A 111691-nucleotide genomic window follows, 5' to 3' on the forward strand; every position below is an offset into this window, starting at 1 on the left:
GGCCCCCGCGACCGCGGACGGCGCCGCTGCCAAGCCCGCCGCAGCGCCCGCCAGTGCCCCGGCACCCGCGGCGGCGCCGGCACCGGCGCCTTCTGCAGGCAGCGACTGAGGGTCCGGGATGCTCGCGCTGCGCAAATGGCTGCTCTCCGGCTTGCTGGTCATCGTGCCGCTGGTCATCACGCTCGGCGTGCTGAACTGGATCATCGGCACGCTCGACCAGACGCTGTGGCTGCTGCCGGAGTCGTGGCAGCAGTACCTGAACGAGCACAAGGTGCGCGGCCTCGGCGTGCTGCTGACGCTGACCATCCTGCTGTCGGTCGGCGCCATCGCGAGCAACTTCGTCGGCAAGCGGCTGCTGGGCTGGGGCGATGCCGTGGTGCGCCGCATTCCCGTGGTGCGCTCCATCTATTCCAGCGTCAAGCAGGTCTCCGACACGCTGTTCTCCGAGAACGGCAATGCCTTCCGAACCGCGGTGCTGATCGAGTGGCCGCGACCCGGGGCCTGGACCATCGCCTTCGTGACCGGCACGCCGGGCCATGAGGTGGTCGGCCACCTGGGCGGCGGCGACTACCTGGGCGTCTACGTGCCGACCACGCCCAACCCGACGGGCGGCTATTTCGTGATGCTCAAGCGCAGCGACTGCATCGAACTCAAGATGAGCGTGGATGACGCGCTCAAGTACATCGTGTCGATGGGGGTGGTCGTTCCCGGCGGCCCCGCGGCGATCGCGATCAAGTAAAGACAAAGACGCGCCTTCGCGGCGCCGGAATCCATCTATGGCCATGCGTTCAAACTATTGCGGTCTCGTGACCGAAGCCCTCCTCGGACAAACCGTCACCCTGTGCGGTTGGGTCAACCGCCGGCGCGACCACGGCGGCGTGATCTTCATCGACCTGCGCGACCGCGAGGGCTACGTCCAGGTGGTGTGCGACCCGGATCGCGCCTCCACCTTCGCCGCCGCCGAAGGCCTGCGCAACGAGTTCTGCGTGCAGGTCACGGGCCTGGTGCGCGCGCGCCCCGAAGGCACGATCAACGAGGCCCTCAAGAGCGGCAAGATCGAGGTCCTGTGCCATGAGATGAAGGTGCTGAACCCGTCGGTCACGCCGCCGTTCCTGCTCGACGACGACAACCTCTCGGAAACCACCCGCCTCACGCACCGCGTGCTCGACCTGCGCCGTCCGGCCATGCAGCGCAACATGATGCTGCGCTACAAGGTCACGATGGAAGCGCGCAAGTTCCTCGACGCCAACGGCTTCATCGACATCGAGACGCCGATGCTCGGCAAGTCGACGCCCGAGGGCGCGCGCGACTACCTGGTGCCGAGCCGCGTGCACGACGGCAGCTTCTTCGCGCTGCCGCAGTCGCCGCAGCTCTTCAAGCAGCTGCTGATGGTGGCCGGCTACGACCGCTACTACCAGATCGTCAAGTGCTTCCGCGACGAAGACCTGCGCGCCGACCGCCAGCCCGAGTTCACGCAGATCGACATCGAGACCTCGTTCATGGCCGAGGAAGAGATTCGCGAAATGTTCGAGGGCATGATCCGCAAGGTGTTCCGCGCCGCGGCCGAGGTCGAGCTGCCGCCGTTCCCGGTCATGAGCTACGGCGACGCGATGTTCAAGTACGGCTCCGACAAGCCCGACCTGCGCGTCAAGCTCGAGTTCACCGAACTGACCGACGTGATGCGCAATGTCGAGTTCAAGGTGTTCGCCCAGGCCGCGAGCACGCCCGGCGGCCGCGTGGTCGCGCTGCGTGTGCCGGGCGGCGGCGGCGAGGGCGGTCTCTCGCGCGGCGAGATCGACGGCTATACCGAGTTCGTCAAGATCTACGGTGCCAAGGGCCTGGCCTATATCAAGGTCAACGATGCGGCGCTGGGCCGCGAAGGCCTGCAGAGTCCGATCGTCAAGAACCTCAACGACGCTTCGCTGGCCGAGATCATCGCCCGCACGGGTGCCCGCAACGGCGACATCCTGTTCTTCGGCGCCGACAAGGAAAAGGTCGTCAACGACGCCATTGGCGCACTGCGCGTGAAGATCGGCCACAGCGCCTTCGGCAAGAAGAACGGCCTGTTCGACGACCGCTGGGCGCCGCTGTGGGTGGTGGACTTCCCGATGTTCGAGTTCGACGAGGAAGGCCAGCGCTGGTCCGCCGTGCACCACCCGTTCACCGCGCCCAAGGACGGCCATGAGGACCTGATGGACACGGCGCCCGAGAAGTGCATCGCCAAGGCCTACGACATGGTGCTCAACGGCATCGAGATGGGCGGCGGCTCGGTCCGTATCCATCGCGAGGAAGTGCAGAGCAAGGTGTTCCGCGCCCTCAAGATCAGCGCCGAGGACGCGCAGAACAAGTTCGGCTTCCTGCTGGACGCCTTGCAATACGGTGCACCCCCGCACGGCGGTATTGCGATCGGCCTCGACCGGCTGGTGATGCTGTTGACCGGGGCCGAGTCGATCCGCGACGTGATCGCCTTCCCGAAGACCCAGCGCGCCCAGGACCTGCTGACGCAGGCGCCGAGCCCGGTCGACGAGAAGCAGCTGCGCGAACTGCACATCAAGCTGCGCAACACGCCACAGGCCGCCTGAGGGCGGGCGGAGGGGTCGCAAGCATGAGCGAGCGGCCCTGGAAGATCCCCGAGTCGGTGCTGGTCGTGATCTACACGCCGGCGCTCGATGTGCTGCTGATCCGCCGGGTCGGCGCGGACGATCTCTGGCAATCGGTGACCGGCAGCAAGGACTTCGAGGACGAGCCGCTGGCGCGCACGGCGGCGCGCGAGGTCGAGGAAGAGACCGGTATTCTCTGCGGCCCGGGCAGTGCGCTGGCGTCCCGGCTGGTCGACTGGCAGCGCTGCAACGACTTCGAGATCCTGCCCCGCTGGCGGGCGCGCTACGCGCCTGGCGTCACCCGCAATACCGAGCACGTGTTCGGCCTCCGGGTGCCGGAGCGGCTCGCGCCACGGCTCGATCCTTGCGAGCACACCGCCTGGCAGTGGCTGCCGTACCGGGATGCTGCCGCGCTGACTTTTTCGTCCACCAACGCCGCAGCCATCCTGCTCCTGCCACAATTTGCGCAATGAATTTTCCGGCGACCAGCTTTCGCGTAGCCACCTACAACATCCACAAGGGTGTGCAGGGCATCGGCCCTGCCAGGCGGCTGGAGATCCACAACCTCGGCCACGCGATCGAGCAGCTCGATGCCGACATCATCTGCCTGCAGGAAGTCCGCAAGATGAACCGGCAGGCCGCCGCGCGCTTCAACCGCTGGCCCGAAATGCCGCAAGCGGATTTCCTGGCGCCCGAGGGCTATACGGCGGTCTACGAGACCAACGCCATCACCCGGCACGGCGAGCACGGCAACGCGCTGCTGACGCGCTGGCCGGTGCTGCGCAAGACCCACCAGGACATCTCGGACCACCGTTTCGAGCAACGCGGGCTGCTGCACGTGGCGATCGATCTCGACGGGCAGACGGTGCACACCATCGTGGTGCACCTGGGCCTGATCAAGGGCAGCCGGATTCGCCAGGTCGCGCAGTTGCGCGAGTTCATCGAGCGCGAGATTCCGCCCGACGACGTGCTGGTGGTGGCCGGCGACTTCAACGACTGGGGCGCCCGGATGCGCTACGCGATGAACGCGATGGCCATGCGCGATTCGAGCGACCTGCGCGGGCCGCGCACGCTGACCTACCCCTCGCGGTTGCCGGTCGCCCAACTGGATTTCATTTATGGCCGCCAGGTCGTGCCGGTCGCCTCCGCGGTGCCGCGCGGGCCCGTCTGGGCCCGGATGTCCGACCACCTGCCGCTGGTGACCGATTTTTCGCTATCAAAACAATAGCTGCCCCGGTACGCGGGTAGGGCGCTGTAGGGTCATCGCCAGAAATCCATTCGCTGATAGGATGCGTGGATGCTAAGGACCATCGACGCCGTACCGCGCCCCGCCGCCGGGGATGAAGACGAGGGCACGCCCGTGTCCGTGAAGATACGCGAGCGTCTCGTCGCCGCCCGCAAGCGCTTCAACGCCAACGACAACATCGCCGAGTTCATCCAGCCCGGCGAACTCGAGCATCTGCTCGACGAGGTCGAGGGCAAGATGAAGCACGTGCTCGAGAGCCTGGTGATCGACCTCGACAACGACCACAACACCGGCAACACGGCCCGCCGCGTGGCGAAGATGTACCTCAACGAGGTGTTCAAGGGCCGCTATGTGCCGGCGCCCTCGCTGACCGAGTTCCCCAATGCGGAGCATCTCAACGAGCTGATGATCGTCGGCCCGATCACGGTGCGCAGCGCCTGCTCGCACCATTTCTGCCCGATCATCGGCAAGCTCTGGATCGGGGTCATGCCGAACGAGCAGACCAACGTGATCGGCCTCTCGAAGTACGCGCGCCTGGCCGAATGGGTGATGGGCCGGCCGCAGATCCAGGAAGAGGCGGTGGTGCAGCTGGCCGACCTGATCCAGGAGAAGACCCAGCCCGACGGACTGGCGCTGGTGGTCGAGGCCGAGCACTTCTGCATGCAGTGGCGGGGCGTCAAGGAGATGGACAGCAAGATGATCAACTCGGTCATGCGCGGCGTCTTCCTCAAGGACCCCAATCTGCGACGCGAATTCCTATCCCTTCTTCCGCGCCAGCGCTAAGCAGGACACACCATGCTCGTACGCCTTCTCTACGCCAGCCGCGCCGTGGACACCAGCCAGGGCGCCATCGACGACATCCTCGCGCAAGCGCGCTCGCACAACACCTCCTGCGGCATCACCGGCATCCTCTGCTATGGCGCGGGCGTGTTCCTGCAGGCCATCGAGGGCGGCCGGATGCCGATCAGCGAGCTCTACGGCCACATCCAGCGGGATCCGCGCCACAAGGACGTGGTGCTGCTCCACTACGAGGAAATCTCCGAGCGCCGATTCGGCGGCTGGACCATGGGGCAGGTCAACCTGTCGAAGCTCAATGCTTCGACCCTGCTCAAGTACTCGGAGCGGCCCGAGCTCGATCCTTACTCGGTCTCGGGCAAGGTGTCGCTTGCGCTGCTGGAAGAACTGATGGCCACCGCGGCCATCGTCGGACGCCACTGAAGCGCCCTCCGTTGCTGTTGCTCGGCTGCGACTTCTCGAGCGCGCCGAGCGCCCGCAAGCCGATCATGGTCGCGCTCGGATCGAAACGCGACGGGCGCGTGGGGCTGTCGGGGTTCCAGGCCTTCGCCACCCTCGACCATTGGGCGCACTGGCTGCGTACGACACCGGCCTGGGTGGGCGCCTTCGATCTGCCGTTCGGCCTGCCGCGCGAGCTGGTCGTCGAACTCGGTTGGCCCCGCGAATGGGAGCCCTTGATCGCGCACTATGCCGGTCTCGGGCGCGAGGAGATCCGGCGCACCTTCGCCGCCTTTTGTGCGGCGCGGCCCAGCGGCGGGAAGTTCGCGCATCGACGGACCGATGGCCCCGCCGGCTCCAGCCCGTCGATGAAATGGGTCAATCCGCCGGTCGCGTTCATGCTGCATGCCGGCGTGCCACGTCTGCTGGCGGCCGGAGCCGTCGTGCCGGGCCTGCACCCGCCGCACCGGACCGCAGGCGCCTCGCGCATCGCCCTGGAGGCCTACCCCGGCCTGCTGGCCCGCGAACTGATCGGCAGGCGCAGCTACAAGAGCGACGCGGCGGCTGGCCAGAATGCCGAACGCCGGGCGGCGCGGGCGGATCTCGTGGCCGCGCTGGAAACAGGCGCGGGGCGGCTCGGGCTGCGGCTCGCGCTCGACGACACGGTCCGCGGGCTGCTGCTGGATGACGCCAAGGGCGATTGCCTCGATGCGGCGCTGTGCCTGGTCCAGGCGGCCTGGGCCGCGGCGCGCAGCGACAGTCGCGGTCACGGCTACGGGCTTCCCGCGGCGATCGATCCGATCGAGGGTTGGATCGTGACGGCCTGAGCTCCCGATGTCCTGCGGCGGCCGGCGTCTTGCGCTGCGCTGCAGTGCCCGAGCCCGTCCTTGCGTTCGACGGCGTGCTCTTCCTCGTCGGTCAGGATCTCCTCCGGCACGGCGGCCTTCATGGGAGCTTCTTGCGTGGGTCGGCTTTCTTCTGCATCAGCGTGGTGACCACGTCGGCGACGTCGGACGTCTTCATGACGGCGGTGAGCACGGCGGTGAGGGAGAGCAATCGCCACGGCTTGACCAGCACCAGCAAGGCGCCGGCCGCCGCCGCGGCGCCGACCAGCTTGGCCGGTTCCTCGCGCGCATAGCGCGCCAGCAGGGGCCGGGCGACCTGGCCGACCGCGTTCGCTGGATGCCGGCGCCACCATCGGCGCACCATGCCGCGGGCCACGGAACGCCATGCGAATGGCTCGAAGGCGCCGCCTGGTCGGACCGTGGCCGGCGGCACGGCGTACAGCGCGCCGTCCGGCAGCTCGCGACGATCGCCCTGCAATTGGGCAATCAACGCCCTGCGCGACAGCGCCAGCCGCTGCTGCGGAGTGGGCTCCCGGCGCTCAGCGGCCATGACCTTCTCCGGCGGCTCGCAGCGCCTGCAAGTCGGCGTCGAGCTGTGTACGCAGGTCGGCGAATGCTCGCAAGGGCGGGGACCGCGCCGCAACCAGCGCCGCAAGCAGCGCGATGGCGATCGCGGCGGCGGGCACCGCGGCGAGCACCCAATGAAAGCTGCCGTGCAGCACGCCGAGCATCACGGCGACGCCGATCAGCCCCAGGGCCGTCAGGGCGCTGGCCGCCGCCAGAACACCGGCGATCGCCCGAGCCACGAATCCTTCGCCTGCTTCCCGGGCCTCCTGCCCGACCAGCGCGCCGTAGTTGGCGAGATGCTCGGCAACAAGCTCCGGATGACCGAGCACCGTGGAGTAGATGGGATGGATCATGGTGCTGCGGCGGCCGGTTCCCGGATCAGTCGTCGTTGCGGCGGCGGCTGGCCAGGACGATCAGCGCGGTGATGGCGGCGCCGGCTGCGGCGGCCACCAGCACCGAGCGCACGGGCTGGTCGGCAATGTACTTCCCGGTCACGTCGGCGGCGGCTTCGAGGCGCCGCTGGGCCCGCGCGCTGGTGGTCGAGGCGGCATCAATGCCGCGCTGAACGGCCTGCTGTACGCGCGCTGCCAATTGCTCGACCGCCGGTTCGGCATCGCGGCGCAGGTCGCGCACCTTTTCCCCGGCCGCGTTGACCGCGTTCTGCGCGTAGGCGCGCGTCGTGTCGATGGCATCGTTGGCGGTCTGGCGGGCATCCTCGGCGAGTTGCGAGGGAGTCTTGACGGTTGTGTTCATGGGATAGGTCCTTCTGGAAAAAGATTGCGTTGCCTGTCCATCGTAACGACGCTAGCCGCGTCGTATCAAGCCCGCGATGAAGCTGGCGACCGCCAGAACAATGAAGATCACGAACAGAATCTTCGCAATGCCCACGGCACTGGCCGCGATACCGCCGAATCCGAACAGGGCGGCGATCAATGCAATGACCAGGAAGACGACTGCGTAGTGCAACATGCTGACTCCTTTTCGAGGGAACCTCGATGATTTGAAAACCAGCGCACCCGGTACCCGGACGGCTTGGCATCCACGTTAAGTGCAGCGTTGCGAAGGCCCTGTCAGCAGCAGCTGCCTGAGGGCGTAGGAGAGAACCCGAAAGGGGCGGCCGCCCGTGCGGCAGGACGCTGCGTCAGGCCGGCTTGGCAGGCAGGATCGCGCTCAAGTGCGTTCCCTTGCCCGGCGTCGACGAAATGCTCAGCTTGCCCTTGGCGGCTTCCACGCGATGCCGCATGCCGGCAAGACCGTGGGTCGACGGACGGGTGTGCAGGGTGTCGAAGCCCTTGCCGTTGTCGCTCACCTCGACGACCACATGGTTGCCGTAGTTCTTCATGACGATGCTGGCTTCGGTGGCCTGCGCATACTTGCCGATATTGGTCAGGCTTTCCTGCACCATCCGATAGACCGTGAGCTGGTTGTCCTCGTCGAGCTCGACCGGCTCGAGCACCATCTCGATCTCCATGCCCGATTGCTCGGCGAATTCGCGGCCGAGGATCTCGAGCGAAGCGACCAGGCCCAGGTTGGACAGCGACGAAGGCCGGAGATCCTCGATGATGCGGCGCTTGAGCGCGATGCCGCTGTTGAGCAGCTCGTTCAGGTGCTGCAGCCGCTGCGTGGCGTCCGGTGCATCGTTGAGTCTGGACTTCAGGCGCGCGACATCGAGCTTGGCGGCCGTCAGCAGGGAGCCCAGCTCGTCGTGCAGCTCGCGCGCCAGGTAGCCGCGCTCGGCCTCCCGTACCTGCTGCAGGTGGGTGGCCAGTTCGGCCAGCGTCGCGGTGCGTTCGCGCACCTCGCCTTCGAGCGCATTGCGCTCGCGCTGCAGCGCCTGCTGCTGGCGCTCGCCCGCCGAGCGCAGCGCGTGGGTCTCGCGCAGGTAAAGATAGAAGGCCAGCAGCCCGGCGAGCGTGACGAGGGCAATGCCGATACGGCTCAGGCGCAGCGACTTCGCGATCTGGAGCTGGCTGCGCGCCAGCTCTTCGTTGCTGATCGCGATCAGCGATCGGACCTGCTCGCGGATGGCCTCCATCTCCTCTCGGCCGACATCGGTCGTGATGACGAACTTCCAGGCGTCCTCGTTGCCGTCCCGGCGCAGGCGAACGCTCATTTCCATCTCGGCGAGCTTGCGCGCCACGTGCTTGGACAATTCGCCGAGCCGGGCGAGTTCGGCGGGCCGCCCGGCATAGAGCGCCTGCAGTGTCGCCAGATGGCCGTCGATCTGCTTCACTGCCTGATCGTACGGTTCGCGGTAGCGCGCCTCCCCTGTCAGCAGGAAGCCCCGCTGGCCCGTTTCGGCATCGAGGACGTTCTGCAGCATCAGGTTGAGCGCGCCGCGGGCCTTCTGCGCATCTCCGACGTCCTGCAGGGCGCGGTGCGATTGCTGGAAGCCGGCCTCGTTGATGCCGATCAAGGCGAGCGCCGCCAGGGCGGCGAGCGTGAGGCCGAGGGCCATGTTGGGAAGGGCGAACCAGCGCATGAGGTTTCCGAACAATGCCTGCAGATCAATTTCGGGAATAATCGGAGCCGATCAGGGACCGGCATGTTGCGACGCACAAGGCCGCGATAGAAGGATGAAGGTAACAGATGATCAAGATCGGAATTGTGGACGACCACGCCATCGTGCGTTCCGGCTTGCGCCAGTTCTTTTCGGAGCATGTCGACCTTCGCGTGGTGGGTGAGGCGGCCAGCGGCCGCGAGGCGATCGAGCTTGTCCGGACCACGGAACTCGATGTACTGGTGATGGACCTCTCCATGCCCGGCCAGAGTGGCATCGACGCCCTGGCCATGATCCGCGCCAAGGCGCCGGACGTGGGCATCCTGATCCTGAGCGGCTATCCCGAAGAGCACTACGCGATGAACCTGATCCGCCAGGGCGCCAGCGGCTACCTCAACAAGGAGTGCGAGCCGATCGAGATCGTGAACGCGATCCGCACCATCTCGCTGGGCCGGCGCTACATCACGCCGGCAGTGGCCGAATTGCTGGCGCGCCAGCTCGATCGCAAGGACGACGCGGCGCCGCACGAACACCTGTCGGAGCGCGAGTTCCAGGTCTTCCTCAAGCTGGCCAAGGGCGAGACCGCAGGGGACATCGCCAAGACGCTGTCGTTGTCGGTGAAGACGGTGAGCACCTACCGTACGCGCCTGATGGAGAAGATGAATCTCTCGTCCAACAGCGACCTGACCTACTACGCGCTGAAGAACAAGCTGATCGACTGAGCCCGCGTCGCGGGGGTCAGTTCCGGGTGGCCTTGAGCAAGGCCGCCTGCGCAATGCAGAAATCGATCAGGCCGTCGATCTCGTTGGATTTGTCGAACACCGCGTCGACGCCGAACTGGGCGCAGCGCTTGCGGATGTCGGGCGTGGCGTAGTTGCTGAGCACCACCACCTTCTGGCTCGGACGCCGGTCCTTGCAGGTTTGCAGAACGCCCAGGCCGCTGCCCTGTTTGAGGAACAGGTCGACAATGGCCAGTTCCCAATCGTCGGCATGGTCGACCAGCCATTGACTCGCTTCAGCCTCGGTCTCCGCGTAACCGATCGCCGAGATGCACGTGAGTTCCTCCAAGGTGCCGACGAGATTCTCTCGGATCGTGATGTTGTCTTCGACGATGTAGGTTTTCAATCTTGCGTCCATGAGAACCGCTGCCCCCTGGCAAGCCTCGCCGGCCCTTGCCAGCCCCAAAGGAGAAAGCTGGCAGTGTTACGGATTATCCGCCGGGAGGGTGAAGGCATGAAGGGCTTCAAGCTGTAGTCTTGTTCTTACGGCGGCCCGGGAGGCGGCCGTAGGTTGCGCCCCACAACCAGTCCGGCCGGCCACCGACCCCGGCCACGGCCCCGGCCGCGCATGCTCGAGTCCATGGTCGCATGGCCGTCTTCACGAAACGAATCCTTGAGGTGCCGCAATGAACGTTGTCTGGAGTTTCATCGCCATGGGCCTCATCGCTCTCGCGGCAGGCGCTGCGGTCGCGGGCGGCGAGCCCGCCATGGCCGAGTTGCGCTTGGCCGAGGCGGCCACGAGCGCTGCTGTCTCGGGAATCGCTGTCGTCTGCCTCCTCGCGCCCGAAGCTGTCTCCTCCGAGCGGATGGCCGCGCCGATCGATTGACGCTCCATGCCCGACGCGCCTGCTGCTGTTGCGCACCGCCGCCTCTGGTTGGGGCTCCTTGGGTTCGTGCTCGGGCTGTTCGCGGCATGCCTGCTGGGGTTCGCCTTCTTTCCCTGGGACATGCTGCGCGAGCCGCTGAATCGCCATGTCAGCGAAAAGACCGGTCGCCGGTTCGAGGTCACGCGCCACCTGGATGTCGATCTGGGCTGGCGGCTGGCGACGGTCAAGTTCGACGGCATCGCGTTCGCGAACCCCTCCTGGGCCCGCGACCCCTACCTGCTGCGCGCCGAGCGGGCCGAGTTCGATATCAGCTTCTGGCAATTGCTGGCGCAGCGCGTCGTGCTGCCGCGTCTGCGCTTGAGCCAGCCTTCGGTCGGGCTGCAGATGGAGGCAGATGGCCGCAAGACCTGGGCCTTCGGCAAGGGTGAGGGCGAAGCGGGCACGGTACCGACCATCGGGCTGATCGAGGTCGACGGTGGCAGTGTGGATTTCCTGGCTCCGGCGCTGGAGTTGGACCTGCATGCCGATTTCAGCTTCGACGGCAGCCGTGGCGACATGCCGCTCAGCTACCAGGTCAAGGGCCGCTACCGCGCCCAGCCGTTGACCGCGGTCGGCCGCACGGGCAACGTGCTGCAGCTGACTTCCGCAGGTCGGCCGCCGTTTCCGATCGAGATCGATCTGAAGGCCGGTCAGACCCGCCTGAAGGCCGATGGCACGGTGGTCGAACTGGCCGACCTCGACGGACTCGACGCCCGCTTCGAGATGCGGGGCCCGGACCTGGGCCGGCTCTACCCGGCGCTGGGCATCGCCCTGCCGCAGACGCCGCCCTATGCGCTGAGCGGCAACCTGAGAAAGAACGCCGCGCTGTGGGAAGTGCGGGGGCTGAAGGGCCGGCTGGGCCTGTCCGACATCGCCGGCGACATGCAGTTCGACAAGGCGCAGAAGATCCCTCACCTGGCGGGCACCCTGCGCTCGCGGGTCATGGACATGGACGATCTCGGCCCGCTGATCGGCCTGCCGCCGACCGCGCGCTCGGCCAGCGCGGTCGAGGGCGTGGCGCCGCCGCCGACGATCACCCAGGTCAACAGGCGAAAGCAGAACGACCCCGCACGCAAGGTGCTGCCGGACGCCCCGCTGGACTTCGAGCGCCTGCGCGCGATGAACGCCGATGTCAGCTACACCGCGGAGCGGATCCAGAACGTGCGCGAGCTGCCACTCGACAATGGCAGCGTGCAGGTGAAGCTGAAGGACGGCGTGCTGGTCCTGGACCCGCTCCACCTCGGGGTGGCCAGCGGCAAGATCGGCGGCGCGATTCGGATCGACGCGACCCAGGATCCGGCCGACATCCGGGCCGCGCTCGACATCCGGGCCATGCAGCTCAGCAGGCTGATTCCGAAGATCGAGACGCTGAAGACCAGTTTCGGCCGGCTCGACGGAAGGATCAACCTGTCCGGCCGGGGCAATTCGATGGCGAGCTGGCTGGGCGCTGCCTCCGGCGATGTCGCGGCCATCACCGGAAAGGGCCAGTTCAGCAATCTGCTGCTCGAGTACCTGGGCCTCGACGGCGGCGAGATCATCAAGTTCCTGCTCGAGGGCGACCGCAACGTGGAACTGCGCTGCGCGGCGGTGGCCTTCGATGTCGACAAGGGGGTGATGAACGGCCGCAGCCTGGTCTTCGACACCAGCGACACCGTGTTCAATGCCACCGGCAACATCAACCTGGCCACCGAGCGGATGGACATCGTGGTCAGGCCGCAGCCCAAGGACATGAGCATCCTGGCGCTGCGCAGCCCGTTGCGGGTGCGCGGCAGCTTCGCGTCACCGAAGGCGGGCGTGGAGGCCGCGCCGCTGGCGACGCGCGGCGCGGCGGCGCTGGCGCTGGCCGCGATCAACCCCCTGCTGGCGCTGGCCGCCACCGTCGAAACAGGCCCGGGAAAGGACGCCGACTGCGCCGAGGTGCTGGCCGAGGCACAGCAGCCGTCCTCGCGCGGCGCCGCCGCCGGTGCCGCGAAGGCGAGGCAGCATTCAGCGCCGGGCGGTTAGGGCGGCGGGCGGTGCCCGCACACCGTGCAGCCCGGGTCGCGCGCCACCCCCAGCGAGTCGAAGGCCGTGCGGCGGCCGTCGAACATCAGCAGGCGCCCGGCCAGCGAGGGGCCGATGCCGGCGAGCAGTTTCAGCGCCTCGCTGGCCTGCAGCGTGCCGATGGCACCGACCACCGGCGCAAAGACGCCCAGCACGGCGCAGCGCGTCTCCTCGAAGGCAGCATCCGGCGGGAACAGGCAGGCGTAGCAGGGCGAGGCAGCATCGCGCGTGTCGTAGACGCTGAGCTGGCCGTCGAAGCGGATCGCGGCCCCGGCCACCAGCGGCTTGGCATGGGCGACGCAGGCGCGGTTCACGGCATGCCGGGTGGCGAAGTTGTCGCTGCAGTCGAGCACCACGTCGGCGCCCGCCACGAGCTCGGCCAGCAATGCGTCGTCGGCGCGCAGGCAGTGGGTCTCGATCCGGATGTCGGGGTTGATCGCCCGCATCGCCTCGGCCGCGGATTCGACCTTGGGCATGCCCACGCGGGCCGTGGTGTGCGCGATCTGGCGCTGGAGATTGGTGAGGTCGAGCGCGTCGTCGTCGACCAGCGAGATGCGCCCGACGCCGGCCGCGGCGAGATAGAGAAGGGCGGGCGAACCGAGCCCGCCGGCGCCGATCACCAGGGCATGTCCGGCGCTCACGCGCGCCTGGCCCTCAATGCCGAATTCCTCCAGCAGGATGTGGCGCGAGTAGCGCAGCAGGTCGTGGTCTTCCATGCGCCGCGCGATCGCCGGGGCGACGGCTCCCGCTGGAGCCGCCCGGGATCAGTTGTCCTTTTTCTCTTCCTTGTTGTCGACGATGATCTGCGTCTTGCTGACCATCACCGGCTGGCCTTTGAGGCTCTTGAGGGCCTGCGCCAGCGCGAAGTCGTCGGAGGCGCCGAATTCGGGCACCTTCCGGTCCTGCGGCGGCTTCTTGGCCTCTTCCTCGAGGCGCTTGCGGGCCTCGTCGCGGGCCTTCTCGCGCTCGGGGTCCTTGCTCTCGGGGCCCTGGCCGCTGGCCAGGTGCTTCTCGAGGTCGGCCTCGCGCATGCGCAGCGCCGCGAAGGGACTGCCCTCGGCGCTCTCGTCGACCAGCACGTTGGGCACGATGCCCTTGGCCTGGATCGAGGTGCCGCTGGGCGTGTAGTAGCGTGCCGTGGTGATCTTCAGGCCGGTGTCGGGGCCGAGCGGACGCACCGTCTGCACCGAGCCCTTGCCGAAGGTCTGGCTGCCCATGACGGTGGCGCGCTTGTGGTCCTGCAGGGCGCCGGCGACGATCTCGCTGGCCGAGGCCGAGCCTTCGTTCACGAGCACCACCAGCGGCACGGTCTTCAGGGCCGCGGGCAGGTTGCGCAGCGGGTCGCTGCCGGCACGGCGCTGGTAGAACTCGGGCGCCGCCTTGTAGATCGACTTGCTCTCGGCCAGCTGGCCGTCGGTCGACACCACCGTGACATTCTCGGGCAGGAACGCGGCCGAGATCGCGACCGCGGCGTCGAGCAGGCCTCCGGGGTCGTTGCGCAGGTCGAGCACAAGGCCCTTGAGGTTCGGGTCCTGCTTGTAGATCTCTTCGACCTTCTTGACGAAATCGTCGACCGTGCGTTCCTGGAACTGCGACAGGCGGATCCAGGCGTAGCCCGGCTCCATCACCTTGCCGCGAACCGATTGGGTGCGGATTTCCTCGCGCGTGATCGTGACCGGGAAGGTGCGGTTCTCGTCCTTGCGGAAGATGGTCAGCAGCACCTTGGTGTTGGCCTCGCCGCGCATGCGCTTGACGGCCTCGTTGAGCGACAGTCCGCGCACCGCGGTGTCGTCGATCTTGGTGATCAGGTCGTTGGGCTTGAGGCCGGCGCGGTAGGCCGGCGAACCCTCGATCGGCGACACCACCTTGATCAGGCCGTCTTCCTGCGAGATCTCGATGCCGACGCCGACGAAGCGGCCGGTGGTGCCTTCGCGGAATTCCTTGAAGGATTTTTTGTCGAAGTACTGCGAATGCGGGTCGAGCCCGGCAACCATGCCCGAGATCGCATCCGAAATCAGCTTCTTCTCGTCGACCGGCTCGACATAGTCGCTCTTGACCATGCCGAAAACCGCAGCCAGCTGCTGCAGTTCCTCGAGGGGCAAGGGAGCCAGCGACCCGCGCGCAACGGTTTGTAACGAGACGGTGGTCAGCACGCCGGCAAAGGCGCCCGCGGCGACCCAGCCGGTGATCTTCATTTTCTGGCCCATGTGAAAGTGTCCTTGTCGCCTGTCAGCCCAATATACACAGCTTGGAAGCAAGTTGCCGGCCGCGGTTCCTCACCCAGCCGAACAAATTGAGAATTTCTGTTACGCCTTGCCCTGGGAAGCCACCGCGGCCACCGCCTTCTCGGCGGCGTCGGCGTCGCCGAGATAGTAGTGGCGCAGCGGCTTGAGCTCGTCGTCGAGCTCGTACACCAGTGGGATCCCGTTCGGAATGTTCAGGCCCACGATGGCGTCGTCGGAAATGCCGTCGAGGTACTTCACCAGCGCGCGGATGGAATTGCCGTGCGCTGCCACCAGCAGCCGGCGGCCGGCGCGGACCGCCGGCGCCATCGATTCGTTCCAGAACGGCAGCACCCGGGCGACCGTGTCCTTCAGGCATTCGGTCAGGGGCACCTGCTCGGGCGCCAGCTTGGCGTAGCGGACGTCGCCGCGCTCGCTGCGCGGATCGTTCGGCTCGAGCGGCGGTGGCGGCGTGCCGTAGCTGCGGCGCCAGACCAGCACCTGCTCGTCACCGTACTTCTTGGCCGTCTCGGCCTTGTTGAGACCCTGCAGGCCGCCGTAGTGCCGCTCGTTGAGGCGCCAGGAATGGACCACCGGCAGCCAGGTGCGGTCGAGTTCGTCGAGCGTGTGCCAGAGCGTGCGGGTGGCGCGCTTGAGCACGCTGGTGTAGGCGACGTCGAAGTCGTAGCCCTCGGCCCTCAGCAGCCGGCCGGCCTGCTTGGCCTGCTCGACGCCGGTCGGCGTCAGGTCGACATCGGTCCAGCCGGTGAAGCGGTTTTCGAGATTCCAGGTCGATTCGCCGTGGCGGATCAGTACCAGTTTGTGCATGGGAGAGGCCTTTGGGAACGCGTGCGGAAAGCCGACATTCTAAAATCCGGGGTTTGCCACTCAAGGAATACCGTGAAATTCATCATCGACAACTGGATGCTGATCCTGATTGCGCTCAGTTCGGGCGGCATGCTGGCATGGCCGATGGTGCGCGGCGCGAACGCCGGCTCGCTCTCGGCGCAGGGGGCGGTGCAACTGATCAACCGTGAGCGCGCGGTGGTGGTCGACGTCCGCGAGCCCGAGGAATTCGCCGCCGGTCACGTGACGGGCGCCAAGAACGTGCCGCTGGCCCAGCTCGAGCAGAAGCTGCCGACCGCCGTGAAGAACAAGTCGTTGCCGTTGTTGCTTATCTGCGCCAGTGGGGCACGGGCACAGCGCGCGGTCGCCACGGCCAGGAAGCTCGGCTACGAGCAGGCCCAAGCAGTGGCCGGCGGACTCAAATCCTGGAAAGACGCTAATCTGCCGCTTGAAAAGGCCTGAAACCCCACGAAATAGTCGCGATGCAAGCCGTCAAGATGTACACCACCGCCGTTTGCCCCTACTGCATTCGCGCGAAGCAAATCCTCAAGTCCAAGGGCGTCGAACAGATCGAAGAGATCCGCATCGATAGCGACCCGCAGGCACGGGCCGCGATGATGGACCTCACGCGCCGTCGCACGGTGCCGCAGATCTTCATCGGCGAGACCCACGTCGGCGGCTGCGACGACCTGATCGCGCTCGACGGACGGGGTGGACTGGCGTCGTTGCTGCACGGCGCCTGAGCCCGACGACGGGCCGCCCCAAGGCCGACTGCGCCGCCCTCGGGGCGCACGACGACCCGAAGTGCACCGCGTGGGGGTCTTCCGCCGGGCCATAATGGCCGGCTACCTCCAGCAGCCCGCGCCGGGAGCTCCCGGGCGGGCATTGTTTTGATTTCCCGAAAGTTAGAGCCATGGCCGACCAGCAAGCACAAGACCCCGTTTTCCAGATCCAGCGCGTCTACCTGAAGGATCTGTCGCTCGAGCAACCCAATTCGCCGGCCATCCTGCTCGAACAGGAACAGCCGACCGTCGACATCCAGCTCGGCGTCGATGCCCAGCCGGTGACCGACGGCATCTTCGAGATCACCGTGTCGGCCACCGTGCAGACCAAGATCAACGACAAGACCGTGTTCCTGGTCGAGGCCAAGCAGGCCGGCATCTTCGAGATCCGCAACCTGCCGGAAGACCAGATGGGCCCGATCCTCGGCATCGCCTGCCCGCAGATCGTCTACCCCTACCTGCGCGGCAACGTGGCCGACGTGATCCAGCGCGGCGGCTTCCCGCCGGTGCACCTGGCCGAGATCAACTTCCAGGCGATGTTCGAGCAGCAGCAAGCCCAGGCCGCCGGCCAGGCTTCGCCGATCGTCACGCAGTAAATCTGCCGCAGCGGCCCTTTCGCCGATGAAGATCTGCGTGCTCGGCGCCGGTGCCTGGGGCACGGCGCTGGCGATCAATGCCGCCGGCCGCCATGCGGTGACGCTGTGGGCGCGCGATGCCGCCCAGGTCCAGGCCATGTCGTCGGCGCGCGAAAACGCGCGCTATCTCCCCGGCATCGGATTCCCCACGACGCTGAATGTGCGCGGCGGCGAGGCATCGTCCGCGTTCGCGGACGCCGAGCTCGTGATCGTGGCGACGCCGATGTCGGCGCTGCGCGAGCAACTCGTCCTGCTGCGCCATGTCGGCTGTCCGGTGGCATGGCTCTCCAAGGGTGTCGAGCCGGCGCAGGCCGGCTCCGCCGAGGTGGGGCTGCTGGCCCATGAGATCCAGGCGCGTGTGGCACCCGGCCTCACGGCCGGCGTACTGAGCGGCCCGAGTTTTGCGCAGGAAGTGGCACAGGGCCGGCCTACCGCGCTGGTCGCGGCCAGTCCCCTGGCCGCCGTGCGAGAGGCGCTGGTCGGGGCTTTCCATGGGCCGACCCTGCGTGTCTACGCGAACGAGGACATCGTCGGCGTCGAAGTCGGCGGCGCGGTCAAGAACGTGCTCGCGATCGCGACCGGACTGGCCGACGGGCTCGACCTCGGCCTCAATGCGCGGGCCGCGCTGATCACGCGCGGCCTGGCCGAGATGACGCGCTTCGGTGTCGCCCTCGGCGCCAGGGCCGAGACCTTCATGGGCCTGTCGGGGCTCGGCGACCTGGTGCTCACCGCGACCGGCGACCTGTCGCGCAACCGCAAGGTCGGCCTGCTGCTGGCGCAGGGCCGGACGCTGTCGCAGGCGGTCGAGTCGCTCGGGCATGTGGCCGAAGGCGTCTACTGCGCGAGGGCGGTGGTGCAGCGTGCGCGCCATATGGGCGTCGAGATGCCGATTTCCGGCAGCGTGGTGGCCGTGCTGGACGGCCGCGTACAGGCTGCGCAGGCCGTCGCGGATTTGATGGGGCGGGAGCCCGGCGTCGAGTCGGCCTGAACCTGAACCGCCGGCTTCGTGGAACCGGCCTTGGCGCTCAAGCGCGCGGCGCCAGATCCAGCACGCATTCGTCGCCCAGTGCCTCGCGCCAGACCCGCACGCGCGAGGGCGCCGGCTGCATGTCGGCGAGGGCGTCGGCGATGAACACGCAGAGGTTTTCCAGCGTCGCCGTGCCCAGTCCGGGCACTTCGTCGAGCAGGTGGTGGTCGAGCCGTTCGCGCAGCGCGTCCAGTCGCCGGCGCAGCAGGCCGAGGTCGACGACCATGCCGGTCCGGGCATCGCGCGGGCCGCTGACCGCGACTTCCGCGCGGTAGGTGTGGCCGTGGATGCGGCGGCTGGCTTCGGTCTCGATGGCACGCTCGAGCGTGTGGGCGGCGTCGAAGAAGAAGCGCTGGCTGACGGTGAATCGTCGAAGGTTCATCGCGAGGGTCGTCATGTTCCGAGGTCAGCGGATGCCGGTCAGCTTGTGAGTCTGCAGGCTCAGGCGCCAGCCGGGGCGGCGCATGCAGGTGTCGATACACAGCGCGATGTGGTCGGCCTGCGCGGGGCCGTCCATCGGCTGCAGAAAGTGGTGTGCGAAGTGGCCGCCGGCCTGCAGCGCGTCGAGGTCCAGGCCGGGCTGCGGCCATACCACCTTGAGTTCCTGGCCCGAGCGCTGCAGCCAGGGCGCGCCCGCCTTCGGGCTGATGCAAAGCCAGTCGATGCCCTCGGGTGCCGCCACGGTGCCGTTGCTTTCCACCGCAATGCGGAAGCTGCGCGCATGCAGTGCGGCGATCAGTGCGGCATCGACCTGCAGCAGCGGCTCGCCGCCGGTCAGCACGACCAGCCGATGCGCGGTGTCATCGGCCGGCCATTGCGCGGCGATGGTGTCGGCCAGCGACTCGGCGCTCGCGAACTTGCCGCCCAGCGTGCCGTCGGTGCCGACGAAATCGGTGTCGCAGAAGCGGCAGACGGCGCTGGCGCGATCGCTCTCGCGGCCGCTCCACAGGTTGCAGCCGGCAAAGCGGCAGAACACGGCCGGCATGCCGGCCTGGCCGCCTTCGCCCTGCAGGGTGTAGAAGATTTCCTTGACGCTGTAGCTCATCGGGTTCAGGTGTCGATTTCGAGGTTGTCGATCAGCCGTGCTGCCGAGCCGGGAACCTCATCGGAGTTCGGTCGCTCCGCGAGGCGGCGGGACGCGCGGGGCTCAGGCCGGCGTGTACGCCAGCCGTACGTAGATAGGTGCGAAGGCTTCGGCCTGCGTGATGTCGATCAGGGTTTCCTTGGCCAGCTCGAGCATCGCGATGAAGGTGACGATCAGCACCGGTGCGCCGCGCGAGACGTCGAACAGCTTCTCGAACTCGACGAACTGACGTCCCTGCAGGTGCCGCAGCACGATGCTCATGTGCTCGCGCACGCTGAGCTCCTCGCGCGAGATCTTGTGGTGCTGCACGAGCTTGGCGCGCTTCAGGATGTCGGCCCAGGCTTCCCGCAGGTCGACCACGTTCATGTCCGGGAAGCGTGGCTTGAGCGACTGCTCGATGTAGACCTGGGCCTTCCAGAAATCGCGTCCGGCCTGCGGCATGGCGCTCAGCGTGGCGGCCTGCAGCTTGGTCTGCTCGTACTCGAGCAGGCGGCGCACGAGCTCGGCGCGCGGATCTTCGACTTCCTCGCCCTCGGCCGATTTTTTCGGCGGCAGCAGCATGCGCGACTTGATCTCGATCAGCATCGCGGCCATCAGCAGGTATTCGGCCGCCAGTTCGAGATTGGTCTGGCGGATCTCGTCGACGTAGCTCAGGTACTGCCGCGTCAGCCCGGCCATCGGGATGTCGAGGATGTTGAAGTTCTGCTTGCGGATCAGGTAGAGCAGCAGGTCGAGCGGGCCTTCGAAGGCTTCGAGGAAGACCTGCAGCGCCTCCGGCGGGATGTACAGGTCGTTCGGCAGCGCGAACAGCGGCTCGCCGTAGAGCCGGGCCAGCGCCACCTGGTCGATGACCTCGGGCATCGTGGCGACCACGGCCGCGCCGTCGTCCGCGATCACCTCGTCCGGCGCCGAGCGGACGGTGTCCTCCGATGCGCTGCCATCGCCCTGGCGACGGGCGCCGGAACCCGGAACGGCCCGGATGACCACTTACTTCACGCGGGTCTGGTAGACGTAGGGCTGCTGCGGGACCTTGGCTTCGCTGTATTCCTCGAGCAGGCTGCGGTCGAGGTGCTTGTCCCAGAGCAGGGCGCGGCCGGCGCGCTGCTCGGCCTCCAGCGTCGGCTTCTGCTGCTTCATCTGCTCGATGAAGCTGGTGATTTCGGACGTGTAGTGGGGGCGGGCGAAGATGGACATGGCAATAGGACCTTTGGTGGCGATTTTACCGGGTGGAATCCGCATTGAAGCCGGCCTGTGCATGCGCTAGCGTGGCAGCTCCCAATAACAACCCAGGAGACATGCCGATGACGCGTCGACACTCGATGGTCCTTGCCGCCACCGCAGCCGCCTTGACAGTGGCGGCCTGCACCGGCAGCGGGCCCTCCAAGCCGCAGAGCAAGATGAGCTTCTTCATCACCAGCGTGAATCCCGGCAAGGGCGCCGACTTCGGCGGCCTGGCGGGTGCCGACCGCCACTGCCAGAGCCTGGCGGCCAGCGTCGGCGCCGGCGGCCGCACCTGGCGCGCCTACCTGAGCACCACCGCGACGGCCACCAGCCCGGCGGTGAATGCGCGCGACCGGATCGGCAGCGGGCCTTGGTACAACGTCAAGGGCGAGCTGATCGCCAGCAATGTCGAAGAACTGCACGGCGACAACAAGATCAACAAGCAGACGGCGCTGACCGAAAAGGGCGACGTCGTCCCTGCGAGCGGCGATCCCGTCAACCAGCATGACATCCTGACCGGCTCGTCGCCCGACGGCCGGGCCATGAGCGACGGCAAGGACACGACCTGCGGCAACTGGACCCAGAGCGGCGACGGCTCGGCCATCGTCGGTCATCACAACCGCATGGGCACCAACGCCCCGCCGGCGTCGATGTCCTGGAACTCGTCGCACGGCACCCCGGGCTGCAGCCCGGATGCGCTCAAGTCGACCGGCGGCGCAGGCCTGCTCTACTGCTTCGCGCAGAACTGAAGGGTCTGCGGCCCGACCAGCGCCCGGACCCGCGGCGCGGCGCTTGGCAAGTTCAGTGGCCGTTGCCCGTGGGCTCGGCGACGCCGCCCGCCATCTCGGCTGCGAATCCCGAGCGCTCGAAGGCCTCGCGCGGCTGGGCCTGCAGCGATTCGACCCGCAGCACCCCGCCGCGCTCGCGCACCGCCTTGTGCAGCTGGCGCAGCGCGTCCATGCCGGTGGCGTCGATCGAGAACAGCTGCATCGCGTCGAGCACCACCGTCATGCCGCGCGGTGCGCGCTCGACCGCCGCCACCACCGGATCGAGCTTGGCCGCGGCGCCGAAGAACAGCGCGCCCTGCAGCCTGTAGGTCAGCACCGGCGGCTCGAGCGACGCCAACTCGACGCTGAAGAGCTGGCTCATGCGCCAGACGAAGAGCGTGCAGGCCCCCACGATCCCCACTTCGACCGCCACAGTAAGGTCGAACACCACCGTCAGGAAGAAGGTGCCCAGCATCAGCAGCCGGTAGTGACGGCTGAAGCGACGCAGCATGCGCGGCGAGAACTGGCGCCATTCCCCCATGTTCCAGGCGACGAAGATGAGGATGCCCGCCAGCACCGCCAGCGGCACGTGCCGGGCCAACGGTGCGGCCAGCAGCACCACCAGACCCAGCGTCAGCGCGTGGACGATGCCGGCGATCGGCGAACTGGCGCCGGCCCGCACGTTGGTCACGGTGCGGGCGATGGTGCCGGTGGCCGGCATGCCGGCGAAGAAGGGCGCCACCGTGTTGGCAATGCCCTGGGCCATCAGTTCCTGGTTCGGGTCGTGGCGCGGCAGGCCGCCGACCTGGTCGGCCACGCGGGCGCACAGCAGCGACTCGATCGCGCCGAGCGCGGCGATCGTGAGGGTGGGCGTCACCAGCTGCTTGACCGTCTCCCACGAGAACGCGGGCAGCGCGAAGGCCGGCAGGCCCTCGGGGATACCGCCGAAACGGGTGCCGATGGTTTCCACCGGCAAGCTCAAGCCCCAGGACACCAGGGTGAGGGTGACCATCGCGACGATCGGCCCCGGCATCCGCGAACCGGCCCGCGCGGCGCGCGAGTGGGTCACGCGGCCCAGCACGCGGTGCACCGCGCGGCCGATCCAGCTGCCGGCCACCAGCAGTTGCGGCCAGGCGGCGAGGCCCAGCAGGCAGGCCATGCCGAGCGCGAAGGCGTGCGGGTTGAGGCTGCCGAGGTGCGTGGCCAGCGTGTGGAGCTGCGAGAACATGTCGGCCGGCATCTTCGGGATCGCGAGCCCGAGCCAGTCCTTCAGCTGCGAGATCAGGATCAGCGCCGCGATGCCGTTGGTGAAGCCGACCACGATCGACAGCGGCACGTAGCGCACCAGCGTGCCGAGGCGGAACAGGCCCATCAGGAACAGCAGCAGCCCGGCGCAGGCGGTGGCGATCAGCAGGTTGGCGACGCCGTAGCGCTCGACGATGCCGTAGACGACCACGATGTAGGCCCCGGCCGGGCCGCCGATCTGCACCGCCGAACCGCCGAGGGCCGAGATCAGGAAGCCGGCGATGATGGCGGTCCAGATGCCGGCCTCGGGCTTGAGGCCGGAGGCGATCGCGAAGGCCATCGCCAGCGGCAGCGCGACGATGCCCACCGTGACGCCGGCGCCGACGTCCTTGAGGAAGCGCTCCTTGTCGTAGCCGGCCAGCGCGTCGATCAACCGGGGTCGGAAGAGCGCGAGCTTCAGGTGCGAGGTCATGGCGTCATTGTGGACGCCTGAGGCCTCAGGCCGGCGCCGGGCCGCTCCCAAGGCGGCCTGCGCCCCCTCGGGGGGCATCAAGTACACGAAGTGACGAGCGTGGGGGCACAGGCCGGCGCCGGGCCGCTCCCAAGGCGGCCTGCGCCCCCTCGGGGGGCAGCAAGTACACGAAGTGACGAGCGTGGGGGCGCGTTCAGTCGGAGTCGCCGGGCAGCACCGCGTCGGCGGCGGCGCCGACCGCCTTGCCCGTGATGCGCACGGTCCCGATGGCGGCGTCGGCCGCGAGGCCTACCGCACCGGCGCCGACGCTGACCGCGGTGCTGGCGACGCTCACGACGGCGCAGCCGGGGAGCGCCGCGCAGAGGGCCAGTGCAAGAAGCAGGGCGAGGCGGGCTTTCATCGCATCCGCCCTCAGCGCACCCGCATTCCAGGCGTCGCCCCCGGCCACGGCTCCAGCACGTGGATGCCCGGGTTCGCCTTCTCGTCGGCATGGCTGGCGGCCAGCACCATGCCCTCGGAGATGCCGAACTTCATCTTGCGCGGCGCCAGGTTGGCGACCAGCACCGTGAGCTTGCCGACCAGCTGCTCGGGCTGGTAGGCCGAGGCGATGCCAGAGAAGACATTGCGCGTGCGGCCTTCGCCGGCATCCAGCGTCAGGTGCAGCAGCTTGGTCGAGCCCTCGACCTTCTGGCAGGCGACGATCTTCGCGATCCGCAGGTCGATCTTCGCGAAGTCGTCGATGGTGATGGTCGGGGCGATGCCTTCGCCGCCGGGGAGCAGGCCGGTTTTCTCGGCCGGTGCCGCGGCTTCGGACACCGGGGCTTCGAACAGCTGGTCGAGCTGCTTGGCGTCGACCCGCTGCATCAGGTGCTTGTAGTCCTTGATGGCGTGGCCCGTGCCCAGCAGCTTGCCGGCGTCGGCGAACAGCAGCGGCCCGCTGGCGAGGAAGGCCTCGACCTCGGCCGCCAGCGCCGGCAGCACCGGCTTGAGGTAGATAGTGAGCAGGCGGAAAGCCTCGATGCACGTCGTGCAGACATCGTGCAGGCGGGCGTCCATGCCTTCTTTCTTGGCCAGCTCCCAGGGCTTGTTCTGGTCGACGTACTCGTTGACCTTGTCGGCCAGGCCCATGATCTCGCGCAGGGCGCGGGCGTAGTCGCGGCCGTCGTAGAGCGCCTGCATCGGCGCCGACGCGGCCTGCAGCGTGGCCAGCAGGGCCGCGCCGTCGGCCGACACCGTGCCCAGCTTGCCGCCGAAACGCTTGGCGACGAAGCCCGCGGCGCGGCTTGCGATGTTGATGTACTTGCCGATCAGGTCGGCGTTGACGCGGGCGATGAAGTCGTCGGGGTTGAAGTCGACGTCCTCCACCTTGGCGTTGAGCTTGGCCGCGATGTAGTAGCGCAGCCATTCGGGGTTCATGCCGATCGACAGGTACTTGAGCGGGTCGATGCCGGTGCCGCGGCTCTTGCTCATCTTCTCGCCCGAGACCGTGATGAAGCCGTGCACGTTGACCTGGCTCGGCGTCTTGCGGCCGCTGAACTGCAGCATCGCGGGCCAGAACAGCGTGTGGAAGTAGACGATGTCCTTGCCGATGAAATGCACCTGCTCCACGGCCGGGTCGGCGACGAAGTCATCGAAGCTTTGCGCGGTGCGCGAGGACTCGTGCCAGTGGTTCGCGGCCTGGCCTTTGTCGAAATGGTTTTTCAGGCTCGCGAGGTAGCCCACCGGCGCGTCGAGCCACACATAGAAGTACTTGCCCGGCGCATCGGGGATCTCGATGCCGAAGTAGGGCGCCTCGCGCGAGATGTCCCAGTCGGCCATGCCGGCCTCGAACCATTCGCTGGCCTTCTTCGCCATCTCGGGCTGCAGCTTGCCGTCCTGCGTCCAGGCCTTGAGGAAGTCGACCACCTTGGGGTCGGACAGCTTGAAGAAGAAATGCTCGGAGCTGCGCAGCTCGGGCGTGGCCCCGGTGAGCGTCGAGTAAGGGTTGATCAGCTCGGTCGGCGAATAGACGCTGCTGCACACCTCGCAGGCGTCGCCGTACTGGTCCTTGGCGTGGCACACCGGGCATTCGCCCTTGATGTAGCGGTCGGGCAGGAACATGCCTTTGACCGGGTCGTAGAACTGCTCGATGGTGCGGCTGGCGATCATCCCGCCCGCCTTGAGCTTCCTGTAGATGCCCTGGGCGAGTTCGGTGTTTTCGGCGCTGTCGGTCGAGTGCCAGTTGTCGAATCGGATGTGGAAACCGTCGAGGTATTCCTTGCGGCCGGCGGCGATCTCGCCGACGAACTGCTGCGGCGTCTTGCCGGCCTTCTCGGCCGCGATCATGATCGGCGCGCCGTGCGCGTCATCGGCACCCACGAAGTGCACCATGTGGCCCTGCATGCGCTGGAAGCGCACCCAGATGTCGGCCTGGATGTACTCCATGATGTGGCCGACGTGGAACTTGCCGTTGGCGTAGGGCAGGGCGGTGGTGACGAAGATCTTGCGCTGGGACATCGCGGGGTGCGCTTTCGGGGAGAGGAAACGGGCTGGAACCGAATGCGGCCAGCGGAAGGAGCCGCATTTTAGTTGGCAGGGCTATAGTCTCGCTGCCGCCCCGAGTTCCCAGTGATCACCGCGTACGAAATCACCCTTGCCCAGCCGTCCGATGCGTTGGAGATCGCGCAACTCTCGCGTGACTCGATCGAACGTGGTCTTTCGTGGCGCTGGACCGAGTGGCGCGTTCGTCGCAGCATCCGCGACGAGGCGACCAATGTCGTGGTCGCCCGAAGCCGGGGGGCCTTGCTGGGCTTTGCGATCATGCAGTACGGGGACAACGAGGCCCACATCGCGCTGTTCGCGGTTCGGGGAACCGAGCGGCGAAAAGGCGTGGGCTCCGCCTTGCTGGCGTGGCTGGAGGCGACGGCGGGCGTGGCCGGCATCCGGGCCGTGCGCCTGGAGGCCAGGGCCGGGAACGTGGCCGCGAAGTCCTTCTACCTGCGCCACGGCTTTGTCGAAGCGGGCACGAGTCCGGGCTACTACGAGGACGTGGAGGATGCCGTTCGCATGGTGAAGCGCTTCGATGGTGCGTCCTGAGCCGCCCGCGAAAACCTCCTGCCTCAGGCCCGACCCCGGCCGCCCCAGCCGAAGAACTGGCACACCGCCTCGCGATGCTTCAGCGTGTCGGCACGCCCGAGCGCCATCAGCTCCCGCGTGAAGGCCGATTCGAAGAGCAGGTAGCTCGCCAGCGCGGCGCCCTTGATTTCGGCAGTTTCCGCGGGTACCGCGGGCTCGCCCAGCAGGCTGCGCACGGCCGCCGGCAGCGCGTGGGCGTGCCGCGCCGCGATCACGTCGATGCGCTCGGAGGGGGCGATCAGCAGCAGCTCCACGTGCCGCAGTGCAGTGGCATGGCGCGCCTGCGGCGGAACCAGGGCCAGCGTCGCGTTGATGCGGCGCAGGCGCTCCACGTCGGCGGTCAGCGCATCGAGGAAGATGCTCGACAGCGCATGGCCGGCGATCTGGGCCAGCGACGGGTAGCCGCTCAGGGCATTGGGCGCCACCGCGTGGGCCGGCTCCATGACGCGGCCGGCGCCGATCGCCAGGATGCGCTGCGCGCCCAGGTGAATGGCCGCGGCCAGCGGTGCCGACTGGCGCATCGAGCCGTCGCCGAAGTATTCGATGTGGCCGTCGACGTCCAGTGCCTTGGCCGGGAAGATGAATGGAATCGCCGATGACGCGAGCAGATGGTCGTGCCCGATGCGTACCGCCGTGGCCAGTCGCCTGGACCGGACCCATGGCTGCTGCTGCGGGCCGGCCTGATAGAAGGTCACGTGCTCGCCCGAGCCGTAGCTCGATGCCGTGACCGCGAGCGCATCGAGATGGCCCTGCGACATCAGGCCGGCGAGCCGGTCCAGCGGCACCAGTTGTTCGAGCAGCTGGCGCAGCGGCGTGTTGTCGAGCAGGGAGCGCAGGCCGCTGCGCCGCCAGCGGGCGATCAGCCAGCCGGCCGACAGCAGGCGGGCCCAGGGCGCGTCGCTGCGCAGTGCCGTCAAGGCGTCGGCGCGGTAGATCTGCCCCGGCTCGAGCCGGGACCACACCTGCGCGATCCTGCGAACCGTGGCGTCGAAGTCGTCGGTGCCGCAGGCCAGCGCGGCCGCGTTGATCGCCCCGGCCGAAGTGCCGGTGATGATCGGGAACGGATTTCGCCTTGCGGGCTCTCCGGCGGCGCGGCGAAGCTTGGCCAGGGCCTGGAGCACGCCGACCTGGTAGGCGGCGCGCGCACCGCCGCCGGTCAGCACGAGACCGGTGGCGGGGACGGGGGCAGGGGCGGGGTGCGGCGACGGCATGGGCGGTGGTCGAGCGTACCCGGCTTGCGGCGCTGAGAGGCCGAACCGGTCGCGCCGGTGGGGTCAAGGCTGCGCCGGCGTCGGTGTTTCGGGCGCCGCACTAGACTACCCGCCATTCAGGAGTGATCAATGGCAGCAGTTACGCAAGAGGCGCTCGCGGAGGCGCTCAAGGCCGTCCTCGACCCCAATACCGGCAAGGATTTCGTCAGCGCGAAGGCGTTGAAGAACCTGCAGATCCATGAGGGCGAGGTCTCGTTCGACATCGAGCTGGGCTATCCGGCGAAGAGCCAGATGCCCGCCATGCGCCGCGCGCTGGTGGCGGCCGCCAAGGCGGTGCCGGGGGTGGAGAACGTCTCGGTCAACATCACGACCAAGGTCGTCAGCCACGCGGTGCAGCGCGGCGTGCAGCTGATGCCCAACGTCAAGAACATCATCGCGGTGGCCTCGGGCAAGGGCGGCGTCGGCAAGAGCACCACCGCGGCCAACCTGGCGCTGGCGCTGGCCGCCGAGGGCGCCAGCGTCGGCCTGCTCGACGCCGACATCTACGGTCCCAGCCAGCCCATGATGCTGGGCATCCAGGGTCGGCCCGAGAGCGAGGACGGCAAGACCATGGAGCCGCTTTCGAACCACGGCGTGCAGGTGATGTCGATCGGCTTCCTGGTCGATCAGGACGAAGCCATGATCTGGCGCGGCCCGATGGCGACCCAGGCGCTGGAGCAGCTGCTGCGCCAGACCAACTGGAAGGACCTGGACTACCTGATCGTCGATATGCCGCCCGGCACCGGCGACATCCAGCTGACCTTGTCGCAGCGGGTGCCGATGACCGGCGCGGTGATCGTCACCACGCCGCAGGACATCGCGCTGCTGGACGCCCGCAAGGGCATCAAGATGTTCGAGAAGGTCGGCGTGCCGATCCTCGGCATCGTCGAGAACATGGCGGTGCACGTGTGCTCGAACTGCGGCCACGTGGAGCACATCTTCGGCGCCGACGGCGGCCGCAAGTTGGCCGAGCAGTACCGGATGGACTACCTCGGCGCGCTGCCGCTGGACATCAACATCCGGCTCCAGGCCGACAGCGGCAAGCCCACCGTCGTGGCCGATCCCGATGGCGAGGTGGCCGGCATCTACAAGGCGGTCGCGCGGCGCGTGGCGGTGGGCATCGCCGAGAAGGCCAAGGACTTCTCGGCCAAGTTCCCGACGATTACGGTGTCGAAGAACACCTGAAGCGCTTTCAACGCAAATGAACCTTTTGGCCTCGATGCGCTACCTCGTCGCGCTCGAGGAGCACCGTCATTTCGGCCGCGCCGCGCAGGCCTGCCACATCACCCAGCCGGCCTTGTCGAATGCGCTGCGTGCGCTCGAGACCGAGTTCGGCGTGGTGGTGGTCAAGCGCGGCCGCACCTATGCCGGGCTCACGCACGAGGGCGAGGCCGTGCTGGCGGCGGCGCACCGGATGCTGCGCGAGAACGAATTGCTGCAGCAGCTGCTGAAGAGCGAGGAGGGGCATCCCCGCGGCAGCCTGCGCATGGCGGCCGTGCCTACCGCGATCCCGCTGCTGGCGCGCTTCGCAGGCCGGTTGCAGGGGCGCCATCCCGGCATCGTGCCGATCGTGCTGTCGATGAGTTCGCTCGAACTCGAAACGGGACTGGAGAACCTGTCGCTCGACATCGCCTTGGGCTACACCGAGCGCATGCATCCGCGCGAGGTCAAGCTCACGGCCTGGCCGCAGAGCGTCGAGCACTACTTCCTGTTGCGCCGCGCCGAGCGCGGCGACGCCGCAGCGCTGCGGATCGGCGAGCCGATCGGCTGGGCCCGGGCGGCCGAGCTGCCGCTGTGCCTGCTGACACCGGAAATGCACAACCGCTCGATCGTCGACCAGGCCTTCAAGACGGCCGGCGCGGTCGTCTCTCCCGCCATCGAGACGAACTCGGTGCTGACCCTGGCGCTCAGTGTCCTGTCCGGCCAGGTCTGCGCCGTGCTGCCGGGCGCGATGGTGGATGCGGTCCGCGGCCAGGGCCAGTTCGAGGCGCTGCCGCTGGTGGCGCCCGAGGTGCTGACGCCGATCGGCTTCATGACGCAGACGGCGGCGCGGCCCTCGCGCGCGCTGGAGGCGGCGCTGGCGCTGCTCCAGAGCCCAGACTGGGAGCGCGAAGTCGGGGCCCACAGCGGCGCCTTGCGCGGCTGATCCCTCGGGGGGCGGGCTGCCCGGGGCTTCGCTTCATTTCTTTATTGAATCACTCCATGTGCGGATTCAATTTGCCAAGTGCGCCCGGGCGGCCGACAGTCGGGGAGGCCGCCCGTTCGCGCGGCAGGACAACCCCATGAGACGGCCGAGGCAATGAATCACCCAGGCACCCCGAACAAGATCGAGGCCATCCCCCTCGCCACGCCCGACCAGCTGCGCGAGCGCATTCGCCGCAAGAGCAAGCTCAAGGGGCGTCAACCTGAGGAGAACGCGCTGGCCGAGGTGCGTGCGCTGATCGGCGCGCGGCCGTTGGCCGGCTACCGGCGCGACCTGCTGATCGAGCAGTTGCACCTGATCAACGACGCCCACGGCTGCCTGCACGACCATCACCTGGTCGCGCTGGCCTCGCTGACCGGCATCCCGATGGCCGAGGTGTACGAGGTTGCGACCTTCTACCACCACTTCGAGATCGTGCGCGGCGACGCGCAGGCGCCCGGGCTCACGGTGCGCGTGTGCGACGGCCTGGCCTGCGAGCTGGCCGGCGCGCAATCGCTGATCGAGCGCCTGCCCGCCCTGCTGGGCGCGGCCGGCCGCGACGACGTCCGCGTGATCGCGGCGCCCTGCATCGGCCGCTGCGAGCAGGCGCCGGCGGTGGCGGTGCACCAGCGGGCGGTGCCGCTGGCGAGCGTCGAGAAGGTGCTGCAGGCGGTGGCCACCGGGCCCCGGCCGGCGGCTGCGCGCCACACCCATTTCGTCCCCGCCGATCTGGCGGGGAAGAGCATTTCCGCGCCGTCCGAGGCGGTCGAGGCCCAACCGCCCTTCACCGACTACCGGACCTACCGTGCGCACGGCGGCTATGCGTTGGCGGCCGCGCTGGTCAACGGCGAGGAAGACGCCGAAGCGGTGCTCCGGGCGCTCGAGGATTCGGGCCTGCGCGGCCTCGGCGGCGCCGGCTTCCCGGCCGGACGCAAGTGGCGCATCGTGCGCGACCAGCCGGCCCCCCGGCTCATGGCGGTGAACCTCGACGAGGGCGAGCCCGGCACCTTCAAGGACCGCAGCTACCTCGAACGCGATCCGCACCGCTTCCTCGAAGGACTGCTGGTGGCGGCGCAGATCACCGGCGTCGAGGCCTGTTATGTCTACCTGCGGGACGAATACCACGACTGCCGCGCGCTGCTCGAGGCCGAGCTCGCCGCGCTGCGCGCCGATCCGCCCTGCGAACTGCCGAGCATCGAACTGCGGCGCGGCGCCGGTGCCTACATCTGCGGCGAGGAGTCCGCGATGATCGAGAGCATCGAGGGCAAGCGCGGCGAACCGCGCATGCGGCCGCCCTACATCGCGCAGGTCGGCCTGTTCGGCCGGCCGACGCTGGAACACAATTTCGAGACGCTCTACTGGGTGCGCGACATCGTCGAGCGCGGCCCGCAATGGTGGACCGGCTTCGGCCGCCACGGGCGCAAGGGACTGCGCAGCTTCAGCGTCAGCGGGCGCGTGAAGCATCCGGGCGTCAAGCTCGCCCCCGCGGGCATCACGGTGCGCGAGCTGATCGACGAATACTGCGGCGGCATGCTGGACGGCCATACGCTGCACGCCTACCTGCCGGGCGGCGCATCGGGCGGCATCCTGCCGGCCCGCCTGGACGACATTCCGCTCGACTTCGACACCCTCCAGCCGCACGGCTGCTTCATCGGCTCGGCGGCCGTGGTGGTGTTGAGCCAGCACGACCGCGCCCGCGACGCGGCGCTCAACGTGATGCGCTTCTTCCAGCACGAGAGCTGCGGCCAGTGCACGCCGTGCCGCGTGGGCACCGCCAAGGCGGCGGCGCTGATGCAGGCGCCGTCTTGGGACAACGCCACCCTCGAAGACCTGGCGCAGGTGATGGGCGATGCGTCGATCTGCGGGCTGGGCCAGGCGGCGCCGAACCCGATTCGCAGCATCCAGAAGTACTTCCCGCAGGAGATCGCATGAACGCGCCGTCTAAGTTCGCCGAACTCATGCCGCAGACGGTGGCGTTCACGCTCGACGGCCGCGCCATCGAGGCCTTCGAGGGCGAGACCATCTTCAAGGCCGCCGAACGTCACGGCGTCGAGATTCCGCATCTCTGCCACACCGACGGCCTGCGCCCCGACGGCAACTGCCGCGCCTGCGTGGTCGAGGTCGAGGGCGAGCGCACGCTGGCGCCAAGCTGCTGCCGCGGCGTGACCGCCGGCATGAAGGTGCAGGCCACCAGCGAGCGGGCGCTGAAGAGTCAGAAGATGGTGGTCGAGATGCTGCTGTCCGACATGCCCGATGAAGGCTACAAGTGGATCGGCGACGACGCCACCCGACCGCACGGCGAGCTGAGCGAGTGGGCCGCCCGGCTCGATGTCGCCGTGCGCCCCGAGCTCAGGGCCCTGCGCCGCGAGCAACCGGCGGCCGACGTCTCCCACCCGGCGATGGCGGTCAACCTCGACGCCTGCATCCAGTGCAACCGCTGCGTGCGCGCCTGTCGCGAGGAGCAGGTCAACGACGTCATCGGCTATGCGATGCGCGGCGAGCACTCGAAGATCGTCTTCGACCTCGACGATCCGATGGGCGACAGCACCTGCGTGGCCTGCGGCGAATGCGTGCAGGCCTGCCCGACTGGCGCCCTGATGCCCAAGAGCCTCATCGGCTCGCAGCAGGTCGACCGCAAGGTTGATTCGGTGTGCCCGTTCTGCGGCGTCGGCTGTCTGCTCACCTACAACGTCAAGGACGAGAAGATCGTCAGCGTCGACGGCCGCGATGGCCCCGCCAACCATGGCCGCCTGTGCGTCAAGGGCCGTTTCGGCTTCGACTACGCGCACCATCCGCAGCGCCTGACGAAGCCGCTGATCCGCAGGCCCGGCGTGCCCAAGCACTTCGACGAGGCACCGCGGCCCGGCGACTGGAGCGAGGCCTTCCGCGAGGCCAGCTGGGAGGAAGCGCTCGCCTTCACGGCCGGCAAGCTCAAGAGCCTGCGCGACACCCACGGCAAGAAGGCGCTGGCCGGTTTCGGCTCCGCCAAGGGCAGCAACGAGGAGGCCTACCTGTTCCAGAAACTGGTGCGCACCGGATTCGGAAGCAACAACGTCGACCATTGCACGCGGCTGTGCCATGCGTCGAGCGTGGCGGCGCTGCTGGAAGGCGTGGGCTCCGGTGCGGTGAGCAACCCTGTCTACGACGTCGAGCATGCGGAGCTGATCTTCGTCATCGGCTCCAACCCGAGCGCGAACCACCCGGTGGCCGCGACCTGGATGAAGAACGCCGCCAAGCGCGGGGCGAAGATCGTGCTGGCCGACCCGCGCCGCACCGACCTCAGCAAGCATGCCTGGCGCACGCTGCAGTTCAAGGCCGACACCGATGTCGCGATGCTCAACGCGCTGATCCATGCGGTGATCGACGAAGGCCTGGTGGACCAGGAATTCATCCGTACCCGCGTCAGCAATTTCGAGGCCCTGCGCGACAACGTCAAGGGCTACAGCCCGGAGGCGATGGCGCCGATCTGCGGCGTGCCGGCCGAGACGCTGCGCGAAGTCGCGCGCGCCTTCGCCAGCGCCAAGGGCGCGATGGTGCTGTGGGGCATGGGGGTCAGCCAGCACGTGCATGGCACCGACAACGCGCGCTGCCTGATCGCGCTGGTCAGCGTCACCGGCCAGATCGGCAAGCCCGGCTCCGGCCTGCATCCGCTGCGCGGCCAGAACAACGTTCAGGGCGCGAGCGACGCGGGGCTGATCCCGATGATGTTCCCCAACTACCAGCGGGTCGACAACGCGGCCGCGCACGCGTGGTTCGAGGACTTCTGGGGCCTGCCGCTCGATGCGGCACCGGGCTATACGGTGGTCGAGATCATGCACAAGGCGCTGGCGCCCGACGACGACCCGCACAAGGTCCGCGGCATGTACATCATGGGCGAGAACCCGGCCATGAGCGACCCCGACCTGAACCACGCGCGGCACGCGCTGGCGAGCCTGGAGCACCTGGTGGTGCAGGACATTTTCATGACCGAGACCGCCTGGCTGGCCGATGTCGTGCTGCCGGCCAGCGCCTGGCCCGAGAAGACCGGCACCGTGAGCAACACCGACCGCATGGTGCAGCTCGGCCTGCGGGCACTGAACCCGCCCGGCGATGCGAAGCCCGACCTCTGGATCATCCAGCAGCTCGCAAAGAGGATAGGCCCCCACGCCCCGCACTTCGTGTCGTCGCTGCCCCCCGAGGGGGCCGTCCGCGCCTTGGGGCGGCCCGGCGCCGCGGAGGGCCTCGACTGGCACTACGAGGGCGAGGAATCCGGCGTCGCCGCGGTCTACGAGGAGATGCGCCAGGCCATGCACGCCGCGATCGGCGGCATCAGCTGGGAGCGGCTGCAGCGCGAATCGAGCGTGACCTATCCCTGCCTCGATGCCGACGACCCGGGCCAGCCGATCGTCTTCATCGACAGCTTCCCGACCGCCGACGGCCGCGTGAGGCTGGTGCCGGCCGACATCATCCCGGCGGCCGAGCGGCCCGATGCCGACTATCCCTTCGTGCTGATCACCGGACGCCAGCTCGAGCACTGGCATACCGGCAGCATGACGCGCCGCGCCAGCGTGCTCGACGCGATCGAGCCGATGGCCACGGCCTCGATGAACCAGGGCGACCTGCAGGCGCTGGGCCTGGCGGCGGGTGACGTGATCACGATCCGCTCGCGCCGCGGCGAGGTCGCGATCCACGTGCGGCGCGACGACGGCACGCCGGCCGGCGCGGTGTTCGTGCCTTTCGCCTACTACGAGGCGGCGGCCAACCTGATGACCAACGCGGCGCTCGATCCCTTCGGCAAGATCCCGGAGTTCAAGTACTGCGCGGTGCAGGTCCGGCGCGGCGGCACGCCGATGGCGGCGGCCGGCTATGGCAGCGGCGCGACAGGCGACAATGCGCGCCTGCCATGGACAGTCTCGACCTGATCAGAACCTTCCGCGAGGTTGCCACGTACGGCAGCTTCTCGCGAGCCGCGACCAAGCTCGACGTCTCGAAGGCGACGGTGAGCAAGTACATCGCCGAACTCGAGACGCGGCTCGGCGTGCGGCTGCTCAACCGCTCCACGCGCGCGGTCAGCCTCACCGATGCCGGCGCGCTGCTGCTCGAACGCAGCAAGCCGATGATGGAAATGTTCGAGCTGACCCAGGCCGAGGTCCAGGAGCACGCGAACCATCCCACGGGGCGGCTGCGCATCTCGGCGCCGCTGGGCGCGGGGCAGGGCGACCTGCCCAAGCTGCTCGGCCAGTTCATGGGCCACTACCCCGACGTCAGCATCAGCCTGCAGTTGACCAATCGCGTGATCGACATGGCCGAGGACGCGATCGACCTGGCGCTGCACTTCGGCCCGATCGAGGATGAGAACCTGATCGTGCGCAAGCTGGCGCGCCGCGACCTGGTGGTGTGCGCCTCGCCGCTCTACTGGAAGAAGCACGGCAAGCCGACCCACCCGCGCGAGCTGGCCGGCCACGATGCGCTGACCCAGTCGCGCCTGGGCGCCCATCCGGCGTGGCGATTCGAGGTCGACGGCCAGCCCTTCGATGTCGAGGTCAGGAGCCGCATGGATGCGACCGAGGCGGCGCCGCTGATCGAGATCGCGATGCAGGGCTTCGGCGTGATCTACATGCCCGAGATGCTGGTGCAGCCGCACGTCGACCAGGGCGAGCTGGTGCCGGTGCTGCAGGAGTACGTGCGCAGCGACATGTGGCTGTCGGCGGCCTACCTGCAGCGGCGCCACAACAGCGCCGCGCTGCGCGCCTTGCTCGACTTCCTCGAGTCGCGCTTCGGCGGGCGGAACAAGCCCAGGGGCTGAGGACGGCCGCGCGGCCCGGTTCCTTGGCCGGATGCCAAAACTTCCCGCCCGTGAAACGAACAGGAATGGATTAAGCCTTCTGTTTCCTACTTTCGAAACGGGCCTCGGATCCTAAGCTTGGACCCAGTCCAATGAACGACAGGAACGAGGTATGGCAAGACTGATCATCCTGGCCCGGCACAGCAGCGTGCGGCAGGTCAACATCGCGGGTTCGCTCACCACCATCGGGCGCTCCGGCAGCAACAGCGTGTGCATCGACAGCCAACGCGTGAGCCGGCATCACGCCGCCATCGAATGGACCGGCGACGGCTTCATGCTCACCGACATGGGCAGCCGCAACGGCACCTACGTCAACAACGAGAAGGTGAGGGCGCATGCCCTGTGCAATGGCGATGCGATCATCGTCGGCGACTGCCAGCTGCGCTTTCTCCACAGCCGGGCCCTGCCGCCGGCCGATGCGCTGCGGCTCATGACCCTGCCGGGCCACCTCGTGGAGACCGACGCGCAGATGGCACGAAGTATCAACCGGCGCCTGCCCGAACGCCGCGTCTTCGCCCGCTGACGCGCGGGACCGGACTCAGGCGTATTGCGCTGCCGCCGGCCGGCTCTGCTGCGGCATCTGCGTGGGTGCCGCGGGGCGCTGGCGGCGCTCGGTGATCAGCCGGGCGGCCAGCTGCGCAGCCATATCGAGTTTCTTGAGGTCGCGCGCCTCCAGGGCCGGATCGGGCGTGAAGCTGTAGGAATAGAAGGTGCCGTAGATCGCGCCGTTGGCGAACCCCACCGGTGCGCTCAGGTAGCAGCCCGCGGGCACCTTGGCCCGGAGCACCTGCTTGCAGAAAGCCAGTTCGAGCGGCTCGGCCTGCTCGTCGATGAATTGCGCGCGCTCCGAGGGCTGCCGGCGGTGCGAGACCTGCCGCCCGTCGACGAACTCGCAGGCGAACGCGGCCTCCATCCCGTGCTGGTCACGCAACAGCCTCAGCACCTGATGGACCGACGGGTCGAGCAGCGGGTCGCTCATGTCCGGGGTGGCCATCAGGAGCTCGGACACGGTCACCTCGAGGGCTTCAAGTGCGTCGTGGTGTTCGTAGTAGCTCATGCGGGTCTCCGGTGGAATGGGTCCGATTGGAGCGCAGAAACCCGCCGTTCTCTGGAAATGAGAACTATGGTTTCCTATTTGTGCGGACCTTTGTCACGAAAACCGGTAACAGCATGCTTCAGGGTGTGAATGCGCATACACGTGGCGGCGCCGTGGATGCTCCGCCTTCGGCTATCGTCACCTGCATGGCGATCCCTGAAACCTCTTCTGCCGCGCCCCGGCCGACGCTCGACGTCGCGGTCGTGATGCGGCGCGAACGGCTTCACGGCCCTTCGAGCCACTGGCAGCCCTGGCGCTGGACGCTGGATGCGGTGGTGCCGGACGAGCCCGGCTTCGGCACCGAGCCTCGCCTGCTGCGCGACGACCAGGGCGAGCAGTCCTGGCTGCATCCCGGATTCAAGGTCGAGTTGTACCGCGACGAGGCCGAGGGCTACCACCTCAATGCCACCGCGCCGGCGCCCTGCTGGTTCGTGCTCTGGCGCATGGACGAGGAAGCGACCCTGGGTCCGGAGCCGATCCCCCGACCGGTGGTCGTGACCCTGAGCTACAACGAGGCCGGCCGCTGGCTGGACGCCCAGGAAACCGTCGAGCAGGTGCCGGCGCCCGCCGAGGTGCTCGAATGGCTGCGCGCCTTCATCCAGGCGCACTATGTGGTCGAGCCCAAGAAGCGCAAGCGGCCCGAGAGCTTCCGGCCGCTGGTGGATCGCTTCGGCAACGCGGCGAGCGTCTCGACCGAAAAGAAGCGGGGCAGGGGAGCCGGCGATGTCTGAAGGGCCCCCACGCTCCCCCACTTCGTGTGAGTCGCTGCCCCCCGAGGGGGCTGCAGGCCGGCTTGGGGCGGCCCGGCGCCAGCCTGAAGGGCCCCCACGCTCCCCCACTTCGTGTGAGTCGCTGCCCCCCGAGGGGGCTGCAGGCCGGCTTGGGGCGGCCCGGCGCCAGCCTGAAGGCTTCTTCGATCGCTGGTCGCGCCGCAAGCAGCAGGTGCGCGCGGGCCAGGTGCCCGCCGAGCCGGCGCCCGGGGCCGACGATGAGGCGCGCGGCATCGCTGCGGCGCCCGAGCCGGCGCCACTGCCGATGCCGCCCGCGGAGGCGCCACCGCCGCTCACGCTGGCCGACGCCCAGGCGCTCGGCATCGATTCGGATTTCAAGCCCTTCATCGCCGAAGGCGTGGCGCCGGAAGTCAGGAACGCCGCCTTGCGGAAGCTGTTCGCCGATCCGCACTTCAACGTGATGGACGGACTCGACATCTACATCGACGACTACGCCAAGCCCTCGCCCCTGCCCGACAGCGTGTTGCGCCAGATGGCGAGCGCGAAGTTCCTGAACCTGTTCGAGGAAGAGCCTCAAGAAACTCCAGCGAACGATGGATTGGCCGACGTGGCACAGTCCGATCCCGGAGATCCCCCCAGCCCGCCGGTTGCCGATGCGCAACCCGCCAGCCAACCGACCGATGACCACCACGCTGATCTGCGACTGCAACCAGACGATGCCCCTCGAGCCGAAGACGCTCGGGACCGCACTGGCTGAAACCCTGCCCCTCCATTCCGCGCTGTGCCGCCGCGAGGCGGCCTCTTTCCAGCGTGCCATCCAGTCCGGCGACGAGGTGGTGGTCGCCTGCACGCAGGAGAAGCGCCTGTTCGGCGAACTGGCCGAGCAGACGCCCGCTGCCACTTCGCCGATCCGTTTCGTCAACATTCGCGAGACCGGCGGCTGGAGCCGCGACGCCCGCAGCGCGATGCCCAAGATCGCGGCACTGCTGGCCGCCGCCAGCCTGCCCGAACCGGACCCGGTGGCAACGGTCAGCTATGCGAGCCAGGGCCGCTTGCTGGTCATCGGCGCGCTGGACGAAGCCGAGCAGGCGGCGGCGCTTGTCGGCGACAGCCTCGAGGTCACGATCCTCTCCCAGGGGCCCGGCGCGCTCGGCGGTGCCCAGGAGCGGCGCTGGCCGGTGCTGGCCGGCCGCCTCGAATCGCTGGCCGGCTGGCTCGGCGCCTTCCAGCTGCAATGGACGCACGACAACCCGATCGACCTCGACCTGTGCACCCGCTGCAATGCCTGCGTCGCGGCCTGCCCTGAGCAGGCCATCGGCCTGGACTACCAGATCGACCTGGCCAAATGCACGTCGCACCGCGACTGCGAACGCGCCTGCAGCGTGGCCGGTGCGATCCGCTTCGATCGCGCACCGGAGCGCCTCGAGGGCGCCTTCGACCTGGTGCTCGATCTCGGCGCCGCGCCGGTCATCGACTGGCATGCGCCGCCGCAAGGCTACTTCCATGTACCGGGCGGGCTTGCGCAGGCGCGCGGCCTGCAGACGCTGATGCGCTTGCGCGAACTGGTCGGCGAATTCGAGAAGCCCAAGTTCTTCGACTATCGGCAGAAGCTCTGCGCCCACAGCCGCAACGAGGTGGTCGGCTGCAACGCCTGCATCGAGGTCTGCTCGGCCCATGCGGTGACGAGCGACAAGGAGCACCAGCGCATCGTCGTCAATCCGAACCTCTGCGTCGGCTGCGGCGCCTGCACCACCGTGTGCCCGACCGGTGCGCTGGGCTACACCTATCCGCGCGCGCCCTACCAGGGCCTGAAGCTGCGCACGCTGCTGTCCACCTACTTCGGCGCGGGCGGACGCGAAGCCACGCTGCTGCTGCACGGCCAGGAAGGCGGCCAGGCACTGGTCGAGCAACTGGGCCGCAAGGCCCAGCTCGGGAAGGCCCGCGGCGTGCCGGCCAACGTGATCCCGGTCGGCCTGTTCCATGCGGCCAGCACCGGGGTCGACCTGTGGTTGTCGGCCGTGGCCTTCGGCGCATCGCAGGTGCTGGTGCTGGCGACCGGCGAAGAGGCACCGAGCTACCTCGCGGCGCTCGGCAGGCAAATGGAGATCGCGCAGGCGCTGCTGCGCGGGCTGGGCTATGGCGGCACGCATTTCCGCTTGATCGAGGCGAATTCGCCGGAAACGCTCGACGCGGCACTCGCAGGTCTGCGCGAGACCCGCCAGCAGCTGCCCGGGAAGCCGGCCCGATTCGCGGTGGGTGCCGAGAAGCGCGGCACGCTCGAACTCGCCCTCGACCACCTGATGGACGAGGCGCCGGCCCTGCGCACGCCGGCCGATGCGCCGCTGGCGATTCCGTTGCCTTCGGGCGCGCCATTCGGCGCCATCGCCGTCGACAAGGACCGCTGCACCCTGTGCCTGGCCTGCGTCAGCGCCTGCCCCGCCAGCGCGCTGCAGGACAACCCGAACGCGCCGCAGCTGCGCTTCATCGAGAAGAACTGCGTGCAGTGCGGCCTTTGCGAGACCACCTGCCCGGAGAACGCGATTTCGCTCGTGCCGCGCCTGCTGGCGGCGCCCGAGCGCAAGCAGCCGGTGGTGCTGAACGAGGCCAGGCCCTGGGCCTGCATTCGCTGCGGCAAGCCATTCGGCACCCGGAAGGCGATCGAGGCGATGCTCGGCAAGCTGGCCGGGCACGCGATGTTCCAGGGCGAGGCGCTGGAGCGCCTCAAGATGTGCAGCGACTGCCGGGTCATCGACCTGTACAGCGCATCGAACGAAATGAAGATCACACCGCTATGAGTCGCCTGGCCATTCCGAGAACGGACACCGCAATGCCGCGCCGAGGTTTCCAATGAGCCTTCGCATCCCCGTCACTTCCGCGCTGGACGAAGAGGTCGCTCGCGCCGAGCTCTACGGCCTGCTGGCCCGCCTTTGGTATGCGGCCCCCGATGCCGGCTTGCTCGAGGCGTTCCAGGTGGCGCCGACCGAGGCGCCGGCGGCCGGCGCCTTTCTCGAGGAACCGTGGCGGCAGCTCGTCGGTGCCGCACGCGGCACCGGGCTGGCCGAATTGCGCGCCGAATACGACGCGCTGTTCGGCGGCATCGGCAAGCCCGAGGTCTACCTGTTCGGCTCGCACTACCTGAGCGGCTTCCTGAACGACAAGCCGCTGGCGCAGCTGCGCAACGACCTCGACCGCCTCGGCCTGGCGCGTGACGCGTCGGTCTCCGAATCCGAAGACCACGTGGCCTGCCTGTTCGAGGTCATGCGCTACCTGATTGCGGGCGAAGACGTCGAAATCGCCAATTTATCGCAACAAAAAGTATTCTTTGCTACCCATTTGCAGCCTTGGCTGCCGGCGATGTGCGAGGCGGTCTCGGCGCATCCCCGGGCTGGCTTCTACGCCGCGCTGGCCGGGCTGACCCGGGCCTTTTCGGAAGTGGAGACGCAGGGTTTCGACATGTCGCACTGAGACTGAGGGATATTTCCGATTCTCTCGCTCAGGGTCTGGACTAGTATCCAGGGATATGTAACTGGTTTCATATCTCATTGAGCCAGCCACTCCTGGAGATGTTATGCAGGACAGCCAAGACACCGGCCCCCGGCCGGCCTCCCGCCGGGGATTCTTTTTCGGGGCAGCCACCGTCGGCGCCGCCGCAGCCGCCGTCACGGTGCTGCCCAAGGTCGTCGAGGCGCCTGCCGCCTCGGCCGCCGCTTCCTCGCTTCCGCCACCGCCCGAGAAAGGCGGCGGCTATTCGCTCAGCGAACACGTCAAGCGCTACTACAAGACCACGTCTGCCTGAGGACGAAAGCCCACGATGCTACTGACCAAGAAAGCGCCCGGCGCGGCGCGTGACGGCGCCTCTCCCTCCTCGTCGCCCCTTGTGAACAGCCTGCGGCGCGGCCTGTCGAATGCGCTGCCGACCATGGATCGGCGCGCCTTCCTGCGCCGCTCCGGCCTCGGCGTGGGCGTCGGCCTGGCGGCCGGCCAACTCACGCTGATCAAGAAGGCCGACGCCATGCCGGGCCAGGCGGCGGCGGTCGGCGCCGGCAAGATCGAGGTCCGGCGCACGGTGTGTTCGCACTGCTCGGTCGGCTGCGCCTCCGACGCCGTGGTCGAGAACGGTGTCTGGGTGCGTCAGGAGCCGGTGTTCGACTCGCCGATCAATCTCGGCGCGCACTGCGCGAAGGGCGCCGCGTTGCGTGAGCACGGCCATGGCGAATACCGTCTGCGTTACCCGATGAAGCTGGTCAACGGCAAGTACGAGCGCATCAGCTGGGACACTGCCTTGACCGAGATCACGGCCAGGCTGGTCGATCTGCGGAAAGCCAGCGGACCCGACTCCGTCTACTGGATCGGCTCCAGCAAGCACAGCAACGAGCAGGCCTACCTGCTGCGCAAGTTCGTCAGCTTCTTCGGCAGCAACAACTGCGACCACCAGGCGCGCATCTGCCACTCGACCACGGTCGCGGGCGTGGCGAACACATGGGGCTACGGCGCCATGACCAATTCGTACAACGACATGCGCAATGCCAAGGTGGCGATGTACATCGGCTCGAACGCGGCCGAGGCCCACCCGGTGAGCATGCTGCACATGCTGCATTCGAAGGAGAACGGCTGCAAGATGATCGTGGTCGACCCGCGGTTCACGCGCACCGCGGCCAAGGCCGACGAGTACGTGCGCATCCGCTCGGGCTCCGACATCCCCTTCCTCTTCGGCATCCTGCACCACATCTTCAAGAACGGCTGGGAAGACAAGCGCTACATCAACGACCGCGTCTTCGGCATGGACGAAGTGCGCGCCGAAGTGATGGCCAAGTGGACGCCCGACAAGGTCGAGGAGGCCTGCGGCGTGAAGGAAGCGCAGGTCCTCAAGGTCGCGACCTGGCTCAACGAGAACCGTCCCGGCACCATCGTCTGGTGCATGGGCCAGACGCAGCACACGATCGGCAATGCGATCGTGCGTGCCTCCTGCATCCTGCAGCTGGCGCTCGGCAATGTCGGAACCTCGGGCGGCGGCACCAACATCTTCCGCGGCCACGACAACGTGCAGGGCGCCACCGACGTCGGCCCCAACCCCGATTCGCTGCCGAGCTACTACGGCCTGGTCGAAGGCTCCTGGAAGCACTTCGCCGCCACCTGGGGCGTCGACTTCGAATGGATCAAGGGCCGTTTCTCGTCGCCCGCGATGATGAGCAAGCCCGGCATCACGGTGTCGCGCTGGATCGACGGCGTGCTCGAGAAGAACGAGCTGATCGACCAGGACTCCAACCTGCGCGGCGTCTTCTACTGGGGCCATGCGCCGAATTCCCAGACCCGCGGCCTCGAGATGAAGCGGGCCATGGACAAGCTCGACCTGCTGGTGGTGGTCGACCCATATCCGTCGGCCACCGCGGCGATGGCCGCGATGCCGGGGCGGCCCGAGGACCAGAATCCGAATCGTGCGGTCTACCTGCTGCCGGCCTGCACCCAGTTCGAGACCAGCGGCTCGGTCACGGCATCGAACCGCTCGCTCCAGTGGCGCGAGAAGGTGATCGAGCCGCTGTGGGAGAGCCGCAGCGACCACATGATCATGCAGCAGTTCGCCGACCGGCTCGGTTTCGGCAAGGAACTGAGCAAGAACTTCAAGATGCAGCAGGTCAAGGGCATGGACGAGCCCGTGCCCGACGACATCCTGCGCGAGATCAACAAGTGCTGCTGGGCCGCCGGCTACACCGGCCAGAGCCCCGAGCGCCTGCAGGCCCACATGCGCAACATGGCGGCCTTCGACGTCCGCACGCTGCGCGCCAAGGGATCGGTCAAGGACAAGGTCAACGGCTACGACATCGCCGGCGACTACTTCGGCCTGCCGTGGCCCTGCTACGGCACGCCCGAACTCAAGCACCCGGGCTCGCCGAACCTCTACGACACCTCGAAGCACGTGATGGACGGCGGCGGTAACTTCCGCGCCAACTTCGGCGTCGAACGCAACGGCAAGAACCTGCTGGCCGAGGACGGCTCGCACTCGCTGGGCGCCGCGATCACTACCGGCTACCCCGAGCTCGACCACCTGCTGCTCAAGAAGCTGGGCTGGTGGGACGAGCTCACCGAGGCCGAGAAGGCCAAGGCCGACGGCAAGAACTGGAAGACCGATCCCTCGGGCGGCATGATCCGCGTGTTCATGAAGAACCACGGCTGCCATCCCTTCGGCAACGCCAAGGCGCGCGCCGTGGTCTGGAACTTCCCGGATGCGATTCCGCAGCACCGCGAGCCGCTCTACGGCAATCGGCCGGACCTGATGGTCAAGTACCCGACGCACGACGACAAGATGGCGTTCTGGCGTCTGCCCACGCTCTACAAGACGATCCAGCAGAAGAACATCGCCGACAAGATCGCCGAGAAGTTCCCCTACGTGATGACTTCCGGCCGCCTGGTCGAGTACGAGGGCGGCGGCGAGGAAACGCGGTCCAACCCCTGGCTGGCCGAACTGCAGCAGGAGATGTTCATCGAGATCAACCCGAAGGTGGCGGCCGAGAAGGGCATCCGCAACGGCGAGCGGGCCTGGGTCCACACGCCGACCGGCGCCCGGCTCAACGTGCAGGCCCTGGTGACCGAGCGGGTCGGGCCCGACACGGTGTTCATGCCCTTCCACTTCTCGGGCCGCTGGCAGGGCCAGGACATGCTGCCGTACTACCCGGCGGGTGCGCACCCGATCGTGCGCGGCGAGGCGATCAACACCGGCACCACCTATGGCTACGACAGCGTGACCATGATGCAAGAGACCAAGACGACCATCTGCAACGTCGAGCGGGCATAAAGAAGGAATCCCCATGGCAAGAATGAAGTTCGTCTGCGATTCCGAGCGCTGCATCGAATGCAATGGCTGCGTCACGGCCTGCAAGAACGAGAACGAGGTGCCCTGGGGCGTGAACCGCCGCCGGGTGGTCACGCTCAATGACGGCGTGCCGGGCGAGAAATCGATCTCGGTGGCCTGCATGCACTGCTCCGACGCGCCCTGCATGGCGGTCTGCCCGGTGCAATGCTTCTACCGCACCGAAGAAGGCGTGGTGCTGCACGACAAGGACGTCTGCATCGGCTGCGGCTACTGCTCCTACGCCTGCCCCTTCGGCGCGCCGCAGTTCCCGGCCCAGGGCACCTTCGGCGCCCGCGGCAAGATGGACAAGTGCACCTTCTGCGCCGGCGGTCCCGAAGCCAACGGGTCGGAAGCCGAATTCGAGAAGTACGGCCGCAACCGCCTGGCCGAAGGCAAGCTTCCGGCCTGCGCCGAGATGTGTTCGACCAAGGCCCTGCTGGCCGGCGACGGCGACGTCGTGGCCGACATCTTCCGCACCCGCGTGGTGGCACGCGGCAAGGGTGCCGAAGTCTGGGGCTGGGGCACCGCCTACGGCTCGCAGCAAGCCGGCACGCCGCCGCCCAACGGGGGCACGAAATGAGGCGCCTCGGGTCCGCCGCGGCGCTGCTCGCAGCGGCGCTGCTGCTGGGGGCTTGCGGCGAGAAGCTGCAGACCAATGCGCACGGCGTGCGCATCGACGCGGCACCGTGGACCGGCACCGGCACACAGCCGAACACCGGCACCGCCTTCACCGCCCCCGGCTGGCAGGTGGGCGACCCGAACGCCTGGCAGCAGCACCTCAAGACGCGGGCGCAGAACGGCCAGAACGAATACAACAAGATCAACTGAGTCTGGAGGCCGCATGAGACATCTGCTGAATGCGCTGCTGGTGACCGCCGCGGCGCTCGGCTGCGGCATGGCCGTGGGACAGACCGCCAACCCGGTCGCCGCGGGCCCGGTCGCCGAAGCGCCGGCCGCGGCCGCTGCGCCGGCGCCTGCCGTGCCGGCGCAGGCCACCGGCGGCATCCGCAGCCAGAACATCTTCGAGGTCAAACCCGAGGCCAGCGCCGATCCGAACTACCTCAACCAGACCAACGGCGAGCGCAACCGGGTGCAACCGGGCAACAACGCGCCGATGTGGCGCCAGGTCAGCGGCGGCGTGACCGGCTTCAGCAGCCTGCCGCTGCACGAGGCGCCCGAGGCCGGCAACCTGATCCAGGGCTTCGTGAAGTACCCCGGCTCGCTCTACACCAACGCCGGCGAGGCCTGGCGCCAGGTGCGCAACAACTGGATCATTCCGTACGGTGCTGCGCTGCTCTTCGTCACGCTGCTGGCGCTGGCCATCTTCTATTTCACGCGCGGTCCGATCGGGCTGCACGGCCAGGAGACCGGCCGCAAGATCGAGCGCTTCACGCCCTTCGAGCGGGCCACCCACTGGTCGAACGCGATTGCCTTCGTGACGCTCGCCATCTCCGGCATCGTGATGGCTTTCGGCAAGTTCTTCCTGCTGCCGGTGCTGGGCGGCTCGCTGTTCGGCTACCTGGGCTACGTGCTGAAGACCGTACACAACTTCGTCGGCCCGTTGTTCGTGCTGACCACGCTGTTCATGGTCTTCACCTTCTTCCGCAGCAACCTGCCGCGCAAGAACGACCTGGCCTGGCTCAAGAAGGGGGGCGGACTGTTCGGCGGCGAGGAGCCGCCCTCGGACCGCTTCAATGCCGGCGAGAAGGCGGTGTTCTGGGGCGGCGTGCTGTTCCTCGGCGTGCTGGTCATCGGCTCGGGGCTGTTCCTCGACAAGCTGCTGCCCGGGTTCGTCTACACGCGGGCCCAGATGCAGGTCGCCCACATGATCCACGCGGTCGCGACGCTGTGCATGATGGCGCTGATCATGGGCCACATCTACATCGGAACGATCGGCATGAAGGGCGCCTACAAGGCGATGCGCACGGGCTATGTGGACGAGACCTGGGCCCGGGAGCATCACGCCTATTGGTACAACGACATCGCGGCGGGCAAGATCCCGGCCGAGCGCAGCGCCCAGGCACGTGCCGCCCCATCGGCGTCCGGTATCCGGATCGAAGGAAGTCCCTCATGAAGAAGCTGCTGCCCCACTGCGCGCTGGCCGCTGGCCTGGTCGCCGTCCTGGCGGGCGCGCCGGCTGCATTCGCCAAGCTGCCGGCGCCCACCCCGACACCCGAGGCCCAGGCCAAGGCGGCCGAAGCCGCGGCCAAGGCGGCCTGGAGTGCCAAGGTCGATAGCTACCAGCTGTGCCAGGCACAGACCCGCGTTGCGTCCCGCTACCGCGACGCGGCGGCCGCGGCCGGCCGGCAACTGGCGCCGGCCACGCCGACCCCGCCTTGTACCGATCCCGGCCCGTTCGCCTTTGCGCCGCCGGCGGCGCAGGCAAAGCCGCTCGAGGCTGCGGGCGCCCCATCGCCGGCGACCATGGCGGGCTCTCCGCCGAGCTCGAACCCGACCTCGGCCGAGACCAACCCCGCGCCGAAGAAGTGACGCTGCCGCGGCTGACCCAGGCCCGGGCAGCGCTCACGCGCGAGGTCGAGGTCGTCGACGAGCACGGCGAGTCGGGCCGGGTCTCCATTCCTGCCGAGCGCGACCTGACGATCTACGTCGACCGCCGCGAACTGGTCACGCTGATGACCCTGGGCGCGCAGCCCGAGTTGCTGGTGCTGGGCTACCTGCTGAACCAGCGCCTGATCGAATCGGCAGCCGACGTCGAGTCGATCACGGTCGACTGGGAGGTCGGCGCCGCGGCTGTCAAGACGCATGCCGGCATCGACCGCATCGAGGAACGCACCGCGAAGAAGGTGGTCACCACCGGTTGCGGGCAGGGCAGCGTGTTCGGCGAACTGATGGCCGGCATCGACAGCCTGCAGCTGCCCGACACGCGCATGACCCAGGCACAGCTCTATGCGCTGGTCAACGCGATCCGCCTGCAGGAGAGCACCTACAAGTCGGCCGGCTCGGTGCACGGCTGCGCGCTGTTCACGCTCGAGGCCGGCGACCAGGTGCGCATGCAGTGCTTCGTCGAGGACGTGGGCCGCCACAACGCGATCGACACCATTGCCGGCTGGATCGCGATGCAGCCGCAGCTCGCCGGGGGGCGCGTGTTCTATACCACCGGTCGCCTGACCAGCGAGATGGTGATCAAGTCGTCGCAGATGGGCGTGGCGATTGTCGTTTCGCGCAGCGGCATCACGCAGATGGGGCACGAGGTCGCGCTCCGGGTCGGTCTGTGCGCGATCGGGCGGGCGACGAATCGCCGCTTCCTCTGTTTCGCGGGTGCCGAGCGGCTGCTGCTGCAGCCGGCTCTGGCCGGCGCAAAGGCCGTCGGCGCGGTCCAGGCCGAGCCCTAAATCCTTCCATTTCGCAGACGCGGCCGGCTCGGCTATCGTCGGGCCTATGACTGCTTTTCTTCGCCTCGGCTGGCGCACGCTCTGGCGCGACCTGCGCGCCGGTGAACTCCGACTCCTGATCGTGGCCGTGCTGCTGGCGGTGGCGGCGCTGACAGCGGTCGGCTTCTTCGCCGACCGGCTCAAGGGCGGGCTGCAGCGCGATGCGCGCCAGCTGCTGGGCGGCGACGCGGTGCTGGCGAGCGACAACCCGACGCCGCAGGCCTTCGTCGAACGCGCCCGGGCGCTGGGCCTGCAGGGCGCGAGCACCTACGGCTTCCCGACCATGGCGCGCGCCAGCGAGGCACGGGGCGGTGCCACCAAGCTGGTGGCGCTGAAGGCCGTGGCGGCCGGCTATCCGCTGCGCGGCGCGGTCCAGGTCGCGGTCGACGCCGACGGTCCGGGACAACCCACGCGCGAAGTGCCGGCACCGGGCGAGGCCTGGGTCGACGGGCCGCTGCTGGAATCGCTCGCGCTCAAAGTCGGCGACACGCTGCTGCTCGGCGATGCCGGGCTGCGCATCGCGCGCGTGATCACGCTGGAACCCGACCGCGGCGCCGGCTTCATGAGCTTCGCGCCGCGCGTCATGCTCAACCAGGCCGACATCGCCCGCACCGGGCTCGTGCAGCCGGCCAGCCGCGTCAGCTATCGCTTCGCGGTGGCGGGGGACACGGCCGCAGTCAAGCGCTTCAGCGACGAGGTCGATGCGACGATCAAGAAGGGCGAGCTGCGCGGTGCCCGCCTCGAATCCTTCGAGAGCGGGCGGCCCGAGATGCGCCAGACGCTGGACCGGGCCGAGAAATTCCTGAACCTGGTGGCGCTGCTGGCCGCGCTGCTGTCGGCCGTGGCGGTGGCGCTGGCGGCGCGCGGCTTCGCCGCCAGCCACCTCGACGACTGCGCGATGCTGCGTGTGCTGGGCCAGAGCCAGCGCACCATCGCCGCCGCCTATGCCTTCGAGTTCGCGGTGATCGGCTTGATTGCCAGCGCGATCGGCGTCGCCATCGGCTATGGCGTGCACTACGTCTTCGTGCTGCTGCTCGCCGGACTGGTCGAGAGCGCGCTGCCGGCGCCAACCCTGTGGCCGGTGGCCTTCGGCCTCGGCGTCGGGCTCACGCTGTTGCTCGCCTTCGGGCTGCCGCCGGTGCTGCAGCTGGCGCGAGTGCCGCCGCTGCGCGTCATCCGGCGCGATGTCGGCAACCTGAAGCCGGCCTCGATCGCGGTGCTCGGGCTCGGCGTGGCCGGCTTCGCGGCCTTGCTGGTCGCGGCCAGCAGCGACCTCAAGCTGGGACTGATCGCGGTCGGCGGCTTCGCGGGGGCGGTGGCGGTGTTCGCGCTCTTGAGCTGGCTTGCGGTGTGGGTGCTGCGGCGCAGCGTCAACGAGAACACGGCGCCGCGCTGGCTGGTGCTGGCGACGCGGCAGATCTCGGCCCGGCCGGCCTACGCCGTGGTGCAGGTGAGCGCGCTCGCGGTCGGGTTGCTGGCGCTGATCCTGCTGGTACTGCTGCGTACCGACCTGGTCGCGAGTTGGCGCAAGGCCACGCCGCCCGATGCGCCGAACCGCTTCGTGATCAACGTGATGCCCGACCAGAGCGATGCCTTCCAGAAGACCTTGCGCGCCAACGGGGTGCAGAAGTTCGACTGGTACCCGATGATCCGCGGCCGGCTGGTCGCGATCAACGACAAGCCGGTCTCGCCCGACGACTACAGCGAGGATCGCGCCAAGCGGCTGGTCGACCGCGAGTTCAACCTCAGCAACAGCGCCGAGGCGCCGCCGCACAACCAGATCACCGCCGGCACCTGGAAGCCGGATGCCGCGGGCGAACTCAGCGTCGAGGCGGGGCTGGCCGAAACCCTCGGGCTGAAGCTCGGCGACAGCCTGCGCTTCGACATCGGCGGGCAGCAGAGCGAGGCCCACATCACTTCGCTGCGCAAGGTCGACTGGGGCTCGATGCACGCCAACTTCTTCGTCATGTACACGGTGGCGGCGCTGGCCGACGTTCCGGTCACCTACATGGGCGCCTTTCGCGCGCCCGAGGTCAAGGGCTTCGACAATGCGCTGGTCCGCAGCTACCCGAACGTCACCAACGTCGACATGAGCGCCACCCTCGGCCAGGTGCAGCGCGTGCTCGACCAGGTGATCCGGGCGGTCGAGTTCCTGTTCGGCTTCACGCTGGCGGCCGGCCTGGTGGTGCTGTTCGCGGCCGTGACCGCGACGCGCGAGGAGCGGGCGCGCGAGTTCGCCGTGATGCGGGCGGTGGGTGCGCGGGCCAGCCTGTTGCGGCAGGTGCAGCGGGCGGAGCTCGCCGGCGTCGGCCTGCTGGCCGGCTTCCTCGCGAGCATCGTCGCCTCGGTGATCGGCTGGGCACTGGCGCGCTTCGTGTTCGAATTCACCTGGACCGCGTCGCCGCTGGTGCCGATCGCGGGCGCGTTGGCCGGTGCGGTGCTGGCCCTCGCGGCCGGCTGGTGGGGCCTGCGCGAGGTGCTGCGGCGGCCGGTGGTGGCCACCTTGCGGCAGGCGGCGGAATAGGGCGCCCTGCGGCATGGCCGAATGCATCGAGTGCGACACCGCGCGGCTGCACCTGCGGCAATGGCGAGCGGCCGACCGCGAAGCCTTCGCGGCCCTCAATGCCGATCCGCGCGTGATGCGCTTCTTTCCCGCGCCGCTCGCGCGCGCGGAGAGCGACGCGATGGCCGATCGCTGCGCCGAAGACATCGCGCAAAGAGGCTGGGGCTTCTGGGCCGCCGAGGAGCGCGCGGGCGGGGCGCTGATCGGCTGCGTCGGCCTGAATGTGCCGAGGCCCGATCTGCCCTTCTCGCCCTGCGTCGAGATTGGCTGGCGGCTGGCGCATGACTTCTGGAGCCGGGGCTATGCGACGGAGGCGGCGCGCGCGGCGCTGCGCGTGGGCTTCGAGCGCCTCGACCTGCCTGAGATCGTGGCTTTCACCGCGGTCCCGAACCTGCCTTCGGAGGCCGTCATGCAGCGCCTCGGCATGCGCAGCGATGGGGTCTTCGAGCACCCGGCATTGCCCGTGGGCCATGCGTTGCGCCTGCACAAGCTCTATCGGCTGCAGCGCTCCGACGGGCTGCGGCAACTCAACACCTAGCCCGTCCGCCTCCGGCTGGAATTCGGCACCTACCAGCTTCCTCCGAATTTGACGAGCACATTCGGTGTTCGATCTCATTGTTCGGATGACTTGATGCTCAATTTGTTGGATTCATGCAACTTCTCGCCCCTGTTGCGCCGCGTTGCGGCCGGGGCCGCCGCCAGCCTGGCCGCCTTGGTTCTCACCGCCTGCGAGCATCGGGACGATGCGCGGGCCGTCGCGGCGGACTGCGTCCGCAGCCTCTCCACGCTGGCGCCGATCATGGGCGGCAGCGGCAGCGGCAGCGGCAGCGGCAGCGGCAGCACGCGGTGCGCGGCAGCGCCTGACGCCGTGGCGCCTGAAGCGCCCATCGTGCGCACGGCGACGGCTCCGGCGGGCCCCGAGCGGGCACTGATCGCTTCGGCACGTTGACGCGTCGCCGCGCTGCCGGCTGACGCCGCAGGCCGGCTCCGGCACTAGCCACCGCGGTTCCCGACCCACGCGGGTCATTTCTTCTCCTGCTGAAACCCCCGCCGGCCTCGCTGCCGTGCGGGCTGCCCTGTCCATGACTACTTTTCCCATCGGCTTGCGCGCGCGAAGCCTGATCGTTCTCGCGGCGAGCGCGTTGTCGGTCACCGCCGCGTGGGCGGTCGAGCCTTTCACCGTACGCGACATTCGTGTCGAAGGCCTGCAGCGGGTCGAGCCGGGAACGATCTTCGCTTCGATTCCGATGCGCGTGGGCGAGACCTACGATGACGAGCGCGGCGCGGCCGCGATTCGCGCACTGTTCGAGCTCGGCCTGTTCAAGGACGTGCGCATCGACGTCAGCGGCAACGTGCTGGTGGTGATCGTCGAGGAGCGGCCGACCATTGCCGAGGTCGAGTTCAGCGGCGTCAAGGAGTTCGACAAGGATGTCCTGAAGAAGGCCCTGCGCGAAGTCGGCCTGGCCGAAGGACGGGCCTACGACAAGGCGCTGGCCGACCGTGCCGAGCAGGAGCTCAAGCGCCAGTACGTGAGCCGCGGCCTCTACAACGCGCAGGTCGTGACCACGGTGACGCCTACCGAACGCAATCGCGCCAACCTGAGCTTCACCGTCACCGAAGGCGAGTCCGCGCACATCCGGGAGGTGCACATCGCCGGCAACAAGGACTTCAGCGAGTCGACCCTGCTGAGCCTGTTCGAGCAGGACAGCGGCGGCTGGCTCAGCTGGTACACCAAGTCGAACCAGTATTCGCGCGCCAAGCTCGATGCCGACCTCGAGACGCTGCGCTCGTACTACCTGTCGCGCGGCTACCTCGAGTTCCGCATCGACTCGACGCAGGTGGCGATCTCGCCCGACCGGCAAGACCTCTCGGTCACGGTCAACCTCACGGAGGGCGACAGGTTCGTGGTCTCCGGCGTGAAGCTGGGCGGCAACTACCTGGGCCGGGAAGAAGAGTTCAAGACCCTCGTCACCATCAAGCCCGGCGAGCCCTACAACGCCGAGCAGGTGACCCAGACCACGAAGGCCTTCACCGACTATTTCAGCACCTTCGGCTATGCCTTCGCGCGCGTGAATGCACAGCCCGAGATCGATCGCGACCACCACCGCGTCACGTTGGGCCTGCAGGCCGAACCGGGGCGCCGGGTCTACGTGCGCCGTGTCAGCATCGGCGGCAACAACCGCACGCGCGACGAAGTGATCCGGCGCGAGTTCCGCCAGTACGAGGCCTCCTGGTACGACGGCGACAAGATCAAGCTGTCGCGCGATCGGATCGACCGGCTCGGCTACTTCACCGAGGTCAGCGTCGACACGCAGGAGGTACCGGGCACGCCCGACCAGGTCGACCTGACGGTCGATCTCAAGGAGAAGCCGACCGGCAGTCTCCAGCTCGGCGCGGGCTATTCCAGCACCGGGGTCTCGTTGAACTTCGGCATCACGCAGGAGAACGTGTTCGGCTCCGGCAACTATCTCGGGCTGCAGGTCAATGGCAGCTCGTACAACAAGTCGATCTCGATCTCGGCGACCGACCCCTACTTCACGCCGGGCGGCATTTCGCGCACCTTCAGCCTGTTCCATACCGTGACGCGCCCGTACTACGAGGCCGACGGGAACTACAAGCTGGCCAGCACCGGCGCCTTGCTCAAGTTCGGCGTGCCGTTCAGCGAGCTGGACACGGTCTATTTCGGCCTCGGCCTGGAGCGCTACCAGTTCACGCCGGGCAGCAACGGCACCTACACCCTGGTGAACGGATCGTATGTCTACACGGCCACGCCGCAGGCCTACCTCGACTACTTCCAGTGCACGGGCACGGTCCCGAGCGTGGTGTGCGCCCAAGGCAACCTGCTTGGCGTGCCCGTGACGGCCGCCTGGGCGCGCGACGATCGCGACAGCACGCTGGTGCCGAGCCGGGGGCGATACCAGACCGCCAGCGTGGAACTGGGCCTGAGCGACGAGCTTCGCTACCTACGCAGCCAGTACCAGGTGCAGCAGTATGTCCCGCTGAGCAAGCAGTACACGCTGGCCTTGAACGCGGAGCTGGGCTATGCGCGGGCGCTGGACGGCAGCAGCTTTCCGATCTTCAAGAACTTCTACGCCGGCGGCCTGGGTTCGATCCGCGGCTTCGAGACCAGCTCCCTGGGCCCGCGCGACGCCGTCACGGACGGGGCGCTGGGCGGCACGCGAAAGACCATCGTCAACGCCGAGTTCAGCACGCCATTGCCGGGGGCGGGAAACGACCGCACCTTGCGGCTCTACGGCTTCGTCGACGCGGGCAATGTCTTCGCGGACCGCAGCGCCGGCCTGAGCGATGCGCAGTGGAAGGCGCAGAACGGCATTCGCGCCTCGTCCGGCGTGGGCATCAGCTGGATCTCGCCGCTGGGTCCGCTGCGCCTCGCCTATGCGCTGCCCATCAAGTACCAGAAGGCGGACGAGGCCAACAACATCGCCGCAGACCGCCTGCAGCGGATCCAGTTCCAGATCGGAAGCTCGTTCTGAGAACAGGCTCGCCGGAGCCGGGCGCTGCCGACGGAAAAATGGGGGTGTTTCAGGTACGGCTCCGACGGTCCCGCAAGTCTTGGGACAATGGCGGTCATGCAGATTCAGGACAAACCGCCTTTTGACACGCCCTTCGAATGGATCGGCGGTGAAACCGCGGTCCACGCGCTGGTCGAGCGCTTCTACGACCTGATGGACCTCGAGCCGGCCTACGCGCAGCTGCGCGCGGTGCACGGCAGCTCGCTCGACAACGCGCGCCAGCGCCTGTTCTGGTTCCTGTGCGGCTGGCTCGGCGGCCCGCAGCACTACACCGACCGCTTCGGCCATCCGATGCTGCGCGCGCGCCACCTGCCGCAGAGCATCGGCGGCCACACGATCGGGATCCGCGAGCGCGACGAGTGGCTGGCCTGCATGGACCAGGCGATGGGCGAGACCGGGGTGCCGGACGATTTGCGCGAGCGGCTGCGTGGGTCGTTCTTCCAGACGGCGGACTGGATGCGCAACCGGTAGAAGCCGGCATGAAGCCATCGGGCGCAGGATCTCTATCGCCGCTTCGGTTTCCTCGATGAGGGTGTGCATCGCGGCTATGCGCTGCGCGACGGTGTCTACGTGGACGCGCTGTCGATGGCGCGCCTGGTTGCGCGGCCCTGAAGTTCAGCGCCGCGACGGCGCCAGCAGCACCACCAACGCGCCGCCGCCGCCCTCGGCCGGCTTGGCCTGCACGAAGGCCAGGGTCTCGTTCTTCTGGATCAGCCAGCGCTGCACCTTGGCCTTGAGCACCGGCTGCTTGCCCGGCGAGCCATGGCCCTTGCCGTGCACCACGCGCACGCAGCGCACGCCCTGTTTCCAGGCCTCGCGGATGAAGGCGCCGAGCGCCTCGCGGGCCTCGTCGCTGCGCATGCCATGGAGGTCGAGCTGGCGCTGGATCGACCATTCGCCGGCGCGCAGCTTGCGCGTGACATCGGTAGGGATGCCGGGGCGCCGGAAGCTCATCGCATCGTCGGCGTCGAGCAGGGTGCTGACGTCGAATTCGTCCGACAGCGACTCGCGCAGCACGCGCTGGTCGTCGAGCTGCTGCTGCACGGGGATCGGCGCCGGCGGCTCCGGGGTCAGCGCTACCGTTGCGGTCTTGCGCAGCGGCCGGGTGTTGCCGATCGCGCGCGTGAACAGGTCCTGATCGGCCAGGCGCTTGTGCTGCGACGCCGCCCGGGCCGCCGCTTCGACGGCCTCGCGCTGGCGCTGCTCGGCCAGCGAGCGCTGCACTTGCTTGAGATCGGCGAGGCTCTTGAAGCTGTTGGATTTGGCGGGCATGGAGGGCGAGCAAGTTTCAGGCCGCGACGCGCGCCTCGATCGCGCAACGCAGTTCCAGCAGCGTGCCCGAGGCACCGGTGCGGATATCGAGTGTGCCTCCAAGGCGGGCGGCGCGTGCGCGCATGTTCTGCAATCCCATGCCCGCGGACGACGGCGACGAGGCGTCGCCTGCGAAGCCGCGCCCATTGTCGTGGATCGCAAGCCGCACCTGCCCGGCGGCGGTCTCGATGCGCACCTCGACCTGCGTGGCGCCGCTGTGCTTGAGCACGTTGGCCAGCGCCTCCTGCAGCACGCGCAGGAAGTCCAGATCGCGCTTGCCGCCGAGGCGGCAGCCCTGAAGGCCCTGGAGTTGCCAGCGGCATTCGATGCCGGCGGCCTCCAGCAGGCGGGTGCTGCGGTGGCGCAGCGGCACCAGCCGGTCGGCCAGCTCGTCGGTGTCGTCGAAGGCCGAGCTCTCGATGATCAGGCGCAGGTCGTCGTTGACCTCCTTGAGCGCCCACAGCGCCACGCCGTCTTCGCCACCGTCGGCCCGGTTGCCCAGCGTGTGGATGTGGCTGCTCAGCGTCATGCCGAGGCCGTCGTGCAGGTCGCGCACCAGGCTCAGGCGTTCGGTCAGGCGGGTCTGGACCAGTTCGCCCGCATGCTGCCGCTTCAAGCCCTCGGCCAGGCGCTGGGTCGCCTCGTCCACCCGCTGCCGCAATTCGGCATTGAAGTGCTCCACCAGCCGCATGCCCTTGACCATCCGCCAGGTCAACGCGAACGAAATGCCGACCAGCGTCGCGCTCGAAGACAAGGCGACGTAGTAGCGGGTGCCGGGCAGCCACTCGAGGAAGATCAGCGTGTCGTGGACGCCGGCTGCGACCGGCAGCAACAGGCAGGCCGCGAGCACGGCGACTTCGAGCCGGCGGGAGACGAAGGCGTGCCTGGCGATGATCGCGCAGCTGGCGAAATAGCCGAACAGGACGACCAGCACGGTGGTGTCGCGCGCGGTCTCGAGCCAAGGGGGCGGCATGGCGATCAAGGTCGCGAGGCCGGCACCGCCGACGAGAAGCACCGCGCGCTGCGTCCCCGCGCGTGCCAACTCGCAGAAATGCAGCGCGAACATGAAGAAGCAGGCGATGCTGGCCAGCAACGCCATGTGGTTGGCGCGCTGGAAGGCGTTCGTGCCGGCGAAGGGCCAGGTGTCGAGCGCGACGTAGTTGTACGAGTAGAGCACCCACAGCAGCGAGAACAGGCTGAACCATCCATAGGAGAGCTCGCTGCGGCGCAGCAGCCACAGCATGCCGTACATCACGCCCATGACCAGGGTCAGGCCGATGCCCAGCAGTGGCAGGGTGCGGCGAATCAGCAGCGACTCGCGATAGGCCGGGCGCAAGGCCTCGGGTGCGCCCAGGGTCACGGCGCCCAACCCCGGCTGGTAGGCCGACAGCCCCGAGACGCGGATCAGCAGCTCGTTGCTGTCCGGACGCAGCAGCGGCGCATCGAGCACCCAGAAGCGCGGCAGGTTCCACGAACGGGAGAGTGGCTCGACCAGGCTGGCGTCACGTCCGATGAGGCTGCCGTTGAGATAGGCGGCGCCCGCCATGTTGACGTATTCGACCAGCAGGCCGAGCGGCGGCGGCTGCGTGGCGCCGCTGCCCCCGGACCAGCGCAGCCGATACCAGACCACGCCATCGAAGCCCGGCCAGCGCGCCGCCCAGGCGTCCGGCAGGCCGACGGGTGTCCAGCCGTCGGTGGGCGGGGCGCTGGCGTTCCAGTCGGATCTGGCCGCCTCGATGCTGTCGAAGCCATGGCCGGTTGTCGGGGGCGCGGCGCCGTGGGCGGCCGAGACAATGAACAGGCCGGCCAGCAGGGCGCCGAGCACCCGTCCCAGCCAGTGCATCAGGGCAGCACGCCCTGCGCGCGTGCGCTGTAGATCGCGGCCGCGCGCGAGCGCACCGCGAGCTTGCGGTAGATGTTCTTGGCGTGGCATTCGACGGTGTTGATGGAGAGGGTGAGGCTCTGCGCGATCTCGCGGTTGCTGTGACCCTGCGCGACCAGCTGCAGAACCTCCCTCTCGCGGGCGCTCAGCTCGGCCGGGGCGGGGACCGTGGTCGCCGGCGCCGCGTGCGTGGTAGCAAGGGGCGCCGGCCCCGCTTGCGGCGCGGCCATCAGCTGGAGGATGCGCCGCGCAATGAGGGGGTCGATCGGCGCGCCGCCGCGCTGCATGCTGCCCAGCGACAACTCCAGCTCGACGTCGCTGCCGTTCTTCAGCAGGTAGCCGACGGCACCGCCGCGGATCGCCTGCAGCACGGTGGCGTCATCGCCGAGGCTGGAAACCACCACCGCATCGACCGCCGGCGCGTGGGCCTGCAACCAGGGCAGCAGTTCGAGGCCGCTGCCGTCGGGCAGGCCGACATCCAGCAGGGCCAGGTCGAAGCGGCCCTGCGCCAGGTGCTCGCGCGCCTCGGCCAGCGAGCCCGCCATCGCACAGCGGGCCGCGGGGGCCGCCTGGGCGGCCACGCGTTCCAGGCGCGTACGCACCGCCGGGTCGTCGTCGACGATCAAGATGTCTTCCATGGCTTGGCATTGTCGGTTGAACCGACGATTCTTACATTTCGTTTCGTGAAATATGCGTAGAAGCAGGAATTCACTCAGATCAGCCCGCGCTCGGCCATGGACAGCGTGCCGCCGCGGGCGACGATCACGTGGTCGAGCACACGCACGTCGACCAGCGCGAGCGCGGCCTTGAGCGTCTGGGTGAGTGACTGATCGGCGCGCGACGGCTCCACGGAGCCGCTGGGGTGGTTGTGCGCCAGCACCACCGCGGCGGCGTGGTGGTGCAGCGCGCGCGTGACCACTTCGCGCGGATAGACGCTGGTCTGGGTCAAGGTGCCGCGAAACAGCTCTTCCATCGCGATCAGGCGGTGCTGGGCATCCAGGAACAAGGCGGCGAACACCTCATGCGGCCGGGCGGCCAGGTGCAGCTGCAGGTACTGCGTCACCGTGCCGGGCGAATCGAACACCGTGCGCGCCTTCAGGCGCTCGGCCATGGCGCGGCGGGCCAGTTCGAGCACCGCCGCCAGTTCGGCCCGCTTGGCGGTGCCGCCCAGGCCCTTGACCTGCTTGAGGTCGTCGAGCCCGGCGTGGAGCAGGCCCGAGAGGCCATCGAAGCGGTCGAGCAGCTCCTGCGCAAGCTGCAGCACGTTCTTGCCGCGCAGGCCGGTGCGCAGCAGCAGCGCCAGCAGCTCGGCGTCGGCGAGCGCGCCGGCACCGAGCGCCATGAGTCTTTCGCGCGGCCGCGCGCCATCCGGCAAGTCCTTGAAAGACATGGCGCATACGGGGTTCGAGCCCCACTCCCTAAAATAGGGCCCCAGTCTATAGGGACCCCTTACCTTGTCTTCGATTTCCACCGCCGCCGCCGTCACGCCCGGTTCCTTCCTCACGCTGCACTACCGGCTGGCCGGCCCCGCGGGCGACATCATCAACACCTTCCAGGACAAGCCGGCCACGCTGTCGCTCGGCACCGGCGAGCTGTCGCCGGCCGTCGAGCAGCGCCTGATCGGCATGGCGGAAGGCGCGCACGCCACTTTCGACCTGCCGGCGGGCGAAGCCTTCGGCGAGCGCAATGCCGACATGCAGCAATGGGTCGCGCGCAAGCTGCTGACGCAGATCGGCGATCCGGACGAGCAGTACGCCATCGGCGACGTGGTCCAGTTCCCCACCCCGGACGGTACCGGCAGCTATGCGGGCGCGGTCATCGAGTCGAACGAGACCGCGGTGCGCTTCGATTTCAACCATCCGCTCGCAGGTCAGCCCGTGACCTTCGAGGTGAAGCTGATCGGCGTGCTGTGAAAGGCATCGAGGAAGTCATCCTGGCCGAGCCGCGCGGCTTCTGCGCCGGCGTCGACCGTGCGATCGAGATCGTCGAGCGCGCCATCGCCAAGTTCGGCGCGCCGATCTACGTGCGCCACGAGATCGTGCACAACACCTACGTGGTCAACGAGCTCAAGGCCAAGGGCGCGGTCTTCATCGAGGACCTGGCCGAGGTGCCGCCTGGCTCGACGCTGGTGTTCAGCGCCCACGGCGTCAGCAAGGCGGTGCAGGCCGAGGCGCGCGAGCGCGGCTTCGAGATCTTCGACGCCACCTGCCCGCTGGTGACCAAGGTGCACGTCGAGGTGGCCAAGCTGGCGAAGGAAGGCTACGAGTTCATCATGATCGGCCACAAGGGACACCCCGAGGTCGAGGGCACGATGGGCCAGCTGTCGAGCGGCATCCATCTGGTCGAGGACGTGGCGGACGTGGCGCTCGTGGCGCCGGCGCAAACCGAGCGGCTGGCGGTCGTGACGCAGACCACGCTGTCGGTCGACGACGCGGCCGAGATCTCGGCCGCGGTGCGCGCGCGCTTCCCGAATGCGCGCGAGCCCAAGCAGCAGGACATCTGCTACGCCACGCAGAACCGGCAGGACGCCGTGAAGATGCTGAGCCCCCAGGTCGACCTGGTGATCGTGGTCGGCAGCCCGACCAGTTCCAACAGCAACCGGCTGCGCGAACTCGCGCAGCGCCTCGGCACCGAAAGCTACATGGTCGACTCCGCGGCCGAACTCCGGCCCGAATGGTTCGAGGGCAAGCGCCGCGTCGGCCTCACGGCGGGTGCCTCGGCGCCCGAGGTGCTGGTGCGCGAGGTGATCGACCGCATCAAGGCCTTCGGCGCCGTGTCGGTGCGCAAGATGGACGGCATCCAGGAGACCCTCAAGTTCCCGCTGCCCAAGGGGCTCAAGCTCGACGACATTCCGGCACCGGGGCATATCTCGTGAGCGGCGGCGTCCAGCACGATTGGCGCGGGGACGTCGAGGCGGCGGCGCGCCGGATCCATCGACGCGCGCCGCATTTCCTGCGCGAGACGCCGCTGTGGAAGCTCTCGGGCCGGGCGCTGGGCGTGGCGACGCCGGGCGTCGAAATCTGGCTCAAGCTCGAGCATCTGCAAGCCAGCGGGAGCTTCAAGGCGCGCGGCATGATGAACCGGCTGCTGGCCAACGAGATTCCGGCCAGCGGCGCGATCATTGCGTCCGGCGGCAATGCCGGCATCGCCACCGCCGCGGCCGCGCAGGCGCTGGGCGTGCCTTGCGAGGTCTTCCTGCCCAACATGTCGCCCGAGGCCAAGCGGGCCCGGCTGCGCATGCTCGGCGCCAAGGTGGTCGTCGGCGGCGAGGCCTATTCCGACGCGCTGGCTGCCTGTCTCGAACGCCAGCGCGAAACCGGCGCCTTGCTGACGCATGCCTACGACCAGCCCGAAGTGGTGGCCGGTGCCGGCACGCTCGGGCGCGAGATCGAGCAGCAGGGCGGCCTGCCCGACGCGGTGCTCGTGAGCGTCGGCGGCGGCGGCCTGATCGGTGGCCTGGCGGCCTGGTTCGAACAGCGCAGCCGCGTCGTGGCCCTCGAGCCCGAGCGCGCGCCGACCCTGGTGCGCGCGCGCGAGGCCGGCGAGCCGGTGGATGTCGAGGTCGGCGGCGTCGCGGCCGATTCGCTCGGCGCGCGGCGCATCGGCGCGATCGCCTGGGACATCACGCAGCGCCATGTGCGCGACGCGCTGCTGCTGTCCGACGAGGCGATACGCGCCGCCCAGCTCTGGCTGTGGAAGGAGCTGAAGCTGGCGGTCGAGCCGGCTGCGGCGCTGCCGCTGGCGGCCCTGCAGAGCGGCGCCTATGTGCCGCGCGAAGGCGAGAAGGTCTGCCTGATCATCTGCGGCGCCAACGTCGACCCCGCGACGCTAGCGTAGAGCTCGCCCCCAGGTTGGCTCACTTCGTGTAGCCGCCTCGAGTCGCTGCCAGAGGCAGCGGCTCTTCGGAGCCGTCCAAGCCTGCGCAGGCAGGCTTGGAGCCGCGGCTCCTCAGCCCCCTGCCGGGGGCAACACCAGCGGCCCGGCGGAGCCGGTTCCGCGGTGTTTCACGAAGGGGCCAGGCTTCGCCGGCCGGTGTGTTCGTGCACCGTGGATCGCACGCGACGCGGGGAAACTCTCAGGCCTGGGCGGGCTGCTGCTCGCAGTTGACCATCCAGGGCACGCCGAACTTGTCTTCGAGCATGCCGAAGCCGGTCGACCAGAAGGTCGGCGCGTAGGGCATCGTGACCTTGCCGCCGGCGCCGAGCGCGTTGAAAAGCTCCTCACCTTCCTTCACGTCCTTGGCCTGGACCGACAGCGAGAAGCCGTGGTAGCCCTTGAAGGGGTAGCCGGGCGGCGCATCGGACGCCATCAGCTGGTGGCCGCGGGCCTCCAGCGTGGCATGCATGATCTTGCCCTTGTGGTCGGCCGGTGTCTCGGCACCCATCGGGCTTTCGCCGAATGTCATGCTGAAGAGAATCTTGCCGCCCAGGGCCTGGGCGTAGAACGCGAGCGCTTCGGCCGCGTTGCCGTTGAAGGTCAGGTAGGCTTGCATCGCAACAACTCCTTGGGGGATTGAGGGGGAGCGAATGCGATCCTACGCGCACCTAAAATCACGTCCATGCTCGATATCACACTGTTACGCAAGGACCTGCCGTCGGTCGTTGCCCGCCTCGAAACGCGCAAGAAGAACCAGACCTACCTGGACGTCGCGAAGTTCAGCGCGCTCGAAGCCGAGCGCAAGACCCTGCAGACCCGCACGGAGGAGATCCAGGCGCGCCGCAACACCCTCAACAAGCAGATCGGTCCGCTGAAGGCCAAGGGCGAGTCGGTCGACGCGCTGATGGCCGAGGTCAACGCGCTGAAGGCCGAGCAGGAGTCCTCGGCGGTCCGGCTCGATGCGATCCAGCCCGAGCTCCAGGCCTTGCTGCTGGCGGTGCCGAACCTGGCGCATGCCAGCGTGCCGGTCGGCGAGGACGAGCATGCCAACGTCGAGGTGCGCCGCTGGAGCCCGCAGGGTGGCGATGGCGCAGCCGCGACCGCGCTCGCGTTCACGCCCAGGGACCACGTCGATCTCGGCGCCCCGCTGGGCCTCGATTTCGAGATGGGTGCCAAACTGTCGGGTTCGCGTTTCACGGTGATGAAGGGCCCGATCGCGCGGCTGCACCGTGCATTGGCGCAGTTCATGATCGACCTGCAGACCGAGCAGCACGGCTACACCGAGTGCTACGTGCCCTACATCGTCAACGCCGACTCGATGCGCGGCACCGGCCAGCTGCCCAAGTTCGAGGGCGACCTGTTCGCCGCCAAGAAGGGCGGCCAGGACGGCGAGCCCGCGCCCGACCATGCGGCGCTCTACCTGATCCCGACCAGCGAAGTGCCGCTCACCAACTTCGTGCGCGACGAAGTGCTGGCCGAAGCCCAGCTGCCGATCCGCCTGACTGCGCACACGCCGTGCTTCCGCTCGGAAGCCGGCAGCGCCGGGCGCGACACGCGCGGCATGATCCGCCAGCACCAGTTCGACAAGGTCGAGATGGTGCAGATCACGCACCCGGACAAGAGCTACGAGGCGCTGGAAGCCATGACCGGGCATGCCGAGGCGGTGCTGAAGGCGCTCGAGCTGCCGTACCGCGTGGTGCTGCTGTGCACCGGCGACATGGGCTTCGGCTCGACCAAGACCTACGACCTCGAAGTTTGGCTGCCGGCGCAGGACACCTACCGCGAGATCAGCTCGGTGTCGAACTGCGAGGCCTTCCAGGCCCGCCGGCTGCAGGCTCGCTTCAAGAATGCGCAGGGCAAGAACGAACTGGTGCACACGCTCAACGGTTCCGGCCTCGCGGTGGGACGGACGCTGGTCGCGGTGCTCGAGAACCACCAGAACGAGGATGGCTCGATCCGGGTGCCGGCGGCGCTGCGGCCCTACCTGGGCGGCCTCGAAGTGCTGCGCGGCTGAAAAAGCGGCGCAGAAGCTCTGCTATAATCGCGGGCTCGACAGACACCGGAGAGGTGGCAGAGTGGTCGAATGTACCTGACTCGAAATCAGGCGTACGTGCGAACGTACCGAGGGTTCGAATCCCTCCCTCTCCTCCAGGAATGGCCCCGCAAGGGGCCATTTTTTTTGCCCGTTCGCAAACCGAAAGTTCGCGAGGCCGAAGCCCTGTTCTCCACCGGCCCCGTGGACAGCCCTGTGGACAAGCGCAGGAGCAACTCCGGGGAAGGGCTCCAGGCTTGGCTTCCGACGCGATGCCTCCAAAACAGGCAGTTCCGCCCTGCGGGTCAGGGCCGGTCAGTGCGAGCCGTGCCGCCAGCTCGATTCAAGCACGCGCCAGGCGATCGGTCGCCCGGATCAACTGGTCCAGGATGCCCGGCTCCGACCAGGCGTGTCCGGCTCCTTCGATCAGATGGAACTCGGCCTCGGGCCAGGCCTTGTGCAGCGCATGGGCGTAGCGGGCCGGGCAGGGCATGTCGTAGCGGCCATGCACGATCACGCCGGGGATGCCATGCAGGCGATGGGCGTCGCGCAGCAGCTGGCCGTCTTCCAGCCAGGCGCCATGCACGAAGTAGTGGTTCTCGAGCCGGGCGAAGGCCAGCGCGAAATGGCCGTCGCCGTGCGCGGCCGAGATCGAGGGATCGGGCAGCAGCGTGATGGTCTCGCCCTCCCAGACGCTCCAGGCCTTGGCCGCCTCCAGCTGTCGTTCGGTGTCGTCGCCGGTGAGCAGCTTGCGGTAGGCGCCGATCATGTCGCCGCGCTCCGCCTCGGGAATCGGCGCCTGGAAGCGCTCCCACTGCGCCGGGAACATCTCCGAGACACCGAACTGGTAGTACCAGGCAAGCTCCGCGCGCGTCACCGTGTAGATGCCGCGCAGCACCAGCGCGCTGACCCGTTCGGGGTGCGTCTGCGCGTAGGCCAGTGCCAGCGTCGAGCCCCACGAACCGCCGAACACCAGCCACTGGTCGGCGCCCACGCGTGCGCGCAGGCGCTCGATGTCGGCGACGAGATGCCAGGTGGTGTTCGCCTCGAGCCCGGCATGCGGTGTCGAACGGCCGCAGCCGCGCTGGTCGAACAGCAGCAGGTCGTAGCGCGCGGGGTCGAACAGCCGGCGGTGCTCGGGCGAGATGCCGCCGCCCGGCCCGCCGTCCAGGAAGACGGCCGGCTTGGTGCCGGGGGTTCCCACGCGCTCGTAATAGACCGTGTGTCCGTCGCCGACATCGAGCAGGCCGCTGTCGTAGGGCTCGATCGGCGGATAGAGCGAACGAAGCGTCGTCATGGTCGGGTGGTGGTGTTCTCTCGCATGCTACCGCCCGGGTCCCTCAGCGCCGCCGCCCGCGCGGCGCTGCGGCCGGCTTCACCACCTGCTCGATCGGCAGCGCCACCTCGGATTTCACCTGCCGCAGCACGATGCTCGAACGCACGTGCGTCACGCCCGGGAGGCTGAACAGGGTCTCGTGCAGGAAGCGCTCGTAGTGCTTCATGTCCTGCACCAGCACCGTGAGGATGTAGTCCGCCGGCCCGGTGGCCGAGACGCAGCTGGTGATCTGCGGGCTGGCGGCGACCGCGTCCTCGAAGCGCTGCACCTGCGATTCGCTGTGGCGGTCGAGATTGACCTCGGCCACCGCCGCCACGTGCAGGCCGACTTTCTCGCGGTCGATCACGGCGGTGTAGCCACGGATCACGCCGGCCGCCTCCATGTCCTTGATGCGCTTCCAGCAGGGGGTCGGCGAGAGCCCGACGGCCTCGGAAATCTGCTGCACGGTCTGCCGCGCATCGCGTTGCAGCTCGAAAAGGATCTTCAGGCTGTGGGCGTCAAGAAGAATGGAATCGATGTTCATGGCGCATCTGGAGAATTTCATCCTCCAATCAGGGGGAATCGATAGTGTATTGAAGAAGCACTTCCTCGCCGGGCGATGGAACAATTTCGGCCATGAAAAGCCTCCCAAACGAAGCGCCCGTCCTGCGCGCCGACTACAAGCTGAGCGACAGCCTGTGGGCCAAATCGGGCGCCGTCTTCCTGACCGGCACGCAAGCGCTGATCCGGGTGCTGCTGATGCAGCGCCAGCGCGATGCGGCCCGCGGGTTGAACACCCAGGGCTTCGTCAGCGGCTATCGGGGCTCGCCGCTGGGCATGGTCGACCTGGCGATCTGGAAGGCCGGCAAGGCTTTCGAGGAGGCCGGCATCCGCTTCGTGCCGGCGATCAACGAGGAACTGGCGGCGACGCAGGTGCTCGGCACGCAGCGCGTCGAATCGGACCCCGAGCGCACGGTCGAGGGCGTGTTCGCGATGTGGTACGGCAAGGGCCCGGGCGTCGATCGCGCCGGCGATGCGCTCAAGCACGGCAACGCCTACGGCTCCTCGCCGCACGGCGGCGTGGTGGTGGTGGCGGGCGACGACCATGGCTGCGTCTCGTCCTCGATGCCGCACCAGAGCGACCATGCCTTCATGGCCTGGAGCATGCCGGTGCTGCAGCCGGCCTCGGTGGCCGAGTACCTCGAGTTCGGTCTCTACGGCTATGAACTGTCGCGCTACTCGGGCGCCTGGGTCGGGATGGCGGCGCTGTCGGAAGTGGTCGAGAGCGGCAGCACGGTCGACCTCGACCTGATCCATGCACGCGTCGCGACCTGGGCCGATGCCGACACCGTGCGCGCCGCCACCGGCCACCGCGAGCCGGTCGATGGGCTGCACTACCGCTGGCCCGACCTGCCCTCGCTGCGCATCGAGTCGCGGCTGGCCGACAAGCTGGCGGCGGTGGCCGCCTTCACGCGGGTCAACGCAATCGATCGCCACGTGATCGAGAGCCCGCAGGCCAAGGTCGGCATCGTGACCTGCGGCAAGGCCCACTACGACCTGATGGAGGTGCTGCGCCGCCTCGAGGTGACGCCGGAGGCACTGGCCCGCACCGGGGTGCGGCTCTACAAGGTGGGCCTGAGTTTCCCGATCGAGCAGACCCGCATCAAGGACTTCGCGCAGGGCCTCGACGAGATCCTGATCGTCGAGGAAAAGGGCGCCATCGTCGAGACGCAGCTGCGCGAGCTGTTCTACAACGCGCCGCCCGGCACCCGCCCGGCGCTGGTCGGCAAGCAGGACCGCGAGGGCCGGCCGCTGGTGTCGGCACTCGGCGAGCTGCGGCCGTCGCGGCTGATCGAGCTGGTGGCGCACTGGCTCGAGACCCATTTCCCCGGCAACAGCGAGCTCGGCGACCACCTGCAGCATGTGCGCGACTTCACGCCGCCCGAATTGCTCAGCAATGATGGCGACTCGGTCAAGCGGCTGCCGTACTTCTGCGCCGGCTGCCCGCACAACACCAGCACCAAGGTGCCCGAGGGTTCGACCGCGCGCGCCGGCATCGGCTGCCACTTCATGGCGAACTGGATGGACCGCAGCACGGCCGGGCTGATCCAGATGGGCGGCGAGGGCGTCGACTGGGTCTCGCACTCGATGTTCACGCGCACGCCGCACGTGTTCCAGAACCTCGGCGACGGCACCTACTACCACTCGGGCTATCTCGCGATCCGCCAGGCGGTGGCGGCCAAGGCGACGCTGACCTACAAGATCCTGTTCAACGATGCAGTGGCGATGACCGGCGGCCAGCCGGTCGACGGCATCATCAGCGTCGACGCGATCGCCCGCCAGGTCGAGTCCGAAGGCGTGAAGCAGGTGGTGGTGGTCAGCGATGCGATCGAGAAGTACGACGCGATGAGGGCCAAGTTCCCGGCCGGCATCGAGTTCCACGACCGCGCCGAGCTCGACGCGGTGCAGCGGCGCCTGCGCGAAGTGCCCGGCGTGACGGTGCTGATCTACGAGCAGACCTGCGCCGCCGAAAAGCGCCGCCGCCGCAAGAAGGGCGAGCTGGCCGACCCGGCCAAGCGCCTGTTCATCAACGAGGCGGTGTGCGAGGGCTGCGGCGACTGCACCGTGCAGAGCAACTGCGTGGCGGTGCTGCCACACGAGACCGAGTTCGGCCGCAAGCGCAAGATCGACCAGACCAGCTGCAACAAGGACTACTCTTGCGCCCAGGGCTTCTGCCCGAGTTTCGTCGGCGTCAGCGGCGGCGCGCTGCGCAAGAAGAGCGGCGCGCTGGCGGCCGGCAAGGACGCCTTCCTGCGCCACGTGGAGGCGTTGCCGCGGCCGGCGGCCCATGGCTGGACCGCGCCCTACGACCTGCTGGTCACCGGTGTCGGCGGCACCGGCGTGGTGACCGTGGGCGCGGTGATCGCGATGGCCGCGCACCTCGAAGGCAAGTCGGCCAGCGTGCTCGACTTCATGGGTTTCGCGCAGAAGGGCGGCGCGGTGCTGAGCTTCGTGCGCCTGGCCGACACGCCGGAGCGCCTGAACCAGGTGCGCATCGACACCCAGCAGGCCGACGCGATCCTGGCCTGCGACGTGGTGGTCGGTGCCTCGCCCGATGCGCTGCAGACCGTGCGCCATGGCCGCACCCGGATCCTCGCGAACATGCACGAGATCCCGGTGGCCGAGTCCCTGCGCAACCCGGATGCCGACCTCAAGACCGAACTGCTGCTCGAGAAGATGCGCTTCGTCGCCGGCCGCGACCAGGTGCAGACCTTCGATGCCCAGACGCTGGCCGAAGAGTTCCTCGGCGACACGCTGGCATCGAACATCCTGGCGGCGGGCTATGCCTGGCAGTGCGGCCTGATCCCGCTGAGCCTCGAGGCGCTGACGCGTGCGATCGAACTGAACGGCGTCGCCGTGGCGGCGAACCAGATGGCGTTCTCGCTCGGCCGCCTGGCCGCGGGCGATCCGCAGGCCATCGATGCCTTGCGCGGGGCACCGGCTGTGGCGCCCGAAGACGAATCGCTGGATGCGCTGATCGCCAGGGCCATGCGGCACCTGGCCGGCTATCAGAACGCCGCCTGGGCCAAGCGCTTCGAGGCCAGGGTGCAGTCCGTGCGCCAGCGCGAGGCCGCAATGGCCGGCGGTGATCCGTCCCTGCCCGTCACGCGCAATGCGGCCCAGAGCCTGCTCAAGCTCATGAGCTACAAGGACGAGTACGAAGTGGCGCGCCTCTACAGCGACGGCAGCTTTCGCGAGAAGCTCGCCGAGCAGTTCGAAGGCGATCTCAAGCTCGAGTTCCACATGGCGCCGCCGTTCCTGGCGCGGCCGAAGAACGGCCAGCCGCCGGTCAAGATCCGCCTCGGTGGCTGGATGCTGCCGGCGATGAAGTGGCTGGCGCGCGGCAAGCTGCTGCGGGGCACGGCCTTCGACCTCTTCGGCCACACCGAGGAGCGTCGGCTGGAGCGCGAGCTGATCGAGCGCTTCGACGCCCGGCTGGACGAGTTGATGGCCGGGCTCGCGCCCGCCAACCAGCGGCTGGCGGCGCAGATCGCCGCGGTGCCGCTGGCGATCCGCGGCTACGGCCACGTGAAGCTGGCCAACCTGGCGCTGGCGCGCGGCCGCGAGGCCGAGTTGCTGCACCGCTTTGCGCCCGAGCGCTATCCGCGGCCGGTCGCCGAGGCCAAGGCCGGGCAGATCCGCGGCATCGCGGTGGTGGCGCACTGAGTGCTTTCTCCATGCTGCGTTGTGCGCACGCGACGAATAAGGGAATGATTTGACCGGTGACGCGCGATCGGCCAATTAAGATCACGCCCTAGCGCCTGGCGCACCGGGGGTGCGTGGCACGAGGCGGCCTCCGGCCTCCGACCTATTTCAGTTGCGAGCCGCAGTGCCGCATGCAGGGCCCCTCGCCAGGGGCCTTTTTCTTTTTATTTTGTGGCCTGGATGACAAGGGCGTGAAAGCCATGGTGGGTAATTCGTCGTTCGCGGGGCTGGGCAACTCGTCCTTTGCCAGCCTCACACCGGCACCGGCCTCAGCCGACGAGGCCGAGCCGTGGGTGCGCGGCGAACTCATCCGCAGCCTGATGCGGGCCTCGCGGGGCTCCTATCTGCTGGCCGCGGCGCTGATGCCGGCGATGGTCGGCCTGAGCTGGGGCCATGTGCCGGCCTGGCAATTGATCGTCTGGCTGGTCATCGGCATCGCCGCCACCGCCTGCCGGATCTGGGGCGAACAGCTCTATGCCCGGCACTACGCCGACCGCGATTCGGCCGCCCAGCAGTACTTCGTCGAGCGCTACCGCTATCTCTGGAGTGCCAGCGGCTTCGCCTGGGGCCTGTCGATCCTGATCTTCTTCGAGCGCACGCCGCTGGTGAACCAGTTCATGAGCTGGCTGATCGTGGCCGGCGTGGCGACCTTCCCGCTCAACGGCCTGGCGCTGCACCCGCCGCTGCTCAGGCGCTACGTCAACACCCTGTTCTTCACGATGCTGGCGTCGATCGTGCTGCGCATGATCGAGCTCAAGTTCGCGCGGCCGCATTTCCACTACGGTTTCCTGATGCTGCCGGTGCTGCACTGGTGGCTGCTCCTGCGGGCCGGCCGGCGCATCCACGAGACCGCGCGCAACAGCTTCGAGCTGCTGTTCCACAACCACATCCTGATCAACTCGCTGACGCAGCAGCGGCAGGCGGCGGTCTCGGCGGTGGCCATGAAGAACCGCTTCCTCGCCAGTGCGGCGCATGACATGCGCCAGCCGGTGCTGGCGCTGTCGCTCTATGCCGATTGGCTGCGCAACGAGCCCGAACTGGTGGCCGAGATCGCGCCCAAGATCGTCCGCGCCACGCACGCCGTGAATGCCTTGTTCGATTCGCTGTTCGACCTCGCCCGCATCGATTCGGGGCAGGTGCGGCTGCACATCGAGCGGGTCGATGTGGCCCAGCTGCTGCACGACCTCGAGCTGCAATACCGGCCCGTGGCCGAGGCCAAGGGACTGACCTTCCGCATGCACGTGACGCCCGGCACGGTGCTGACCGACCCGATCCGGGTCCGCCGGATGATCGGCAACCTGCTGGCCAACGCGACCAAGTACACCGCCGAGGGCGGCATCCTGCTGGCTTCGAGGCAGACCCGCGACGGCCTGCGGGTGGAGGTGTGGGACACCGGCATCGGCATCGCGCGCGAGCACCTGCGCGATGTCTTCCTGGAGTTCTACAAGGTGGCCGACCATGCCGGCACCTCGGACGGCTTCGGCCTCGGCCTGGCGATCGTCGCGCGGCTGTCGCATGCCCTCGGCCATCCGGTCAGCGTGCGCTCGCGGCTGGGACGCGGCAGCGTGTTCCGCGTCGCCTTGCACGACGCCGACGAAACGCAAGCCCAGACCCGCATCTCGGGCGCCGTGGGCTGAGCCCCGGCCGGCGCAGCCAGGCCCGTTCGTGGAACACCGAGGAACCGGCTTTGCCGGGCCTCTGGTGTTGCCCCCCGGAGAGGGGGTGGGCGGCTACACGAAGTGAGCCAACCTGGGGGTCAGCCCGAAAGCAGGCCGTTGGTGCGGGCGTGGTGCAGCGCCTGCGTCCGGCTCTTCACGCCGAGGCGCCGGAACAGCCGCCACAGATGCACCTTGACCGTGTGCTCGCTGATGTCGAGCTCGGTGGCGATGTCGCGGTTGCTCATGCCCTGGTCGAGCATGGCGATCAGCTGGGTCTGTCGCTTCGACAGCTTGCTGTTGGCGGCAGCCACCGGCTCTTCGGCGTCGGTGTCGGCCATCAGCAGGCCGCGCAGCGCGGCCGTGAGCTCGGCCGAGCTGGCCGATTTCTCGATGTAGGTGTCGGCACCGGCCTCGATGCAGGCTTCTTCCATGTCGGCCGAGGGCGAGGCGGAATACACCGCGATCGGCACGTCCGGATAGGCCAGCTTGACCGCCACGACGCCCGAGACGCCGGTGGTGTCGGGCAGCTTCAGGTCGAGGCAGAACAGGCCGGGCGCCCCGTGTTGCTTGACGGCCGCCGCCAGCTTGTCGAGGCGCTCGAGTTCGACGATGTTCTCGGCCGGTCGCAGGCGTCGCAACACCATCACGATGGCGTCGCGCATCAGGGGGTGGTCGTCGATGACATAGATACTCATGATTTACTCGCAGTGTCCACAGGTCGGGCATTGCCCATCGCTGCGGTAGATTGTCCCTTTAGCCCTCGCTTGCCGCATCGGCTGCGGCCAGCGCTTCCAGTGCGGCCGAAGCCGCACGCCTAACTTCGTCGTCCATTGCCTCGAGCTGCGCGGCGAGCTGCGCCAGGGCGGCCCCCCGCTGCTGCCGCAGCGTTCCGATCGCCCGGCCCGCCTCCTGCGGTGTTGTGAATCCCCGGCTTTGTACCAGCTGCGCACCACTTGCGTCGAGCAACTTGAAATAGAAAAGCCCGTCGCGCTCGCGGTATTGCTTGAAGCTGGGCCGCGCCACCTTGGCCGCCTTGGGCGCCACCGCCTGGTTGTGGCTGGCGAGATTGCGCAGGCCGACCGCGTGGCGCAGGCCCTCCATGAAGGGCCGCGACAGCGCGCGCGCCTTCTCGGCGCCGTTGCGCAGGATCCGCTCGATCTGGGCCGGATCGTTGAGCAGGGCTTCGTAGTGCGCCCGCATCGGCGCCACCTCGCGGTCGATGCGCTCGAACAGCATCTGCTTGGCGTCGCCCCAGCCGATGCCGTCGGCGTAGGCCCGGCACAGGGTCTCGGTCTCCTCGTCGTCGGCGAAGGCCTGGTAGATCTGGAACAGGGCCGAACCCTCGGTGTCCTTGGGTTCGCCCGGCGCGCGCGAGTCGGTCACGATGCCGTTGATCAGCCTGTGCAGCTGCGCGCGGGGTGTGAAGAGCGGGATCGTGTTGTCGTAGCTCTTGCTCATCTTGCGGCCGTCGAGGCCCGGCAAGGTCGCCACCGTGTCGTCGATCTCGGCCTCGGGCAGCGTGAAGTGCTCGCCGTACAGATGGTTGAAGTGCTGCGCCATGTCGCGCGCCATTTCGATGTGCTGCACCTGGTCGCGGCCCACCGGCACCTTGTGGGCGTTGAACATCAGGATGTCGGCGCCCATCAGCACCGGGTACATGAAGAGGCCGGCGCTGACGTCGGCGTCCGGGTCCTCGCCCTTGGCGCTGTTCTTGTCGACCTGCGCCTTGTAGGCATGGGCACGGTTGAGCAGGCCCTTGCCCGTGACGCAGGTGAGGAACCAGGTCAGCTCGGGGATTTCGGGGATGTCGGACTGGCGGTAGAAGGTGACGCGCTCCGGGTCCAGCCCGCAGGCCAGCCAGGTGGCGGCGATCTCGAGCGTCGAGCGCTGGATGCGGGCCGGTTCGTCGACCTTGATCAGCGCGTGGTAGTCGGCCAGGAAATAGAAACTCTGAACGTCGTCGCGGCGGCTGAATCGCACCGAATGGCGCACCGAACCGACATAGTTGCCGAGGTGCGGCGTGCCACTGGTGGTGATGCCGGTCAGGAAGCGGATGGGCGTATCGGGAAGAAGGACCATGGGAAGTTCAGCGAATGAGGGCGGTGAGCGGGCTCAGCAGCAGCGAGATGGCCTGGTAGCCGAAGGCCATCAGCGGGCTCAACCACCAGGTGCTGACGACGCCGGCGATGACCAGGCCCATCACGATGAAGAAGCCGTAGGGCTCGATGCGGGCCAGCAACTCCTGGGCGCCCCCGCGTGGCAGCAGGCCGGCCAGCACACGGCCGCCGTCGAGCGGGGGCAGCGGGAACAGGTTGAAGGCCCACATCACGAGGTTGACCAGCACGCCGCCCTGGGCCATCTTGATAAAGAAGGTTTCGTTGATGCCGGCGCCGACCAGGCCGACCAGGAACAGTGCCCAGACGATGGCCTGGACGAAGTTCGAGACGGGACCGGCCAGCGCGACCCAGATCATGTCGCGCTTGGGGTGGCGCAGGCGGTTGAAATTGACCGGCACCGGCTTGGCGTAGCCGAACAGGAAGGCGCCCGAGGTGGCGAAGTACAGCAGCAGCGGCATCAGGATGGTGCCGACCGGGTCGATGTGCTTGAACGGGTTGAGCGTCACGCGGCCCAGCAGGTAGGCCGTGTTGTCGCCGAAGTACCGTGCCACGTAGCCATGGGCCGCTTCGTGCACCGTGATCGCGAAGACCACGGGCAGGGCGTAGATCAGGACGGTTTGAATCAGGTTTTGAATATCCACCGCCGGATTGTCTCAGACGGTAAGACTGTCCCTGGCGGGATTCACAGGCCCAGGGCGGCCAGCGGGCCGCGCCCCTGCCGCACCAGCAGCGGTTCGCCACCGGTGCCCATGGGCGTGAGGTCGACCACGGTGGTCGGTTCCGAGGGGCAGGCGCCGGCATCGATCACGGCGCCGATCTGCTTTTCGAAGCGCTCGCGGATCTGGGTCGGATCGTTCATGGCCTCGGTTTCGCCGGGCGGGATCAGCGTGGTCGCCAGCAGCGGCTCGCCGTGCAAGGTCAGCAGCTCCAGCAGCACCCGGTGGTCGGGCACCCGCAGGCCGATGGTCTTGCGCTGCGGATGGCTGACCCGGCGCGGCACTTCCTTGGTGGCCTCGAGCAGGAAGGTGTAGGGGCCGGGCGTGGCCGCCTTCAGCAGCCGGTACTGCTTGTTGTCGACCCGGGCGTAGTTCGAGAGTTCGCTCAGGTCGCGGCAGATCAGCGTCAGGTGGTGCTTGTCGTCGACCTGGCGGATCCGGCGCAGCTGGTCGACCGCGTCCTTGTCGTCGAGGTGGCAGGCCAGCGCGTAGCTGGAGTCGGTCGGCACGGCGACGATCTCGCCGCGGGCCAGCAGGGCGACCGCCTGCTTCAGCAGGCGCTGCTGGGGGTTGTCGGGGTGGACTTCGAAAAACTGGGCCATGGGGTCGATTCTGCCGCCTGGCGGCGGATCATGATTCGGCGGGCTCGATGGGAACCCGGCGTTCGCGCACGGTGAGCCAGGCGCCGGCCGCCCCGCAGACCGCAATCATGCCCATGCCGATCAGCGAGATGCTGTCCGGCACATAGGCGAAGATGACCCAGCCGCCCAGCATCGCGAAGGCGATCTGCGCATAGAGATAGGGCGTCAGCGTGGAGGCCGGCGCCCGCTGGTAGGCCAGGATCAGGATGAAATGGCCGACCGTGCCCATGAAACCCATCAGGCACAGCAGGGCCCACCAGTGCCAGGACGGCAGCGCGGTCCAGACGAAGGGCAGCGCCAACGAGGCCAGCAGCGCGCCGACCCAGCCGGTGTAGAAGTGCATCGTCAGCGGGTCTTCGGTCTGCGCCAGCTTGCTGGTCAGCACCTGGAACCAGGCGTTGGTCAGCACCAGCCCGATCGGCAGGAACATGGCCCAGCTGAAGGCCTCGCCGCCCGGGCGCAGGATCACCAGCGTGCCCGCGAAACCGCCCGCCACCAGCGCCCAGCGCAGCCGCGACACCTGCTCTTTCAGCGTGGTGGCGGCCAGCAGCGTGATCACCAGCGGCGCGATCAGCACGATCGAGGTGAACTCGGCCAGCGGCATGTAGCGCAGGCTGAAGAAGGCCAGCGTGCTCGAGGCCAGCAGCAGGGCGCCGCGCAGTAGCTGGTAGCGCGGATGGCGGGTGCGCAGCAGCGCGGTGCCACGGCGCGGCAGCAGCACCAGCGTGGTCGCCACCGCCTGGAAGAAATAGCGGACCCAGAGGCCCATCAGGATCGGCACGGCCGCGGTCGACAGCTTGGTGGCGGTGTCGAGCGTGGCGAAGCAGGCCACCGCCAGCAGGACCAGGCCGATGCCGGCCAGGATGCGCTCCGATTCCAGGTCGCGGGTGCCTTTCGGCGCGACGGCCTCGCTCGCCTGGGCCGTCACTGGATGCGGTGCTCCAGCAGTTCCCACACCGGGGTCAGCTGGCCGGGCAGCGGCGGCAGCTTGCCGAGGTCGCAATGGCTTTCGTCGGGACTGTGGAAGTCGCTGCCGCGCGAGGCGGCGAAATCGAACTCGAGTGCCTTGTCGGCGTACTCGACGTACTCGGCCGGCGTGTGGCTGCCGGTGACCACCTCGATCGCCCGGCCGCCGTGGGCCTTGAACTCGAGGAAGAGGGCGTATTCCTCGTTGGCCGTGAACTTGTAGCGGCCGGGGTGGGCGATCACGGCCAGTCCGTTGGCGGCGGTGATCCACTGCACCGCGTCCTTGAGCGAGGCCCAGCGGTGCGGCACGTAGCCGGGCTTGCCTTCGGTCAGAAACTTGCGGAACACCTCGGAGGTGTCGCGGCAGTGGCCGGCCTCGACCAGAAAGCGGGCGAAGTGGGTGCGCGAGATCAGCTCGGGGTTGCCGACGAAGCGCAGCGCGCCCTCGTAGGCGCCGTGGATGCCGACCCGGGCCAGGCCCTCGGACATTTCCATGGCGCGCTTGCCGCGGCCGCCACGGGTGTCGTAGAGGCCTTCGCCGATCGCAGCGTCATCGGGGTCGAAGCCCAGCCCGACGATGTGCACGGTTTCGCCGGCGAAGGTGACCGAGATCTCGGTGCCGGTGAGGTACTTCATGCCGTGCGCGCGGGCAGCGGCGGCGGCGCGGTGCTGGCCGCCGACCTCGTCGTGGTCGGTCAGGGCCCAGAGCTCGACGCCGTTGGCGGCGGCGCGTTCCGCCAATGCCTCGGGTGTCAGCGTGCCGTCCGATACGACGGAATGGCAGTGCAGGTCGGCATTGAGGATGGAGGACACCGCACGAGTTTATTCTTTCTCGAAATGGCCTGCGGCGGCCCGCTTTTTCAACGTTTCTTGCGGAACGCGAGCCAGGCTGCGACCGCGGTGAAACTCATCACGATCGCCACCACGATCCAGAAGCCGTGCCGGTGGTCGGCCAGCGGGATGCCGCCGACGTTCATGCCGAACAGGCCGGCCAGGATGTTGATCGGCAAGGCCAGCACGGTCACGACGGTCAGCACGAACAGGCTGCGGTTGTTGTCCTCGTTGACATCGGCGGCGATTTCTTCCTGCAGCAGCTTGATGCGCTCCTGCAGCCCGACCATGTCGCGCAGCACCACCGAGAATTCCTCGGTCGAGCCGCGCAGCTCCAGCACATCGGGCTCGGCCATCCAGGCGGGCGGGCTCTGCAGCAGCCGGAACAGCGCCGCCGGCTCGGGCGCCAGCAGCCGCTGCAGCCGCACCAGCACCCGGCGCAGCACGCCCAGCCGGGCCCGCTTGTGGTCGAGCCGGCCGGCCAGCAGCGCGTCCTCGATGTCGTCGATGCGCCCGGTCACGTCGCGCACGATCCTCACCAGCACGTCGGCCTGCACCCGCAGCAGGTGCTCGAGCAGCTCGGTGCTGGAACGCGGGGCGTCGCCGGACTTGACCGCGGTGCGCAGCGCATCGACCGATCGCAGCGGCTGGGTTCGCGCGGTCACCACCAGCCGCGGGCCGACGCTGATCCACAGGGTCGAGATGTCGGAGGGCTCGAAGCTGAAATCGAAATGGACGTCGTTGATGACCGCGATCAGCGAGTCGTCGGCGCGCTCGATCCGGGTCGAGTGCAGGCCCTCCTTGAGGGTCTCGAAGAAGATGCCGGACAGGCCGGCGTGGCGCAGCAGCCAGCGTTCGGCCTGGGCATGGCTCAGGTTGAAATGCAGCCAGAGATAGGCGCCGGGGGCGGTGCCGGTCGCCAGCCAATCGGCTGCCTGTGCGGAATCGACTGCGCGCACCGGTTCCGGGGCGGCGGCATCGAACAGGTAGCCGCAGATCAGCCCGGCGTCGTCGCTGCCGTAGGCGCCAGCGATCGAGTTCATGGTGCGATGGGCATGGTCGGTGTCGCGGGATGCTGCCGGCGGCATGTGTCAGCCGTGTGACGGCGGCGGCGCGGTGTACTTTCTGTCACGAGACCGTCATCCGGCGGCCTCAGCATGGTGGCATTCCCTTTGCCATTCGAGTCGAACCATGACGCTGCCGAGTACGTTCAGTGACCCCGAGGACCTGGTGGCGCGCATCGCGCGTGACCTGGTGGACAGCTACGACGAGGAGATCGAACTCGAGCTCGAGGACCGCAGCCTCGACGAGCTGGAGACGGGCGTGGTCACCGACAAGGCGGGGCGCCAGGCCTACTTCAAGGAGCTGTTCCGGCTTCAGGGCGAGCTGGTTAAGCTGCAGGACTGGGTCCAGCACAGCCGGCAGAAGGTCGTGATCCTGTTCGAAGGGCGCGATGCCGCGGGCAAGGGCGGCGTCATCAAGCGGATCACCCAGCGGCTCAATCCGCGCGTGGTGCGCGTTGCGGCCCTGCCGGCGCCGAACGACCGCGAGCGTACCCAGTGGTACTTCCAGCGCTACGTGGCGCACCTGCCGGCGGCCGGCGAGATGGTGCTGTTCGACCGCAGCTGGTACAACCGCGCCGGCGTCGAACGGGTGATGGGTTTCTGCTCCGACGAGGAGTACGAGGAATTCTTCCGCACCGTGCCCGACTTCGAGCGGATGCTGGTGCGCTCGGGCATCAAGCTGATCAAGTACTGGTTCTCGATCACCGACGAGGAGCAGCACATGCGTTTCCTCGGCCGTATTCACGACCCGTTGAAGCAGTGGAAGCTGAGCCCGATGGACCTCGAATCGCGCCGCCGCTGGGAGGAATACACCAAGGCCAAGGAGACGATGCTGGACCGCACCCACATCCCCGAGGCGCCCTGGTGGGTGGTGCAGGCGGTCGACAAGAAGAAGGCGCGCCTGAACTGCATCAGCCACCTGCTGGGCCAGCTGCCCTACCACGAGGTGGCGCACCCGCCGGTGGCGCTGCCGGCGCGGGTCCGGAACGCCGACTACCTGCGCCACCCCGTGCCTGCCAGCATGTATGTGCCCGAGCGGTACTGAAATGAAACACCCCCCGAAGCGCCTGCGGCGCTTCCCCCCTCAAGAGGGGCGATACCGGCGGCCCGGCAAAGCCGGTTCCGCGGTATCCCTGGCATTTGGCTGCGCCGGTTTCATGCGTCGCGGGTCACGCGATCACGTGGTGGAGCACTGATTGACGGCGCGCTCCCCGGGCCGGCCGATGGTCGGGTAGCTGGCCGGGGGCGAAGCTGCTACCGTGTTCGCAACGATGCACGCCTCCGCCTCCGCCGCCGCCATGTCCCCTCGTTCGCCCTCTCCGCTGACCCGTGCCTACAAGCGCGGCCTGAACGCGCTCACCAAGGCGACGCTGGGTAGCGGCAAGCGGATCGCCCAGCGGGTCCGGAGCGTGGCGGTGGAGCAGCTCAAGCCGCCGCCGGGGCGTGGCGACTGGATCCCCGGCGCCGCGCTGGGACCGGCCGGGGCGCGGCGCTACCACCTCTATCGCCCGCCCGCACTGGCGCTGGAGCCGGGCGAGCAGCTGCCCCTGATGGTCATGCTGCACGGCTGCGCCCAGACCGGGCGCGATTTCGCGATCGCCACCCGCATGAACCGGGTCGCCGACCGCGAACGCTTCCTGGTTCTCTATCCCGAGCAGGATCGCCTGGCCAATGCGCAGGGCTGCTGGAACTGGTATGACCGTCGTTCCGGCAAGGCCGATGCCGAGGCCGCCACCTTGATGGCCGCGATCGACCAGGTGCTGCTGCTGTATCCGGCCGATCGCGAGCGGGTGGCGATCGCCGGGTTGTCCGCCGGTGCCAGCATGGCGGCCCTGCTGGCCACCCGCTATCCGGCGCGCTTCAAGGCGGTTGCCATGCATTCGGGCGTGGCGCCCGGCGCGGCCAGGTCGCCCGCCACCGCGCTGGGTGCCATGCGCGGCCAGCATGTGCCGCCGATGCCGGCCACCGCGGTCGGCAAGGCGATGGGCGCGGCAGCGGCATTCACCACGCTGCCGCCGCTGCTGATCCTGCACGGCGACGCCGACAGCGTGGTCGCGCCGAGCAACGCCGGCAGCAGCGCGGAGGTCTGGGCGGTCGCCACCGGCGGCCGGCCCGGGGCGGTGCGGGCGATGCAGCGCGGCAAGCGCCATCCGATGCGCGTCACCGACTTCAACCGTGGCGGCCGGACGATGGTCACGCTGTGCGAGATTGCCAGCCTGGGCCATGCATGGAGCGGCGGAGCGTCGAGCATGCGCTTCACCGACGCCGCCGGACCCGATGCCTCGAAGCTGGTGTGGGCCTTCGTGGCCCGCCAGTTCCGGCGTGCCGCGCCGCGAACCTAGGGTCGACCTGCCTGGAGCCGCCGATGCCGTCCATCCCCTATGACGCCAGCCGGACCGCGCTGTACACGCCCGAGCGGCAGCCGACGCTGTTCGAGGCCGGATGCAGCTACACGCCCGCACAGTGGGCGGTCGAGGCTGCGCGGCTGGCCTACTATCGGGCGGAGGAATCCGAGGCCGAAATGCGGCGGCTGACCGAGGCGCTGGCCTGCGCGGGTTTCGGCGCACCGGCCTTGTTTCGTGACGATGCCACCTTCGCCTTCGGCAGCCTCAACGCGGACGGCAGCGCGCTGATCGCTTTCCGCGGCACCCAGCCCGACGAGATTCGCCACCTGGCAACCAACCTCCAGGCGCAACAGGTCGACTGGAGCGAAAGCGGCGGCCGCGTGCATGCCGGATTTGCCGAGGCGGCGCGATCGGTGCTGCCGCAGGTCAACGATTGGCTGGGCAGCGCGGCGGGCCAGCACAACCGTCTGATCCTTGCCGGGCACAGCCTGGGTGCCGCGCTTGCCACGCTGGCCGCCACCGTCCTGCAGCCGGCCCTGCTGGTCACGCTCGGCTCGCCGCGCGTCGGCGACGCGGTTTTCGTCTCGGCCCTGAGCGAGCTGCGCGTGATGCGCGTCGTCGACGGCTGCGACGTCGTGACGCAACTGCCGCCGGCGCTGTCCTTCTACGCGCACGTCGGGGCGGTCAGCTACATCCGCTGCATCGACGGCCTCTGCGTGGAGGATCCGAGCCCGTCGGAGATCGAGGCCGACCGCATCCAGGGCCGGGCGCGGTACGCGGCGGAGCACGCATGGCGGCCGGGCTCGGTGCTGCTGCGGGAGTTGGCGGACCATGCGCCGATCAATTACGCGAGAGCGTTTTTTTAGCTCGCCCCCAGGCTGGGCTCACTTCGTGTAGCCCGCCTCGAGTCGCTGCCAGAGGCAGCGGCTCTTCGGAGCCGTCCAAGCCTGCGCAGGCAGGCTTGGAGCCGCGGCTCCTCAGCCCCCTACCGGGGGCAACACCTGAGGCCCGGCGAAGCCGGTTCCTCGGTGTTTCACGAAGGGGCCTGGCTTTGCCGGCCTTGAAACGTCGCCCCCCGTACGCCACTGGGCGTATTTTCGCGGCGGCGCCCCGTCCGCAGACTCCGCTCCATCGTTCCAACCCAACCAGGAGAAGGTAGTCACCATGCAACGTCGATTCACACTCAAGGCGATGACCGCCGCCGTCGCTCTCGCCAGCCTGTCCGCGGTGCCTGCCTTCGCGCAGGACACCATCAAGGTCGGCGTCCTGCATTCGCTGTCGGGCACGATGGCGATCTCCGAGACCGTGTTGAAGGACACGGTGCTGATGGCCATCGACGACATCAACTCGAAGGGCGGCGTGCTGGGCAAGAAGCTCGAGCCCGTGGTGGTCGACCCGGCCTCCAACTGGCCGCTGTTCGCTGAAAAGACCAAGCAGCTGCTCGGCCAGGACAAGGTCGCGGTGATCTTCGGCTGCTGGACCTCGGTCTCGCGCAAGTCGGTGCTGCCGGTGGTGGAGGAAATGAACGGCCTGCTGTTCTATCCCGTGCAGTACGAGGGCGAAGAGCTCAGCAAGAACGTCTTCTACACCGGCGCCGCGCCCAACCAGCAGGCGATTCCGGCGGTCGACTACCTGATGAGCAAGGAAGGCGGCGGCGCCAAGCGCTGGGTGCTGCTGGGCACCGACTACGTCTACCCGCGCACCACCAACAAGATCCTGCGCGCCTACCTCAAGAGCAAGGGCGTGAAGGACAGCGACATCGACGAGAAGTACACGCCCTTCGGCCACAGCGACTACCAGACCATCGTCGCCGACATCAAGAAGTTCTCGGCCGGCGGCAAGACCGCGGTGGTCTCGACCATCAACGGCGACTCCAACGTGCCCTTCTACAAGGAACTCGGCAATGCCGGCCTGAAGGCCAAGGACGTGCCGGTGGTCGCCTTCTCGGTCGGCGAGGAAGAGCTGCGCGGCGTCGACACCAAGCCGCTCGTGGGCCACCTTGCTGCCTGGAACTACTTCATGAGCATCAAGAACCCGACCAACACGGCGTTCATCAAGCAGTGGAGCGACTACGCCAAGGCCAAGAACATCGCCGGCCACARGGACAAGCCGCTGACCAACGACCCGATGGAAGCCACCTGGATCGGCATCCACATGTGGAAGCAGGCGGTCGAGAAGGCCAAGAGCACCGACACCGACAAGGTGATCGCGGCGATGGCCGGCCAGACCTTCACCGCGCCCTCGGGCATCGTCTCGAAGATGGACGAGAAGAACCACCACCTGCACAAGAGCGTGTTCATCGGCGAGATCAAGGCCGACGGCCAGTTCAACGTGGTGTGGAAGACGCCGGGCCCGGTCAAGGCCAAGCCGTGGAGCCCGTACATCGAAGGCAACGACAAGAAGCCGGACTATCCGTCCGGAAAATCGATGTAGCTGGCCCACCCCCGAATCTCGCTCACTTCGTGTAGCGAGCTCCCCCTCCAGGGGGCAACACCAGCGGCCCGGCGAAGCCGGTTCCGCGGTGTTTCTGGAACAGAGAAGACCACGCCGCACCTTATTCTCCTATGCGCCTTTTTCACTCCTGCCTGGCGGCGGTTTTGCTGCTGACTGTTCTGCCTGGCCACGCGCTGACCGGCGAGGAGGCCAAGGCGATTGCTTCGGGCGAGTCCGAGGCGCGCATCGCGGCGCTCAACAAGGCCGTCACGACGGCGGACGAAAAGACCGCCGCCTTCATCCAGGCGATGGCGGACGACGCCGTCAAGTTCACGGCCGACAAGGTCTTCGTCATCAAGGACGACAAGGCCTACGACCCGGTCACCGGCGCCGAGCAGAAGCTGCCCGAGGACGCCGAGGACGTGGTCAACAACAACATGATGCGCGGCGCGCTCGACGCCGCGCAGGCCGCGCTCAAGCTCACGAGCAAGGACGACGCGGTGCGCTCCGAGGCCGCCCTGGCACTGTTCAAGGAGCCCGACGAGTCGCGCCTGCCGATGGTCGAGAAGGCGCTGGCCGCCGAGACCAACCCCAAGATCAAGGCGCAGCTCGAGCTGGTGCGCGCCGCCAGTCTGCTCACGAGCACCGACAAGGGCAAGCGGCTGGCCGCCGCCAAGGACCTGGGCGCCAGCCGCAGCCCCGAGACCAAGCTGCTGCTCAACCAGCGGCTGGCCGACGAGACCGAGGCCGATGTCAAGGCGGCCATCGTGGCGTCGATCAGCAGCATCGACGGCTCGCTGGTCTGGGGCGACCGCATCAACGCGATCTTCAGCGGCATCAGCCTGGGTTCGGTGCTCCTGCTGGCCGCGCTCGGCCTGGCGATCACCTACGGGCTGATGGGCGTCATCAACATGGCGCACGGCGAGCTGATGATGATCGGCGCCTACGCCACCTACGTGATGCAGGGCATCTTCCAGCGCTACTTTCCGGAGTCGGCCTTCGGCTGGTACCTGGTGGCGGCGATCCCGGTGGCCTTCCTGGCGTCGGCGCTGGTCGGCGCGGTGCTCGAGCGCGGCGTGATCCGCTTCCTGTACGGCCGGCCGCTCGAGACGCTGCTGGCCACCTGGGGCATCTCGCTGATGCTGCAGCAGCTGGTGCGCTCGCTCTTCGGCGCCCAGAACGTCGGCGTCGAGAACCCGTCGTGGATGAGCGGCGGCCTGACCCTGCTGAGCAATGTCGTGCTGCCCTGGAACCGCATCTGCATCATCATCTTCGCCGTGCTGGTGCTGCTCGCCATGGGCTGGCTGATCGGCCGCACGCGGCTCGGCCTGTTCGTTCGCGGCGTCACGCAGAACCGCCCGATCGCCTCGTGCATGGGCGTGAACACCGCGCGCATCGACACCTACGCCTTTGCGCTCGGCTCCGGCATCGCCGGCCTGGCGGGCTGCGCGCTCTCGCAGATCGGCAATGTCGGCCCCGACCTCGGCCAGAGCTACATCGTCGACTCGTTCATGGTGGTCGTGATGGGCGGCGTCGGCCAGCTCGCCGGCACCGTGTATGCCGCCATGGGCCTGGGCATCCTGAACAAGTTCATCGAAGGCTGGGCCGGCGCGGTGCTCGCGAAGATCGCGGTGCTGGTCTTCATCATCGTCTTCATCCAGAAGCGTCCGCAAGGCATCTTCGCGATGAAAGGCCGGAGCGCGGAAGCCTAGGCGAACCCACTCATGTCTTCCAACAAACTTCCCACCAAGGGCCCGCTGCTCAGCGGCAAGGGCTGGACCGTCTTCTTCGTCGCGCTGATCGTGGTCTGTGCAGTGGCGCCGGTGCTCAACATCATGGTGCCCACGGGCAGCGCACTGCACATGAGCGACTACGCGGTGGCGCTGGTCGGCAAGATCATGTGCTACGCCATCTGCGCGCTCGCGATGGACCTGATCTGGGGCTACACCGGCATCCTGTCGCTGGGCCACGGCCTGTTCTTCGCGCTCGGCGGCTACATGATGGGCATGTACCTGATGCGCCAGATCGGCCGCGACGGCAACTACAAGAGCGACTTGCCGGACTTCATGGTGTTCCTCGACTGGAAGACGCTGCCCTGGCACTGGAGCTTCAGCGACAGCTTCATCGCCACGCTGGTCCTGATCGTTGCGGTGCCGGGGCTGATCGCCTTCGTGTTCGGCTTCTTCGCCTTCCGCTCGCGCATCAAGGGCGTGTACTTCTCGATCATCACGCAGGCCATGACCTTCGCCGCGATGCTGCTGTTCTTCCGCAACGAGACCGGCTTCGGCGGCAACAACGGCTTCACCGACTTCAAGCGAATCCTGGGCATCCCGATCCAGACGCAGGAAATGCGCATGACCCTGTTCGCGCTGACCGGCCTCACCTTGCTGGGCTTCTTCCTGTTCTCGAAGTGGCTGATCGCGAGCAAGTTCGGCCGCGTGCTGCAGGCCATCCGCGATGCCGAGACGCGCGTGATGTTCTCGGGCTACAACCCGCTCGGCTACAAGCTCACGATCTGGGTCATCTCGGCCATCATGTGCGGCGTGGCCGGTGCGCTCTACGTGCCGCAGGTCGGCATCATCAACCCGGGCGAGATGAGCGCCGCCAATTCGATCGAGATCGCGATCTGGGCCGCGGTCGGCGGCCGGGCGACGCTGATCGGGCCGATCATCGGCGCCTTCATCGTCAATGGCGCGAAGAGCTGGCTGACGGTGGCCTATCCCGAATACTGGCTGTACTTCCTGGGCGCGCTGTTCATCGCCGTGACCTTGTTCCTGCCCGACGGCATCGTCGGGTTGGTGAAGAAATGGAAGTCCAGGGTCAAGGCGCCGAGCGAAGGCCGGCGCGAAGCGCAGCGCGCGGTGGCGGCGGAGCAGGGCGTCGAGCCTTCGGCCTTGGTGCCGCTGGCGGTCGAAGCCAAGGGAGCGCGCGCATGACGCCCGACCTGATGGAAGCCGGCGCCGAGCGCATCGCCCGCCATGGCGGCATGGTCGGCCACGCCTTGCAGACCGAATCAGGCGGGCGCGCGGCGGGCTATGGCCGGCATGCGACCGGCGAAGTCGACGTCACCCACGGCCGCATCCTCTACCTCGAGGACGTCAGCGTGAGCTTCGACGGCTTCAAGGCGATCAACAAGCTCTCGCTCGACATCGCGCCGGGCGAGCTGCGCTGCATCATCGGGCCCAACGGCGCGGGCAAGACGACGATGATGGACATCATCACCGGCAAGACCCGGCCCGACGAGGGCACGGTGTTCTTCGGCAGCACCATCGACCTGCTGCGCCACAAGGAGGCCGAGATCGCCCAGCTCGGCATCGGCCGCAAGTTCCAGAAGCCGACCGTCTTCGAGCACCTGACCGTGTTCGAGAATCTCGAGCTCGCGCTCAAGACCGACAAGGGCGTCAAGGCCTCGATGCTGTTCAGGCTCGATTCGGCGCAGTCCGACCGGCTGGCCGAGGTGCTGCACACGATCCATCTCGAAGACAGCGTGCTGCGGCTGGCAGGCAACCTGAGCCACGGCCAGAAGCAGTGGCTGGAAATCGGCATGCTGCTGATGCAGGACCCCAAGCTGCTTCTGCTCGACGAGCCGGTGGCGGGCATGACGGACGAGGAGACGGCGCGCACCGCCGAGCTGTTCCTGAGCCTGAAGGGCAAGCACTCGCTGATGGTGGTCGAGCACGACATGAGTTTCATCCGGACGATCTCGGAGATCGTCACGGTGCTGTGCGACGGCTCGGTGCTGGCGCAGGGCACGCTCGATGAAGTGCAGGCGGACGAGCGGGTGATCGAGGTCTACCTAGGCCGTTGACCAGGAAGGACATACATGCTCAGCGTCAAGAACATCCACCAGTACTACGGCGGCTCGCACATCCTGCGCGATGTCAGTTTCGAGGCCCGGCTCGGCAAGGTCACCGTGCTGCTGGGCCGCAACGGCGTCGGCAAGACCACGCTGCTGAAGTCGCTGATGGGCCTGGTGCCGATCAAGAGCGGCAGCATCGAATTCGACGGCACGCCGATCCAGAAGAAGACGCCCTACGAGCGGGCCCGCGCCGGCATGGGCTTCGTGCCGCAGGGCCGCGAGATCTTCGCCCGCCTGACGGTCGAAGAGAACCTGCGCATGGGCCTGGCCTACAAGTCGGGCGCAACGCCGATTCCGCCCGAACTCTACGAGTTGTTCCCGGTGCTGAAACAGATGCTGAACCGGCGCGGCGGCGACCTGTCGGGCGGCCAGCAGCAGCAGCTGGCGATCGCGCGCGCCCTGGCGCCCAAGCCGAAGCTGCTGATCCTCGACGAGCCGACCGAAGGCATCCAGCCCAGCATCATCAAGGACATCGGCCGCGTGATCCGCATGCTGGCCGACCGCGGCGACATGGCGATCGTGCTGTGCGAGCAATACTACGACTTCGCCCAGGAGCTGGCCGACGACTACCTGGTGATGGAGCGCGGCGAGGTCATCGCGCGCGGCCTGGGCAAGGACATGGAAGCCAACGGGGTGCGCCAGCTGGTGGCGATCTGATCAGGGCAGCGCCGCCGTGGCCATCCGCTGGCTGGCCTGGTCCGCGAAAGCCTTCAGCTCTGCCGCGTTGAGGTCCGAGACCGCCCAGGCCTGCATGCCGGCCCGGGTCCAGTGCGCGAGGTTGTAGCCGCGCTTGACGAGCAGCTGCGGGTCCTGCGGCTTCGCCTCGGGTGCGGGCCACACGAACAGGTTGATCACGTGCGGGCCCGAGCGGTAGACCAGCGCCGCGACCGCGTGCCCATCGACGTAGTCGAGGCGGCCGCCGGCCAGCGGCATGCCTTCGGCCGCGAGATCGATCACCGGCGGCGAGAAGTCGAGCTTGCCGGCGAACCAGGGCTTGACCGTGTGCTGGTCGGTGGAGGCCACGTCGGCCAGGTGCGAGCCCATCAGCGAGCGCACGTGGCTGTCGGTGACGGCGTCGCCCGTGGCGTCCTGCATCGGCGCCACCAGCAGCGCGAGCGCCAGGCCCCAGGCGGTGGCTGCGCCGGTGCCGAACAGTGCGATGGCCTGCAGCCAGCGAGACGGTGCCGACGGGCGTGGCGGGCGAAGGGAGGGCGCCTGCAGGCCCTGCAGATCGGCGCGGATGCGTTCGGCCAGCGCCGCGGACGGCGTGTGCCGAACGCCCTCGCGCCGGATCAGCGCACCCAGTTCGTCGTCTTCAGTGGCTTGCATCACGATTTCCTTCCCTGGGTTCCTGCGGGGCCTCCGCCCGCAGCGCGCTGCGCAGCAAGGCGCGCGCGCGCGACAAGCGCGACATCACCGTGCCGATCGGAACGCCGGCGATGCGCGCGATGTCTTCATACGACATCTCCTCCAGCTCGCGCAGCACGATGACCTCCCGAAACGGCGGCGCCAGCGCCTCGATCGCGGCGTTCACGCGCTGGCCGCGCGCCTGACGTTCCCAGGCCACGGCCGGGTCGCCGAAGCCCGCGGCGCCTTCGCTGCCGCCGACGCTGTCGCGCAGCTCGTCGAACTCGACCTGGTCGGCCAGGTGGCGGTGCTGGCGCATCCAGTCGTAGCAGGCGTTGCGCACGATGCCCAGCAGCCAGGGGCGGGCCGCGTCGCCGCGCAGGTCGTCATAGAAGCGAAAGGCGCGCAGATAGGCCTCCTGCACCGCGTCCTCGGCCTGCCGGTCGTCGCGCAGCAGCCAGCGCGCGAGGTTGTACGCGGCAGGCAGGTGCGGCAGGGCCGCGGCTTCGAATCGGCGGGTGCGTTCGTTCAACGGGTTCCTTCCCGTGCTTGACGGTGCGGGTTCGATCTTTATTCCGCGCTTCGGGAATAGCCAGGGCGCCGGCGCCGTCATGCCTGTTGCCGATTCTGTTCCTTTCCCCTCTGTTCAGGAGTCCTTCCATGAAGCTGCATTCGATTCTTCCGACCGCATTGGCGGCGCTGCTGCTGGCCAACCCCGCCTTCGCCGCCGGTGCCAAGGCCTACGTGGGCAATTTCAAGGACAACACGGTCAGCGTGATCGACACCGATTCGCAACAGCTGATCGCGACGGTGCCGGTGGCCGCGGGCCCCGACGGCATCGCGGTCGGCCGCAACGACCGCCAGGTCTTCGTGAGCGGCGCCAGTGCCTCCAGCCTCAGCGTGATCGACACGGCCAGCGACCGCATCGTCGACACGGTCGAGGTCGGCAAGGGGCCGCAGGGCCTGGCCATCTCGCCCGATGGCCGCTGGCTGCTGGTGGCCGTGAACGGCGAGGACCGGGTCGCCTTCGTCGATGCCGCCACGCATGCGGTCGCGGCGACGGTGCCGGTGCCCAAGCCGCACACGCTGACGGTCAGTCCCGACGGCAGGAAGGCCTATGTGTCCTCGCAGGCACCCGGCAACTTCGCGCTGGTGGTGATCGATCTGGCGACGCGCAAGGTGGCCGCGAGCGTGCCGCTCGAGAAGACCCCGCGCGACCTCGAACTCGGCCCCGACGGCAAGGCGCTCTACGTGACCTTGGCCGGGGTCAGCGCGGTGCAGGTGTTCGACACGGCATCGAACAAGCTGCTGACGCAGATCCCGACCGGCGTCTCGCCGCACGTGGCGCATCTGTTCGCGGGTGCCCGCGCTGGCGTGGTGGTGGTGCAGGGGCCGGGCGAGCTGCTGCTATTCGATCCGGCGACGCAGGCGCCGACCGGCAGCATCGCGGTCGGCAAGCAGCCGCACTGGGTCGATGTGCTGCCCGGCGGCAAGAAGGTGCTGGTGACCAACGAAGGATCGAACGACGTCAGCCTGGTCGATCTTGCGGGCGGGCCGGTGGTCACCATCCCGGTGGGCAATGCGCCGCGAAAGGTGGCGGTGCAGCATCGGGCCGCCGGAAGCGGTGCGAAGGTCTCGATCAACAACTTCGCCTTCGGGCCGGCGCAGCTCGCGGTCCATGCCGGCGACAGCGTGACCTGGACCAACGACGACGGCGCGCCGCACGGCCTGGCCTTCAACGACGGCGCGCCGGGCACGTCGCAGATGCTGCCGGGCCAGAGCTTCAGCCGCGTCTTCGCGAAGGCCGGCGTGGTCGACTATGTCTGCTCGGTGCACCCGTACATGATGGCGCGGGTGACGGTGCAGGCGCAGTAGCGGCCGGCGAGTCAGTGCTGGAGGATCTTCGACAGGAACTGCTGCGCCCGGTCCGAGCGCGCCGCGGGGTTGCCGAAGAACTCCTCCTTCGCGCAGTCCTCGACGATGCTGCCGCGGTCCATGAAGATCACGCGGTGGGCGACCTTGCGCGCGAAGCCCATCTCGTGCGTGACGCACATCATGGTCATGCCCTCGCGCGCCAGCTGCACCATCACGTCGAGCACCTCGTTGACCATCTCGGGGTCGAGCGCCGAGGTAGGCTCGTCGAACAGCATCGCGATCGGGTCCATCGCCAGGGCGCGGGCGATCGCCACGCGCTGCTGCTGGCCGCCAGAAAGCTGCGACGGGTACTTGTGCGAATGAGCCTTCATGCCGACCCGTTCGAGCAGCGCCAGCGAGCGGGTGCGCGCCTCGCTGGCCGAACGCTTGAGCACCTTGACCTGCGCGATCGACAGGTTCTGCTCGATCGACAGGTGCGGAAACAGCTCGAAGTGCTGGAACACCATGCCGACCCGCGAGCGCAGCCGGTTGAGGTTGATCTTCGGATCGCCGACCGAGACGCCGTCGACCGTGATCGTGCCCTTCTGGAAGGGCTCCAGCGCGTTCACGCACTTGATCAGCGTGGACTTGCCCGAGCCCGAGGGCCCGCAGACCACCACGACCTCGCCCTTCTCGACGCGCGTCGTGCAGTCGGTCAGCACCTGGAAGCTGCCGTACCACTTGCTCACTCGACTGATTTCGATCATCGGCTTTCCTCGGGCGGGGTCAGGAGTTGCAGGAGCGTGTTGGCGACCACGACCGTCGCCTTGCGCAGTTCATCGAGCGGCACGCGCTCGTCGGCACGGTGGCCGTTGGCCTCGAGCAGCGACTCGGGCCCGGCGCCGTACATCACGGTCGGAATGCCGGCTTCGCTGTAGAGGCGCGCATCGGTGTAGAGCGGCACGCCGATCGGCGTCACCGGCTTGCCCATCACGGCGCTGGCCTCCCGGCACATCAATTCGGCAAAGGCCTGCGCGCCGGGTGCGGGCGCGAACGGCCGGGCCAGCAGGATCTGGCGGATCTCGACGGCGATGCCGGGCAGGGCGCGGCAGGCGTCCTCGATGACCCGGCGCAGCTCGGCCTCGACCGCCTCGGGCACTTCCTCGGGCACGATGCGGCGGTCGATCCGCAGGGTCAGCGTGTCGGCCACCACGTTGGTGTTGATGCCGCCCTCGATCAAGCCGACGACCATCGTCGGGTGCGTGATGCCGGGGGTCTGCGAGGGCCGTTGCGCCAACCCGTCGCGATAGCGGTACAGCGCCGGCAGCAGGGTCGCCGCGGCTTCGATCGCATCGGCGCCGGTGTCGGGCCGCGCCGCATGCGCCGACTTGCCGCGCAGCGTCACTTCGAGGTGCAGGCAGCCGTTGTGCGCGACCACGACGTGGTGCGAGAAAGCGGCCGAGATCACGTAGTCGGGGCGGCTCAGGCCCTGGGAAAGGAGCCATCCGGGGCCGGTCATGCCGCCGGTCTCCTCGTCGTAGGTCAGGTGCAGCTCGACCGTGCCGGCCAGCGGCGCGCCGGTCGAGTGCAATGCCTTGAGCGCGCGCAGTGCGAAGCCGTAGGTCGTGAAGTCGGACTTCGAGACCGCGGCGCCGCGGCCGTACAGCCAGCCGTCGCGCACCTCGCCGCCGTAGGGCGAGCTGCTCCAGCCCGAGCCGGGCGGCACCACGTCGCCGTGCGCGTTCAGCGCCACCACCGGCCCGTCGCCGAAGCGTTCGCGCACGATCAGGTTGGTGACGCTTTGCATGCCGTGCTGTTGCGCGAAGTCGGCCGGCACCGGATGGCGCTCGACCGCCAGGTCCATGGCCTCGAGCAGCCGGGCCGTGAGCTCGGCGTGCGCCGCGCAGTCGCCGGGCGGGTTGTCGGACGGGCATTGCACCAGCCGTGCAAGCGTCTCGACCTGCTCGTCGAAATGGGCGTCGATGAATTGGCGCAGCGTGTCGCGCGCGCAAGAGGTGTCTGTCATGTGAATCAAAGAAATCGGTCGATGCGGAAAGGCGTGATGTCGATGTCGGTCCGGCCACGCACGATCAGGTCGGCGACCAGACTCGCGGTGACCGGCGCCAGCGTGTAGCCGTTCGAGGTCACGGCGTTGTAGAAGCCCGGCAGGCCGGGCACCTCGCCGATGATCGGCGCGCCGTCGATGTTGACGTTCATGCCGGCCCAGCAGCGCACCATGTGCAGCCCGCTGACGGCCGGCAGGACCTGCCGGGCGACCCACAGGCCGCCCTCGATGCTGGCGCGCTCGGCGCGGTTCAGGCGCATGCCCTCGTGGAAGGCGGCGGTCCAGCCGCCGCCGATGATCAGGCCGCCGGTCGCCGCCTGCTTGAGGCTCAGGTGGCGGTCGGCGTGCGCGATCAGGTGGTTGACCAGCGGCGGCGCCGGCTCGGTGACGATCATCTGTAGCGGCGCACCCTTGACCGGGATCTTCACGCCGAGCATGTGACCGACCGTGCTCGACCAGGCGCCGCTGGCGTTGACCACGCGGCCGGCGTGGAGGGTTCCGCGCGAGGTGTGGACCACGAAGCCGCCACCGTCGCCGGGCCGGCGCTCGATGTCGCTCACGTTGCAGCCGCGCAGGAAGCGGGCGCCCTGCTGCTGCGCGCGCGAGGCCACGGCATAGGTCGCGCGCAGCGGATTGATCTTGCCTTCCATCGGGCACAGTTCGGCGCCCAGCAGTTGTTCCGACAGCGCCGGCGAGAGCCGGCGCAGTTCGCTGCCGTCGATCACCTGGGCGTCGATCCCATGGCTGCGTTCGAGCGCGGCCTTGGCCTCGATGAAGCGCATGCCGGCCTCGCTGTCGGCCACCATCAGTCCGCCCGTGATCTTGATCTCGAGATCTTCTGCGCAGTCGGCCTCGATCTCCTGCCAGAGCCGCACCGACATCGGTCCGAGCGGCAGCGTGGCCGCGGCCGGGCCGCCGCCTTCCTGGGCCTTGGCGCCGAAATCGAAGGACAGCAGCTGGACGTGCAGGCTGCCCGCGTTGGCCCCCGAGGCTTGCAGGTTGATGTCGTCGCGGTCGACCACCGTGACGTCCTGGCCGGCCTTCGAGAGGTAGTAGGCGAGGCAGGCGCCGAGCACGCCGGCACCGATCACCAGCACGTCGGTGCGGACCGTTTCGAAGGGCGCGTGTTCGACCGGGCGCGCGAGGTTGGGCGTGATGGCGGGCTTGTGGCCGCCCCACTCGGGCTTCTCGAAGCCGAGCGCGCCGGCCGGCACCGGCTTGGCCGGTGGCCGCGGCGCGAAGTACTGCTCGACCTCGGGCGGACGCCCGGTCATCTCGCTGACCAGCCTGGCGGCGGTGACTGCGCAGTAGCGGCCCTGGCAGCGGCCCATGCCGAGCCGCGTGTTGCGCTTGAGCGCGGCCAGCGTGTCGCGGCCGGCGCGGATCTGCTCGCGCACCGAGCCGAAGCTGATCTCCTCGCAGCGGCACAGCAGCGTGTCGTCGCTGATGGAAGCCAGCGTGACGGGTGGGGCTTCATACAGCGACCACAGCGCCTGCTGGAAGCACTCGGCCTGGCGCAACTGGCCCTGTGCCTTGAACGGTTCCGACGCCAGCAGGCCGAGGTTGCGCGCCGCCGCCACGCCGGCCAGCGTGCCGCGCGCCAGGGCGACGCGCGAGCCACCCAGGTCGGCGCCATCGCCGACCACGAAGACGCCCGGCAGGCTGGTCGCGCCGTCGGTGCCGGTCACGGTCGCGAGATAGCCCAGGTGCCTGTCGGCCACGCGGTGCTCGCAGCCCAGCATCCGCGCCAGTTCGGTCGAGGGGATGAAGCCGTAGCCGAGGCACAGCGTGTCGGCTTCGAAGCGCAGCGCCGGGGCGGGCGTGGCGCGGCCTTGGGCGTCGAGCCGCGCGGCCTGCACGGCCTGCAACTCGCCGGCGCCCTCGGCGGCGACCACCGCGTGGCCCCAGCGTACGGGCACCTTGTGGGCGCGCAGCTGCCGCATGTAGCCCCAGCCCTGGCGCAGCAGGTCGGGTGCGGTGCGGGCAGCCGTCAGCAGCTGGCGCCAGTCGCGCGTGGACGGGCGGGCCGCCGATTCGAGCACCGCGACGACCTGGGCCCCGCCGGCGAGCAGCTCCGCGGCCAACTGAAGATTCAACGGCCCGTTGCCGGCGATCAGCACGCGCCGGCCCGGCGCCACGCGGTAGGCCCGCGCCAGCGTCTGGGCGGCGCCGGTGGTCATCACGCCCGGCAGCGTCCAGCCCGGGAAGGGCACCGGCCGCTCGTAGGCGCCGGGCGCGATCACCAGCTGCCGGCAATGGATGTTTGTGGCCCGTCCGTCGATCAGTGCACTGACTTCGCGGGGGGAAAAGGCGGCCCAGACCTGCGCACCCTGCCGCACCGCCACGCCCGCGGCGAGCACCTCGCGTTCCAGCGCGAGGCCGTCCGCGAACTGCCGGTCGGATGGCGTTGGCGCCTGATGCGACGGTGCCAGCGGCTTGTAGAACTGGCCGCCGGACTGCAGCCGCTCGTCGAGCACCAGCACCCGCGCGCCCGCACGGCGGGCCGCAAGCGCCGCCGAGAGGCCGGCCGGGCCGGCGCCGACCACCAGCACGTCGACCTCGCGCTGCAACGGCTCGGCCCCGGCATCGGGCGCCAGGGGCTTCAGCGGGTCCGCGGGCGTGCCCGCCGGCATTGTCGAACGGATCTGCTGGCCGTCCGCCGCTTTCGTCAGGCAGGCGCGCTGGCTGGCCTGGCCGTCGATCGTCACGAGGCAGTCGAAGCAGGCGCCCATGCCGCAATACAGGCCGCGGCGCCCGCCGTCGCGGGTGTGCCGCATCTGGCGGATGTGGCTGGCCGCGAGCGCGGCGGCCACCGTCTCGCCTTCGATGCCGTCGACGGCTTGGCCGTCGTACCAGAAGCGGATCGGGCGTCCGCCGGCGGTGATGGAGGAATGGGTCAGTCGGGCGCTCATGAAAACGGGTGTGAAGCAAAAAACCACTTTGACGCGGTTCAATGTATACGTATACTAACCGTATACAAATACTTCGTCACCCGAATTTTTCACCGAGGACTGGCAATGACAGCGTTCCGAGGCACCTATACGGTGCTCATCACCCCCATGACCGCCGACGGAAAGCACGTGGACGTGCCGGCCCTGAAGAAGCTGGTCGACTGGCAGATCGAGGAGGGCATCCACGGGCTGATTCCCCTGGGCAGCACCGGAGAATTCCTGTCGTTGACACCCGATGAGCGGCAGCTGGTGATCGAAACCTGTGTGCAGACGGCAGCAAAACGCGTGCCCGTGCTGATCGGCACCGGCGCCGAGTGGACCGACGAGTGCGTGCGGCTGAGCCGCGAGGCCGAGACCATGGGCGCCGACGGCGTCATGATCATTCCGCCGTTCTACAGCACGCCCACCGACGACGAGCTGTTCGCGCACTACCGCAAGGTCGGCGAGGCGATCAACGTGCCGATCATGGTCTACAACAACCCGGCGACGGCCAATGTCGACCTCAAGCCCGAGCTGGTGGCGCGGCTGTCGCGCATCGACAACTGCAAGTACATCAAGGAGTCGACCCTCGAGGTGACGCGGGTGCGCGACATCATCGAGCTCTGCGGCGACCGCATGACGGTGTTCGCGGGCATCCTGGGCTACGAGTCCTTCTGGCTCGGTGCGCAGGGCTGGGTGGCGGTCTGCTCGAACCTGATCCCGAAGATGTCGGCGCGGCTGTTCGAGCTGGTCGCCGACGAACAGAACATGCCCGCGGCGCTGGCGCTCTACAAGGAGATGCTGCCGATCGTGCGCTGGGTCGGCGGCCACCGCTATGTCGCGGCCTCGAAGGACGGCCTCACGATGATGGGCCTGCCGGTCGGCAAGCCGCGTGCGCCGCGCCTGCCGCTGCCCGAAGCCGATGCCATCGACCTGCGGCGCGAACTCGACCGCCTGGGCCTGCTCGACTCCATCCGGGTCTGAGCTTCGGCGCCTACATCTCTCCGCTTCCGCCTCGTTCCATCTCCACCAGGAAATCACCATGAAACTGCTTCCCGCTCTCACCTCGGCCACGGTTCTTTTCATCCTCGGCGTTGGCATCGCGAACGCCCAGGCCTGCAAGTCGCCGGTGCCCGACTCGGCGCTGATCAAGAAGGGCACCCTGATCATGTCGGTCAACCCGACCCTGCCGCCGATGCAGTTCGTCGACCAGACCGGCGCACTCAAGGGCATGCGCGTGGAGCTCGGCGAGGCGATCGCCAAGCGCCTGTGCCTGACGCCCGAGTACGTGCGCATCGAGTTCTCGGCCATGATCCCGGGCCTGCAGGCCGGCCGCTGGGACGTGATCAACACCGGCATCTTCTACACCGACGAGCGCGCCAAGCTGATGCAGATGCTGCCTTACGAAGACCAGGCGATCAGCATCAGCACCGCCCGCGGCAACCCGCTCAAGATCACCAAGCCCGACGACCTCTCGGGCAAGAGCATCGGCGTCGAGCTCGGCGGCTTCGAGGAGCGCAAGGCGCGCGAACTCGACAAGCAACTGACCGACAAGGGCCTGAAGGGCATGACCATCCGCACCTTCGAGAACTTCGCGATGGCCTTCCAGGCGCTGCGCGCCGGGCAGGTCGAGGTGGCGCTGTCGATCGACTCCACCGGCGCCGAGTACCAGAAGCGCGGCGATTTCGAACGCGTGCTGAACGGCCTGTTCCCGACGCCGGTCGCACTGGCGGCGAAGAACAAGGAGCTCTCGGTCGCCATGGCCAAGGCGCTCAACGACATGAAGGCCGACGGCAGCTTCCAGAAGCTGTTCGACCAGTACGGCGTCAAGGCGATCGACGGCGCGGTGGTCGTCAAGGGCCCGGCGAGCTGAGCGCGCCGCACCACCACTGAGCCAGAGAGGAAGGAAAGTCCATGGGACAAGGCTGGAGCTGGTCGGGGTTTGCCGACTACCTGTTCAATCCGTACATCCTGAGCGGCGCCGTGACCACGCTGTGGCTCACCCTCGCGTCGATCGCGGGCGGCCTGGTCGTGGGGTGTGCGCTGGCCTTGGCCCGCCTGTCCAGCCACCCCTGGCTGGCGGCGCCGGCGCACTTCTACATCTGGGTCTTCCGCGGCACGCCGCTGCTGGTGCAGCTGATCATCATCTACACCGGGCTGCCCCAGCTCGGTCTCAAGCTGTCGGTGGTCGAGTCGGCGCTGCTCGGCCTGATCCTCAACGAGGCGGCCTACCTCGCGGAGGTGGTGCGCGGCGGCATCCAGTCGGTGCCGGCCGGACAGACGAATGCAGCGCGCGCCGTCGGCTTCAGCAGCGCGCAGGCGATGCGCTACATCGTGATGCCGCAGGCGATGCGGCTGATCATCCCGACCCTGGGCAACAGCATCAACGGCCTGCTCAAGACCACGTCGATCACCTCGGTGATCTCGATGGAAGAGCTGCTGCGCCGCACCCAGGTGCTGATCCAGGAGAAGTTCATGGTGCTCGAGCTGTTCATCGTCGCCGCCATCTACTACCTGCTGATGACCACGGCCTGGGATTTCATCCAGCGCCGGATCGAGCGCCACTACGGCCGCGCCTACGGCAACGCCAGCACCGGCGCGCCGGTGGTGCCCGACGCCGTGCTCGAGCAACGCTAGCCGGAGCCACGCCATGAACCCCTACGACCTGATCCTTCGCAACGCCGACATCGCCACCGTGGGCGACCGCTACCGCGCCGACATCGGCGTGCGCGACGGCCGCATCTGCGCGATCGCGCAGCGGCTCGACGGCGGCGCCGCGCGCGAGATCGATGCGGCCGGCCGGCTGGTCACGCCCGGCGGCGTCGACGGCCACTGCCACTTCGACCAGCCGACCAGCGACGGCTCGCGCTTCTCGGACGATTTCTTCACCGGCACCCGCTCGGCGGCCTGCGGCGGCACCACCACGGTGCTGCCGTTCGCGGCGCAGCAGAAAGGGCGCAGCATTCAGGAGGCGGTCGACGACTACCACCGCCGCGCGGAAGGCAAGGCGGTGATCGACTACGCCTTTCACCTGATCGTCGCCGATGCCACCAAGGACGTGACGCAGCGCGAACTGCCGGCCCTGATCGAGAAGGGCTACACCTCCTTCAAGATCTACATGACCTACGACGATCTGAAGCTGGCCGACCGGCAGATCATCGAGGTGCTGGCGGTCGCGCGCCGCCACGGCGCGATGACCATGATTCATGCCGAGAACAGCGACTGCATCGCCTGGCTCACCGAGCAGCTGCTCGATGCCGGCCTGACGGCGCCGCGCTATCACAGCAGCTCGCGGCCGATGGCCGTGGAGCGCGAGGCCACGCACCGCGCGATCGCGCTGGCCGAATTGATCGACACGCCGATCCTGATCGTCCACGTGTCGGGCCGCGAGGCGGTCGAGCAGATCCACTGGGCGCGCGGGCGCGGGCTGCCGATCCATGCCGAGACCTGCCCGCAATACCTGTTCCTGAGCGCGGAAGACCTGGGGATCAACCCCGACGATCCGATGCACGGCGCGCGCTGCATCTGCAGCCCGCCGCCGCGCGACAAGGCCAACCAGCAGTTCATCTGGAACGGCCTTTCGAGCGGCCTGTTCACGATCTTCTCGTCGGACCATGCGCCGTTCAACATCAATGGCAGCGACGGCAAGCGCGTGCACGGCGACGATGCCTCCTTCGACCGCATCCCGAACGGCATTCCGGGCGTCGAGACCCGCCTGCCGCTGCTGATGAGCGAAGGCGTGCTGGCCGGACGCATCGACATCCACCGCTTCGTCGAACTCACGGCCACCCATCCGGCGCGGCTCTATGGGCTGTACCCGAAGAAGGGCACCATCGCGGTCGGCGGCGACGCCGACTTCGTGGTCTGGGACGTGTTCGACGAGGGCCATGAGAAAGTCATCGCCAACGACATGCTCCACCATGCGGCCGACTACACGCCCTACGAGGGCATGAAGCTGCGCGCCTGGCCGGGCGTTACGGTGTCGAGGGGCCGGGTGGTCTGGCAGGACGGCGTGTTTTCGGCCGAAGCCGGCTCGGGCCGGTTCCAGCCCTGCCTGCGGCCGCGAACGCCCAATGCCGCGAGCCCGCTCGACAAGTGGCTGTGAGCTTTCCGGCTCCCGCCGCACCGGCCTGCTAAGCTTTTCCCCGTCCCTTCGTGGAAACCGTTCACCTCCGCATGCCAAGCCTCCCCAGTCCGGCGCAACCCGCCACCATCACCATCGCACCGCTCGAGGTGCGTTCCGCCAGCCTGGCCGAGCAGGCCTATGCGAGCCTGCGCACGCTGATTCTCGACCGCAAGATCTCGCCCGGCAGTCCGCTGCAGGAAGGCCGCCTGGCGGACGACCTGCGGATCTCGCGCACGCCGATGCGCGAGGCGCTGGTGCGGCTCGCCGGCGAGGGCCTGCTGGTGCGGCGCGACGCGCGCTCCTATGCGGTGCGCGCGCTGGGCACCAAAGAGTACTTCGACTGTATGCGGGCCCGCGAGGTGATCGAATGCGAGGCCATCGCGCAGGCCTGCGGCAAGATCACCGACGCCGAGATCGATGCGCTCGAAGCCGATCTCAAGACCCTCGACAGCGGCGAGCACGACGAGACCGAGCACTGGCATTTCGACGACCGCTTCCATCAGCTGATCTCGACCGCCAGCGGCAACGTGGTGTTCCCGCGGCTGGTCGAGGAACTGCGCGTGAATGCGCGGCTGTTCCGCCTGCACAGCCCGCTGCACCGGCAGCGCGAGAACCACGACGAGCACGGCCAGATCATCCAGGCCCTGCGCGCGCGCGACCCCGAGCGCGCGCGGGCGGCGATGCGCGAACACCTGCGCAACCTCCAGGAAGACGTCAAGCGCGCGATCATCGAGTGAGGTTCGCGCCGAGCGGCGGCGCCACGTCCTCGAGCGGCCTGCGCTCCGCGTCAACCGCGTAGCGCAGGGCCATCACGCCGGCAAAGATGACCAGCGCGGCGCCAATGGCGTAGCCGATGGCGACCGCGCCGCGGCTGCCGGTCTCGATCAGCGCACCGAACAACACCGGCGCCACGAAGCCGCCGGCGCCGGTGCCCACCGCATAGAAGATCGAGATCGCGACCGCGCGCATCTCGAGCGGGAACACCTCGCTGACCGTGAGGTAGGCGGAGCTGGCCGCGGCGGAGGCGAGGAAGAACACCGCCGACCAGCAGAGCGCCTGGCTGCGGGCGTCGAGCCAGCCCTGCATGAAGGCCCAGCCGGTCAGCGCCAGGCCGACGCCCGACAGCACATAGGTGAGGGCGATCATGCGGCGCCGGCCCACGTGGTCGAACAGCGGGCCCAGCAGCAGCGGCCCCAGCACGTTGCCGAGCGCGAACGGAAAGATGTAGAGCGCGACTCTTTCGGCGGGGACGCCGTGGAAGCGGGTCAGCACCAGCGCATAGGTGAAGAAGATCGCGTTGTAGAAGAAGGCCTGCGAGACCATCAAGGCCAGTGCCACCGCACTGCGCTGCGGGTAGCGCCGCAGCAGCACGTGGGCGACCTCGCGCCAGCCGGGGCGGGCCCGGTCTCCGAAGCTCAGGTGGCCGACCGCCGGCGCCAGCGGCCCGTGCCGTTCGCCCACCTGGGCTTCGATCTGCCGCACGATGCGCTCGGCTTCCTCGGCGCGGCCGTGGGCGATCAGCCAGCGCGGGCTTTCGGGCACGTTGCGCCGCACCAGCAGGATCGCCACCGCGAGCAGTGCGCCGAGTGCGAAGGCGGCACGCCAGCCCCGCACCGGGCCGAGCACCTGCGGATCGAGCAGCCACAGGCTCAGGCCGGCGCCGAGGGCCGCGCCGATCCAGAAGCTGCCGTTGATCGCGAGATTCACGCGGCCGCGCACGCGTGCCGGGATCAGTTCGTCGATGGCCGAGTTGATGGCCGCGTACTCGCCGCCGATGCCGAGGCCGGTGGCAAAGCGGCACAGTGCGAAGAAGCCGAAGTTCGGCGAGAAGGCCGTGGCCAGCGTCGCCGCGGCATACACCGCCAGCGTGACCAGGAACAGCTTCTTGCGCCCCAGCCGATCGGCCAGCCGGCCGAACACCAGCGCGCCGATCACGGCGCCGCCGACGTAGAGCGAGCCCGAGCCGCCGATCTGCGCTGCGGTCAGTCCCAGCGTGTCGGGCCGCTCGAGCACGCCGCCGATCGAGCCGACCAGCGTCACCTCGAGGCCGTCGAGCACCCAGGCCACCCCCAATGCGACCACCACGCGCCAGTGCCAGCGCGACCAGGGCAATCGGTCGAGGCGGGCCGGGATGTCGGTGCGGGTCACGCTGCCCAGTCTAGGGCCTGTTCACACTGCTTCCGGGGATCGCGTTGCCGTGCCAAGGGGCTGGATGCAAGGCGCCTGCGCGCAGCAAGGCTCTCGCCTTGGAAGCGCGGGCAACGCCGCAGACGGCCCCTTCGCGCGGCAACCCGAAGGGAAGGCCTGCCAGGACGAGCCACTCGGCGTTGCACTCCTTGCATGTGCCAACGCACATGCCGCGTCGCGCGCCTTGATTGGCCCGTCCTGGCAGGCCTTCGCGACCCCGGCAGCAGTGTGAACAGGCCCTAGGCAGCGTCGCGAGGCGCTCCCGTCGGACGAGCACCCGTTTCAGCGGCTTACATCGACCAGATCCGCGGTGGCTCGCTGGCCATGTTCCAGAGTTCGGCGCGCCAGGCCTTCCAGACCTGGCGCAGCAGCTGCATCGCCGGCTCGACCACCGGCGCCAGGGCGCGCAGCACGATGATCTCCGCATGGGGGCTGGTGGCGCCGGCGCTTTCGTGCAGTTCGTGCGCCTCGATCAAGGAGCGGGCGGCGTCCAGCGCCGCATCGCGCCGCGCGCGCGCGATGGGCGAGCCGGCGACGAAGAAGATCGACGCCAGGCAGCGCTGGCCCGCCAGGCCGAGCGGGCTCTGGAGCAGCCGCCGGTCTTGCGCGTCGATGCGCCCGCGCTCCAGCCAGACGCCCGGCACCTCGATGTGCTGCTGCAGCGTGCCGAGTTCGAAGGGCTTGCCGGCGTTCGGCAGGCCCAGCGCCGTGACGTCCCAGCCGATCAGCTCCGCGCTTTCGTCCAGGCGCAGGGTCAGCCGGTTCTCGGCCCGGCAGCCGCTGAAGCAGATCGCCTCGAGCGGCAGCCATTCGAGGCGGGCACCGGCCTCGACCCGCAGCGCGGTGCGCTGCAGCGCCAGTTCGCCGTCGGAACGGTAGAAGCGCGAGGCGCCGGGCGTGGTGATGAGCCCGTGGCTGCCGGCGGCCGCTCGCACGCGGATGTCCAGCGTGTCGCCGCCGACCAGTCCGCCCGGCGGATGCACCAGCACGTTGTGGCAGACCGCATCGCCCTCGGGGTAGAGGCTCTGCAGGATGCGCAGCGGGCCTTCGTGGCGGAAGCGGGCCACGCTGCGCTGGTTTTCGGATTGATAGTCGAGGTCGAGTCTTGCGTGCCAGGGCATGCGGCAAGTGTAGGGACTCCGGCGCCTGCCGCTTCAGGTCTTCCACGCCCCGACGTGCGCCGCGCCGGCTTCGTCGACCAGCGCCGGGCCGATGCACTCGATCGGATGCGGCGAGGCGCGAAACACGTCGCGGCAGGACAGCTCGGCATCGCGCTGGTCGCGGCGCTCGCCGCGGAACACGCGCAGCCGTTGGGCGTCGATGCCGAACACCACGCGGCCGATGTTCGACCAGAAGATCGCGCCCGCGCACATCACGCAGGGCTCGCCCGACGAATAGATCGTGGCGCCCGCGAGCTCTTCGCGCGACAGCTTGCGCGCCCCGAGCATGCGCACCGCGTTGGTCTCGGCATGGCCCGTGACGTCGCCGGTCTCGGCCGTGTTGCAGTAGGCCTCGGCCAGCACCTCGCCGTCGGCCGAGACCACCACCGCGCCGAAGGGACGGTTGCCGCGCCGGCGTCCGGCGTGCGACCAGACGATCGCCTTGCGCAGGTAGCGGCCGTCGCGCTCGTCGAGTGTTTGTTCAGCGGGAAAATTGTCGGATACGAGTGAACTCATGCGTTGATGATGCTACGTTCTTTGCGCGCCGGCAGCATCGAGCTGTTGAAGATTGCGTCGGCCGACGGCCTGGTCTTGAGGCCGAACACCTCGGCCACCTCGTCGACCTGCTGCTCGAGCAGCAGCTTCCGAATGTCGCCGAGGCCATGCCCGCGGGTGTCGGCCGCGCCGACGTACTGCGCGGTGATGGCCCAGCGCTCGAGTTCGATCTTCGGATCGAGGATCGGTTCGCGCTGGCGCATCGCCGCGATGCTGGGGGCCGGGTTGGCGAAGGTCTCGACGATCGCGCGGTTGGTGGCGCGCAGGAAGGCCGCCACCGCCTTCGGGTTCTGAGCGATCAGGTTGCTGCTGGCAAGGATCGCGTTGCCGTACAGGTCGACGCCGGCATCCGCGTACTTGAGCACCGAGAGCTCCTCGGTCTTCATGCGCGCGAACAGCGAAACCGCCGAGTCGTGGAAGTAGGTGGCGGCATCGACGTCGCCGCGCACCATCACGTTGTCGCGGGCGCTGAAGTCGGTGGTCTGCCACTGGAAGGCGTCGGCCTTCATGCCTTGCTTGCGCGCCACCAACGGCCAGGCGCGACGCGTCGATTCGACGGCCGCGGCCGCGACCTTCTTGCCTTGCAGGCTCTTGAAGTCGGTGCTGACGCCGCGGTCCTTGCGGCCGATGATCACGAACGGTGCACGGTTGTAGTACTGGTAGACCGCCTGCACCATCGGGGTGCCCGGGTTCTGCGCATTGAACTCGACCAGCGCGCTGATGTCGCCCAGGCCCAGCTGGTAGACGCCGCTCGCGATGCGCGTGATCGAGGCCACCGAGCCGGCGCCGGTGTCGATCGTGACGTCGAGGCCCTCGTCCCTGTAGTAGCCCTTGCTCTCGGCCAGGAAGAAGGGCGCGGTCTGGCCGTTGATCCGAAAGTCCAGCGTGAACTTGAGCGGCGTCGGCTTGCTGCCCTGCGCGAAGACGGCGGGGACGGCGGGGACGGCGAGGGCGGCGGCGCAGGCGGCGCCCGTGGTGATGAAGCTGCGGCGTTGCATGCGTTTGATCTCCGGAATTCGTGGGTCTTGAACACCGCGCCACGGGGCGGCGAGGCACTTCAAGAGCAATTTCCGGGCGGTGCACGAACGGGGTGCGTGCGCTGCTGAACGCTTCTACTCTTGTCCATTGGTACGCAGGACGCATGCCAGCTGTCTCGGGCCCGCAAATTGCATGAAGAGCGGCGCAGAGTAGAAGCGTTCAGCTTTGGCGCGCAGGCCATGGCGGGAAATTGCTCTTTCAAGTTGGACCTCACGCAACCGAAGGAGTCACTTCATGCTCGTCACGCAGCAACCCGTCTTTCGCAAGTTCTGGCATGCCGTCATGCCCTTGGCCGATCTGCAGCAGGGGCCCAGGCCCTTCACGCTGCTCGGCGAGAACATCGTCCTGTTCCTCGATGTCGAAGGCCAGCCCGCCGCCTTGCGCGACCGCTGCTGCCACCGCACGGCGAAGCTGTCGAAGGGCTGGTGCGTCGACGGCGAGGGCAAGGCCTGCGGGCAGGGCGCCATCCAGTGCGGCTACCACGGCTGGACCTACGACCGCAGCGGCCAGGTGATCCGCATCCCGCAGTACGAGGCCGACCGCAAGATCTCGCCCGAGTACAAGACCACGGCCTACCACTGCAGCGCGCGCTATGGCTATGCCTGGGTCGCGCTCGAGGAGCCGATCGCCGGGATTCCCGCGATCCCGGAGTTCGACGACCCGGGCTTTCGCACCATCCACCAGTTCTACGAAGAGTGGCAGACCAGCCCGATGCGCGCGCTGGAAAACTCCTTCGACAACTCGCACTTCAGCTTCGTGCACCGCGCGACCTTCGGCGTGGCGTCGAGCCCGAAGCCGAGCAAGTACGCGCTGGTGGAGAACGACAGCGGCTTCCACGCCGAGACCGTGATCGAGGCGGCAAACCCCTCCAGGTTCCGCGCCATCAGCGGCGTGACCGAGCCGATCACCACGCGCCACATGCGCAATGCCTACTTCCTGCCCTTCTCGCGCCGGCTCGACATCGAGTACCCGTCGGGCATCCGCCACATCATCATCAACTGCTTCACGCCGATCGACGATGGCCGGATGCAGCTGTGCCAATGGCTGTTCCGCAACGACACCGAGGCCGACTGCGCGGCGCAGATGCTGATCGACTTCGACGAGGAGATCACGCGCGAGGACAAGGACATCCTCGAGTCGACCGACCCCGACGCCCTGGTCGACACGCGGCGGCGCGGCGTCGAATACTCGATGGAGTCGGACCGCCCCGGCATGCTGATCCGCAAGCACCTGATGCAGCTGCTCGCGAAGCATGGCGAATCGGAAGTACATCGCATGCAGACCGTGCCGCACGCGCAGGCTGCCTGAAGCATTCGGGCGCTACCATCGCGTCCGATCATCAGGAGACTTTCATGAGCATCACAGTCCGCCGCGACGGCATCGCCGGCACCCGCCACATCGTCAAGATCCGCGCACACGAGTTTCCGGTCGATGCATCGCCGGATCTCGGCGGCAAGGATGAGGGGCCCTTGCCGCATGATCTCTACGATGCGTCGCTCGGCGCCTGCAAGGCGCTCACCGTGCTGGTCTACGCGCAGCGCAAGGGCATTCCGGTGGAAGAGATCGAAGTGATCGTCGACCGCGACGACAGCGAAGAACGCAGGGGCACCTATCGGCTGGGCACGTCGCTGCGCGTCACAGGCAATCTGAGCGAAGCGCAGCGCGAAGATCTCCTTCGCGTGGCGGGCAAGTGCCCTGTCCACCGCTTGATGACCGAGGTCAAGACCGAGATCGAGACCCGGCTGGTCTAGGCTCGCCCCCAGGTTGCCCGGCACTTCGTGTCCGGGCGCCCACCCCCTACCGGGGGCAACACCTGCGGCCCGGCAAAGCCGGTTCCGCGGTGTTTCACCAACGGGCCTGGCTTCGCCGGCCGAGATGGAGCCTTGGCGGGGCTAACCCACCACCACTTCGCTGATCTGCATCACCGGCTGCAGGTCGGTGTAGTTCGGAATGTCGCCCAGGATCTCCTTCGCATGCGGTGCGAAGGCGGCCTGGAACGACTCCACCGAGTCGCTGAAGATGTGGCACATGCCGATGAAGGGCGCCGGCGAACCCGGTGCGCCGCCGGCGATGCCCTTGTCGACCGTGTACGACTTGCAGGCATCGCCCATCCGGCTCTTCAGCAGCGGCATGTGCTTGTCGCGGTAGTAGGCGTGGTCGAAACGCGCGCCGGGGGTGTTGGGATACATCACGCTGACCTTGATCATGGTTCGTCTCCGAGTGAAAAGAACCAGCAAGGTTACGGGATTTCACTCCCCCTGCGAACCCCGGTGCGCCCACCCCGTGGTGTGCTTCTCGACCGCGCTGAAGAGTTCGTACATGCCCATCGCCATCGCGCCCACCACCATCAGGCCGGCGAAGGCCAGGCCCATCTGCATCGACGAGCCGGCCGAGATCAGGAGGTAGCCGATGCCCTCGTTGGCGGCGGTCATCTCCGACACCGTGGTGCCGACGAAGGCCAGCGTGATCGCCACCTTGAGCGAGGCGAAGAAGTAGGGCATCGAGCGCGGGAAGCCGATCTTCATGAGCACGTCCCAGCGCTTGGCGCCGAGCACGCGCAGCACGTCCTCGAGTTCGGGCTCCAGCGTCGCCAGTCCGGTCGCGATGTTGACCATGATCGGGAAGAAGCTGATCAGGAAGGCCGTGAGGATCGCCGGGCCGACGCCGATGCCGAACCAGACCACCAGGATCGGCACGAAGGCGGCCTTGGGCAGCGCGTTGAAGGCGGTCATCAGCGGGTACATCGCCGCATAGGCCAGCCGCGAGCTGCCGATCACGAAGCCCAGCAAGACACCGACCACGATCGCCAGGCCGAAGCCCGCCATCGTGACCCAGAAGGTGCGCCAGGCGTGGCCCGCGATGATCTCCTTGAACTCCCAGAACTGGGTCCAGATGCGCCAGGGGCTCGGGAAGATGAACTCCGAGACGCCGAAGCCCGAGCAGATGATCTGCCACAGCACGATGACGGCGACCAGCAGCAGCCAGGGCGACCAGCGTTCGATTTGCTTGTTGTTCTTCATGAATGGCTTACTGCGGGATCGCAGCCGGTGCCTTGGCGGCATCGGCGATCGCGTGGCTCCGGATCGCGCCGATGTGGCCGCGCAGCTCGAGCACGATGTCGGTGAACTCCTTGGTGTAGGTCAGCCCCAGTTCGCGCGGGCGCGGCAGGTCGATCTCGCGCTTGACCACGAAGCGGCCCGGGCTCTTGCTCATGACGTAGACCGTGTCGGCCAGGAACACCGACTCGCGCAGGTCGTGCGTGACCAGGATCACGTTGAACTGCTGCTCGGTCCAGAGGTCGCGCAGGATGCACCAGAGCTCCTCGCGCGTGAAGGCGTCGAGCGCGCCGAAGGGCTCGTCGAGCAGCAGCATCTTGGGCTCGTGGATCAGCGCCCGGCAGATGCTTGCGCGCTGCTGCATGCCGCCCGAGAGCTGCCACGGGAACTTGTCCTCGTAGCCGCCGAGGCCGACCTTCTGCAGCAGCTTGCGGGCCCGCTCGACGTATTCCTTCCGCTTGGCCTTGAAGGTCGAGCGATAGGGCTCGACGATCTCCAGCGGCAGCAGCACGTTGTCGACCGTGGTGCGCCAGGGCAGCAGCGACGGCGCCTGGAAGGCCATGCCCGAGATCTTCAGCGGCCCGGTCACGGGCGCGCCGTCGATCCGGATCTTGCCCATCGACGGCATCCGCAGGCCGGTCGTGAGCTTCATGAAGGTCGACTTGCCGCAGCCCGAAGGCCCGACGATGGCGATGAACTCGCCGCGCTGGACCTTCAGGTCGATCGCCTCGACCGCGAAGTGGTTGGCGCGCAGCAGTTCCTCGTTGTAGGCGAGCCAGACGTCCTGGAAGTCGACGAAGGGCGCGTTCTCCGTTCCCGCCGTCACTTGCGCAGAATGTTGAGATCGGCCGCCGGCGGCAGCATCGAACCGTTCCACACCGCATCCGGATTGACGCGCGTCTTGGTCCCGAAGGCGTCCGACACCTGCGAAGACATCAGCGACAGCCGGCCGGCGTTGACCTGGCCGAAGCCCTCGGCGCGGGCGTCGGGCGTGTTGACCACGGTGTCGATCGCGAGCTTGAGGCGGCGCGTCTCGAGTTCGCTGTTGACGATGCCGTCGCGGGCCTTGATCGATTCGATCGCAACCGCCGGATTGGCGATCACTTCCTTGGCGCCCTTGGTGAATGCCGCGAGGAAGGCCTTGACCGCCGCCGGGTTCTCCTTGATCAGCTTGGGCGAGGCGATGATCGCGTTGCCATACAGCTTCACGCCGTAGTCGGGGTAGGGCAGGACCACGATGTCGGCCGCCTTGGCGCCGCGCGATTCGAGGTTCAGCAGCGAGGTGAAGGTGAAGCCGGTGATGGCGTCGATGTCGCCGCGCAGCAGCATCGTTTCGCGCAGGGTCGGGTCCATCGCGGTCCAGTTCACCGCGCCGATGTTGTTGGCCTTGGCGAAGATCGGGAAGGCGCGGCGGCCGGCGTCGAACACCGGCGCGCCGAGCTTCTTGCCCGTCAGGTCGGCGGGCTTGGTGATGCCGCTCTTCTTGAGCGCCATCACGGAGGCCGGCGTGTTGTTGTAGACCATCATGACCGCGACCGGCTTGTTCGGGCTGTCCGGGTTGTTGGCGTGGAACTCCATCAGCGCCGCCAGGTCGGCGAAGCCCATGTCATAGGCGCCCGAGGCCACCCGCGTGACCGCGCCGCCCGAGCCGTTGCCGGCGTCGACCGTGACGTCGAGGCCGGCGGCCTTGAAGTAGCCCTTGGCGGCCGGGTGGGTGAAGAAGGCCCCGGGTCCCTCGAAGCGCCAGTCCAGCTGGAACTTGATCGGCGTCGTCTGCGCATGCGCAGTGCCCAGCCCGAAGCTGAGCGCGGAGGCGGCGAGGAAGGTCTGGAGCAGGTGGCGCTTGTTCATTCAGGAGTTCCGTGATGGGGAAAAGGGTGCACGGGATTCAAGCAAAAACGGTGCCGGCACGCACTTGGTGCGAACCCTTCTGGAAAGTCCAAACGGGTGCATGCAGTAACTGAGGGTTTCCGCATTTCATAGCGCATCGGACGGCAAAACGCCCCGAAGCCTGCACCGCAACAGGGCGTCCAGCTTGGTGCGTGGGCGTGTGAATCAGGGAATGGGCGGCGTCACCGACAGGATGATCTCGGCATCCGTGTCGCCCTGATTGATGTAGCGATGCGGGTGAATGGCTTCGAAGGTCAGGGCCTCCCCGGCCCGGACCTCGTGCGGGACGCCGGCCAGCTCCAGGGTCATCGTTCCACGAATCACGTAGATGCATTCGACCGATGGGTGAGCGACCGTGTCGGCCACCGAATACTGGCCGGGCACGAACACCGCGCGCAGCACCTCCATCGGGCCGTTGCCTCGGGTCAGGCGCTCATAGCTCACGGCACCCTTGGGGCCGATGATCTGCGTGCGCTCGCCGGGGCGGCTCAACCAGACCGAAGGCGCCTCGGGATCCAGGAACAGCGCAGCCATGGATTCGCCGAACACCTTGCTCAGCGCGCGCAGCGTGTTCAGGCTCGGCTCGGTCACCTCGCGCTCGATCTGGCTCAGCAACGTGGGCGAGACGCCGGCGTCTTTTGCCAGAGCCCTGAGGGAGAGGCCGCGGGCGACCCGCAATTCATTCAGTCGTTTGCCGAGCACGGTGATCCAAGAGTGTGGAAGCCAAGGCGCACAGCTTAAGTGATCTGCTGTTCGTGTAGTAATACTGCACAAGATCGTGCGCGCTAGAGGGCGGGAGTCGATGGTTTACGCCTACCCCAATAGGTGTTGACTTGGTTTGAGCAAGATCATATTCTTTCGACTGTGCAGTGAAAGTGCACAAAAATTCACAGTTCAGCTCGATCCCACTCCTCAGCGAGGTATGCATGACGACTCCAACCTGGAGGGCCGACGTCGGCTCTGCTCCCAGACGGCCGCACCTGGTGTTTCTTGTCCTGCCGTTCATCTGGCAAGTAGGCTGCATTCCCCTCGTGAACGACGTGGCCCTGCGTCCCTTCGGCATGCCTTTCCCGATGGTCTGGCAAATGGCCGGCGTGGTCTTCGCCAGCCTGGTCTTCGGGCTGGTCTTCCATCTAGACCGGCGCGCGGGCCTTGAGGAGGAGGAGGCTGAATTCATCGCCGCCACCACCGTCACCACCGCCAGCCCGAAGGTGTCGCCATGAAGTACACGGTGGCGGCGCTCTTGCTGCTGGCGACGGTCGTGGGAGCCATCGGCTTCGGCCGTGCCGCGTCGCGCGGCAGGACGGTGGCCGATTGGGCCGTCGGCGGCCGCAGCATGGGAACCCTGCTGTTCTGGTTCATGAATGCCGGCGAGATCTACACGACCTTCGCCGTGTTCGGCATTGCGGGCTACGCCTGGGCGCTGGGGGCGCCGGCCTATCTCGCGTTCTGCTCGGTGTCCCTGTCTTTCGCGATCGGCTACCTGTTGATGCCGAAGATATGGCGCGCCGGCCGCAGTGCAGGCCTGCTGACGCAGGCGGACTTCTTCGCCTATCGCTACGACGCGCCGTGGCTGGGCGTGGTCACCGGCCTGATCGGCATCGCCAGTCTGGTCATCTATGTGCAGATCCAGCTGGTCAGCCTGAGCCTGATCGTCTCGCTGACTTTCGACCAGGCACTCTCGCCCACGCTGTCCTTGATCGTGTCCGGCGCCTTGATGGTGGCCTTCGTGCTGGCGGCTGGCCTGCGCTCGGCGGCCTTCGCGGCCGGGGTCAAGGACGTGATGATGATCGTCCTGATGGTGGTCCTGGCCGCGACGGTCGCCCACAAGGTCGGTGCCAGCTCGATGTTCGACATCTTCGACATGGCCGAGGCCATGCGCCCCGGCATCGGCAAGCTGCCCGGTGCCGACCCCAGCGCACCGACCACCAACATCTGGCTGATCACCGCGGCCTTGAACGTCGCCCTCGGCAACTGGGTGTTCCCGCACCTGTTCCAGATCTCGTACTCGGCCCACAGCCCGACCGCGATCCGCCGCAACGCGATCTGGCAGCCGATCTACTCGCTGGCCTACTTCTTCATCATCCTGCTGGGCCTGGCCGCCCTGGTCGCGGGCACCTTGCCGCCCGGCAACAACATGAACGCCGCGCTGCTGCAGTTCGTGTCCACCAAGTACCCCGACTGGGTGGTCGGCCTGCTGGCAGGCACCGGCGTCCTGCTGGCTCTGGTGCCCGGCTCGGTGCTGCTGCTCACGGCCGGCACGATCTTCACGCGCAACGTGGTGACGCCGGTCTGTCCGGACCTGAGCGAATCCAAAGGACTGCTGATCTCGCGCGCCGCGCTGGTGGGGTTCGCCGCGCTGGCCGTCTGGCTGTCGATGGACCAGAAGGGTTCCCTGGTCTCGATCCTGTTGAAGGCCTACTCCGCCATCGGCATGCTGGGCCCGGGCGTGTTCCTGGCCTTCCTCTGGAAGCGAACGTCGGCATTGGGTGTGGTCGCCGGCATCGTCGTGGGCTTCGTCGCACTGCTCGCTCCCTTTGCCCAACTCTGGTGGAGCGCGCTGTTACCGGGGTGGGAGGTCGGCCTGATCGCGATGGCAATCAACGCGGTCACCGTGATCGGCGTCAGCCTGGTGACGCCGCGGCCGACCGCCGCTGGCGTGGCGCTGGGTGTGCGGCTGCATGCGCATCAACTCGTCAGACCCTGAATACATGACACGGAATCAACGCCATGAACACCAATCCACTGGGTATTCGCCGCATCGACCATGTCTCCTGGACGGTCGCGGAACTGGAGCCGGTCATCTCCTTCTATCAGCGCGTCTTCGGTGCGCAGATCCTCTACGGCCTGGGTCCGTTCAACGCCGCCGAGATGCCGGTCGAGGCTGACGGCCGGGACTGGATGGAGGCGCACATCGGCGTCCCCGGCGCACAGCTCGAACTGTGTCTGCTCGGCCTGCCCGGGGGCATTCGGCTCGAACTGTTCGCCTACAAGAATCCGCCGAGCAGCACGATCAGGCCGCTGCGCGGCAACCACATCGGCGCGCACCACCTCGGTCTCGAAGTGGACGACATGGATGCCGCGGCCCAGTGGCTGAGCGACAACGGTTGCACCGTCTTCGAACGCATCGCCTTCTCCGAAGGGCCGACCGCCGGGTCGCAGTACCAGTACTTCCGCGATCCCTGGCAGAACGTGCTCGAACTGGTCGTGCACGGCCGCCCGTTCTGACCCCCGTCCTTTCCTTTCCATCGCCTCATCGGAGCACCCCATGACACGACAAGTGATCAACCCCGAGTCCATGTACCAGACCGTCCCGTTCGGCTTTTCCCATGCGGTCCTGCAGAGCGGCGGACGCACGCTTCACCTGGCGGGCCAGATCGCCTGGGACCGCGACTGCAATCTCATCGGCGGCGCCGACGTCATCGCGCAAACGCGCCAGGCCCTCTCCAATCTCAAGGAAGTGCTGGCCGCGGCCGGTGCGACGCCCGCCGACGTGGTGCGGCTGCGCACCTACGTGGTCAACCACACGCCCGACAAGCTGGCACCGATCTGCGCCGAGATCGCCGCCTTCTACGGCGAAGCCGCGCCCGCGGCCAACACCTTCATCGGCGTGCAGACGCTGGCCCTGCCCGATTTCCTGATCGAGATCGAAGCCGACGCCGCATTGAACTGAGGAGAAGAACCGAATGAACCGCAACGATGTCGACTGGACCGGGTACATCCCCGCCATCACCACGCCCTTCACACGCCAGGGCGACATGGACTGGGCCGCCCTGGGCGCCCAGCTCGAGTGGCATGTGCAGCAGCGCATGCATGGCGTGGTGCTCGCGGGTACCTCGGGGGAATGGTTCAGCCTTAGCGAGGCCGAGCGGGCCCAGCTGTTCCAGGAAGCCAGCCGCACGATCGACAAGCGGATCACGGTGCTCGGCGGCTGCAACGCCTACACCGCGGCCGAGGCCATCCGCCATGCGCGCGCCGCGGAGCGTGCCGGGCTCGACGGCATCCTGCTGACGCCGCCGCCCTACATGGTGCCGAGCCGGCGCGAGCTGGTGCAGTTCTACACCGACATGTCCGATGCCACCGACATTCCGATCTGCATCTACAACTGGCCGCGCGGCTGCGTCGTCGACATGGACGTGGAGCTGCTCGACGAGCTGGCCGACATCGACCACGTGGTGGCGATCAAGAACTCCACTCCCAACTTCGCGCTGTTCCTGCAGGGCGCCTATGCGCTGCGGCACAAGGTGCGCTACTTCAACATGCCGACCTCGCCGCTTGGCGCGGACCTGGCATCGCTCGGGATCAGCGATGGCCTGATGGGCGCGGGCGGCGTGCTCGGCGCGGACCATCCCGACTTCTGGCGCCGCGTCGCAACCGGCGACAAGGCCGGTGCGATCGCGCTGGGCGACCGCGACCGGATCATCATGAAGGCCTGGTTCAACAAGGACTTCGCAGGCAACTTCGGCAGCGCACAAGCCATCCTCAAGACCGCGCTGCGGCTGCGCGGCGTGCCTGCGGGCCATGTGCGGCGACCGCTGCTCGAACTGACGGCCGGCGAAGTCGAGCAGGTGCGCGCCACGCTCGAAGGGCTGGGCCTCGCCACCGTCGCGCTCGCCGACACGTGAACGCTGCGGCGTCCAGCGTGAAAGACCGGCCCGC

Annotated in this window: 112 protein-coding genes and 1 tRNA gene (1 of these 113 cut by a window edge); 67 read left to right on the forward strand and 46 right to left on the reverse strand. The window is 68.3% G+C overall.

Annotation, left to right across the window (positions count from 1 at the left end; all coding sequences use genetic code 11):
* Positions 1-118 precede the first annotated feature (118 nt).
* The 7 genes from AC1DYD_RS07015 to AC1DYD_RS07045 all read left to right on the forward strand — a co-directional run bounded on the left by AC1DYD_RS07015 (position 119) and on the right by AC1DYD_RS07045 (position 5906).
* Positions 119-739, forward strand: a complete 621-nt coding sequence (locus tag AC1DYD_RS07015; RefSeq protein WP_478172031.1) for a DUF502 domain-containing protein — start codon at positions 119-121, stop codon at positions 737-739.
* A 37-nt stretch (positions 740-776) separates the two neighbouring features.
* Complete coding sequence (gene aspS / locus AC1DYD_RS07020) at positions 777-2582, forward strand: aspartate--tRNA ligase (RefSeq protein WP_478172032.1); 1806 nt, start codon at positions 777-779, stop codon at positions 2580-2582.
* Positions 2583-2605: 23 nt separating this feature from the next.
* A complete protein-coding gene (nudB, locus tag AC1DYD_RS07025; RefSeq protein ID WP_478172033.1) occupies positions 2606-3073 on the forward strand; it encodes a dihydroneopterin triphosphate diphosphatase in 468 nt (155 codons plus the stop codon).
* Positions 3070-3828 (forward strand): endonuclease/exonuclease/phosphatase family protein, encoded by a 759-nt coding sequence (locus tag AC1DYD_RS07030; protein WP_478172034.1) that lies wholly within the window; start codon positions 3070-3072, stop codon positions 3826-3828. Before nudB ends, AC1DYD_RS07030 begins: the two co-directional genes overlap by 4 nt.
* 69 nt (positions 3829-3897) lie before the next feature.
* Complete coding sequence (gene folE, locus AC1DYD_RS07035) at positions 3898-4629, forward strand: GTP cyclohydrolase I (protein ID WP_478172035.1); 732 nt, start codon at positions 3898-3900, stop codon at positions 4627-4629.
* A 12-nt stretch (positions 4630-4641) separates the two neighbouring features.
* Positions 4642-5064 carry a BLUF domain-containing protein gene (locus AC1DYD_RS07040; RefSeq protein WP_478172036.1) on the forward strand — a complete coding sequence of 141 codons (423 nt, stop codon included), beginning with the start codon at positions 4642-4644 and terminating at the stop codon, positions 5062-5064.
* Positions 5065-5075: 11 nt separating this feature from the next.
* Positions 5076-5906, forward strand: a complete 831-nt coding sequence (locus AC1DYD_RS07045) for a DUF429 domain-containing protein (protein WP_478172037.1) — start codon at positions 5076-5078, stop codon at positions 5904-5906.
* A 118-nt stretch (positions 5907-6024) separates the two neighbouring features.
* Here AC1DYD_RS07045 and AC1DYD_RS07050 read toward each other — a convergent pair whose 3' ends face one another.
* From AC1DYD_RS07050 to AC1DYD_RS07070, 5 genes are all read right to left on the reverse strand, one after another.
* Positions 6025-6474 (reverse strand): hypothetical protein, encoded by a 450-nt coding sequence (locus AC1DYD_RS07050; RefSeq protein ID WP_478172038.1) that lies wholly within the window; start codon positions 6472-6474, stop codon positions 6025-6027.
* On the reverse strand, positions 6464-6844 hold the full coding sequence (locus AC1DYD_RS07055) for a hypothetical protein (RefSeq protein WP_478172039.1): 381 nt from the start codon (positions 6842-6844) through the stop codon (positions 6464-6466). The genes AC1DYD_RS07050 and AC1DYD_RS07055 overlap by 11 nt, the downstream gene beginning before the upstream one ends.
* Positions 6845-6869: 25 nt before the next feature.
* Positions 6870-7244, reverse strand: coding sequence for a hypothetical protein (locus tag AC1DYD_RS07060; protein WP_478172040.1), 375 nt, complete (start codon positions 7242-7244; stop codon positions 6870-6872).
* Positions 7245-7295: 51 nt separating this feature from the next.
* Complete coding sequence (locus tag AC1DYD_RS07065) at positions 7296-7460, reverse strand: DUF1328 domain-containing protein (protein WP_478172041.1); 165 nt, start codon at positions 7458-7460, stop codon at positions 7296-7298.
* A 172-nt stretch (positions 7461-7632) separates the two neighbouring features.
* A complete protein-coding gene (locus tag AC1DYD_RS07070) occupies positions 7633-8973 on the reverse strand; it encodes a CHASE3 domain-containing protein (protein WP_478172042.1) in 1341 nt (446 codons plus the stop codon).
* Positions 8974-9080: 107 nt separating this feature from the next.
* On the opposite strand from AC1DYD_RS07070, the gene AC1DYD_RS07075 reads away from it, so the two are divergent.
* A complete protein-coding gene (locus tag AC1DYD_RS07075; protein ID WP_478172043.1) occupies positions 9081-9713 on the forward strand; it encodes a response regulator in 633 nt (210 codons plus the stop codon).
* Between the two features lie 16 nt (positions 9714-9729).
* Here the strand turns inward: AC1DYD_RS07075 and AC1DYD_RS07080 are convergent, their stop codons facing one another.
* Positions 9730-10128 (reverse strand): response regulator, encoded by a 399-nt coding sequence (locus AC1DYD_RS07080; RefSeq protein WP_478172044.1) that lies wholly within the window; start codon positions 10126-10128, stop codon positions 9730-9732.
* A gap of 268 nt (positions 10129-10396) precedes the next feature.
* Between AC1DYD_RS07080 and AC1DYD_RS07085 the strand changes: the two genes are divergently transcribed.
* Entirely contained in the window at positions 10397-10597 is a 201-nt protein-coding gene (locus AC1DYD_RS07085; RefSeq protein WP_478172045.1) for a hypothetical protein, read from the forward strand.
* A 6-nt stretch (positions 10598-10603) separates the two neighbouring features.
* The gene (locus AC1DYD_RS07090) at positions 10604-12640 is read left to right on the forward strand and encodes an AsmA family protein (RefSeq protein WP_478172046.1); all 2037 of its coding nucleotides are present in this window, start codon (positions 10604-10606) and stop codon (positions 12638-12640) included.
* On the opposite strand, the gene AC1DYD_RS07095 is transcribed toward AC1DYD_RS07090, so the two are convergent.
* From AC1DYD_RS07095 to gpmA, 3 genes are all read right to left on the reverse strand, one after another.
* Positions 12637-13395, reverse strand: a complete 759-nt coding sequence (locus AC1DYD_RS07095; RefSeq protein WP_478172047.1) for a HesA/MoeB/ThiF family protein — start codon at positions 13393-13395, stop codon at positions 12637-12639. The genes AC1DYD_RS07090 and AC1DYD_RS07095 overlap by 4 nt on opposite strands.
* Before the next feature lie 48 nt (positions 13396-13443).
* Positions 13444-14886, reverse strand: a complete 1443-nt coding sequence (locus tag AC1DYD_RS07100; RefSeq protein ID WP_478172048.1) for a S41 family peptidase — start codon at positions 14884-14886, stop codon at positions 13444-13446.
* Positions 14887-14985: 99 nt separating this feature from the next.
* Positions 14986-15729 (reverse strand): 2,3-diphosphoglycerate-dependent phosphoglycerate mutase, encoded by a 744-nt coding sequence (gene gpmA, locus AC1DYD_RS07105; RefSeq protein WP_478172049.1) that lies wholly within the window; start codon positions 15727-15729, stop codon positions 14986-14988.
* Positions 15730-15801: 72 nt separating this feature from the next.
* Between gpmA and AC1DYD_RS07110 the strand changes: the two genes are divergently transcribed.
* From AC1DYD_RS07110 to AC1DYD_RS07125, 4 genes are all read left to right on the forward strand, one after another.
* Positions 15802-16209 carry a rhodanese-like domain-containing protein gene (locus AC1DYD_RS07110; protein ID WP_478172050.1) on the forward strand — a complete coding sequence of 136 codons (408 nt, stop codon included), beginning with the start codon at positions 15802-15804 and terminating at the stop codon, positions 16207-16209.
* 20 nt (positions 16210-16229) lie between these two features.
* Complete coding sequence (gene grxC, locus AC1DYD_RS07115; protein ID WP_478172051.1) at positions 16230-16490, forward strand: glutaredoxin 3; 261 nt, start codon at positions 16230-16232, stop codon at positions 16488-16490.
* A 170-nt stretch (positions 16491-16660) separates the two neighbouring features.
* Complete coding sequence (gene secB, locus AC1DYD_RS07120; protein ID WP_478090814.1) at positions 16661-17125, forward strand: protein-export chaperone SecB; 465 nt, start codon at positions 16661-16663, stop codon at positions 17123-17125.
* 25 nt (positions 17126-17150) lie between these two features.
* Entirely contained in the window at positions 17151-18152 is a 1002-nt protein-coding gene (locus AC1DYD_RS07125) for an NAD(P)H-dependent glycerol-3-phosphate dehydrogenase (protein ID WP_478172052.1), read from the forward strand.
* A gap of 37 nt (positions 18153-18189) precedes the next feature.
* Here AC1DYD_RS07125 and AC1DYD_RS07130 read toward each other — a convergent pair whose 3' ends face one another.
* The 4 genes from AC1DYD_RS07130 to AC1DYD_RS07145 form a co-directional block, all read right to left on the reverse strand.
* The gene (locus AC1DYD_RS07130) at positions 18190-18573 is read right to left on the reverse strand and encodes a 6-pyruvoyl trahydropterin synthase family protein (RefSeq protein WP_478172053.1); all 384 of its coding nucleotides are present in this window, start codon (positions 18571-18573) and stop codon (positions 18190-18192) included.
* Positions 18574-18597: 24 nt separating this feature from the next.
* Entirely contained in the window at positions 18598-19236 is a 639-nt protein-coding gene (gene queE, locus AC1DYD_RS07135; protein WP_478172054.1) for a 7-carboxy-7-deazaguanine synthase, read from the reverse strand.
* A gap of 102 nt (positions 19237-19338) precedes the next feature.
* The gene (locus AC1DYD_RS07140) at positions 19339-20136 is read right to left on the reverse strand and encodes a segregation and condensation protein A (protein ID WP_478172242.1); all 798 of its coding nucleotides are present in this window, start codon (positions 20134-20136) and stop codon (positions 19339-19341) included.
* Between the two features lie 126 nt (positions 20137-20262).
* On the reverse strand, positions 20263-20469 hold the full coding sequence (locus AC1DYD_RS07145; RefSeq protein ID WP_478172055.1) for a DUF3460 family protein: 207 nt from the start codon (positions 20467-20469) through the stop codon (positions 20263-20265).
* Positions 20470-20576: 107 nt separating this feature from the next.
* Between AC1DYD_RS07145 and AC1DYD_RS07150 the strand changes: the two genes are divergently transcribed.
* The gene (locus AC1DYD_RS07150) at positions 20577-21245 is read left to right on the forward strand and encodes a hypothetical protein (protein WP_478172056.1); all 669 of its coding nucleotides are present in this window, start codon (positions 20577-20579) and stop codon (positions 21243-21245) included.
* Between the two features lie 52 nt (positions 21246-21297).
* Here AC1DYD_RS07150 and AC1DYD_RS07155 read toward each other — a convergent pair whose 3' ends face one another.
* The 3 genes from AC1DYD_RS07155 to metG all read right to left on the reverse strand — a co-directional run bounded on the left by AC1DYD_RS07155 (position 21298) and on the right by metG (position 25476).
* Complete coding sequence (locus tag AC1DYD_RS07155; RefSeq protein WP_478172057.1) at positions 21298-22980, reverse strand: SulP family inorganic anion transporter; 1683 nt, start codon at positions 22978-22980, stop codon at positions 21298-21300.
* A gap of 193 nt (positions 22981-23173) precedes the next feature.
* Positions 23174-23380, reverse strand: coding sequence for a hypothetical protein (locus AC1DYD_RS07160; RefSeq protein ID WP_478172058.1), 207 nt, complete (start codon positions 23378-23380; stop codon positions 23174-23176).
* An 11-nt stretch (positions 23381-23391) separates the two neighbouring features.
* Entirely contained in the window at positions 23392-25476 is a 2085-nt protein-coding gene (metG, locus tag AC1DYD_RS07165) for a methionine--tRNA ligase (protein ID WP_478172059.1), read from the reverse strand.
* Between the two features lie 111 nt (positions 25477-25587).
* Between metG and AC1DYD_RS07170 the strand changes: the two genes are divergently transcribed.
* Positions 25588-26055 carry a GNAT family N-acetyltransferase gene (locus AC1DYD_RS07170; RefSeq protein ID WP_478172060.1) on the forward strand — a complete coding sequence of 156 codons (468 nt, stop codon included), beginning with the start codon at positions 25588-25590 and terminating at the stop codon, positions 26053-26055.
* Positions 26056-26078: 23 nt separating this feature from the next.
* Here AC1DYD_RS07170 and AC1DYD_RS07175 read toward each other — a convergent pair whose 3' ends face one another.
* Positions 26079-27305 carry a patatin-like phospholipase family protein gene (locus AC1DYD_RS07175; protein ID WP_478172061.1) on the reverse strand — a complete coding sequence of 409 codons (1227 nt, stop codon included), beginning with the start codon at positions 27303-27305 and terminating at the stop codon, positions 26079-26081.
* Positions 27306-27434: 129 nt separating this feature from the next.
* On the opposite strand from AC1DYD_RS07175, the gene apbC reads away from it, so the two are divergent.
* The 6 genes from apbC to AC1DYD_RS07205 all read left to right on the forward strand — a co-directional run bounded on the left by apbC (position 27435) and on the right by AC1DYD_RS07205 (position 35873).
* The gene (gene apbC / locus AC1DYD_RS07180) at positions 27435-28529 is read left to right on the forward strand and encodes an iron-sulfur cluster carrier protein ApbC (protein WP_478172062.1); all 1095 of its coding nucleotides are present in this window, start codon (positions 27435-27437) and stop codon (positions 28527-28529) included.
* Positions 28530-28545: 16 nt separating this feature from the next.
* Entirely contained in the window at positions 28546-29490 is a 945-nt protein-coding gene (locus AC1DYD_RS07185; protein ID WP_478172063.1) for a LysR family transcriptional regulator, read from the forward strand.
* A gap of 153 nt (positions 29491-29643) precedes the next feature.
* A complete protein-coding gene (locus AC1DYD_RS07190; protein ID WP_478172064.1) occupies positions 29644-31458 on the forward strand; it encodes an NADH-ubiquinone oxidoreductase-F iron-sulfur binding region domain-containing protein in 1815 nt (604 codons plus the stop codon).
* Positions 31455-34427, forward strand: coding sequence for a molybdopterin-dependent oxidoreductase (locus AC1DYD_RS07195; protein WP_478172065.1), 2973 nt, complete (start codon positions 31455-31457; stop codon positions 34425-34427). The genes AC1DYD_RS07190 and AC1DYD_RS07195 overlap by 4 nt, the downstream gene beginning before the upstream one ends.
* Positions 34409-35311: a LysR family transcriptional regulator gene (locus AC1DYD_RS07200; RefSeq protein ID WP_478172066.1), complete on the forward strand. Its 903-nt coding sequence runs from the start codon at positions 34409-34411 to the stop codon at positions 35309-35311. Before AC1DYD_RS07195 ends, AC1DYD_RS07200 begins: the two co-directional genes overlap by 19 nt.
* 151 nt (positions 35312-35462) lie before the next feature.
* Positions 35463-35873 carry an FHA domain-containing protein gene (locus tag AC1DYD_RS07205; RefSeq protein ID WP_478172067.1) on the forward strand — a complete coding sequence of 137 codons (411 nt, stop codon included), beginning with the start codon at positions 35463-35465 and terminating at the stop codon, positions 35871-35873.
* A gap of 15 nt (positions 35874-35888) precedes the next feature.
* Here AC1DYD_RS07205 and AC1DYD_RS07210 read toward each other — a convergent pair whose 3' ends face one another.
* A complete protein-coding gene (locus tag AC1DYD_RS07210; protein ID WP_478172068.1) occupies positions 35889-36407 on the reverse strand; it encodes a hypothetical protein in 519 nt (172 codons plus the stop codon).
* Positions 36408-36592: 185 nt separating this feature from the next.
* On the opposite strand from AC1DYD_RS07210, the gene AC1DYD_RS07215 reads away from it, so the two are divergent.
* The 16 genes from AC1DYD_RS07215 (at position 36593) to AC1DYD_RS07290 (ending at position 53983) form a co-directional block, all read left to right on the forward strand.
* Complete coding sequence (locus AC1DYD_RS07215; protein ID WP_478172069.1) at positions 36593-37177, forward strand: DUF3305 domain-containing protein; 585 nt, start codon at positions 36593-36595, stop codon at positions 37175-37177.
* Positions 37178-37298: 121 nt separating this feature from the next.
* Positions 37299-37934: a DUF3306 domain-containing protein gene (locus tag AC1DYD_RS07220; protein WP_478172243.1), complete on the forward strand. Its 636-nt coding sequence runs from the start codon at positions 37299-37301 to the stop codon at positions 37932-37934.
* Positions 37858-39972 (forward strand): 4Fe-4S dicluster domain-containing protein, encoded by a 2115-nt coding sequence (locus tag AC1DYD_RS07225; RefSeq protein WP_478172070.1) that lies wholly within the window; start codon positions 37858-37860, stop codon positions 39970-39972. Before AC1DYD_RS07220 ends, AC1DYD_RS07225 begins: the two co-directional genes overlap by 77 nt.
* Before the next feature lie 52 nt (positions 39973-40024).
* On the forward strand, positions 40025-40642 hold the full coding sequence (locus AC1DYD_RS07230) for a TorD/DmsD family molecular chaperone (protein ID WP_478172071.1): 618 nt from the start codon (positions 40025-40027) through the stop codon (positions 40640-40642).
* A gap of 103 nt (positions 40643-40745) precedes the next feature.
* Entirely contained in the window at positions 40746-40973 is a 228-nt protein-coding gene (locus tag AC1DYD_RS07235; protein WP_478172072.1) for a formate dehydrogenase, read from the forward strand.
* A gap of 15 nt (positions 40974-40988) precedes the next feature.
* Positions 40989-43967 (forward strand): formate dehydrogenase subunit alpha, encoded by a 2979-nt coding sequence (locus AC1DYD_RS07240; RefSeq protein ID WP_478172073.1) that lies wholly within the window; start codon positions 40989-40991, stop codon positions 43965-43967.
* Positions 43968-43980: 13 nt separating this feature from the next.
* Complete coding sequence (gene fdh3B / locus AC1DYD_RS07245; protein ID WP_478172074.1) at positions 43981-44604, forward strand: formate dehydrogenase FDH3 subunit beta; 624 nt, start codon at positions 43981-43983, stop codon at positions 44602-44604.
* A complete protein-coding gene (locus tag AC1DYD_RS07250; RefSeq protein ID WP_478172075.1) occupies positions 44601-44852 on the forward strand; it encodes a hypothetical protein in 252 nt (83 codons plus the stop codon). The genes fdh3B and AC1DYD_RS07250 overlap by 4 nt, the downstream gene beginning before the upstream one ends.
* Before the next feature lie 13 nt (positions 44853-44865).
* Complete coding sequence (locus AC1DYD_RS07255) at positions 44866-46098, forward strand: formate dehydrogenase subunit gamma (RefSeq protein WP_478172076.1); 1233 nt, start codon at positions 44866-44868, stop codon at positions 46096-46098.
* On the forward strand, positions 46095-46514 hold the full coding sequence (locus AC1DYD_RS07260) for a hypothetical protein (RefSeq protein ID WP_478172077.1): 420 nt from the start codon (positions 46095-46097) through the stop codon (positions 46512-46514). Before AC1DYD_RS07255 ends, AC1DYD_RS07260 begins: the two co-directional genes overlap by 4 nt.
* On the forward strand, positions 46511-47377 hold the full coding sequence (locus AC1DYD_RS07265; RefSeq protein ID WP_478172078.1) for a formate dehydrogenase accessory sulfurtransferase FdhD: 867 nt from the start codon (positions 46511-46513) through the stop codon (positions 47375-47377). Before AC1DYD_RS07260 ends, AC1DYD_RS07265 begins: the two co-directional genes overlap by 4 nt.
* Before the next feature lie 46 nt (positions 47378-47423).
* Positions 47424-49940: an ABC transporter permease gene (locus tag AC1DYD_RS07270; protein ID WP_478172079.1), complete on the forward strand. Its 2517-nt coding sequence runs from the start codon at positions 47424-47426 to the stop codon at positions 49938-49940.
* A gap of 13 nt (positions 49941-49953) precedes the next feature.
* Entirely contained in the window at positions 49954-50517 is a 564-nt protein-coding gene (locus AC1DYD_RS07275) for a GNAT family N-acetyltransferase (RefSeq protein WP_478172080.1), read from the forward strand.
* Positions 50518-50610: 93 nt separating this feature from the next.
* Positions 50611-50928: a hypothetical protein gene (locus tag AC1DYD_RS07280; RefSeq protein WP_478172081.1), complete on the forward strand. Its 318-nt coding sequence runs from the start codon at positions 50611-50613 to the stop codon at positions 50926-50928.
* Positions 50929-51061: 133 nt separating this feature from the next.
* Entirely contained in the window at positions 51062-53473 is a 2412-nt protein-coding gene (gene bamA, locus AC1DYD_RS07285; protein ID WP_478172082.1) for an outer membrane protein assembly factor BamA, read from the forward strand.
* Between the two features lie 96 nt (positions 53474-53569).
* Positions 53570-53983 (forward strand): group II truncated hemoglobin, encoded by a 414-nt coding sequence (locus AC1DYD_RS07290; protein WP_478172083.1) that lies wholly within the window; start codon positions 53570-53572, stop codon positions 53981-53983.
* Between the two features lie 144 nt (positions 53984-54127).
* Here the strand turns inward: AC1DYD_RS07290 and AC1DYD_RS07295 are convergent, their stop codons facing one another.
* From AC1DYD_RS07295 to radC, 4 genes are all read right to left on the reverse strand, one after another.
* The gene (locus AC1DYD_RS07295) at positions 54128-54784 is read right to left on the reverse strand and encodes a Smr/MutS family protein (protein WP_478172084.1); all 657 of its coding nucleotides are present in this window, start codon (positions 54782-54784) and stop codon (positions 54128-54130) included.
* A 16-nt stretch (positions 54785-54800) separates the two neighbouring features.
* Positions 54801-56666: a sensor histidine kinase gene (locus tag AC1DYD_RS07300; RefSeq protein ID WP_478172085.1), complete on the reverse strand. Its 1866-nt coding sequence runs from the start codon at positions 56664-56666 to the stop codon at positions 54801-54803.
* A complete protein-coding gene (locus AC1DYD_RS07305; RefSeq protein ID WP_478172086.1) occupies positions 56666-57343 on the reverse strand; it encodes a response regulator transcription factor in 678 nt (225 codons plus the stop codon). The genes AC1DYD_RS07300 and AC1DYD_RS07305 overlap by 1 nt, the downstream gene beginning before the upstream one ends.
* A 74-nt stretch (positions 57344-57417) precedes the next feature.
* Positions 57418-58095 (reverse strand): RadC family protein, encoded by a 678-nt coding sequence (radC, locus tag AC1DYD_RS07310; protein ID WP_478172087.1) that lies wholly within the window; start codon positions 58093-58095, stop codon positions 57418-57420.
* Positions 58096-58159: 64 nt separating this feature from the next.
* Here radC and AC1DYD_RS07315 point away from each other — a divergent pair, with 64 nt between their 5' ends.
* Genes AC1DYD_RS07315 through AC1DYD_RS07325 form a run of 3 tightly spaced genes read left to right on the forward strand, consistent with a single transcriptional unit; the run spans position 58160 to position 60542 of the window.
* Positions 58160-58618: an FKBP-type peptidyl-prolyl cis-trans isomerase gene (locus AC1DYD_RS07315; RefSeq protein ID WP_478172088.1), complete on the forward strand. Its 459-nt coding sequence runs from the start codon at positions 58160-58162 to the stop codon at positions 58616-58618.
* On the forward strand, positions 58615-59580 hold the full coding sequence (ispH, locus tag AC1DYD_RS07320; protein WP_478172089.1) for a 4-hydroxy-3-methylbut-2-enyl diphosphate reductase: 966 nt from the start codon (positions 58615-58617) through the stop codon (positions 59578-59580). Before AC1DYD_RS07315 ends, ispH begins: the two co-directional genes overlap by 4 nt.
* Positions 59577-60542 (forward strand): threonine/serine dehydratase, encoded by a 966-nt coding sequence (locus tag AC1DYD_RS07325; RefSeq protein WP_478172090.1) that lies wholly within the window; start codon positions 59577-59579, stop codon positions 60540-60542. The genes ispH and AC1DYD_RS07325 overlap by 4 nt, the downstream gene beginning before the upstream one ends.
* 238 nt (positions 60543-60780) lie before the next feature.
* On the opposite strand, the gene AC1DYD_RS07330 is transcribed toward AC1DYD_RS07325, so the two are convergent.
* Positions 60781-61197 (reverse strand): VOC family protein, encoded by a 417-nt coding sequence (locus tag AC1DYD_RS07330; protein WP_478172091.1) that lies wholly within the window; start codon positions 61195-61197, stop codon positions 60781-60783.
* A 66-nt stretch (positions 61198-61263) separates the two neighbouring features.
* Here AC1DYD_RS07330 and serS point away from each other — a divergent pair, with 66 nt between their 5' ends.
* Both serS and AC1DYD_RS07340 read left to right on the forward strand, forming a co-directional pair.
* The gene (gene serS / locus AC1DYD_RS07335) at positions 61264-62595 is read left to right on the forward strand and encodes a serine--tRNA ligase (RefSeq protein ID WP_478172092.1); all 1332 of its coding nucleotides are present in this window, start codon (positions 61264-61266) and stop codon (positions 62593-62595) included.
* Positions 62596-62642: 47 nt separating this feature from the next.
* Positions 62643-62732: transfer RNA gene (locus AC1DYD_RS07340), tRNA-Ser, on the forward strand.
* A gap of 224 nt (positions 62733-62956) precedes the next feature.
* Here AC1DYD_RS07340 and pip read toward each other — a convergent pair.
* Both pip and AC1DYD_RS07350 read right to left on the reverse strand, forming a co-directional pair.
* Entirely contained in the window at positions 62957-63910 is a 954-nt protein-coding gene (gene pip / locus AC1DYD_RS07345) for a prolyl aminopeptidase (protein WP_478172093.1), read from the reverse strand.
* 43 nt (positions 63911-63953) lie between these two features.
* Complete coding sequence (locus AC1DYD_RS07350) at positions 63954-64472, reverse strand: Lrp/AsnC family transcriptional regulator (protein ID WP_478172094.1); 519 nt, start codon at positions 64470-64472, stop codon at positions 63954-63956.
* Positions 64473-64564: 92 nt separating this feature from the next.
* On the opposite strand from AC1DYD_RS07350, the gene AC1DYD_RS07355 reads away from it, so the two are divergent.
* Positions 64565-68155 carry an indolepyruvate ferredoxin oxidoreductase family protein gene (locus AC1DYD_RS07355; protein ID WP_478172095.1) on the forward strand — a complete coding sequence of 1197 codons (3591 nt, stop codon included), beginning with the start codon at positions 64565-64567 and terminating at the stop codon, positions 68153-68155.
* A 239-nt stretch (positions 68156-68394) separates the two neighbouring features.
* A complete protein-coding gene (gene shkS / locus AC1DYD_RS07360) occupies positions 68395-69831 on the forward strand; it encodes a surface-behavior sensor histidine kinase ShkS (protein WP_478172244.1) in 1437 nt (478 codons plus the stop codon).
* A 119-nt stretch (positions 69832-69950) separates the two neighbouring features.
* Here the strand turns inward: shkS and AC1DYD_RS07365 are convergent, their stop codons facing one another.
* From AC1DYD_RS07365 to AC1DYD_RS07395, 7 genes are read right to left on the reverse strand one after another with little or no spacing between them, the layout of a single operon-like run.
* The gene (locus AC1DYD_RS07365) at positions 69951-70547 is read right to left on the reverse strand and encodes a LuxR C-terminal-related transcriptional regulator (protein ID WP_286369234.1); all 597 of its coding nucleotides are present in this window, start codon (positions 70545-70547) and stop codon (positions 69951-69953) included.
* A gap of 58 nt (positions 70548-70605) precedes the next feature.
* Positions 70606-71931: a tryptophan--tRNA ligase gene (locus AC1DYD_RS07370; RefSeq protein ID WP_478172096.1), complete on the reverse strand. Its 1326-nt coding sequence runs from the start codon at positions 71929-71931 to the stop codon at positions 70606-70608.
* Between the two features lie 7 nt (positions 71932-71938).
* Positions 71939-72610, reverse strand: a complete 672-nt coding sequence (locus AC1DYD_RS07375; protein WP_478172097.1) for a site-2 protease family protein — start codon at positions 72608-72610, stop codon at positions 71939-71941.
* 41 nt (positions 72611-72651) lie between these two features.
* Positions 72652-73287 carry an L-threonylcarbamoyladenylate synthase gene (locus tag AC1DYD_RS07380; RefSeq protein WP_478172098.1) on the reverse strand — a complete coding sequence of 212 codons (636 nt, stop codon included), beginning with the start codon at positions 73285-73287 and terminating at the stop codon, positions 72652-72654.
* A gap of 28 nt (positions 73288-73315) precedes the next feature.
* Positions 73316-74254 carry a DMT family transporter gene (locus AC1DYD_RS07385; protein ID WP_478172099.1) on the reverse strand — a complete coding sequence of 313 codons (939 nt, stop codon included), beginning with the start codon at positions 74252-74254 and terminating at the stop codon, positions 73316-73318.
* On the reverse strand, positions 74251-75105 hold the full coding sequence (locus AC1DYD_RS07390) for a 3',5'-nucleoside bisphosphate phosphatase (protein WP_478172100.1): 855 nt from the start codon (positions 75103-75105) through the stop codon (positions 74251-74253). Before AC1DYD_RS07390 ends, AC1DYD_RS07385 begins: the two co-directional genes overlap by 4 nt.
* 47 nt (positions 75106-75152) lie before the next feature.
* Positions 75153-76166 (reverse strand): transporter, encoded by a 1014-nt coding sequence (locus AC1DYD_RS07395; RefSeq protein ID WP_478172101.1) that lies wholly within the window; start codon positions 76164-76166, stop codon positions 75153-75155.
* 148 nt (positions 76167-76314) lie between these two features.
* On the opposite strand from AC1DYD_RS07395, the gene ppk2 reads away from it, so the two are divergent.
* The 8 genes from ppk2 (at position 76315) to urtE (ending at position 85481) form a co-directional block, all read left to right on the forward strand.
* A complete protein-coding gene (gene ppk2, locus AC1DYD_RS07400) occupies positions 76315-77232 on the forward strand; it encodes a polyphosphate kinase 2 (RefSeq protein ID WP_478172102.1) in 918 nt (305 codons plus the stop codon).
* A 253-nt stretch (positions 77233-77485) separates the two neighbouring features.
* Positions 77486-78529, forward strand: coding sequence for an extracellular catalytic domain type 1 short-chain-length polyhydroxyalkanoate depolymerase (locus AC1DYD_RS07405; protein ID WP_478172245.1), 1044 nt, complete (start codon positions 77486-77488; stop codon positions 78527-78529).
* Between the two features lie 23 nt (positions 78530-78552).
* Positions 78553-79398: a lipase family protein gene (locus AC1DYD_RS07410; protein ID WP_478172103.1), complete on the forward strand. Its 846-nt coding sequence runs from the start codon at positions 78553-78555 to the stop codon at positions 79396-79398.
* A gap of 298 nt (positions 79399-79696) precedes the next feature.
* Complete coding sequence (urtA, locus tag AC1DYD_RS07415) at positions 79697-80965, forward strand: urea ABC transporter substrate-binding protein (RefSeq protein ID WP_478172104.1); 1269 nt, start codon at positions 79697-79699, stop codon at positions 80963-80965.
* 131 nt (positions 80966-81096) lie between these two features.
* Positions 81097-82677 (forward strand): urea ABC transporter permease subunit UrtB, encoded by a 1581-nt coding sequence (gene urtB, locus AC1DYD_RS07420; RefSeq protein ID WP_478172105.1) that lies wholly within the window; start codon positions 81097-81099, stop codon positions 82675-82677.
* Between the two features lie 12 nt (positions 82678-82689).
* Entirely contained in the window at positions 82690-83901 is a 1212-nt protein-coding gene (gene urtC / locus AC1DYD_RS07425) for an urea ABC transporter permease subunit UrtC (RefSeq protein WP_478172106.1), read from the forward strand.
* On the forward strand, positions 83898-84773 hold the full coding sequence (gene urtD, locus AC1DYD_RS07430) for an urea ABC transporter ATP-binding protein UrtD (protein WP_478172107.1): 876 nt from the start codon (positions 83898-83900) through the stop codon (positions 84771-84773). The genes urtC and urtD overlap by 4 nt, the downstream gene beginning before the upstream one ends.
* Positions 84774-84788: 15 nt before the next feature.
* Entirely contained in the window at positions 84789-85481 is a 693-nt protein-coding gene (gene urtE, locus AC1DYD_RS07435) for an urea ABC transporter ATP-binding subunit UrtE (protein ID WP_478172108.1), read from the forward strand.
* Here urtE and AC1DYD_RS07440 read toward each other — a convergent pair whose 3' ends face one another.
* Positions 85482-86153, reverse strand: coding sequence for an anti-sigma factor family protein (locus tag AC1DYD_RS07440; RefSeq protein WP_478172109.1), 672 nt, complete (start codon positions 86151-86153; stop codon positions 85482-85484). It abuts the gene before it with no gap.
* On the reverse strand, positions 86140-86703 hold the full coding sequence (locus AC1DYD_RS07445) for a sigma-70 family RNA polymerase sigma factor (RefSeq protein ID WP_478172110.1): 564 nt from the start codon (positions 86701-86703) through the stop codon (positions 86140-86142). The genes AC1DYD_RS07440 and AC1DYD_RS07445 overlap by 14 nt, the downstream gene beginning before the upstream one ends.
* A 128-nt stretch (positions 86704-86831) precedes the next feature.
* Between AC1DYD_RS07445 and AC1DYD_RS07450 the strand changes: the two genes are divergently transcribed.
* A complete protein-coding gene (locus tag AC1DYD_RS07450) occupies positions 86832-88046 on the forward strand; it encodes a YVTN family beta-propeller repeat protein (RefSeq protein WP_478172111.1) in 1215 nt (404 codons plus the stop codon).
* Between the two features lie 11 nt (positions 88047-88057).
* On the opposite strand, the gene AC1DYD_RS07455 is transcribed toward AC1DYD_RS07450, so the two are convergent.
* Genes AC1DYD_RS07455 through AC1DYD_RS07465 form a run of 3 tightly spaced genes read right to left on the reverse strand, consistent with a single transcriptional unit; the run spans position 88058 to position 93002 of the window.
* Positions 88058-88792, reverse strand: coding sequence for an amino acid ABC transporter ATP-binding protein (locus AC1DYD_RS07455; RefSeq protein ID WP_478172112.1), 735 nt, complete (start codon positions 88790-88792; stop codon positions 88058-88060).
* Positions 88789-90051, reverse strand: a complete 1263-nt coding sequence (locus tag AC1DYD_RS07460; protein ID WP_478172113.1) for a M20/M25/M40 family metallo-hydrolase — start codon at positions 90049-90051, stop codon at positions 88789-88791. Before AC1DYD_RS07460 ends, AC1DYD_RS07455 begins: the two co-directional genes overlap by 4 nt.
* 5 nt (positions 90052-90056) lie before the next feature.
* Positions 90057-93002 carry an FAD-dependent oxidoreductase gene (locus AC1DYD_RS07465; protein ID WP_478172114.1) on the reverse strand — a complete coding sequence of 982 codons (2946 nt, stop codon included), beginning with the start codon at positions 93000-93002 and terminating at the stop codon, positions 90057-90059.
* A 105-nt stretch (positions 93003-93107) separates the two neighbouring features.
* Here AC1DYD_RS07465 and AC1DYD_RS07470 point away from each other — a divergent pair, with 105 nt between their 5' ends.
* The 5 genes from AC1DYD_RS07470 (at position 93108) to AC1DYD_RS07490 (ending at position 97883) form a co-directional block, all read left to right on the forward strand.
* Positions 93108-94004: a dihydrodipicolinate synthase family protein gene (locus AC1DYD_RS07470; RefSeq protein WP_478172115.1), complete on the forward strand. Its 897-nt coding sequence runs from the start codon at positions 93108-93110 to the stop codon at positions 94002-94004.
* 58 nt (positions 94005-94062) lie between these two features.
* Entirely contained in the window at positions 94063-94893 is an 831-nt protein-coding gene (locus tag AC1DYD_RS07475) for an ABC transporter substrate-binding protein (protein ID WP_478172116.1), read from the forward strand.
* Positions 94894-94934: 41 nt separating this feature from the next.
* A complete protein-coding gene (locus tag AC1DYD_RS07480) occupies positions 94935-95657 on the forward strand; it encodes an amino acid ABC transporter permease (RefSeq protein WP_478172117.1) in 723 nt (240 codons plus the stop codon).
* A gap of 13 nt (positions 95658-95670) precedes the next feature.
* Complete coding sequence (gene hydA / locus AC1DYD_RS07485) at positions 95671-97125, forward strand: dihydropyrimidinase (protein ID WP_478172118.1); 1455 nt, start codon at positions 95671-95673, stop codon at positions 97123-97125.
* Positions 97126-97196: 71 nt separating this feature from the next.
* Positions 97197-97883, forward strand: a complete 687-nt coding sequence (locus tag AC1DYD_RS07490; protein WP_478172119.1) for a GntR family transcriptional regulator — start codon at positions 97197-97199, stop codon at positions 97881-97883.
* Here the strand turns inward: AC1DYD_RS07490 and AC1DYD_RS07495 are convergent.
* From AC1DYD_RS07495 to AC1DYD_RS07510, 4 genes are all read right to left on the reverse strand, one after another.
* Positions 97873-99294, reverse strand: a complete 1422-nt coding sequence (locus AC1DYD_RS07495) for an MFS transporter (RefSeq protein WP_478172120.1) — start codon at positions 99292-99294, stop codon at positions 97873-97875. The two genes, AC1DYD_RS07490 and AC1DYD_RS07495, sit on opposite strands and share 11 nt — an antisense overlap.
* A gap of 329 nt (positions 99295-99623) precedes the next feature.
* Positions 99624-100454, reverse strand: a complete 831-nt coding sequence (locus tag AC1DYD_RS07500) for an urease accessory protein UreD (protein ID WP_478172121.1) — start codon at positions 100452-100454, stop codon at positions 99624-99626.
* A 33-nt stretch (positions 100455-100487) separates the two neighbouring features.
* Complete coding sequence (locus tag AC1DYD_RS07505; RefSeq protein WP_478172122.1) at positions 100488-101009, reverse strand: nucleoside deaminase; 522 nt, start codon at positions 101007-101009, stop codon at positions 100488-100490.
* Complete coding sequence (locus AC1DYD_RS07510; protein ID WP_478172123.1) at positions 101006-102046, reverse strand: ABC transporter substrate-binding protein; 1041 nt, start codon at positions 102044-102046, stop codon at positions 101006-101008. Before AC1DYD_RS07510 ends, AC1DYD_RS07505 begins: the two co-directional genes overlap by 4 nt.
* A 274-nt stretch (positions 102047-102320) precedes the next feature.
* Between AC1DYD_RS07510 and AC1DYD_RS07515 the strand changes: the two genes are divergently transcribed.
* Positions 102321-103394 (forward strand): aromatic ring-hydroxylating dioxygenase subunit alpha, encoded by a 1074-nt coding sequence (locus AC1DYD_RS07515; RefSeq protein ID WP_478172124.1) that lies wholly within the window; start codon positions 102321-102323, stop codon positions 103392-103394.
* 44 nt (positions 103395-103438) lie between these two features.
* The gene (locus AC1DYD_RS07520) at positions 103439-103837 is read left to right on the forward strand and encodes an OsmC family protein (protein WP_478172125.1); all 399 of its coding nucleotides are present in this window, start codon (positions 103439-103441) and stop codon (positions 103835-103837) included.
* Between the two features lie 141 nt (positions 103838-103978).
* Here AC1DYD_RS07520 and AC1DYD_RS07525 read toward each other — a convergent pair whose 3' ends face one another.
* From AC1DYD_RS07525 to AC1DYD_RS07545, 5 genes are all read right to left on the reverse strand, one after another.
* Positions 103979-104293, reverse strand: a complete 315-nt coding sequence (locus AC1DYD_RS07525; protein ID WP_478172126.1) for an EthD family reductase — start codon at positions 104291-104293, stop codon at positions 103979-103981.
* Positions 104294-104335: 42 nt separating this feature from the next.
* The gene (locus AC1DYD_RS07530; protein ID WP_286369269.1) at positions 104336-105106 is read right to left on the reverse strand and encodes an ABC transporter permease; all 771 of its coding nucleotides are present in this window, start codon (positions 105104-105106) and stop codon (positions 104336-104338) included.
* Positions 105107-105113: 7 nt separating this feature from the next.
* The gene (locus tag AC1DYD_RS07535) at positions 105114-105968 is read right to left on the reverse strand and encodes an ABC transporter ATP-binding protein (protein WP_478172127.1); all 855 of its coding nucleotides are present in this window, start codon (positions 105966-105968) and stop codon (positions 105114-105116) included.
* Complete coding sequence (locus tag AC1DYD_RS07540; protein WP_478172128.1) at positions 105965-106993, reverse strand: ABC transporter substrate-binding protein; 1029 nt, start codon at positions 106991-106993, stop codon at positions 105965-105967. The genes AC1DYD_RS07535 and AC1DYD_RS07540 overlap by 4 nt, the downstream gene beginning before the upstream one ends.
* A gap of 204 nt (positions 106994-107197) precedes the next feature.
* Entirely contained in the window at positions 107198-107734 is a 537-nt protein-coding gene (locus tag AC1DYD_RS07545; protein WP_478172129.1) for a helix-turn-helix domain-containing protein, read from the reverse strand.
* A gap of 224 nt (positions 107735-107958) precedes the next feature.
* Between AC1DYD_RS07545 and AC1DYD_RS07550 the strand changes: the two genes are divergently transcribed.
* The 6 genes in view from AC1DYD_RS07550 to AC1DYD_RS07575 are tightly spaced (at most 40 nt apart) and all read left to right on the forward strand, a layout consistent with a single transcriptional unit that may run on beyond the window.
* Positions 107959-108255 (forward strand): DUF3311 domain-containing protein, encoded by a 297-nt coding sequence (locus tag AC1DYD_RS07550; RefSeq protein ID WP_478172130.1) that lies wholly within the window; start codon positions 107959-107961, stop codon positions 108253-108255.
* Positions 108252-109739, forward strand: coding sequence for a sodium:solute symporter family protein (locus AC1DYD_RS07555; protein WP_478172131.1), 1488 nt, complete (start codon positions 108252-108254; stop codon positions 109737-109739). The genes AC1DYD_RS07550 and AC1DYD_RS07555 overlap by 4 nt, the downstream gene beginning before the upstream one ends.
* 23 nt (positions 109740-109762) lie before the next feature.
* On the forward strand, positions 109763-110260 hold the full coding sequence (locus AC1DYD_RS07560) for a VOC family protein (RefSeq protein ID WP_478172132.1): 498 nt from the start codon (positions 109763-109765) through the stop codon (positions 110258-110260).
* Between the two features lie 40 nt (positions 110261-110300).
* Complete coding sequence (locus AC1DYD_RS07565) at positions 110301-110705, forward strand: RidA family protein (RefSeq protein WP_478172133.1); 405 nt, start codon at positions 110301-110303, stop codon at positions 110703-110705.
* Between the two features lie 13 nt (positions 110706-110718).
* Entirely contained in the window at positions 110719-111657 is a 939-nt protein-coding gene (locus AC1DYD_RS07570; RefSeq protein WP_478172134.1) for a dihydrodipicolinate synthase family protein, read from the forward strand.
* A 17-nt stretch (positions 111658-111674) separates the two neighbouring features.
* Positions 111675-111691, forward strand: partial view of an NAD(P)/FAD-dependent oxidoreductase gene (locus AC1DYD_RS07575; protein WP_478172135.1) — the 5' end (the start) only. Its footprint extends 1168 nt past the window's final position; the window shows 17 of its 1185 coding nt (coding positions 1-17); it begins with the start codon at positions 111675-111677; its stop codon lies beyond the right edge, outside the window.

The sequence above is a fragment of the Variovorax sp. P4_B11 genome (assembly GCF_056402355.1).

Bases quoted from the DNA above. Each gene is read 5' to 3' on its own strand.
- AC1DYD_RS07015 (WP_478172031.1), top strand. From the start codon at position 119: ATGCTCGCGCTGCGCAAATGGCTGCTCTCCGGCTTGCTGGTCATCGTG.
- aspS (WP_478172032.1), top strand. From the start codon at position 777: ATGGCCATGCGTTCAAACTATTGCGGTCTCGTGACCGAAGCCCTCCTC.
- nudB (WP_478172033.1), top strand. From the start codon at position 2,606: ATGAGCGAGCGGCCCTGGAAGATCCCCGAGTCGGTGCTGGTCGTGATC.
- AC1DYD_RS07030 (WP_478172034.1), top strand. From the start codon at position 3,070: ATGAATTTTCCGGCGACCAGCTTTCGCGTAGCCACCTACAACATCCAC.
- folE (WP_478172035.1), top strand. From the start codon at position 3,898: ATGCTAAGGACCATCGACGCCGTACCGCGCCCCGCCGCCGGGGATGAA.
- AC1DYD_RS07040 (WP_478172036.1), top strand. From the start codon at position 4,642: ATGCTCGTACGCCTTCTCTACGCCAGCCGCGCCGTGGACACCAGCCAG.
- AC1DYD_RS07050 (WP_478172038.1), bottom strand. From the start codon at position 6,474: ATGGCCGCTGAGCGCCGGGAGCCCACTCCGCAGCAGCGGCTGGCGCTG.
- AC1DYD_RS07055 (WP_478172039.1), bottom strand. From the start codon at position 6,844: ATGATCCATCCCATCTACTCCACGGTGCTCGGTCATCCGGAGCTTGTT.
- AC1DYD_RS07060 (WP_478172040.1), bottom strand. From the start codon at position 7,244: ATGAACACAACCGTCAAGACTCCCTCGCAACTCGCCGAGGATGCCCGC.
- AC1DYD_RS07065 (WP_478172041.1), bottom strand. From the start codon at position 7,460: ATGTTGCACTACGCAGTCGTCTTCCTGGTCATTGCATTGATCGCCGCC.
- AC1DYD_RS07070 (WP_478172042.1), bottom strand. From the start codon at position 8,973: ATGCGCTGGTTCGCCCTTCCCAACATGGCCCTCGGCCTCACGCTCGCC.
- AC1DYD_RS07075 (WP_478172043.1), top strand. From the start codon at position 9,081: ATGATCAAGATCGGAATTGTGGACGACCACGCCATCGTGCGTTCCGGC.
- AC1DYD_RS07080 (WP_478172044.1), bottom strand. From the start codon at position 10,128: ATGGACGCAAGATTGAAAACCTACATCGTCGAAGACAACATCACGATC.
- AC1DYD_RS07085 (WP_478172045.1), top strand. From the start codon at position 10,397: ATGAACGTTGTCTGGAGTTTCATCGCCATGGGCCTCATCGCTCTCGCG.
- AC1DYD_RS07090 (WP_478172046.1), top strand. From the start codon at position 10,604: ATGCCCGACGCGCCTGCTGCTGTTGCGCACCGCCGCCTCTGGTTGGGG.
- AC1DYD_RS07095 (WP_478172047.1), bottom strand. From the start codon at position 13,395: ATGGAAGACCACGACCTGCTGCGCTACTCGCGCCACATCCTGCTGGAG.
- AC1DYD_RS07100 (WP_478172048.1), bottom strand. From the start codon at position 14,886: ATGGGCCAGAAAATGAAGATCACCGGCTGGGTCGCCGCGGGCGCCTTT.
- gpmA (WP_478172049.1), bottom strand. From the start codon at position 15,729: ATGCACAAACTGGTACTGATCCGCCACGGCGAATCGACCTGGAATCTC.
- grxC (WP_478172051.1), top strand. From the start codon at position 16,230: ATGCAAGCCGTCAAGATGTACACCACCGCCGTTTGCCCCTACTGCATT.
- secB (WP_478090814.1), top strand. From the start codon at position 16,661: ATGGCCGACCAGCAAGCACAAGACCCCGTTTTCCAGATCCAGCGCGTC.
- AC1DYD_RS07125 (WP_478172052.1), top strand. From the start codon at position 17,151: ATGAAGATCTGCGTGCTCGGCGCCGGTGCCTGGGGCACGGCGCTGGCG.
- AC1DYD_RS07130 (WP_478172053.1), bottom strand. From the start codon at position 18,573: ATGAACCTTCGACGATTCACCGTCAGCCAGCGCTTCTTCTTCGACGCC.
- queE (WP_478172054.1), bottom strand. From the start codon at position 19,236: ATGAGCTACAGCGTCAAGGAAATCTTCTACACCCTGCAGGGCGAAGGC.
- AC1DYD_RS07140 (WP_478172242.1), bottom strand. From the start codon at position 20,136: ATGCCCGAGGTCATCGACCAGGTGGCGCTGGCCCGGCTCTACGGCGAG.
- AC1DYD_RS07145 (WP_478172055.1), bottom strand. From the start codon at position 20,469: ATGTCCATCTTCGCCCGCCCCCACTACACGTCCGAAATCACCAGCTTC.
- AC1DYD_RS07150 (WP_478172056.1), top strand. From the start codon at position 20,577: ATGACGCGTCGACACTCGATGGTCCTTGCCGCCACCGCAGCCGCCTTG.
- AC1DYD_RS07155 (WP_478172057.1), bottom strand. From the start codon at position 22,980: ATGACCTCGCACCTGAAGCTCGCGCTCTTCCGACCCCGGTTGATCGAC.
- AC1DYD_RS07160 (WP_478172058.1), bottom strand. From the start codon at position 23,380: ATGAAAGCCCGCCTCGCCCTGCTTCTTGCACTGGCCCTCTGCGCGGCG.
- metG (WP_478172059.1), bottom strand. From the start codon at position 25,476: ATGTCCCAGCGCAAGATCTTCGTCACCACCGCCCTGCCCTACGCCAAC.
- AC1DYD_RS07175 (WP_478172061.1), bottom strand. From the start codon at position 27,305: ATGCCGTCGCCGCACCCCGCCCCTGCCCCCGTCCCCGCCACCGGTCTC.
- apbC (WP_478172062.1), top strand. From the start codon at position 27,435: ATGGCAGCAGTTACGCAAGAGGCGCTCGCGGAGGCGCTCAAGGCCGTC.
- AC1DYD_RS07185 (WP_478172063.1), top strand. From the start codon at position 28,546: ATGAACCTTTTGGCCTCGATGCGCTACCTCGTCGCGCTCGAGGAGCAC.
- AC1DYD_RS07190 (WP_478172064.1), top strand. From the start codon at position 29,644: ATGAATCACCCAGGCACCCCGAACAAGATCGAGGCCATCCCCCTCGCC.
- AC1DYD_RS07195 (WP_478172065.1), top strand. From the start codon at position 31,455: ATGAACGCGCCGTCTAAGTTCGCCGAACTCATGCCGCAGACGGTGGCG.
- AC1DYD_RS07200 (WP_478172066.1), top strand. From the start codon at position 34,409: ATGGACAGTCTCGACCTGATCAGAACCTTCCGCGAGGTTGCCACGTAC.
- AC1DYD_RS07205 (WP_478172067.1), top strand. From the start codon at position 35,463: ATGGCAAGACTGATCATCCTGGCCCGGCACAGCAGCGTGCGGCAGGTC.
- AC1DYD_RS07210 (WP_478172068.1), bottom strand. From the start codon at position 36,407: ATGAGCTACTACGAACACCACGACGCACTTGAAGCCCTCGAGGTGACC.
- AC1DYD_RS07215 (WP_478172069.1), top strand. From the start codon at position 36,593: ATGGCGATCCCTGAAACCTCTTCTGCCGCGCCCCGGCCGACGCTCGAC.
- AC1DYD_RS07225 (WP_478172070.1), top strand. From the start codon at position 37,858: ATGACCACCACGCTGATCTGCGACTGCAACCAGACGATGCCCCTCGAG.
- AC1DYD_RS07230 (WP_478172071.1), top strand. From the start codon at position 40,025: ATGAGCCTTCGCATCCCCGTCACTTCCGCGCTGGACGAAGAGGTCGCT.
- AC1DYD_RS07235 (WP_478172072.1), top strand. From the start codon at position 40,746: ATGCAGGACAGCCAAGACACCGGCCCCCGGCCGGCCTCCCGCCGGGGA.
- AC1DYD_RS07240 (WP_478172073.1), top strand. From the start codon at position 40,989: ATGCTACTGACCAAGAAAGCGCCCGGCGCGGCGCGTGACGGCGCCTCT.
- fdh3B (WP_478172074.1), top strand. From the start codon at position 43,981: ATGGCAAGAATGAAGTTCGTCTGCGATTCCGAGCGCTGCATCGAATGC.
- AC1DYD_RS07250 (WP_478172075.1), top strand. From the start codon at position 44,601: ATGAGGCGCCTCGGGTCCGCCGCGGCGCTGCTCGCAGCGGCGCTGCTG.
- AC1DYD_RS07255 (WP_478172076.1), top strand. From the start codon at position 44,866: ATGAGACATCTGCTGAATGCGCTGCTGGTGACCGCCGCGGCGCTCGGC.
- AC1DYD_RS07260 (WP_478172077.1), top strand. From the start codon at position 46,095: ATGAAGAAGCTGCTGCCCCACTGCGCGCTGGCCGCTGGCCTGGTCGCC.
- AC1DYD_RS07270 (WP_478172079.1), top strand. From the start codon at position 47,424: ATGACTGCTTTTCTTCGCCTCGGCTGGCGCACGCTCTGGCGCGACCTG.
- AC1DYD_RS07275 (WP_478172080.1), top strand. From the start codon at position 49,954: ATGGCCGAATGCATCGAGTGCGACACCGCGCGGCTGCACCTGCGGCAA.
- AC1DYD_RS07280 (WP_478172081.1), top strand. From the start codon at position 50,611: ATGCTCAATTTGTTGGATTCATGCAACTTCTCGCCCCTGTTGCGCCGC.
- bamA (WP_478172082.1), top strand. From the start codon at position 51,062: ATGACTACTTTTCCCATCGGCTTGCGCGCGCGAAGCCTGATCGTTCTC.
- AC1DYD_RS07290 (WP_478172083.1), top strand. From the start codon at position 53,570: ATGCAGATTCAGGACAAACCGCCTTTTGACACGCCCTTCGAATGGATC.
- AC1DYD_RS07295 (WP_478172084.1), bottom strand. From the start codon at position 54,784: ATGCCCGCCAAATCCAACAGCTTCAAGAGCCTCGCCGATCTCAAGCAA.
- AC1DYD_RS07300 (WP_478172085.1), bottom strand. From the start codon at position 56,666: ATGCACTGGCTGGGACGGGTGCTCGGCGCCCTGCTGGCCGGCCTGTTC.
- AC1DYD_RS07305 (WP_478172086.1), bottom strand. From the start codon at position 57,343: ATGGAAGACATCTTGATCGTCGACGACGACCCGGCGGTGCGTACGCGC.
- radC (WP_478172087.1), bottom strand. From the start codon at position 58,095: ATGTCTTTCAAGGACTTGCCGGATGGCGCGCGGCCGCGCGAAAGACTC.
- AC1DYD_RS07330 (WP_478172091.1), bottom strand. From the start codon at position 61,197: ATGCAAGCCTACCTGACCTTCAACGGCAACGCGGCCGAAGCGCTCGCG.
- serS (WP_478172092.1), top strand. From the start codon at position 61,264: ATGCTCGATATCACACTGTTACGCAAGGACCTGCCGTCGGTCGTTGCC.
- pip (WP_478172093.1), bottom strand. From the start codon at position 63,910: ATGACGACGCTTCGTTCGCTCTATCCGCCGATCGAGCCCTACGACAGC.
- AC1DYD_RS07350 (WP_478172094.1), bottom strand. From the start codon at position 64,472: ATGAACATCGATTCCATTCTTCTTGACGCCCACAGCCTGAAGATCCTT.
- AC1DYD_RS07355 (WP_478172095.1), top strand. From the start codon at position 64,565: ATGAAAAGCCTCCCAAACGAAGCGCCCGTCCTGCGCGCCGACTACAAG.
- shkS (WP_478172244.1), top strand. From the start codon at position 68,395: ATGGTGGGTAATTCGTCGTTCGCGGGGCTGGGCAACTCGTCCTTTGCC.
- AC1DYD_RS07365 (WP_286369234.1), bottom strand. From the start codon at position 70,547: ATGAGTATCTATGTCATCGACGACCACCCCCTGATGCGCGACGCCATC.
- AC1DYD_RS07370 (WP_478172096.1), bottom strand. From the start codon at position 71,931: ATGGTCCTTCTTCCCGATACGCCCATCCGCTTCCTGACCGGCATCACC.
- AC1DYD_RS07380 (WP_478172098.1), bottom strand. From the start codon at position 73,287: ATGGCCCAGTTTTTCGAAGTCCACCCCGACAACCCCCAGCAGCGCCTG.
- AC1DYD_RS07395 (WP_478172101.1), bottom strand. From the start codon at position 76,166: ATGAACTCGATCGCTGGCGCCTACGGCAGCGACGACGCCGGGCTGATC.
- ppk2 (WP_478172102.1), top strand. From the start codon at position 76,315: ATGACGCTGCCGAGTACGTTCAGTGACCCCGAGGACCTGGTGGCGCGC.
- AC1DYD_RS07405 (WP_478172245.1), top strand. From the start codon at position 77,486: ATGTCCCCTCGTTCGCCCTCTCCGCTGACCCGTGCCTACAAGCGCGGC.
- AC1DYD_RS07410 (WP_478172103.1), top strand. From the start codon at position 78,553: ATGCCGTCCATCCCCTATGACGCCAGCCGGACCGCGCTGTACACGCCC.
- urtB (WP_478172105.1), top strand. From the start codon at position 81,097: ATGCGCCTTTTTCACTCCTGCCTGGCGGCGGTTTTGCTGCTGACTGTT.
- urtC (WP_478172106.1), top strand. From the start codon at position 82,690: ATGTCTTCCAACAAACTTCCCACCAAGGGCCCGCTGCTCAGCGGCAAG.
- urtD (WP_478172107.1), top strand. From the start codon at position 83,898: ATGACGCCCGACCTGATGGAAGCCGGCGCCGAGCGCATCGCCCGCCAT.
- urtE (WP_478172108.1), top strand. From the start codon at position 84,789: ATGCTCAGCGTCAAGAACATCCACCAGTACTACGGCGGCTCGCACATC.
- AC1DYD_RS07440 (WP_478172109.1), bottom strand. From the start codon at position 86,153: ATGCAAGCCACTGAAGACGACGAACTGGGTGCGCTGATCCGGCGCGAG.
- AC1DYD_RS07450 (WP_478172111.1), top strand. From the start codon at position 86,832: ATGAAGCTGCATTCGATTCTTCCGACCGCATTGGCGGCGCTGCTGCTG.
- AC1DYD_RS07455 (WP_478172112.1), bottom strand. From the start codon at position 88,792: ATGATCGAAATCAGTCGAGTGAGCAAGTGGTACGGCAGCTTCCAGGTG.
- AC1DYD_RS07460 (WP_478172113.1), bottom strand. From the start codon at position 90,051: ATGACAGACACCTCTTGCGCGCGCGACACGCTGCGCCAATTCATCGAC.
- AC1DYD_RS07465 (WP_478172114.1), bottom strand. From the start codon at position 93,002: ATGAGCGCCCGACTGACCCATTCCTCCATCACCGCCGGCGGACGCCCG.
- AC1DYD_RS07470 (WP_478172115.1), top strand. From the start codon at position 93,108: ATGACAGCGTTCCGAGGCACCTATACGGTGCTCATCACCCCCATGACC.
- AC1DYD_RS07475 (WP_478172116.1), top strand. From the start codon at position 94,063: ATGAAACTGCTTCCCGCTCTCACCTCGGCCACGGTTCTTTTCATCCTC.
- AC1DYD_RS07480 (WP_478172117.1), top strand. From the start codon at position 94,935: ATGGGACAAGGCTGGAGCTGGTCGGGGTTTGCCGACTACCTGTTCAAT.
- hydA (WP_478172118.1), top strand. From the start codon at position 95,671: ATGAACCCCTACGACCTGATCCTTCGCAACGCCGACATCGCCACCGTG.
- AC1DYD_RS07490 (WP_478172119.1), top strand. From the start codon at position 97,197: ATGCCAAGCCTCCCCAGTCCGGCGCAACCCGCCACCATCACCATCGCA.
- AC1DYD_RS07500 (WP_478172121.1), bottom strand. From the start codon at position 100,454: ATGCCCTGGCACGCAAGACTCGACCTCGACTATCAATCCGAAAACCAG.
- AC1DYD_RS07505 (WP_478172122.1), bottom strand. From the start codon at position 101,009: ATGAGTTCACTCGTATCCGACAATTTTCCCGCTGAACAAACACTCGAC.
- AC1DYD_RS07510 (WP_478172123.1), bottom strand. From the start codon at position 102,046: ATGCAACGCCGCAGCTTCATCACCACGGGCGCCGCCTGCGCCGCCGCC.
- AC1DYD_RS07515 (WP_478172124.1), top strand. From the start codon at position 102,321: ATGCTCGTCACGCAGCAACCCGTCTTTCGCAAGTTCTGGCATGCCGTC.
- AC1DYD_RS07520 (WP_478172125.1), top strand. From the start codon at position 103,439: ATGAGCATCACAGTCCGCCGCGACGGCATCGCCGGCACCCGCCACATC.
- AC1DYD_RS07525 (WP_478172126.1), bottom strand. From the start codon at position 104,293: ATGATCAAGGTCAGCGTGATGTATCCCAACACCCCCGGCGCGCGTTTC.
- AC1DYD_RS07530 (WP_286369269.1), bottom strand. From the start codon at position 105,106: ATGAAGAACAACAAGCAAATCGAACGCTGGTCGCCCTGGCTGCTGCTG.
- AC1DYD_RS07540 (WP_478172128.1), bottom strand. From the start codon at position 106,993: ATGAACAAGCGCCACCTGCTCCAGACCTTCCTCGCCGCCTCCGCGCTC.
- AC1DYD_RS07550 (WP_478172130.1), top strand. From the start codon at position 107,959: ATGACGACTCCAACCTGGAGGGCCGACGTCGGCTCTGCTCCCAGACGG.
- AC1DYD_RS07555 (WP_478172131.1), top strand. From the start codon at position 108,252: ATGAAGTACACGGTGGCGGCGCTCTTGCTGCTGGCGACGGTCGTGGGA.
- AC1DYD_RS07560 (WP_478172132.1), top strand. From the start codon at position 109,763: ATGAACACCAATCCACTGGGTATTCGCCGCATCGACCATGTCTCCTGG.
- AC1DYD_RS07565 (WP_478172133.1), top strand. From the start codon at position 110,301: ATGACACGACAAGTGATCAACCCCGAGTCCATGTACCAGACCGTCCCG.
- AC1DYD_RS07570 (WP_478172134.1), top strand. From the start codon at position 110,719: ATGAACCGCAACGATGTCGACTGGACCGGGTACATCCCCGCCATCACC.